Annotated in this window: 110 protein-coding genes, 2 tRNA genes and 8 pseudogenes (2 of these 120 only partly in view); 62 read left to right on the forward strand and 58 right to left on the reverse strand. The window is 59.9% G+C overall.

The genetic code is table 11. From position 1 onward, the window contains the following. The 7 genes from PMA3_RS15825 to PMA3_RS15855 all read left to right on the forward strand — a co-directional run. On the forward strand, positions 1-790 hold the 3' portion of the coding sequence (locus PMA3_RS15825; protein ID WP_064678048.1) for an AraC family transcriptional regulator. The gene continues 80 nt to the left of window position 1, outside the view; the window shows 790 of its 870 coding nt (coding positions 81-870); its start codon lies off the left edge, out of view; it ends in the stop codon at positions 788-790. A gap of 21 nt (positions 791-811) precedes the next feature. Then, positions 812-1,420: a LysE family translocator gene (locus PMA3_RS15830; protein WP_064678049.1), complete on the forward strand. Its 609-nt coding sequence runs from the start codon at positions 812-814 to the stop codon at positions 1,418-1,420. Positions 1,421-1,675: 255 nt separating this feature from the next. Then, positions 1,676-2,701, forward strand: coding sequence for a LacI family DNA-binding transcriptional regulator (locus PMA3_RS15835; protein WP_064678050.1), 1,026 nt, complete (start codon positions 1,676-1,678; stop codon positions 2,699-2,701). Positions 2,702-2,901: 200 nt separating this feature from the next. Continuing rightward, positions 2,902-3,684, forward strand: coding sequence for a sugar phosphate isomerase/epimerase family protein (locus tag PMA3_RS15840; protein ID WP_064678051.1), 783 nt, complete (start codon positions 2,902-2,904; stop codon positions 3,682-3,684). Next, positions 3,677-4,753, forward strand: coding sequence for a sugar kinase (locus PMA3_RS15845; RefSeq protein ID WP_064678052.1), 1,077 nt, complete (start codon positions 3,677-3,679; stop codon positions 4,751-4,753). Before PMA3_RS15840 ends, PMA3_RS15845 begins: the two co-directional genes overlap by 8 nt. A 46-nt stretch (positions 4,754-4,799) precedes the next feature. Beyond that, on the forward strand, positions 4,800-6,098 hold the full coding sequence (locus tag PMA3_RS15850; RefSeq protein WP_064678053.1) for an MFS transporter: 1,299 nt from the start codon (positions 4,800-4,802) through the stop codon (positions 6,096-6,098). Positions 6,099-6,119: 21 nt separating this feature from the next. Then, the gene (locus tag PMA3_RS15855; RefSeq protein WP_064678054.1) at positions 6,120-7,097 is read left to right on the forward strand and encodes an NAD(P)-dependent oxidoreductase; all 978 of its coding nucleotides are present in this window, start codon (positions 6,120-6,122) and stop codon (positions 7,095-7,097) included. A 278-nt stretch (positions 7,098-7,375) separates the two neighbouring features. Here PMA3_RS15855 and PMA3_RS15860 read toward each other — a convergent pair whose 3' ends face one another. Beyond that, complete coding sequence (locus PMA3_RS15860) at positions 7,376-8,563, reverse strand: pyridoxal phosphate-dependent aminotransferase (RefSeq protein ID WP_064678055.1); 1,188 nt, start codon at positions 8,561-8,563, stop codon at positions 7,376-7,378. 477 nt (positions 8,564-9,040) lie between these two features. Here PMA3_RS15860 and PMA3_RS15865 point away from each other — a divergent pair, with 477 nt between their 5' ends. Together PMA3_RS15865 and PMA3_RS15870 are read left to right on the forward strand one after the other, a co-directional pair. Beyond that, positions 9,041-9,325 carry a helix-turn-helix transcriptional regulator gene (locus PMA3_RS15865; protein WP_064680718.1) on the forward strand — a complete coding sequence of 95 codons (285 nt, stop codon included), beginning with the start codon at positions 9,041-9,043 and terminating at the stop codon, positions 9,323-9,325. 51 nt (positions 9,326-9,376) lie between these two features. After that, on the forward strand, positions 9,377-10,105 hold the full coding sequence (locus tag PMA3_RS15870) for a response regulator (protein ID WP_102136422.1): 729 nt from the start codon (positions 9,377-9,379) through the stop codon (positions 10,103-10,105). Positions 10,106-10,444: 339 nt separating this feature from the next. Here the strand turns inward: PMA3_RS15870 and PMA3_RS15875 are convergent, their stop codons facing one another. The 3 genes from PMA3_RS15875 to PMA3_RS15885 all read right to left on the reverse strand — a co-directional run bounded on the left by PMA3_RS15875 (position 10,445) and on the right by PMA3_RS15885 (position 15,136). Next, positions 10,445-12,484, reverse strand: coding sequence for a hypothetical protein (locus PMA3_RS15875; protein WP_237140641.1), 2,040 nt, complete (start codon positions 12,482-12,484; stop codon positions 10,445-10,447). Between the two features lie 233 nt (positions 12,485-12,717). Then, positions 12,718-13,860, reverse strand: coding sequence for a glycerate kinase (locus tag PMA3_RS15880; protein WP_064678056.1), 1,143 nt, complete (start codon positions 13,858-13,860; stop codon positions 12,718-12,720). Positions 13,861-14,014: 154 nt separating this feature from the next. Continuing rightward, on the reverse strand, positions 14,015-15,136 hold the full coding sequence (locus PMA3_RS15885; protein ID WP_064678057.1) for a sugar diacid recognition domain-containing protein: 1,122 nt from the start codon (positions 15,134-15,136) through the stop codon (positions 14,015-14,017). A gap of 305 nt (positions 15,137-15,441) precedes the next feature. Here PMA3_RS15885 and PMA3_RS15890 point away from each other — a divergent pair, with 305 nt between their 5' ends. Next, on the forward strand, positions 15,442-16,455 hold the full coding sequence (locus PMA3_RS15890; RefSeq protein WP_064678058.1) for an aldo/keto reductase: 1,014 nt from the start codon (positions 15,442-15,444) through the stop codon (positions 16,453-16,455). A 179-nt stretch (positions 16,456-16,634) separates the two neighbouring features. Next, positions 16,635-17,516, forward strand: a complete 882-nt coding sequence (rarD, locus tag PMA3_RS15895; RefSeq protein WP_064678059.1) for an EamA family transporter RarD — start codon at positions 16,635-16,637, stop codon at positions 17,514-17,516. Between the two features lie 125 nt (positions 17,517-17,641). On the opposite strand, the gene hppD is transcribed toward rarD, so the two are convergent. Then, the gene (gene hppD, locus PMA3_RS15900; protein WP_064678060.1) at positions 17,642-18,718 is read right to left on the reverse strand and encodes a 4-hydroxyphenylpyruvate dioxygenase; all 1,077 of its coding nucleotides are present in this window, start codon (positions 18,716-18,718) and stop codon (positions 17,642-17,644) included. Positions 18,719-19,189: 471 nt separating this feature from the next. Here hppD and PMA3_RS15905 point away from each other — a divergent pair, with 471 nt between their 5' ends. After that, complete coding sequence (locus tag PMA3_RS15905) at positions 19,190-20,725, forward strand: EAL domain-containing protein (protein WP_064678061.1); 1,536 nt, start codon at positions 19,190-19,192, stop codon at positions 20,723-20,725. Between the two features lie 233 nt (positions 20,726-20,958). Beyond that, positions 20,959-21,324 carry a histone-like nucleoid-structuring protein, MvaT/MvaU family gene (locus PMA3_RS15910; RefSeq protein ID WP_064678062.1) on the forward strand — a complete coding sequence of 122 codons (366 nt, stop codon included), beginning with the start codon at positions 20,959-20,961 and terminating at the stop codon, positions 21,322-21,324. Between the two features lie 174 nt (positions 21,325-21,498). On the opposite strand, the gene PMA3_RS15915 is transcribed toward PMA3_RS15910, so the two are convergent. Beyond that, complete coding sequence (locus PMA3_RS15915; protein ID WP_064678063.1) at positions 21,499-22,023, reverse strand: DUF4946 domain-containing protein; 525 nt, start codon at positions 22,021-22,023, stop codon at positions 21,499-21,501. Positions 22,024-22,160: 137 nt separating this feature from the next. Between PMA3_RS15915 and gloA (PMA3_RS15920) the strand changes: the two genes are divergently transcribed. After that, positions 22,161-22,682 carry a lactoylglutathione lyase gene (gene gloA, locus PMA3_RS15920; RefSeq protein ID WP_064678064.1) on the forward strand — a complete coding sequence of 174 codons (522 nt, stop codon included), beginning with the start codon at positions 22,161-22,163 and terminating at the stop codon, positions 22,680-22,682. A gap of 267 nt (positions 22,683-22,949) precedes the next feature. Here the strand turns inward: gloA (PMA3_RS15920) and ahpF are convergent, their stop codons facing one another. From ahpF to PMA3_RS15935, 3 genes are all read right to left on the reverse strand, one after another. Next, entirely contained in the window at positions 22,950-24,512 is a 1,563-nt protein-coding gene (gene ahpF / locus PMA3_RS15925) for an alkyl hydroperoxide reductase subunit F (protein WP_064678065.1), read from the reverse strand. A 127-nt stretch (positions 24,513-24,639) separates the two neighbouring features. Further along, complete coding sequence (gene ahpC / locus PMA3_RS15930) at positions 24,640-25,203, reverse strand: alkyl hydroperoxide reductase subunit C (RefSeq protein WP_007975937.1); 564 nt, start codon at positions 25,201-25,203, stop codon at positions 24,640-24,642. A gap of 185 nt (positions 25,204-25,388) precedes the next feature. Further along, the gene (locus tag PMA3_RS15935; RefSeq protein WP_064678066.1) at positions 25,389-26,327 is read right to left on the reverse strand and encodes a site-specific integrase; all 939 of its coding nucleotides are present in this window, start codon (positions 26,325-26,327) and stop codon (positions 25,389-25,391) included. A 291-nt stretch (positions 26,328-26,618) separates the two neighbouring features. Between PMA3_RS15935 and PMA3_RS15940 the strand changes: the two genes are divergently transcribed. After that, positions 26,619-27,635 carry a DNA-binding protein gene (locus PMA3_RS15940; RefSeq protein WP_064678067.1) on the forward strand — a complete coding sequence of 339 codons (1,017 nt, stop codon included), beginning with the start codon at positions 26,619-26,621 and terminating at the stop codon, positions 27,633-27,635. Here the strand turns inward: PMA3_RS15940 and gorA are convergent. Further along, the gene (gene gorA / locus PMA3_RS15945) at positions 27,632-28,990 is read right to left on the reverse strand and encodes a glutathione-disulfide reductase (protein ID WP_064678068.1); all 1,359 of its coding nucleotides are present in this window, start codon (positions 28,988-28,990) and stop codon (positions 27,632-27,634) included. The genes PMA3_RS15940 and gorA overlap by 4 nt on opposite strands. A gap of 127 nt (positions 28,991-29,117) precedes the next feature. Beyond that, positions 29,118-29,957 (reverse strand): UTP--glucose-1-phosphate uridylyltransferase GalU, encoded by an 840-nt coding sequence (gene galU / locus PMA3_RS15950; protein ID WP_064678069.1) that lies wholly within the window; start codon positions 29,955-29,957, stop codon positions 29,118-29,120. Positions 29,958-30,249: 292 nt separating this feature from the next. Between galU and PMA3_RS15955 the strand changes: the two genes are divergently transcribed. Both PMA3_RS15955 and PMA3_RS15960 read left to right on the forward strand, forming a co-directional pair. Continuing rightward, entirely contained in the window at positions 30,250-30,438 is a 189-nt protein-coding gene (locus PMA3_RS15955; RefSeq protein WP_064678070.1) for a hypothetical protein, read from the forward strand. Between the two features lie 138 nt (positions 30,439-30,576). After that, positions 30,577-30,858 carry a hypothetical protein gene (locus tag PMA3_RS15960; RefSeq protein ID WP_064680721.1) on the forward strand — a complete coding sequence of 94 codons (282 nt, stop codon included), beginning with the start codon at positions 30,577-30,579 and terminating at the stop codon, positions 30,856-30,858. An 11-nt stretch (positions 30,859-30,869) separates the two neighbouring features. On the opposite strand, the gene PMA3_RS15965 is transcribed toward PMA3_RS15960, so the two are convergent. Further along, on the reverse strand, positions 30,870-31,100 hold the full coding sequence (locus tag PMA3_RS15965) for a hypothetical protein (RefSeq protein WP_064678071.1): 231 nt from the start codon (positions 31,098-31,100) through the stop codon (positions 30,870-30,872). Between the two features lie 172 nt (positions 31,101-31,272). Then, positions 31,273-31,629: a hypothetical protein gene (locus tag PMA3_RS15970; RefSeq protein ID WP_064678072.1), complete on the reverse strand. Its 357-nt coding sequence runs from the start codon at positions 31,627-31,629 to the stop codon at positions 31,273-31,275. A 211-nt stretch (positions 31,630-31,840) separates the two neighbouring features. On the opposite strand from PMA3_RS15970, the gene PMA3_RS15975 reads away from it, so the two are divergent. From PMA3_RS15975 to PMA3_RS16050, 18 genes and pseudogenes are all read left to right on the forward strand, one after another. Then, a complete protein-coding gene (locus PMA3_RS15975) occupies positions 31,841-32,143 on the forward strand; it encodes a DUF1883 domain-containing protein (protein WP_008065357.1) in 303 nt (100 codons plus the stop codon). Between the two features lie 35 nt (positions 32,144-32,178). Then, positions 32,179-32,349 (forward strand): hypothetical protein, encoded by a 171-nt coding sequence (locus PMA3_RS32775; protein ID WP_162493640.1) that lies wholly within the window; start codon positions 32,179-32,181, stop codon positions 32,347-32,349. 59 nt (positions 32,350-32,408) lie between these two features. Next, positions 32,409-32,525 (forward strand): annotated as a pseudogene (locus tag PMA3_RS33150) (2OG-Fe(II) oxygenase); the annotation flags it as partial. Next, a complete protein-coding gene (gene alkB / locus PMA3_RS15980) occupies positions 32,515-33,195 on the forward strand; it encodes a DNA oxidative demethylase AlkB (RefSeq protein WP_064678073.1) in 681 nt (226 codons plus the stop codon). The pseudogene PMA3_RS33150 and the gene alkB, both read left to right, overlap by 11 nt. 87 nt (positions 33,196-33,282) lie before the next feature. Continuing rightward, on the forward strand, positions 33,283-34,347 hold the full coding sequence (ada, locus tag PMA3_RS15985) for a bifunctional DNA-binding transcriptional regulator/O6-methylguanine-DNA methyltransferase Ada (RefSeq protein WP_064678074.1): 1,065 nt from the start codon (positions 33,283-33,285) through the stop codon (positions 34,345-34,347). Positions 34,348-34,533: 186 nt separating this feature from the next. Next, positions 34,534-35,598, forward strand: a complete 1,065-nt coding sequence (locus PMA3_RS15990) for an NAD(P)H-dependent flavin oxidoreductase (protein ID WP_064678075.1) — start codon at positions 34,534-34,536, stop codon at positions 35,596-35,598. Positions 35,599-35,672: 74 nt separating this feature from the next. Further along, entirely contained in the window at positions 35,673-36,116 is a 444-nt protein-coding gene (locus tag PMA3_RS15995) for a hypothetical protein (protein WP_064678076.1), read from the forward strand. Positions 36,117-36,158: 42 nt separating this feature from the next. Further along, on the forward strand, positions 36,159-36,926 hold the full coding sequence (gene modA, locus PMA3_RS16000) for a molybdate ABC transporter substrate-binding protein (protein ID WP_064678077.1): 768 nt from the start codon (positions 36,159-36,161) through the stop codon (positions 36,924-36,926). Beyond that, positions 36,927-37,607 (forward strand): molybdate ABC transporter permease subunit, encoded by a 681-nt coding sequence (gene modB, locus PMA3_RS16005; protein ID WP_064678078.1) that lies wholly within the window; start codon positions 36,927-36,929, stop codon positions 37,605-37,607. A gap of 3 nt (positions 37,608-37,610) precedes the next feature. Further along, positions 37,611-38,690, forward strand: a complete 1,080-nt coding sequence (modC, locus tag PMA3_RS16010; RefSeq protein WP_064678079.1) for a molybdenum ABC transporter ATP-binding protein — start codon at positions 37,611-37,613, stop codon at positions 38,688-38,690. A gap of 86 nt (positions 38,691-38,776) precedes the next feature. Further along, positions 38,777-39,814 carry a DNA topoisomerase IB gene (locus PMA3_RS16015; RefSeq protein ID WP_064678080.1) on the forward strand — a complete coding sequence of 346 codons (1,038 nt, stop codon included), beginning with the start codon at positions 38,777-38,779 and terminating at the stop codon, positions 39,812-39,814. 71 nt (positions 39,815-39,885) lie between these two features. Further along, positions 39,886-40,107: a hypothetical protein gene (locus PMA3_RS16020; protein ID WP_064678081.1), complete on the forward strand. Its 222-nt coding sequence runs from the start codon at positions 39,886-39,888 to the stop codon at positions 40,105-40,107. A 116-nt stretch (positions 40,108-40,223) separates the two neighbouring features. After that, positions 40,224-40,454, forward strand: a complete 231-nt coding sequence (locus PMA3_RS16025; RefSeq protein WP_007946177.1) for a hypothetical protein — start codon at positions 40,224-40,226, stop codon at positions 40,452-40,454. 310 nt (positions 40,455-40,764) lie between these two features. Then, complete coding sequence (locus PMA3_RS16030) at positions 40,765-41,049, forward strand: hypothetical protein (RefSeq protein WP_064678082.1); 285 nt, start codon at positions 40,765-40,767, stop codon at positions 41,047-41,049. Between the two features lie 153 nt (positions 41,050-41,202). Then, a complete protein-coding gene (locus tag PMA3_RS16035) occupies positions 41,203-41,628 on the forward strand; it encodes a hypothetical protein (RefSeq protein WP_064678083.1) in 426 nt (141 codons plus the stop codon). 297 nt (positions 41,629-41,925) lie between these two features. Further along, positions 41,926-42,135 carry a hypothetical protein gene (locus PMA3_RS16040; RefSeq protein WP_064678084.1) on the forward strand — a complete coding sequence of 70 codons (210 nt, stop codon included), beginning with the start codon at positions 41,926-41,928 and terminating at the stop codon, positions 42,133-42,135. A 36-nt stretch (positions 42,136-42,171) separates the two neighbouring features. Continuing rightward, positions 42,172-42,615, forward strand: coding sequence for a hypothetical protein (locus PMA3_RS16045; protein ID WP_237140642.1), 444 nt, complete (start codon positions 42,172-42,174; stop codon positions 42,613-42,615). Between the two features lie 657 nt (positions 42,616-43,272). After that, complete coding sequence (locus tag PMA3_RS16050) at positions 43,273-44,265, forward strand: LLM class oxidoreductase (protein ID WP_064678085.1); 993 nt, start codon at positions 43,273-43,275, stop codon at positions 44,263-44,265. Positions 44,266-44,319: 54 nt separating this feature from the next. Here PMA3_RS16050 and PMA3_RS16055 read toward each other — a convergent pair. Further along, positions 44,320-45,072 (reverse strand): annotated as a pseudogene (locus tag PMA3_RS16055) (zinc-binding alcohol dehydrogenase family protein); the annotation flags it as partial. Here PMA3_RS16055 and PMA3_RS30835 point away from each other — a divergent pair. The 4 genes and pseudogenes from PMA3_RS30835 to PMA3_RS30845 form a co-directional block, all read left to right on the forward strand. Beyond that, positions 45,067-45,300 (forward strand): annotated as a pseudogene (locus PMA3_RS30835) (LysR substrate-binding domain-containing protein); the annotation flags it as partial. The pseudogenes PMA3_RS16055 and PMA3_RS30835 sit on opposite strands and share 6 nt — an antisense overlap. A 186-nt stretch (positions 45,301-45,486) precedes the next feature. Beyond that, a pseudogene (locus tag PMA3_RS33155) lies at positions 45,487-46,100 on the forward strand (IS110 family RNA-guided transposase); the annotation flags it as partial. 205 nt (positions 46,101-46,305) lie between these two features. Then, entirely contained in the window at positions 46,306-46,641 is a 336-nt protein-coding gene (tnpB, locus tag PMA3_RS33160) for an IS66 family insertion sequence element accessory protein TnpB (protein WP_064678086.1), read from the forward strand. A gap of 83 nt (positions 46,642-46,724) precedes the next feature. After that, positions 46,725-46,988 (forward strand): annotated as a pseudogene (locus tag PMA3_RS30845) (transposase domain-containing protein); the annotation flags it as partial. Here the strand turns inward: PMA3_RS30845 and PMA3_RS16070 are convergent. The 5 genes and pseudogenes from PMA3_RS16070 to PMA3_RS16090 all read right to left on the reverse strand — a co-directional run. Next, positions 46,977-47,900 carry a sensor domain-containing diguanylate cyclase gene (locus PMA3_RS16070; RefSeq protein WP_064678087.1) on the reverse strand — a complete coding sequence of 308 codons (924 nt, stop codon included), beginning with the start codon at positions 47,898-47,900 and terminating at the stop codon, positions 46,977-46,979. The pseudogene PMA3_RS30845 and the gene PMA3_RS16070 overlap by 12 nt on opposite strands. A 145-nt stretch (positions 47,901-48,045) precedes the next feature. Then, a complete protein-coding gene (locus PMA3_RS16075; RefSeq protein WP_064678088.1) occupies positions 48,046-48,786 on the reverse strand; it encodes an SPOR domain-containing protein in 741 nt (246 codons plus the stop codon). A 418-nt stretch (positions 48,787-49,204) separates the two neighbouring features. Beyond that, on the reverse strand, positions 49,205-51,427 hold the full coding sequence (locus PMA3_RS16080) for a putative bifunctional diguanylate cyclase/phosphodiesterase (protein ID WP_064678089.1): 2,223 nt from the start codon (positions 51,425-51,427) through the stop codon (positions 49,205-49,207). Between the two features lie 289 nt (positions 51,428-51,716). Then, positions 51,717-52,398 (reverse strand): annotated as a pseudogene (locus PMA3_RS30850) (molybdopterin cofactor-binding domain-containing protein); the annotation flags it as partial. Between the two features lie 143 nt (positions 52,399-52,541). After that, positions 52,542-53,384 (reverse strand): annotated as a pseudogene (locus tag PMA3_RS16090) (LysR family transcriptional regulator); the annotation flags it as partial. A 218-nt stretch (positions 53,385-53,602) separates the two neighbouring features. Here PMA3_RS16090 and gloA (PMA3_RS16095) point away from each other — a divergent pair. Further along, positions 53,603-53,998, forward strand: a complete 396-nt coding sequence (gloA, locus tag PMA3_RS16095; protein ID WP_064678091.1) for a lactoylglutathione lyase — start codon at positions 53,603-53,605, stop codon at positions 53,996-53,998. Positions 53,999-54,703: 705 nt separating this feature from the next. Here gloA (PMA3_RS16095) and PMA3_RS33165 read toward each other — a convergent pair. After that, positions 54,704-54,946 (reverse strand): IS1096 element passenger TnpR family protein, encoded by a 243-nt coding sequence (locus PMA3_RS33165; RefSeq protein ID WP_420848696.1) that lies wholly within the window; start codon positions 54,944-54,946, stop codon positions 54,704-54,706. Here PMA3_RS33165 and PMA3_RS33640 point away from each other — a divergent pair. Then, positions 54,896-55,009 (forward strand): annotated as a pseudogene (locus tag PMA3_RS33640) (hypothetical protein); the annotation flags it as partial. The gene PMA3_RS33165 and the pseudogene PMA3_RS33640 sit on opposite strands and share 51 nt — an antisense overlap. Positions 55,010-55,192: 183 nt before the next feature. On the opposite strand, the gene PMA3_RS16105 reads toward PMA3_RS33640, so the two are convergent. Together PMA3_RS16105 and PMA3_RS16110 are read right to left on the reverse strand one after the other, a co-directional pair. Then, the gene (locus tag PMA3_RS16105; protein ID WP_064678093.1) at positions 55,193-55,615 is read right to left on the reverse strand and encodes a hypothetical protein; all 423 of its coding nucleotides are present in this window, start codon (positions 55,613-55,615) and stop codon (positions 55,193-55,195) included. Beyond that, complete coding sequence (locus PMA3_RS16110; RefSeq protein WP_064678094.1) at positions 55,599-56,459, reverse strand: hypothetical protein; 861 nt, start codon at positions 56,457-56,459, stop codon at positions 55,599-55,601. The genes PMA3_RS16105 and PMA3_RS16110 overlap by 17 nt, the downstream gene beginning before the upstream one ends. A 331-nt stretch (positions 56,460-56,790) precedes the next feature. Here PMA3_RS16110 and PMA3_RS32690 point away from each other — a divergent pair, with 331 nt between their 5' ends. Further along, the gene (locus PMA3_RS32690; RefSeq protein ID WP_161491149.1) at positions 56,791-56,931 is read left to right on the forward strand and encodes a hypothetical protein; all 141 of its coding nucleotides are present in this window, start codon (positions 56,791-56,793) and stop codon (positions 56,929-56,931) included. Positions 56,932-56,960: 29 nt separating this feature from the next. Here PMA3_RS32690 and PMA3_RS32515 read toward each other — a convergent pair whose 3' ends face one another. Then, positions 56,961-57,098 (reverse strand): hypothetical protein, encoded by a 138-nt coding sequence (locus PMA3_RS32515; protein ID WP_161491150.1) that lies wholly within the window; start codon positions 57,096-57,098, stop codon positions 56,961-56,963. A gap of 225 nt (positions 57,099-57,323) precedes the next feature. Here PMA3_RS32515 and PMA3_RS16115 point away from each other — a divergent pair, with 225 nt between their 5' ends. After that, positions 57,324-59,903, forward strand: a complete 2,580-nt coding sequence (locus tag PMA3_RS16115; protein ID WP_064678095.1) for an AAA family ATPase — start codon at positions 57,324-57,326, stop codon at positions 59,901-59,903. A gap of 455 nt (positions 59,904-60,358) precedes the next feature. Here PMA3_RS16115 and PMA3_RS16125 read toward each other — a convergent pair whose 3' ends face one another. The 4 genes from PMA3_RS16125 to PMA3_RS16140 form a co-directional block, all read right to left on the reverse strand. Then, entirely contained in the window at positions 60,359-61,681 is a 1,323-nt protein-coding gene (locus tag PMA3_RS16125; RefSeq protein WP_064678096.1) for a tyrosine-type recombinase/integrase, read from the reverse strand. Between the two features lie 172 nt (positions 61,682-61,853). Then, positions 61,854-61,940: transfer RNA gene (locus PMA3_RS16130), tRNA-Leu, on the reverse strand. A 194-nt stretch (positions 61,941-62,134) separates the two neighbouring features. After that, positions 62,135-62,208 (reverse strand) — tRNA-Cys (locus tag PMA3_RS16135). Positions 62,209-62,412: 204 nt separating this feature from the next. After that, entirely contained in the window at positions 62,413-62,634 is a 222-nt protein-coding gene (locus tag PMA3_RS16140) for a DUF3079 domain-containing protein (RefSeq protein ID WP_064678097.1), read from the reverse strand. Positions 62,635-62,786: 152 nt separating this feature from the next. Between PMA3_RS16140 and PMA3_RS16145 the strand changes: the two genes are divergently transcribed. Continuing rightward, a complete protein-coding gene (locus PMA3_RS16145; protein WP_064678098.1) occupies positions 62,787-63,134 on the forward strand; it encodes a hypothetical protein in 348 nt (115 codons plus the stop codon). A 31-nt stretch (positions 63,135-63,165) separates the two neighbouring features. Here the strand turns inward: PMA3_RS16145 and PMA3_RS16150 are convergent, their stop codons facing one another. The 11 genes from PMA3_RS16150 to PMA3_RS16200 form a co-directional block, all read right to left on the reverse strand. Beyond that, the gene (locus PMA3_RS16150; RefSeq protein ID WP_191626312.1) at positions 63,166-63,861 is read right to left on the reverse strand and encodes an anaerobic ribonucleoside-triphosphate reductase activating protein; all 696 of its coding nucleotides are present in this window, start codon (positions 63,859-63,861) and stop codon (positions 63,166-63,168) included. Further along, positions 63,858-64,025 (reverse strand): anaerobic ribonucleoside-triphosphate reductase, encoded by a 168-nt coding sequence (gene nrdD / locus PMA3_RS16155; RefSeq protein ID WP_064678100.1) that lies wholly within the window; start codon positions 64,023-64,025, stop codon positions 63,858-63,860. Before nrdD ends, PMA3_RS16150 begins: the two co-directional genes overlap by 4 nt. A 169-nt stretch (positions 64,026-64,194) precedes the next feature. Beyond that, positions 64,195-66,210 (reverse strand): ribonucleoside triphosphate reductase, encoded by a 2,016-nt coding sequence (locus PMA3_RS16160; RefSeq protein ID WP_064678101.1) that lies wholly within the window; start codon positions 66,208-66,210, stop codon positions 64,195-64,197. 270 nt (positions 66,211-66,480) lie between these two features. Next, complete coding sequence (gene moaA, locus PMA3_RS16165; RefSeq protein WP_064678102.1) at positions 66,481-67,473, reverse strand: GTP 3',8-cyclase MoaA; 993 nt, start codon at positions 67,471-67,473, stop codon at positions 66,481-66,483. A gap of 25 nt (positions 67,474-67,498) precedes the next feature. Further along, positions 67,499-68,458 (reverse strand): peptidylprolyl isomerase, encoded by a 960-nt coding sequence (locus PMA3_RS16170; protein ID WP_064678103.1) that lies wholly within the window; start codon positions 68,456-68,458, stop codon positions 67,499-67,501. Between the two features lie 10 nt (positions 68,459-68,468). Continuing rightward, positions 68,469-69,149 carry a respiratory nitrate reductase subunit gamma gene (gene narI / locus PMA3_RS16175; protein WP_064678104.1) on the reverse strand — a complete coding sequence of 227 codons (681 nt, stop codon included), beginning with the start codon at positions 69,147-69,149 and terminating at the stop codon, positions 68,469-68,471. Continuing rightward, positions 69,142-69,897 carry a nitrate reductase molybdenum cofactor assembly chaperone gene (gene narJ / locus PMA3_RS16180; protein ID WP_064678105.1) on the reverse strand — a complete coding sequence of 252 codons (756 nt, stop codon included), beginning with the start codon at positions 69,895-69,897 and terminating at the stop codon, positions 69,142-69,144. The genes narI and narJ overlap by 8 nt, the downstream gene beginning before the upstream one ends. A 2-nt stretch (positions 69,898-69,899) precedes the next feature. After that, the gene (gene narH, locus PMA3_RS16185; RefSeq protein ID WP_064678106.1) at positions 69,900-71,438 is read right to left on the reverse strand and encodes a nitrate reductase subunit beta; all 1,539 of its coding nucleotides are present in this window, start codon (positions 71,436-71,438) and stop codon (positions 69,900-69,902) included. 1 nt (position 71,439) lies between these two features. Next, entirely contained in the window at positions 71,440-75,213 is a 3,774-nt protein-coding gene (locus PMA3_RS16190; protein WP_064678107.1) for a nitrate reductase subunit alpha, read from the reverse strand. A gap of 69 nt (positions 75,214-75,282) precedes the next feature. Next, positions 75,283-76,680, reverse strand: a complete 1,398-nt coding sequence (locus PMA3_RS16195; protein ID WP_064678108.1) for a NarK family nitrate/nitrite MFS transporter — start codon at positions 76,678-76,680, stop codon at positions 75,283-75,285. Beyond that, positions 76,658-77,962 carry an MFS transporter gene (locus PMA3_RS16200; RefSeq protein ID WP_064678109.1) on the reverse strand — a complete coding sequence of 435 codons (1,305 nt, stop codon included), beginning with the start codon at positions 77,960-77,962 and terminating at the stop codon, positions 76,658-76,660. The genes PMA3_RS16195 and PMA3_RS16200 overlap by 23 nt, the downstream gene beginning before the upstream one ends. A 427-nt stretch (positions 77,963-78,389) precedes the next feature. Here PMA3_RS16200 and PMA3_RS16205 point away from each other — a divergent pair, with 427 nt between their 5' ends. From PMA3_RS16205 to PMA3_RS16220, 4 genes are all read left to right on the forward strand, one after another. Next, on the forward strand, positions 78,390-80,192 hold the full coding sequence (locus PMA3_RS16205) for a HAMP domain-containing protein (RefSeq protein WP_064678110.1): 1,803 nt from the start codon (positions 78,390-78,392) through the stop codon (positions 80,190-80,192). Continuing rightward, positions 80,189-80,836: a two-component system response regulator NarL gene (gene narL, locus PMA3_RS16210; protein WP_064678111.1), complete on the forward strand. Its 648-nt coding sequence runs from the start codon at positions 80,189-80,191 to the stop codon at positions 80,834-80,836. Before PMA3_RS16205 ends, narL begins: the two co-directional genes overlap by 4 nt. A gap of 86 nt (positions 80,837-80,922) precedes the next feature. Next, complete coding sequence (locus PMA3_RS16215) at positions 80,923-81,597, forward strand: Crp/Fnr family transcriptional regulator (protein WP_064678112.1); 675 nt, start codon at positions 80,923-80,925, stop codon at positions 81,595-81,597. Between the two features lie 75 nt (positions 81,598-81,672). After that, positions 81,673-82,071, forward strand: a complete 399-nt coding sequence (locus tag PMA3_RS16220; protein WP_064678113.1) for a putative zinc-binding protein — start codon at positions 81,673-81,675, stop codon at positions 82,069-82,071. Between the two features lie 118 nt (positions 82,072-82,189). On the opposite strand, the gene ubiT is transcribed toward PMA3_RS16220, so the two are convergent. From ubiT to norR, 7 genes are all read right to left on the reverse strand, one after another. Further along, complete coding sequence (ubiT, locus tag PMA3_RS16225; RefSeq protein ID WP_064678114.1) at positions 82,190-82,660, reverse strand: ubiquinone anaerobic biosynthesis accessory factor UbiT; 471 nt, start codon at positions 82,658-82,660, stop codon at positions 82,190-82,192. Next, on the reverse strand, positions 82,654-83,544 hold the full coding sequence (locus PMA3_RS16230; protein WP_064678115.1) for a U32 family peptidase: 891 nt from the start codon (positions 83,542-83,544) through the stop codon (positions 82,654-82,656). Before PMA3_RS16230 ends, ubiT begins: the two co-directional genes overlap by 7 nt. A 10-nt stretch (positions 83,545-83,554) precedes the next feature. Further along, entirely contained in the window at positions 83,555-84,550 is a 996-nt protein-coding gene (gene ubiU / locus PMA3_RS16235) for a ubiquinone anaerobic biosynthesis protein UbiU (protein WP_064678116.1), read from the reverse strand. 122 nt (positions 84,551-84,672) lie between these two features. Continuing rightward, entirely contained in the window at positions 84,673-85,908 is a 1,236-nt protein-coding gene (locus PMA3_RS16240) for a molybdopterin molybdotransferase MoeA (protein WP_064678117.1), read from the reverse strand. After that, on the reverse strand, positions 85,905-86,459 hold the full coding sequence (gene moaB, locus PMA3_RS16245; RefSeq protein WP_064678118.1) for a molybdenum cofactor biosynthesis protein B: 555 nt from the start codon (positions 86,457-86,459) through the stop codon (positions 85,905-85,907). Before moaB ends, PMA3_RS16240 begins: the two co-directional genes overlap by 4 nt. A gap of 249 nt (positions 86,460-86,708) precedes the next feature. Beyond that, positions 86,709-87,356, reverse strand: a complete 648-nt coding sequence (gene pdxH / locus PMA3_RS16250; protein ID WP_064680723.1) for a pyridoxamine 5'-phosphate oxidase — start codon at positions 87,354-87,356, stop codon at positions 86,709-86,711. A gap of 78 nt (positions 87,357-87,434) precedes the next feature. After that, a complete protein-coding gene (gene norR / locus PMA3_RS16255; RefSeq protein WP_064678119.1) occupies positions 87,435-88,964 on the reverse strand; it encodes a nitric oxide reductase transcriptional regulator NorR in 1,530 nt (509 codons plus the stop codon). A 155-nt stretch (positions 88,965-89,119) separates the two neighbouring features. On the opposite strand from norR, the gene ytfE reads away from it, so the two are divergent. Then, positions 89,120-89,794, forward strand: coding sequence for an iron-sulfur cluster repair protein YtfE (gene ytfE / locus PMA3_RS16260; protein ID WP_064678120.1), 675 nt, complete (start codon positions 89,120-89,122; stop codon positions 89,792-89,794). Positions 89,795-89,986: 192 nt separating this feature from the next. Here ytfE and PMA3_RS16265 read toward each other — a convergent pair whose 3' ends face one another. Both PMA3_RS16265 and PMA3_RS16270 read right to left on the reverse strand, forming a co-directional pair. Beyond that, on the reverse strand, positions 89,987-90,424 hold the full coding sequence (locus tag PMA3_RS16265; RefSeq protein ID WP_082930478.1) for a CopD family copper resistance protein: 438 nt from the start codon (positions 90,422-90,424) through the stop codon (positions 89,987-89,989). A gap of 31 nt (positions 90,425-90,455) precedes the next feature. Next, positions 90,456-91,646, reverse strand: coding sequence for an NnrS family protein (locus PMA3_RS16270; protein WP_064678122.1), 1,191 nt, complete (start codon positions 91,644-91,646; stop codon positions 90,456-90,458). A gap of 469 nt (positions 91,647-92,115) precedes the next feature. On the opposite strand from PMA3_RS16270, the gene PMA3_RS16275 reads away from it, so the two are divergent. After that, a complete protein-coding gene (locus PMA3_RS16275; RefSeq protein WP_064678123.1) occupies positions 92,116-92,799 on the forward strand; it encodes a Crp/Fnr family transcriptional regulator in 684 nt (227 codons plus the stop codon). A gap of 5 nt (positions 92,800-92,804) precedes the next feature. Then, positions 92,805-92,996: a hypothetical protein gene (locus PMA3_RS16280; RefSeq protein WP_064680724.1), complete on the forward strand. Its 192-nt coding sequence runs from the start codon at positions 92,805-92,807 to the stop codon at positions 92,994-92,996. A gap of 22 nt (positions 92,997-93,018) precedes the next feature. Here PMA3_RS16280 and PMA3_RS16285 read toward each other — a convergent pair whose 3' ends face one another. The 6 genes from PMA3_RS16285 to PMA3_RS16310 all read right to left on the reverse strand — a co-directional run bounded on the left by PMA3_RS16285 (position 93,019) and on the right by PMA3_RS16310 (position 98,717). Next, positions 93,019-94,860 carry a nitric oxide reductase activation protein NorD gene (locus PMA3_RS16285; protein ID WP_064678124.1) on the reverse strand — a complete coding sequence of 614 codons (1,842 nt, stop codon included), beginning with the start codon at positions 94,858-94,860 and terminating at the stop codon, positions 93,019-93,021. Between the two features lie 78 nt (positions 94,861-94,938). Further along, on the reverse strand, positions 94,939-96,369 hold the full coding sequence (locus PMA3_RS16290; RefSeq protein WP_064678125.1) for a cbb3-type cytochrome c oxidase subunit I: 1,431 nt from the start codon (positions 96,367-96,369) through the stop codon (positions 94,939-94,941). Between the two features lie 3 nt (positions 96,370-96,372). Beyond that, positions 96,373-96,813 (reverse strand): c-type cytochrome, encoded by a 441-nt coding sequence (locus PMA3_RS16295; protein WP_064678126.1) that lies wholly within the window; start codon positions 96,811-96,813, stop codon positions 96,373-96,375. Between the two features lie 261 nt (positions 96,814-97,074). After that, positions 97,075-97,332 carry a cytochrome C oxidase subunit IV family protein gene (locus tag PMA3_RS16300; protein ID WP_064678127.1) on the reverse strand — a complete coding sequence of 86 codons (258 nt, stop codon included), beginning with the start codon at positions 97,330-97,332 and terminating at the stop codon, positions 97,075-97,077. Between the two features lie 10 nt (positions 97,333-97,342). Further along, entirely contained in the window at positions 97,343-97,930 is a 588-nt protein-coding gene (locus tag PMA3_RS16305; RefSeq protein ID WP_064678128.1) for a cytochrome c oxidase subunit 3, read from the reverse strand. Next, entirely contained in the window at positions 97,914-98,717 is an 804-nt protein-coding gene (locus tag PMA3_RS16310) for a CbbQ/NirQ/NorQ/GpvN family protein (protein ID WP_064678129.1), read from the reverse strand. The genes PMA3_RS16305 and PMA3_RS16310 overlap by 17 nt, the downstream gene beginning before the upstream one ends. A 198-nt stretch (positions 98,718-98,915) precedes the next feature. On the opposite strand from PMA3_RS16310, the gene PMA3_RS16315 reads away from it, so the two are divergent. The 11 genes from PMA3_RS16315 to PMA3_RS16365 all read left to right on the forward strand — a co-directional run bounded on the left by PMA3_RS16315 (position 98,916) and on the right by PMA3_RS16365 (position 107,955). Continuing rightward, the gene (locus PMA3_RS16315; RefSeq protein WP_064678130.1) at positions 98,916-100,604 is read left to right on the forward strand and encodes a nitrite reductase; all 1,689 of its coding nucleotides are present in this window, start codon (positions 98,916-98,918) and stop codon (positions 100,602-100,604) included. A 24-nt stretch (positions 100,605-100,628) separates the two neighbouring features. Continuing rightward, on the forward strand, positions 100,629-100,946 hold the full coding sequence (locus tag PMA3_RS16320; protein WP_064678131.1) for a c-type cytochrome: 318 nt from the start codon (positions 100,629-100,631) through the stop codon (positions 100,944-100,946). Between the two features lie 16 nt (positions 100,947-100,962). Then, a complete protein-coding gene (locus PMA3_RS16325) occupies positions 100,963-101,289 on the forward strand; it encodes a c-type cytochrome (RefSeq protein WP_064678132.1) in 327 nt (108 codons plus the stop codon). Further along, positions 101,286-102,464 carry a cytochrome D1 domain-containing protein gene (locus tag PMA3_RS16330; RefSeq protein ID WP_064678133.1) on the forward strand — a complete coding sequence of 393 codons (1,179 nt, stop codon included), beginning with the start codon at positions 101,286-101,288 and terminating at the stop codon, positions 102,462-102,464. The genes PMA3_RS16325 and PMA3_RS16330 overlap by 4 nt, the downstream gene beginning before the upstream one ends. A gap of 1 nt (position 102,465) precedes the next feature. Next, on the forward strand, positions 102,466-102,924 hold the full coding sequence (locus tag PMA3_RS16335) for an Lrp/AsnC family transcriptional regulator (RefSeq protein ID WP_064678134.1): 459 nt from the start codon (positions 102,466-102,468) through the stop codon (positions 102,922-102,924). Next, positions 102,921-103,436 carry a siroheme decarboxylase subunit beta gene (gene ahbB, locus PMA3_RS16340; protein WP_064678135.1) on the forward strand — a complete coding sequence of 172 codons (516 nt, stop codon included), beginning with the start codon at positions 102,921-102,923 and terminating at the stop codon, positions 103,434-103,436. Before PMA3_RS16335 ends, ahbB (PMA3_RS16340) begins: the two co-directional genes overlap by 4 nt. Beyond that, positions 103,429-103,872, forward strand: coding sequence for an Lrp/AsnC family transcriptional regulator (locus PMA3_RS16345; protein WP_064678136.1), 444 nt, complete (start codon positions 103,429-103,431; stop codon positions 103,870-103,872). Before ahbB (PMA3_RS16340) ends, PMA3_RS16345 begins: the two co-directional genes overlap by 8 nt. Beyond that, a complete protein-coding gene (gene ahbB, locus PMA3_RS16350) occupies positions 103,847-104,350 on the forward strand; it encodes a siroheme decarboxylase subunit beta (protein ID WP_064678137.1) in 504 nt (167 codons plus the stop codon). Before PMA3_RS16345 ends, ahbB (PMA3_RS16350) begins: the two co-directional genes overlap by 26 nt. Before the next feature lie 26 nt (positions 104,351-104,376). After that, complete coding sequence (nirJ, locus tag PMA3_RS16355) at positions 104,377-105,555, forward strand: heme d1 biosynthesis radical SAM protein NirJ (RefSeq protein ID WP_064678138.1); 1,179 nt, start codon at positions 104,377-104,379, stop codon at positions 105,553-105,555. Positions 105,556-105,625: 70 nt separating this feature from the next. Continuing rightward, entirely contained in the window at positions 105,626-106,465 is an 840-nt protein-coding gene (gene cobA / locus PMA3_RS16360; protein WP_064678139.1) for a uroporphyrinogen-III C-methyltransferase, read from the forward strand. Then, positions 106,462-107,955 carry a nitrite reductase gene (locus PMA3_RS16365; protein WP_064678140.1) on the forward strand — a complete coding sequence of 498 codons (1,494 nt, stop codon included), beginning with the start codon at positions 106,462-106,464 and terminating at the stop codon, positions 107,953-107,955. Before cobA ends, PMA3_RS16365 begins: the two co-directional genes overlap by 4 nt. A gap of 301 nt (positions 107,956-108,256) precedes the next feature. Here the strand turns inward: PMA3_RS16365 and PMA3_RS16370 are convergent, their stop codons facing one another. From PMA3_RS16370 to PMA3_RS16390, 5 genes are all read right to left on the reverse strand, one after another. Beyond that, positions 108,257-109,000: an SDR family NAD(P)-dependent oxidoreductase gene (locus tag PMA3_RS16370; protein ID WP_064678141.1), complete on the reverse strand. Its 744-nt coding sequence runs from the start codon at positions 108,998-109,000 to the stop codon at positions 108,257-108,259. A gap of 128 nt (positions 109,001-109,128) precedes the next feature. Then, on the reverse strand, positions 109,129-109,656 hold the full coding sequence (locus PMA3_RS16375; RefSeq protein ID WP_064678142.1) for a nitrous oxide reductase accessory protein NosL: 528 nt from the start codon (positions 109,654-109,656) through the stop codon (positions 109,129-109,131). Between the two features lie 31 nt (positions 109,657-109,687). After that, complete coding sequence (locus PMA3_RS16380; RefSeq protein ID WP_064678143.1) at positions 109,688-110,518, reverse strand: ABC transporter permease; 831 nt, start codon at positions 110,516-110,518, stop codon at positions 109,688-109,690. Further along, positions 110,515-111,438: an ABC transporter ATP-binding protein gene (locus PMA3_RS16385; RefSeq protein WP_064678144.1), complete on the reverse strand. Its 924-nt coding sequence runs from the start codon at positions 111,436-111,438 to the stop codon at positions 110,515-110,517. Before PMA3_RS16385 ends, PMA3_RS16380 begins: the two co-directional genes overlap by 4 nt. Next, positions 111,435-112,123, reverse strand: partial view of a nitrous oxide reductase family maturation protein NosD gene (locus PMA3_RS16390; protein WP_064678145.1) — the 3' portion only. 604 nt of this gene lie beyond the right edge of the window; only the last 689 of its 1,293 coding nucleotides appear in the window; its start codon lies off the right edge, out of view; it ends in the stop codon at positions 111,435-111,437. Before PMA3_RS16390 ends, PMA3_RS16385 begins: the two co-directional genes overlap by 4 nt.

Here is a 112,123-nt window from a genome sequence, read left to right on the forward strand (position 1 = left end):
CGCCTACGACCCGCACTGGCATGACAGCTATCTGGTGGGCGTCACCGAGCAAGGGGTCCAGCAGTTCAACTGTCGGCGGGCCAGGCATCAAAGTACGCCGGGCAAGGTGTTTCTGCTCGAACCGGGCGACATCCACGATGGCGAAGCGCCGACCGAGGACGGTTTCACCTACCGCATGCTGTACCTCGATCCGCAGTGGCTCACACGTGAACTCAGTGCAGTATTCGACAATGCTCCCGATAATAGTCAGTTGAGTTTCGCCAATACCCTGACCACCGACGTGCGTCTGGCCCACGCCACCAGCCTGGCGTTTCAAGCACTGCATCAGGGTGAGCTCAAGATCGTGCGCCAGACCGCTCTCGACGGTTTGCTCGAACGTCTCACCCGCCATTTGCACTGGCGGGCTGGTTATGGCGACGATCCGCGCCTGCCGTCGGTGGCGAAGAAGGCGCGGGAGTACCTGCACGCCAATGCTCAATACGACATCGGCCTCGACCAAGTGGCCGCAGCAACGGGCGTCGATCGATTCCGCCTGACCCGCGCCTTCAAGGCCGCCTACGGCATGGCCCCTCACGCTTATCTGGTGCAGTTGCGCCTGGCCACGGCCCGTCGGATGCTGGCCCGTGGCGAGCAACCGGCCACGGTGGCCATGGCGTTGGGGTTTGCCGACCAGAGCCACCTGGGGCGCTGGTTCGTGCGCGCCTACGGCCTGACGCCCGCGCTGTATCGCAAGCGCTGCTCAAATCTTCCAGACAGCCAAGCTCGGGAGCGTGAAGATCGGGTTCAATGATCTTCACCGGAGTTGCCCGCGATGTTGCCTTCTTTCCCGACGTTTTTGCCGTTCCTGCTATTTGCTTTCGTGGCGTCGATCACACCCGGCCCGACCAACATCCTGGCGTTGAGCAACAGCGCTCGATATGGATTGGCGGCCGCCGTGCCGATCATCTTCGGTGCCTGTGCCAGTGCCGCGACCATTGTGCTGCTGGTCGGCACCGGTGCCGGTTCATCGCTGACCACGCTACCCGTCGTTCAAACCGCAATGCAGTGGACAGGCGTGGCCTGGCTGAGTTTTTTGGCGTGGCAGATTTTCAGCGCTCCCGCCGAGGCCCTTGTCACTGAACAGTCCACTGCCCGCCTGGGGCTGGTGGGCGCAGCCAGCCTGCAATTGATCAACCCGAAAACCTGGATGATGGCGCTGGCTGTTGTGAGCGTGTTCGCCGGAAGCGGCGAGCAGCGCCTTGGTCACGTGCTGTATTTGTCCCTGGCTTTTTTCCTGATATCCCTGCCATGCCTCGGCGTCTGGGCATTGCTCGGCGCGGGCTCGACGCGGTGGTTGCGCTCGCCGCGAGCGATGCAGCGTTTCAACCGCTGCATGGCCCTGTTGCTGCTGGGATCGGCCTGGTTGAGTGTGTTGGCCTGAAGCCGCCTTCGCTGCGGTACGGCAAGCCGACAAACCAGCGCCTACCGCGTCAACGCCCCCCCCTTGTAGGAGCCGGCTTGCTGGCGAAGGCGTCCGCATGGCCACTACAAGGCTGACTGCCACCCGTCGGCATTTTTTGCTCCTCGATCAATCAGGCACTTGACGGCGGATTCGTTTTTAGTGTCTTCTGAAACCGGTTTCAGCGCTGTCTCACACAGCACAAAACTTATAAATCCAATAATAAGGTTTCAGACCGTGAACGATTTCTCCGCCGCCCAGCGCAGCCGCGTGACCATGCTCGATGTGGCCGAACACGCCAAGGTCTCCAAGGCCAGCGTCTCGCGCTTCATCGGCGATGACCGCGCCCTGCTCTCCGAGGCGATTGCCTTGCGCATCGAGCAGGCGATTGCCGAATTGGGCTACCGCCCGAACCAGATGGCCCGCGGCCTGAAACGCGGCCGCACCCGCCTGATCGGCATGCTGGTGGCCGATATCCGCAACCCTTATTCGATTGCCGTGATGCACGGGGTGGAAACCGCCTGCCGTCGACACGGCTACAGCCTGGTGGTGTGCAACACCGACCGCGATGACGAGCAGGAACGCCAGCACCTGGCCCTGCTGCGCTCCTACAACATCGAAGGCCTGATCGTGAACACCCTCGGCCACCATCGCGATGAATTGCGCGAGTTGCACCGGGAAATGCCGCTGGTGCTGGTGGACCGTAAGGTCGAGCAGCTCGACAGCGATCTGGTCGGGCTGGACAACCCGGCGGCGGTCGAGATGGCCCTCGCCCATCTTGAAGCACAGGGTTACCGAGATGTGCTGCTGGTCACCGAACCTTATGACGGCACCAGCTCGCGAATCGAGCGGGTCAGCAGTTTCAAGGCGCAGATTGCCCTGCGTCCGGCGCTTTGCGGCACCCTCATCGAAACCGGCAGCGAACTGACTGCCCAGCTGAAAACCTTCCTTGATTCGCCTGGTCCCGGCCCGAAAGCACTGTTCTGCGCGAACGGTATTGCAGCGCTGGCCAGCACCCATGCCTTGCGGGAGTTGCACTGCAATCTGTTCGAGGATGTCGGCCTGATCGCCCTCGATGACCTGGATTGGTACCCGCTGGTGGGCAGCGGCATCACTGCCCTCGCCCAGCCCACGGCGGAGATTGGTGCCAGTGCGTTTGAGTGTTTGCTCAAGCGTTTGCGAGGAGATGACGGGCCGGTGCGGACGGTGGATTTTTCAGCGCGGTTGATTGCAAGAGGTTCAACCCTTGGAAATTCTCGGTGAATGTTCCGGCCTCTTCGCGGGCAAGCCCGCTCCCACAGTGAGCTATGTCGTACACCAATCTGTGTCCACCGAAGATCCCTGTGGGAGCGGCGGTGCGGCGATCCGACTTGCCCGCGAAGAGGCCCTGAAAAACACTGCAAGACTCACTTAGCCCATTCTTCTTCGAACAAAAATGAAACCGGTTTCAGAGGTCAATAACAATGAATAAGCCACCCGTCTCCATCAGCCTGTCCAGTTACGGCGCCGACCTGGTACGCCAGCGCGGCCAGGGCAGTTTCATCGACATCCTGGCCGCCGCCGGCGCTACGCGCATCGAATGGCGCGAAGAACTGCTGACCGCAGAAGACCCGAGACAACTGGCCGACGCCACCCGTGCCCAAGGCCTGGAAAGTGTGTATTCCTCGCCAATGGAACTGTGGCTCGCAGGCCAGTCGAAGCCCAATCCGGAGCTGATCATCGCCCTGCAACGCGCCCATGCGTTCGGTGCCAGATGGCTGAAGGTTTCCCTGGGCTATTTCACCGACACCTGCGACCTCCAGGCCCTGAATCAGGTCCTTGGCAAAAGCACCGTGCAACTGCTGGTGGAAAACGACCAGACCCTGCACGGTGGGCGCATCGAACCCTTCCAGCGTTTTTTCGCCGCCGTCGAGCAACACCACCTGCCCATCAAGATGACCTTCGACATCGGCAACTGGCACTGGCAGGACCAGTCGGCCGCCAACGCCGCGCGGTTGCTCGGTCGTCACGTCGGCTATGTGCATTGCAAAGCCGTGTCGCGCCGCGCCGACGGCAAACTGGTCGCCCTGCCACCCACCGCCAGTGACCTGCACCTGTGGGAACAACTGCTGCGGCACATGACCCAAGGCGTGATGCGGGCGGCGGAATATCCGCTGCAAGGCGAAGACCTGCTGCAACTGACCACCGAACACGTCGCCGCACTCGCCCGCCTCGGCCAACCCCGCCTGGAGAATGCGCATGTCTGAGTTCGATATTCTCTCGTTTGGCGAAACCATGGCAATGTTCGTCGCCGAACAGAACGGCGAGCTGGCCGAGGTCGGTCATTTCCACAAACGCATTGCCGGCGCCGACAACAACGTCGCCATCGGCCTGTCGCGGCTAGGGTTCAAGGTGGCGTGGTTGAGCCGGGTCGGCGCCGATTCCCTGGGCCGCTTCGTCATCGACACCCTGGAGAAGGAGGGCCTGGACTGCAGCAACGTTGCCATCGACGCTGCACACCCGACCGGTTTTCAGCTCAAGTCCCGCACTGACGACGGCGGCGATCCTGTGGTCGAGTACTTCCGGCGCGGTTCGGCGGCGAGTCATCTGTCGCCAGCGTCGATCGTGCCCGAATTGCTCGAGGCGCGGCATTTGCACGCCACCGGCATTCCCCCGGCGCTGTCTGCCACGGCGAGGGAAATGTCCTTCGAATTGATGACCCGCATGCGCGAGGCCGGGCGTAGCGTGTCGTTCGACCCGAACCTGCGCCCGAGCCTGTGGGCCAGTTCGCAACAGATGATCACTGAAATCAACCGCCTCGCCGCCCTGGCCCATTGGGTGCTGCCGGGGTTGAGCGAAGGCCGGCTGCTGACCGGTTTCGAGGATCCCGCCGACATCGCGGCGTTTTATCTGGACCAGGGTGCCGAAGCCGTCGCGATCAAGCTCGGATCGCATGGGGCGTACTACCGCACCCATCAGGATCAGGGATTTGTCGCCGGCGTACCGGTGCAAACCGTGGTCGACACCGTCGGTGCCGGCGACGGGTTTGCCGTCGGGATGATCAGCGCATTGCTGGAAAACTACAGCTTCGCCGATGCGGTGAAGCGCGCCAACTGGATTGGCAGCCGTGCGGTGCAGAGTCGGGGGGATATGGAGGGGTTGCCTACTCGGCTTGAGATGTCTGCCGAGTTTGAGGCCGCCATCGCGGGCAAGCCCGCTCCCACAGGGGGTTGTGGTGGACCACAGATTTATGATCGTCACGCAAATCCTGTGGGACCGGCGGTGCGGCGATCCGACTTGCCCGCGATGAGGTCCGCACAGTCACTGAACATCTAAAACCGTTACCTGCTGCGACAAAAACAACAAGCTCAGGAGCACCACCATGAAAACCGCAACCCTCGCCGCCCGCCGCTGGTGGTACATCATGCCCATCGTGTTCATCACCTACAGCCTGGCGTACCTCGACCGCGCCAACTACGGATTCGCCGCCGCCTCCGGCATGGCGGCGGACCTGATGATCACACCGGGCCTGTCATCGATGCTCGGCGCCCTGTTCTTCCTCGGCTACTTTTTCTTCCAGGTGCCGGGGGCGATCTACGCGCAGAAACACAGCGTGAAAAAGCTGATCTTCGTCAGCCTGATTCTCTGGGGCAGCCTGGCCACCTTGACCGGGATTGTCTCCAACGCCTATTGGCTGATCGTCATCCGCTTCATGCTCGGCGTGGTCGAAGCCGCGGTCATGCCGGCGATGCTGGTGTACCTGTGCCACTGGTTCACCCGCGCGGAACGCTCGCGCGCCAATACCTTCCTGATCCTCGGCAACCCGGTGACCATGCTCTGGATGTCAGTGGTGTCGGGCTATCTGGTGCAGCATTACAGCTGGCGCTGGATGTTCATCATCGAAGGCTTGCCGGCAGTGCTCTGGGCGTTTATCTGGTGGCGCCTGGCCGATGACCGTCCGGCCCAGGCCAAGTGGCTCAGCGACCAGGAAAAACACGACCTGGAAAGCGCCCTGGCCGCCGAACAAGTGGGCATCAAGGCGGTGAAAAACTACGCCGAAGCCTTCCGCTCGCCCACCGTGATCATCCTGGCCCTGCAGTTTTTCTGCTGGAGCATTGGCGTCTACGGCTTCGTGCTGTGGCTGCCGTCGATCCTCAAGGCCGGTGCGCAAATGGACATGATCGAAGCGGGTTGGCTCTCGGCGCTGCCGTACCTGGCCGCCGTCATCGGCATGCTGCTGGTGTCCTGGGGGTCGGACAAATTGCAAAAACGTAAACGCTTCGTGTGGCCGCCGCTGTTGATCGCTTCGATTGCCTTCTACGGTTCCTACGCCCTGGGCGCCGAACACTTCTGGTGGTCCTACACCTTGCTGGTGATTGCCGGCGCTTGCATGTACGCGCCTTACGGGCCGTTTTTCGCCATCGTCCCGGAGATCCTTCCGGCCAACGTGGCGGGCGGCGCCATGGCGTTGATCAACAGCATGGGCGCCCTCGGTTCGTTCGGCGGTTCCTATCTGGTCGGCTACCTGAACAGCTCCACCGGGTCGCCCGGCGCGTCGTATCTGTTGATGAGCGGCGCACTGATGCTGTCGGTGGTGTTGACGATGTGCCTCAAGCCCGGCGCCAGCGACCGGGCCGTGACCCAGGTTGCCGCGCAACGGCCAGTGGCTACTCACCCTTGAATTGATGTTGAGATGACGACAATGAAAAAGCAGGTTGTGCTGTACAAGAAACTCTCGCCGACGCTGATGGCTCGCCTGCAAGCGCAGGCCGAGGTGACGCTGATCGACACCCTCGACAGCGAAGGCCTGGCCAGGCTGCGCGCCGCCCTGCCCCGCGCCCATGGCTTGCTCGGCGCCAGCCTGAAACTGGATGCCGGACTGCTCGACCTGGCGCCGGATCTTCAAGCCATCGCCAGCGTTTCCGTGGGCGTCGACAACTACGACATTGATTACCTGACCGAACGACGGATCCTGCTGAGCAACACCCCCGATGTGTTGACCGAAACCACCGCCGACACCGGGTTCGCGCTGATCCTGGCCACTGCCCGGCGCGTGGTGGAACTGGCCAACGTGGTTCGCGCCGGCGAGTGGACGCGCAATGTCGGCCCTGCACAGTTCGGCACCGACGTGCATGGCAAGACCCTGGGCATCATCGGCATGGGGCGGATCGGCGAAGCGCTGGCCCAGCGCGGGCATTTCGGCTTTGGCATGCCGGTGATCTACCACAGCCAAACGCCGAAGCCGGCAGTGGAACAGCGATTCGATGCGCAGTACAGGAGCCTGCCACATTTGTTGCAGGAGGCTGATTTCGTCTGCCTCACACTGCCACTGACAGCTGCAACCGAAGGGCTGATTGGCGCTCGGGAGTTCGCCCTGATGGGGCCTGAAACGATCTTCATCAACATCTCCCGGGGCAAGGTGGTGGATGAAGCGGCCATGATCGAGGCATTGCGCGACGGGCAGATTCGGGCGGCGGGGCTGGATGTGTTCGAGCGTGAGCCGTTGAACCCGGACTCGCCGTTGTTGCGGTTGAACAATGTCGTGGCGACGCCGCACATTGGCTCGGCGACCCATGAGACGCGCGAGGCCATGGCCCGGTGCGCGGTGGATAATCTACTGGCGGCGTTGGGGGGTGAGCGGCCGAAGAATCTGGTGAATGTTCAAGCGTGGAAGGCCTGATGGATCTGGCGTTCATGAGATAGCCCTCGCGGGCAAGCCCGCTCCCACAGGGATGTTCAGCGCACTCAATATCTGTGTACGGCGCAGAGACTGTGGGAGCGAGACCGGCTTGCCGGCGAAGGCGGCGTATCAGTCGCCATCAATGTTGAATGAAATGGCAGTGGGCACACCGCTAAGCCCTTTGGAAGACTGGTTGAAACACTGCCAGTGTGCACACCGCTAAGCCCTGTGGGAGCGGGCTTGCCCGCGAAGGGGCCAGCAAAACCTGCACAAAACCCTCAGGCCCGCCGCGCCTCCAAAAGCTCCGACGCACACGACGCAATCCGCTGACATGCATCGGCCAGCTTGCGCCTGTCCACCACCAGCCCGATCCGGATATGCCCTGCCGCACTCGGCCCGAACGCTTCGCCGGCCAGCACCGAGACGCCATAACCGTCCAGCAGTCGCTCGGCAAAGCGCTGGGCCGACAGGCCGGTCTCGCGCACATCGACCATCACGAACATCCCGCCATCCGGCCGTATCGGCCGCAGGCCCGCGCAGCCGTGCAGGCTCGCGCACACCAGGTCGCGGCGCTGGCGGTACTCCTCGCGCATCAACGCCACTTCGGGCAATTCCTCCTGCAGGGCCCGTTGCGCTGCCCTCTGCACGAACTCCGGAATACCGAACAGCATGCACAACGACAGATGCTCCAGATGATCGGCCAAGGGCTTGGGCCCAATCACCCAGCCCACCCGCCAGCCACTCATGGCGTGGGACTTGGACAGGCTGTTGATGGTCGCGGTGCGTTCGGCCATGCTCGGCAGGCTGGCCGGGCTGATGTGATCGCCTTCGTACAGCAGATCGCTGTACACCTCGTCACTGATCAGCCACACGTCATGCCGAATGCACAACGCAGCCAATGCCTGCCAGATCTTCAGGGACAGGCTCGCACCTGAAGGGTTGTTTGGGCTGTTGAGCAACATGGCCCGGGTTCGTGGCGTGATCAGCGCCGCGACATCCCCGGGATCGACCCGGAAGCCGTTCTCCGGGCGCACCGCAACAGGCACGACTTTCGCGCCAATGGCGCCGAACACGCCCTCATAAGTCACGTACATCGGTTCGGCCACTATCACCTCGTCCCCCGGATCGAGCAGGCATTGCGCCACCGAATACACCGCACACTGGGCACCGGGCATGACGATCACATGGTCGGCATCCACCGCCTGCCCGCTCTGTCGCTGATGCCGACGGGCGATGCTGTCGCGTAACCGGCGGTTGCCGCGGACTTCCGAGTAATGGGTGTCACCCGCCAACAAGCTGTCTATAGCGGCGAGAACGATAGGTTGCGGGGTATCGAAATCCGGGTCGCCGACTGACAGCAGCAGTATATCGACGCCCTGTTCGCGCAATTGCAGTGCGCGATTGTGTATCTGCCAGGCCGCGGCGCCTTCACCGGCGATGCGTTGGGTCAAGCCTGAATAGCGCATGTAGTTCTCCAGTCGCGCAGGTTCCTGAGTCAACCCTATCTCAATTCACCAAACGCGCCACCCTGGCATTTCAATCGCTGGTTGCAGGCACTCCGTTTATCGGGTGGCGGGCTGTTGCCCATGCTGGGTCATTCACGGTGGAAATTTTCCGGGGACGATTGTTCGGCCGGCTGGCCTTCCCTACAAAAAACACATTAAATCAATGACTTATTTATAAAAATACACGACTGAAGAATGAAGCGAATACTCCTACAGATGTAGGTCGCATTAGCTGACAGCGTTTTCCCTGTGAGCTGATTAAAGTCGCCTACCTGTAATTTGTGACAGGTTCCAAGGCGGATTAATCGCGCTATAAGGAGAACGTGCCTACAGCCTTATTCAGGTGGCTGAAGGACGGCCGCGCGAACCATCCCTTTTTGAAGTAGGAAGATTCTGCCGCGCCCACGCCGTCAATGATGATGAATGGGAGATTCAGTTATGTACCGTTCCACGACCGCCTCAGTCCAAGCATCGCCCGCCCAGGTCAGTTTCCAGCCACAGGAGTGCAAGCAACCCCGCGCGATCAAGCTCACTGCCAGGGAAAAGGAAGTCTTGCAATGGAGCGCCATTGGCAAGTCGTCCTGGGAGATCGCCCAGATTGTCGAGTGCACCGAGGCCGGTGTGAATTACCACTTTTGTAACATTCGCCGAAAATTCGGCGTGAGATCGCGCTGGATCGCTATGGTCATGGCGCTGGAACAAGGTTTGATTCAAACGCCTTGAACCGGTTCCTCCGCGGCGGTCAGCCTGAGAATGACCCTGTTGAGGTACTGCATGAATCTGCAACACAGCCAACGGCTTGACCCCTCCCGCGCCAATGCCTGTGACGATACGCCGGTATCGCACAGGCCTCCTTCGAACAACGTGCTGCGCATTATCCTTGCCGACGATCACCCCGTGGTTTTGTTGGGTGCCGAAATGGCCCTCGGCGACTCGTTCTCGATCGTTGCCCAGGCGCAGGACGCCGATGAGTTGATCCACCATTTGCAGTGCACCCCCTGTGATCTGTTGATCAGTGATTACTCGATGCCCTATGGGCATTTTCCCGATGGCCTGGCGTTGATGGGTTACCTCAGGCGGCACTTCAGCCACCTGCCTCTGATCGTGATGACCATGTTGCGCAATCCTTCACTGCTGCAGGCATTGCTCAACCATGGCGTAAACGCGCTGTTTGACAAACGCAGCCCTTTGCGAGAATTGAGACAGGCCGTGCACAGCGTCACTAAAGGACGCCGCTACCTGTGCCCGACGTTTGCGGGGATTCTGGATGCCCGGGCCTTGCCCTCCTCCGGCACGTGCACGCCATTGGCCAGCCTTTCCCAAAGGGAACTGGAAGTGGTGCGGCTGTTCGTCCAGGGCCTGTCCGGCCGGCAGATCGCCGCCCAGCTCAACCGCAGCGAAAAAACCATCAGCCGACAAAAACGCACCGCCATGGACAAGTTGGGACTTGGCCATGACGGTGGGTTGGTGGAGTTTGCGAGGGTAAGCGGGTTGAAATTTTAGGTGCCTAGCCTTTCATTGAAACTGACCCTCCCCAAAACGATCAAAGAAAAGCTTGCACCCTGTAAGCACCCGGGCATGGCTTACTTCACAAAACAGCAAAAACGGCGCTACCGTGAATAGCTTCAAAGCACGCGAAAGCGGGTGCAACTTGAACAATTGAACAGTGGGCATAAAGGCACCTTTGACGAGCGAAGGAAGAAAGCGGGGCAGGCTATAGGACCAGGTGTCACTCGGATGTAGGACTTATCCGAAGTACTCGTCCTACACGTCAGTGCAGCCCATAGGAAACGTGCGCCGTTGCGACCGCGCTTCCTATGGCGTTACTGCGTCACCCCATGTTCAAGGGTTGGGTGGTGGTGGAACGTTGCAGGTGCCTTCGCCCACAAACATGCCCACCTCAGTATTGGTAGGCACTGATGAAGCGGGTTTTCCCGTAATTGCGTAAGTCACTTCGCCTTTGCCTATCGGCGCTGACTTCGTATAGGTGGGAAGGATGTGATCAACGTAGGGTTCAATGAGCCAGACAATGCCGTTTTCAGCCTGTTCTTTGGATATATTGGTGAACGTTGCTGATTTCCTCGCGGAGGGTACCTCCACCGGATTGTCAAAGTCCGTGTAGGCTTTCCACGTCACGGTGACTTCATCGCCTTCGTTCAAGTGCTTGCTCGGAGGAATTCTGTATTCGACTCCAAATTTTGTAGCCGTTGAATCCCAGCGCAAAGAGTTGCACCACAAAATCCCTGCTGGATTGGTCCACAATGGTTCGGCATCCGGCAATTTCAAAATCAAAAATTCGATCTTCACGGGAGTACGGTCCTTGGGCTCCTCCGGGTTTTCGTGGGCCGCGTTTGTCAGCTCATACCATACCGGCATTGTTGAGCTGGGACCGGCGTCCCGGATGATGTCCCAGTCGTCCAGTAGACTGATTTCAATAAAATTACCCACGGTGTCTTTCGCTACATCAATCTCATAAGGAACGCCGATAGGTGTTCCATTCCACATGACCTGATAGGTGTCGCGGTCTACCAGCGGGTCAACCAATTCTATTCTGGCTACAACTTCCTGGTCTTCATCCGAATCGATCAACTCATCAGGCTTGGCTGATTCGCCCGTGATCGTCACTTTCTTCAGGCCCGGGTTGCCAGGCTCGGGGTCTGGCAGCGGATTGACCGGCCCCGGGGCGGACAGGTTGCATTTGACGGTTTCGATATCCGATGGAAACGGTTCCACGCCGCGAAATACCTTGTAAGCCACTTCCGTCTCCACCACCCCTACCGTGTCACTCCCATACTCTTTCCAGATGGTGGCCCAGGGTACGGGGATGTTGATGCCGCCGGATGGATTAGCGCCAACAGGTGTTGGAGACTCTAGCTGTTCTACGCCCCAGCGCACCACGATTTGGTCGGTAGATTTGCCGTTGGTAATGTGGGGAATATTAACCATCACGCCGCCATCGACGATATCCGAGCGAAGCAGCTCACCGCCGGTGCCGTCCGTCACCTTGGGTGTATCCAGTAATGGGACGGGCCATGGGCCGAGCGCCACTGACATGAGCTCGTATCTGGAGAGAATTGCATTACCGGCCTTGTCAACCAGGATGTAACCACCGCAACGCAGACCATCGCCCGTTTCTATTATTTTCGCTTTCGGGATCCTTACCGTTTGACCGGGTGACACAGGGATTGGCCCCTCTATCACATCCATGTCTTCCGGCTTTTCCGGCAACTTGTCCTTCATCCAGCCGTAGTACATTTGAACGTCGGGTTTATCTCCGTCCCACGTAGGAATTGTGGCTTCAAGATAATCGTTTACGCCGAAGGATGTATCGACGATAGGAGGCTTGACCGTAAACACCATAGGTTTTGGATTTATTCCCAGGTTGGGAGGAATTTTGTCGATATAGATGGGGACTCTATTGGACCAATCTTTTGCAGTAAGCTGATTTTCATGCTCGTATCTGAGCTCGAAAGCGCCTTCGTTTTCAGCGTCCAGCAAGAATTCTTTCGGGATGATGAAATTCAGCGGTACCCAGACAGGGTTAGCGCGACCTGCATAGGGATGTTCTTGAAGCAGGGTCCATTCATTACTGCCCGCACGGGCTACCTGCAACCTGAAATATTCAGTTCTTGCAGGGTTGGTGGGAAGACTTCCGCCCCATGTTGCTATCGTTGTTTTTTGATCTGTATTGAGCGTTGCCCGAAGGATCAATCCCAGGGGATCATCCTTTATTACAAAAGCAGAAACGTCCGGGTCCTGGACCACCAGTGGCGCCGCCCCGCCTGATGCGAATTCGTCTGACGCAAGTTTCTGCTCTTTTTTATCTGAACCTGCCATGTTGTCGCTCTCCATATTCACCATCAGGCGCCCTGGACGTTCCATGGCGCTTCTGCGAGAAAAGCAGACCGAATATTGCGGGCACTACCCAAACGCTTCCCGTCGTTCTGCGCGTGGGAGCAGTAAAGCGTTTTTTATGGAACTGCGTAACTGTCAAAGTTGACAGGTACCTGCATAGTTTCGGCTTTTTTCAAGGCACGATGACCCAAGGCGCCTCAAGAGGGGTGGCGCGCTACGCCCCGCAGGCCCGCCGCAGTAGTGGCCTTGCCAAGGAGGGGTCAGACCTTGCGCGCAGCCATCCGCCAGACCCGCGCTATATCGCTCGCCCGTTCACGCAACAGGCGCGGCGCTTCGCTGCAGGCTTGCGCCAGTGTCATCGGGCCGCTCGCCAGGGCAAACGCGGCATCGATGCCGTGGGCATACAGCGCTTGATAGCCTTCACCCAAGGTACCGGCGATGACGATGACTGGCACGCCGTGCTCGCGAGCAATGCGCGCGACACCGAACGGCGTTTTGCCGCGCAAGGTCTGGGCATCGAAACGACCCTCGCCGGTGATCACCAGGTCGGCATTTTTTACCGCTTCGGCCAGGCCGACCAGTTCGGCCACCACTTCAACGCCGGCTTGGAATTGCGCGTCGAGAAAGGCCTTGGCGGCAAACCCCAGGCCGCCTGCCGCGCCACTGCCCGGTTCGTCGCGTACGTCTTTGTGCAGGGCTTGGGCGCAGAGTTCGGCGAAGTGGTCGAGGGCCTGATCCAGTTGCTGGACCTGCTCGGGCGAAGCGCCTTTTTGCGGGCCGAAAATGGCTGAGGCGCCGTGGGGCCCGCACAGTGGATTGTCGACGTCGGCGGCAATGTCGAAGCGCACTGTTGCCAGACGGGGGTCGATGTCGCCCAGTTCGATGCAGGCCAGTTGTTGGAGCGCCAAACCACCGGGCTCAAGTGCCTTGCCCTGTGCGTCGAGCAGCTTCACTCCCAAGGCTTGCATTGCTCCGGCACCGCCGTCATTGGTGGCGCTGCCGCCAATGGCCAGGATCACCCGTTGCGCGCCGGCATCCAGTGCGGCGCGGATTAATTGGCCGGTGCCGAAGGTGCTGCTGATGCAGGCGTCGCGCTGATTGAGCGGTACCAACTGCAGACCGCTGGCTTCGGCCATTTCGATGATCGCGGTGTGGCTGTGGGGCAACCAGCCCCAGGCGGCGTTGACCGTTGCGCCCAGTGGGCCGCGAACGTCAGCGTGGCGCAGTTGGCCATTGCAGGCTGCCAGGACGGACTCAACCGTGCCCTCCCCGCCATCGGCCATCGGGCATTTGATCAACTGGGCATCAGGCCAGACCTCAGCCAGGCCGATGGCAATGGCGTCGGCCACGCCCTGGGCGCTGAGGCTGTCCTTGAACGAATCGGGGGCGATGACGATTTTCATGGGAATTCTCCTGGTCCAATGCCCTTATGCTGCCAGTTGGCATCAACAATGACGCCAGTCCACGGCACAAATTACGATCAGGTTTGTTGTTCATTGTCACAAAACCCGTGCCCCCCCTGTAGGAGCAAGCTCGCTCCTACAGGGGATGTGTCGTTTACGGCTTTGCGTCGGTGTCAGGCAATAGCTGAACACCCAGATACAGCGCGAGCATGCCCTCCAGGCGCAATGGATCGACGCCACTGAGTTCGGCGATGCGTTCCATCCTATAGCGCAAACTATTGCGATGGATGCCCAGTGCATCGGCGCAAGCCTGGCTCTGGCCGTCGTGATCGCACCAGCTGCGCAAGGTCGCCAGCAATTGGCCGTTGCCGTCCTTGGCGATGACTTTACGTAACGGTTTGAGCAACTCATCCAGGGCGTCGTCGTTGCGATGACGCCAGAGCATCACCGGCAGTCGATAGCGGCTCAACGTCAGCAAACGGGTTCGCGGCACGACGTCGCGTCCATAGGCCAGCAAGTCCCCGACCTGCCGATTGCAACGACGCAGCCCCGACAGCCCGTCGGCCTGCTCGCCCACCGCAATGCGCAGGATGTTCCAGCCCAGGCCGTCGAGCTTTTCCAGCAGGCGTTCGTGCTCGACCGCCTGGCTGGCCGGTCGGCACCACAGCAACGAGGACTTGGCCGAGCTGATGCACCAACTGTCCGGATGGCGCGAGGTCAGCCAGGCGCCGAGCGCTTCGACGGTTTGCCCCGGCCCCTGCTCCATACCCAGCTCGAACAGATACGGCACCCGGTTCATCCGTGGCTTGAGCCCCAGTTGTTGTGCTTCGTCGATCAGCCGCGGTGAATCACCGGCGTCGCTGAGCAGCAACGCCAGCAGGTCATCACACCGCTGGCGTCGCCATTGTTGCTCGGCCTGTTGATTACGCTGGGCCACCAGCATTTCGGCGGTCATGCGCACCAGTTCGGCGTAGGTGCGCAATTGCTCCGGTTCGCCGGTGATGCCGAGCACGCCGATCAGGCGCTGGTCGAGCAGCAGCGGCAGGTTGATGCCCGGCTGCACGCCTTTGAGATGGATCGCGGTCTGGGCGTCGATCTCCACCACCCGGGCATTGGCCAGCACCAGTTGCGCGCCTTCATGCCGGGTGTTGACCCGCTCCGGTTCGCCGCTGCCGAGGATCAGCCCCTGGCTGTCCATGACGTTGACGTTGTACGGCAGGATGGCCATCGCCCGGTCGACGATGTCCTGCGCCAGGTCGTGATCGAGTTCGAACATAGGGGGGTCCTTGAATGCGGGGGAAGGCTGGCCGGGATTCACTTGGCGATCAACGTTACCCTCGCTTGGCGAAAAATCATAATAAAGCGCACCTGCCTACGATGTTGTATCTGCGCCCCCCCCTGTAGGAGCCGGCTTGCCGGCGAAGGCGTCTTCACAGTCGATAAAGTTGTCGCCAGATACGCCGTCTTCGCTGGCAAGCCAGCTCCTACAGTTTTGATCTGCGTTGTTTGATTATTGTGTTTGATCCCGGCCGTTGTTCTGGTATTTGATTGTGCCTTTCCCACTGGTAAAAGGATTTCGTCATGAGCTACCGCACGCTGGGTCATTCGGGTCTGCAGGTGTCGACCCTGACCCTGGGCACCATGATGTTCGGCGAACAGACCAGCCCCGAAGATTCCCTGCGGATCATCGACAAGGCCTGGGACCAGGGCATCAATTTCATCGACACTGCCGACGTCTACACCAACGGCCGCTCCGAGGAAATCGTCGGCGAAGCGATTGCCGGCAATCGCCACGAATGGGTGCTGGCGACCAAGGTCGGTTTCGGTCCGGTGGACGGCGTGCCCAACCGCAGCGGCCTGAGCCGCAAGCACCTGTTCAATGGCATCGACGCCAGCCTGACGCGCCTGGGCACCGACTATCTGGACATTTATTACCTGCACCGCGAGGACCACAACACACCGCTGGAGGTCACGGTGTCGGCCATCGGCGACCTGATTCGCCAGGGCAAGATCCGCTACTGGGGTTTGTCGAACTACCGCGGCTGGCGCATTGCCGAAGTGATTCGCGTGGCGGACACACTGGGCGTCGACCGGCCGGTGATCAGTCAGCCGCTGTATAACATCGTCAACCGCCAGGCCGAAACCGAGCAGATCACTGCTGCACAGGCCTATGGCCTGGGCGTGGTGCCTTACAGCCCGTTGGCGCGCGGGGTGCTCAGCGGCAAGTACGCGCCGGATGTGCAACCTGACGCCAACAGCCGTGCCGGACGCGCAGATAAACGCATTCTGGAAACCGAGTGGCGGGTTGAATCCCTGCGCATTGCGCAGCAGATCCAGGCGTACACCCAGGGCCGCGGGGTGGGTATTGTCGAGTTCGCGATTGCCTGGGTATTGAACAACAGCGCGGTGACCTCGGCGATTGTCGGCCCGCGGACCGAGGAACAATGGGATGCCTACACCAAGGCCCAGGCGGTGAAAATCACGGCTGAGGATGAAGCGTTCATCGATTCGCTGGTGACACCGGGGCATGCGTCGACGCCGGGGTTCAATGATGTGAGCCATTTCGTGTCCGGGCGTAAGCCCCTGCCCTTGTAGGAGCGAGGCTTGCCCGCGAAGCATGCGGCACGGTTTTGCAGGCACACCGCATCATCGTTCTTCGCGGGCAAGCCTCGCTCCTACACTGATCGGGCCGGTGTTGATTGATCGGTCAATATTCGGCTCGAAAACCACGTATCCTCTGCGCCCCGTTTCACGTTCAACCTCGCGAGGGCAGTTTGTCTAAAGGTATCGCTTTATCGGTCTCGGCCTCGGTGCTGTTTGCCGTCATGTATTACTTCACCTCGCTGCTCTCCCCCCTGAGCGGCGTGGAAATCTTCGGCTGGCGCATGCTGCTGACACTGCCCTGCATGACCGTGTTCATGGTGGTCTCCGGCGAATGGAAGCGGGTGATCGCCCTGTTTCGGCGGCTGGCCAGCCAACCCAAACTGCTCGCCGGCATTGCCCTTTCCGCAACGCTGCTCGGCCTGCAACTCTGGCTGTTCATGTGGGCTCCGCTCAACGGCTATAGCCTCGATGTGTCCCTGGGCTATTTCCTGTTACCGCTGTCCATGGTCCTGACCGGGCGGGTCGCCTATGGCGAGCGTCTGTCCTACCTGCAAAAGGTGGCGGTGTTCTTTGCTTCCCTCGGCGTGCTCAACGAGCTGTATCAGGTGGGTGGTTTTTCCTGGGCGACCTTGTTGGTCGTCATCGGTTATCCACTGTACTTCATCCTGCGCAAGCGCCTGGCGACCGACAACCTCGGCGGTCTGTGGATGGACATGGCCATGATGGTGCCGGTGGCGCTGTGGTTCGTTCAAGGGGGCGAACAAGGCTTCGGCGTATTCAACCAGCATCCATGGCTGTCGCTGCTGATCCCGCTGCTCGGGGTGATCAGTGCTTCGGCGCTGGTGGTCTACATCATCGCCAGCCGGTTGTTGCCGTTCAGCCTGTTCGGCTTGTTGAGCTACGTCGAACCGGTGCTGTTGCTCGGGGTGGCGTTGTTGCTGGGGGAAAGCATCAAGCCTGGGGAATGGCTGACCTACATTCCGATCTGGATGGCGGTGGTGGTGCTGGTGTTTGAAGGGTTCAAGCACATGGTCCGTAACCGCAGACCTTAACCACACACAAAACAAATGTGGGAGCGAGCTTGCTCGCGATGGCGTCTTCAGTTTCAACATTGATGTTGGCTGACAGACCGCTATCGCGAGCAAGCTCGCTCCCACAGTTTTACCGCAGTAGCAGTTTAGTCGGTAGAAAGCACACCACGACGAACCTGATCACGCTCGATCGATTCGAACAGCGCCTTGAAGTTGCCTTCACCAAAGCCATCGTCGCCTTTGCGCTGGATGAACTCGAAGAACACCGGCCCCATAAGGGTTTCCGAGAAGATCTGCAGCAGCAAACGCTTGTCGCCCGACTCGGACGAACCGTCCAGCAAAATGCCCCGCGCCTGCAGTTCGTCGACCGGTTCGCCGTGGTTCGGCAAACGGCCTTCGAGCATCTCGTAGTAGGTTTCCGGCGGCGCAGTCATGAAGCGCATGCCAATGCTTTTCAGGTGATCCCAGGTCTTGATCAGGTCATCGCTGAGGAAGGCCACGTGCTGGATGCCCTCGCCGTTGAACTGCATCAGGAACTCTTCGATCTGCCCGGCGCCCTTGGACGACTCCTCGTTCAACGGGATACGGATCATGCCGTCCGGTGCGGTCATCGCCTTGGACGTCAGGCCGGTGTACTCGCCCTTGATGTCGAAGTAGCGGATCTCGCGGAAGTTGAACAGTTTCTCGTAGAAGTTGGCCCAATAGGCCATGCGTCCGCGATAAACGTTGTGGGTCAGGTGATCGATGATCTTCAGGCCAGCCCCGACCGGGTTGCGGTCAACGCCTTCGATGAACACGAAGTCGATGTCGTAGATCGAGCTGCCTTCGCCGAAACGGTCGATCAGGTACAGCGGCGCACCGCCGATGCCTTTGATCGCCGGCAGGTGCAGCTCCATCGGACCGGTCTCGATGTGGATCGGCTGGGCGCCGAGTTCCAGGGCACGCTTGTAGGCCTTTTGCGAATCCTTGACCCGAAAGGCCATGCCGCACACCGACGGGCCGTGTTCGGCTGCGAAGTAGGACGCGACACTGTTGGGTTCGTTGTTGAGGATCAGGTTGATCGCGCCCTGGCGATACAGGTGCACGTCTTTGGAACGATGGGTCGCGACCTTGGTGAAGCCCATGATCTGGAAGATCGGCTCCAGGGTGTTGGGGGTTGGCGATGCGAATTCGATGAATTCAAAGCCCATCAGGCCCATTGGGTTTTCGTATAAATCTGCCATTTTGGCGCCTCATCATTTTATCAAGTAACGGATTCGTTAGTTGCTGGCAATGCTGAGACTGGCGGGTGGCGCGCAGGAGATGCCCCGAACGCTGCGGGCGAGGAAGTCACCGTAGATCAATTGAAACCCAAATATCTTCATTGTCGACCCAAGGCTATGACGGGCGAGGCTTCTGCTGCCAGAAGACGATTATTCTTATATGCGTAACCCGATTCTACACAGCGTAAATCAATTTGTCCGCCTTCTGTATCAAATCCCCTTTTTCCCTGCGCGCGCAAGGGGTTTGTTACACAGGAAAATCCCCGCCAGGGGCATTGGCTTGTTTCCAATCAGCCACGAGCCTGTAGTACCGTTGATCGGCAAAAGCCCCCAAGTCGATCTATCATGCCCGTTACTCGAACTCTTTTTGGGAGGCCTGTTGTCGTCCTGCCTGCATTTGAGAGCCCTCTTTCCCCGTAACAGGTTCCACGAATGCCATTGAACGTCAAAAACCGCCGCAAACGCGGGATCAGGATTGCCGTGACCGTCTTGAGCGGTTTACTCCCGGTACTGCTGGGGTTCGCCATTCTCTGTATGCAGGCAGAACGCACGCTGCAACAAAGTACCCGGCTGACGGCGGAGGAAGCCGTGCACCAGTTCGAATTGATGTTCGACAACACCGCCGAGGCCGCGCGCGAGTTGCTGCCGCTGGCGGGCCAACGCTGCAACGATGTCAAGCTGGCCTTGCGCGAACAGGTCACCCGCCGTCCCTTCGTGCGCTCGACCAATCTGGTGTGGGATGACAGCATTTACTGCAGTTCCCTGTTCGGTGACTATCAGGAAAAGATCAATGCCGGCGACTACAACCAAGGCCAGTTGTTGTTGATGAAGGGCAATCCGGTCACGCCCGATAGCGCGCTGCTGGTGTATCGACTCAGTGATGGGCTACGAGGCGCCTTGAGCGCTCTGGACGGTTATCACCTGAGCAATGTATTGCGTCTGATCGACCGAAAGACCTTGCTGGTATTGCAAGTGGGCCCGAATTGGCTGTCCGCCGATGGCAGGTTCCATGACGGTGCCCTGCCCCTCTTTGCGGTAGCGCAAAACGAACTGGCCTCCTCGCGCTACGCTTTTACCGTGGCAGCCGGTTTCCCGGAGGGCGAAACCTGGCGTTATATGAAAAGCGAATACCCGCCACTGTTCAGCTTGCTGATGTTTTTCGGCGTGGTATCCGGCTCGATCGGGCATGTCCTGCAAAAGCGCGCCATGTCACCCAGGCATGAAATGCAGCGCGCGATGGAAGCCGCTGAGTTCATTCCCTACTTCCAGCCGGTGGTCCATGGCGACAGCAAGCAGTGGTCCGGTTGCGAGGTGCTGATGCGCTGGAATCATCCGAAGGAAGGTTTGGTGCGCCCGGATCTGTTCATCCCGTTTGCCGAATATTCCGGGCTGATCGTGCCGATGACCCGCTCATTGATGCAACAGACCGCCACGTTGCTGGCGCCCCTGTCTGCGTCGTTCAAAGAGCCGTTTCACATTGGCATCAACATCACCGCCAGCCATTGCAAGGACCTGGATCTGGTGGAGGATTGTCGCGAGTTCATCCAGGCTTTCGCACCGGGCTCGATCAGCCTGGTGCTGGAGTTGACCGAGCGCGAACTCATCGAGCCCACGGCCATGACCCATCAATTGTTCGAACAGCTGCACGGGCTCGGCGTAATGATCGCGATCGACGACTTTGGCACCGGCCACTCGAGCCTGGGTTATCTGCGTGAATTCAATGTGGACTTCCTGAAGATCGACCAGAGCTTCGTCGCCATGATCGGGGGCGACGCCCTTTCCCGGCACATTCTCGACACCATCATCGAGCTTTCGGCCAAGCTTGATCTGGCCATCGTCGCCGAAGGCGTGGAAACCCCGGAGCAAAGTGATTACCTGACCGCCCACGGCGTTAACTTCCTGCAGGGTTATCTGTTTGGCCGGCCAATGCCCGCCGAAGAGTTCATTAATGCATTAAGTCACCATTAACTAATCGCTAAAAGTGACAAGACAGAGCGGCGCGCACCCGTTTGTATCAAAATACTAGTGTAGTTACATAAAGAAAAAGACAGGATTTACTCTTGGCTCATTAACTACTACAATTTTTCATGCCTGCGCAAAGATTGGCAGGCGAGCCATTATCACCGAGTCGCTACAAGGCGCCTGGCTTATAGCCTTGTTTGCGGTTGGTATCAGCCAAATACACTATTGGAGTAAAGATATTGTCCAGACTCGCTGAATTTCGTGCAGCTGAAAAGGCCCTTCAGGAACAGCTCAAGCAGCTGGAAGCCCTGAAGAACGATGCCGGGCTCAAGAAAGAAATCGAATTCGAAGAAAAGCTCCAGGGGCTGATGAAAAACTATGGCAAAAGCCTGCGCGACGTCATCGCCATTCTTGATCCGAACCCGGGCAAATCCGGTCTGCAACAGGCCGCAGCGCCTAAAACCCGCCGCGCTCGCGTGGTCAAGGTTTACCAGAATCCGCACACCGGTGAACTGATTGAAACCAAAGGCGGCAACCACCGCGGCCTGAAAGCCTGGAAGGAACAATACGGCGTTGACACCGTGGATTCCTGGCTGCGTGGTTAAGCACTCACGGTAATAAAAAGCCCTGTCAATGCAGGGCTTTTTTCTTGGGCAACGTCTAACTGCGACCAGGGGTACCGATCATCCGCTACTTGCCGGCTACTGCGTGCTTAGTCCCATCGGCTATCTACAAATGTCGGTAAGTACTAACACCCTGCAGTACATTGAAATCTTCAACTAAAGTTTCAAGCTGTTACGGGCAGCGTCTATTTCGGTCTGACTTGCCTTATAAGCTTCCGCCTGCCCCGCGCAAGAAAAAACATAGGCCTTATCGGCATCCACGGCCGCCACCAATGTTTGAGACAGCACATGACGACCGTTCTGGGTGATGGTGCAGGTAGTTTCCAGCGCTTCCAGGCGACTCAAGCGAGTGGGGTGAATCTTGTTGCAGACACTTTGATAGCCGCCTTGGAAGAAGTCTTTCTGCACCGACTTGCGCATCTCCAGCAACACGCCCTCCAGGTTCACCTGATGGCCACTTTGTACCTGGGTCATGGTCAACTCCATCACCATCACCGGCGTGCCGCCTTGATCGATTTTCACCGCGCGTTGGCGCGATACCTGGGCATTGGCGGGATCTTGCGGGACGGCTTCGACTTGCCAGCCGTGAGGCCAGGTCACGACTGGCGCATCGGCGTGAGCACTGGTCACCGCTGACAGCGCCCCCAGCAGAAGGAAGATCGATGGACAGAATCGAATCATTGCAATGAATACTCAGGGGTTGATCCGTAAAGTCTGAGCCTCGCCCGTCGGTCAGGCAATAGCCGGGTTTGGTGATGCCCGCGCCCTTGCGTATCATGGGCACCATTCGCTAGCCCCACTTATTGTCCGGAGGGCCCATGAGCCTGCACGAATTGAACACCTTCCCCGGCGTGACCGCCCAGCCTGATACCGCGACCCGGAAGTTCGTTTTCAACCACACCATGCTGCGGGTCAAGGACATTACCAAGTCCCTGGACTTCTACACCCGGATCCTCGGTTTCTCGCTGGTGGAAAAACGCGACTTCCCGGAAGCCGAATTCAGCCTGTACTTCCTGGCGCTGGTCGATAAGGACCAGATCCCGGCCGACGCCGCAGCGCGCACCGAATGGATGAAGTCGATCCCCGGCATTCTCGAACTGACCCACAACCACGGCACCGAAAACGACGCGGATTTCGCCTACCACAACGGCAACACCGACCCCCGCGGTTTCGGCCACATCTGCATCTCGGTGCCGGACATCGTCGCCGCCTGCGAGCGCTTCGAGGCACTGGGCTGCGATTTTCAGAAACGCCTGAACGACGGGCGCATGAAGAGCCTGGCGTTCATCAAGGATCCGGATGCCTATTGGGTCGAAATCATCCAGCCCGCCCCGCTGTAAGCCACGCCACAAATCCCCTCTGTAGGAGCAGCCGGTCGACGCTCGATTGCTCGCGAAAAACCTGAGGCCGCCGCGGGGCACCTGTCATCCAGCGTTATCGTTGACGACCATCGTCGGAACGCCGCCCGGAGCAAGCTCGCTCCCACAGTGTGCTGCGTCGATCACAAGTCTTCGGCTCGCCCCGTATCAATGTACAAAAGCGTGCAACGGCGCGCACAAAAAAACCCATGATCGCTCATGGGTTTTTTGTGTTTTCAGCGTCGGCGGTTACGCCGGGGCCGAAGTCCGGATCAAGTGATCGAACGCGCTCAGGGAAGCCTTCGCCCCCTCGCCCACCGCAATCACGATCTGCTTGTACGGCACAGTCGTCACGTCACCGGCCGCAAACACACCCGGCACCGACGTCTCACCCCGGGCATCGACGATGATCTCGCCGCGCGGCGACAACTCGACGGTGCCTTTAAGCCAATCGGTATTGGGCAACAGACCGATCTGCACGAAGATCCCCTCCAGTTCCACCGTCCGCAGCTCGTCCGACTGACGATCCTTGTAGCGCAGGCCATTGACCTTCTGGCCGTCGCCGGTCACTTCGGTGGTTTGCGCATGGGTGATCACGGTCACGTTCGGCAGGCTGTGCAACTTGCGCTGCAAGACCGCATCCGCGCGCAGTTGCACGTCGAATTCGAGCAATGTCACGTGGGACACGATGCCGGCCAGGTCGATGGCCGCTTCGACGCCGGAGTTACCGCCGCCGATCACCGCCACCCGCTTGCCTTTGAACAGCGGACCGTCACAGTGCGGGCAGTACGCCACGCCCTTGTTGCGGTATTGCAGCTCACCGGGGACGTTCATTTCACGCCAGCGCGCACCGGTCGCGAGGATCACGGTCCTGGCTTTCAATGTCGCGCCGCTGGCGAAGCGGACTTCGTTCAGTTCGCCGTTCTTGCCCGGCACCAGCTTGTCGGCGCGTTGCAGGTTCATGATGTCGACGTCGTACTGCTTGACGTGTTCTTCCAGGGCCACGGCCAGTTTCGGCCCTTCGGTTTCCTGCACCGAGATGAAGTTTTCGATGGCCATGGTGTCCAGCACCTGCCCACCAAAACGCTCGGCTGCGACACCAGTGCGAATGCCTTTACGGGCCGCGTAGATCGCTGCCGCAGCACCGGCCGGGCCACCGCCGACAACCAGTACGTCAAAGGCTTCTTTGGCACTGATTTTCTCGGCCTGGCGCTCGATGCCGCTGGTGTCGATCCTGGCGAGGATTTCTTCCAGGCCCATGCGACCCTGGCCGAAGTTCACGCCGTTGAGGTAGACACTGGGCACGGCCATGATCTGGCGCTCGTCGACTTCGGCCTGGAACAGCGCGCCGTCGATGGCGACGTGGCGGATGTTCGGGTTCAATACCGCCATCAGGTTCAGCGCCTGGACCACGTCCGGGCAGTTCTGGCAGGACAGCGAGAAGTAGGTCTCGAAGTTGAATTCGCCCTTGAGCGAACGGATCTGTTCGATCACCTCGACACTGGCCTTCGATGGGTGGCCGCCGACTTGCAGCAAGGCCAGCACCAGGGAGGTGAATTCGTGGCCCATGGGGATGCCGGCGAAACGCAGGCTGATATCGGCACCTGGGCGGTTGATCGAGAACGATGGTTTGCGTGCATCATCACCGTTGTCGAGCAAGGTAATCTGGCTGGAAAGACTGGCAACGTCCTTCAGCAGTTCGAGCATTTCCCTGGATTTCGCACCGTCGTCGAGGGAGGCAACGATCTCGATCGGTTGGGTGACCCGTTCCAGGTATGACTTCAACTGGGTTTTAAGATTGGCGTCCAACATACGGGCGATTTCCTTTTTGAATGTGTAAAAAAAAACGCCCCAGCGAATCTCGCCCGGGCGTTTTTATTGGGCGGTGCAGCGTACTCATTAGGTGCGGAGTTCCGCCCTGATCAAGCGTGTCACTGACTTAGATCTTGCCGACCAGGTCCAGGGACGGAGCCAGAGTGGCCTCGCCTTCTTTCCACTTGGCTGGGCAAACCTGGCCCGGGTGAGCAGCGACGTATTGAGCAGCCTTGATTTTGCGCAGCAGCTCGGAAGCGTCACGGCCTACGCCACCGTCGTTCAGCTCGACGATTTTGATCTGGCCTTCAGGGTTGATCACGAAGGTGCCACGGTCAGCCAGACCGGCTTCTTCGATCAGCACGTCGAAGTTGCGGGAGATGGCGTGGGTCGGGTCACCGATCATGGTGTACTGGATTTTGCCAATGGCTGGCGACGTGTTGTGCCAGGCAGCGTGGGCAAAGTGGGTATCGGTGGAAACGCTGTAGATCTCGACGCCCAGCTTCTGGAACGCGTCGTAGTTGTCAGCCAGGTCTTCCAGTTCGGTCGGGCAAACGAAGGTGAAGTCGGCTGGGTAGAAGAACACGACAGACCACTTGCCTTTCAGGTCAGCGTCCGACACTTTTACGAAGTCGCCATTTTTGAAGGCGTCAGCTTTGAACGGTTTAACTTGGCTGTTGATGATAGGCATCGATGACTCTCCGTCAGGGGTTGAATAAGTTGATGGAATGAATCCTACCTATCCAATCCCCCGATGGCTCATTGGCAAACCTCATGCTGCTGATTGGTTTTCGCTATTAGCTGACAGTATTAATAGAAGAAATCGCTCCAAGGGCTTTTCTCCATGGACTCCACAGCACGACGGTTAGAACGCTTCTAGGAGATGACGGGCTTTTCAACGATCCGTGGCATCACCGGAAACGGGTTGGCGTCGACGTAGCGCATGGCCGACTTCATATCCTTCCAGCCGACGTAACTCATCAGCGACTTAAGATCCCATCCGCTCTGATGCGCCCAAGTGGCGAAGCCGCGGCGCAGGGAATGGCTGGTGTAATGTTCAGCGGGAATCCCCGCGCGCTCCAGCGCCTGGCGCAATAACGGGATCACGCTGTTGGCGTGCAACCCCTCCTCGCTCAAGTGGCCCCAACGGTCGATCCCGCGAAACACCGGGCCACGGACCAGCGCCGCCGCACTGATCCAGTCGATGTACGCCTGCACCGGACACAACCGCTGCAAAGCCGGTGTCTGATAGGTCTTGCCAAGGTTGTCCCGGTCGCTCTTGCTGCGCGGCAGGTACAGCGTGATACCGGCTCCGGCGCTCGCTTGCACGTGCTCGATCTGCAGGCGACATAACTCATCGCTGCGAAAGCCACGCCAGAAGCCCAGTAGGATCAGCGCTGTGTCGCGCTTCGCCCGCAGCAGCACCGGTTGATTGTCTGCAGATTGTGCGGTTTGCGCCTCTTGCTCCAGCCAGGCCACTGCCTGTTCGAGGTGCTGCAACTGCAAGGGCTCTGCCTGTTTCTCCTGCGCCGGATGCAGCGCGCGAATGCCCTTGAATACCTTGCGCACCACCGGCGCCTTGGTGGGATCGGCAAAACCCTGACTGTTGTGCCATTGCGCCAAGGCCGACAAGCGCAGCTTCAGGGTGTTGATCGACAGCTCACCGGCATACGCCACCAGGTAGCGCGCGATGCTATCGGCCGTTGCCGGCAGAAATCCGCCCCAACTGCCTTCGAAGTGCTCGATGGCCGCCCGGTAGCTGCGACGGGTGTTGTCGCGGGTGGCGGCTTGAAGATAACGATCCAGCTCACTCATGAAAATCACCTGTAGGAGCGAGCCTGCTCCGGGCGGCGTTCCGACGATGGACGTCAACGATGACGTTTGCCGCCTGAATGCCTGCGGCGTCCTCGGGTTTTTCGCGAGCAAGCTCGCTCCTACAGGGTGCGGTGTACGGAAATAGAGGGTCGAACACTTCGAAAACGCTCTCACACGGGGTAATACCAGTATATCCCGTGTAACAAACATAGAGATATTTAACTTTTAGTATGGCGTGGTACAATGTGTATTTAGTGGTACATACCACATTACGAAATCGTAGGAGAGCACATGGCCCGTGGCGGCATCAACAAAGCAGTGGTCCAAACGGCCCGATTGGCAATCCTCGCCCGCGGCGAAAACCCGAGCATCGACGCGGTACGGATCGAAATGGGCAACACCGGGTCGAAAACCACCATTCACCGCTACCTGAAAGAACTGGATGACGGCACCGAACCGGCCGAGTCTTCTTCCGAGCCCCTCGACGACGAGCTCGCAGCACTGGTCTCGCACCTGGCGCAGCGCCTGAGGGAGCAGGCCCAGGAGCCAATCGACCAGGCACGCGCGCAGTTCGAGAAACAGCGAACAGAGCTTGAAACTCAGCTGACCGAAGCCCGGCAAGCCAATACGCTGTTGCAGCAGCAATACGAAATTCAAAGCCTGGCTTACACCCAGGAATCCGACGCACTGGAAAGCACTCGGACCCTGTTGCAGGGCGAACAAACCCGCAACGCCGGACTGAACCAGGCATTGGCTGATTTCGAATTACGCCTGCAAGACAAGGACGAGCAGATCCGCTCCCTTGAAGAGAAACATCTGCATTCGCGCGATGCGCTGGAGCACTACCGCAACGCCGTCAAAGAGCAGCGCGAGCAGGAGCAAAGCCGCCATGAAGGCCAGGTGCAGCAGATTCAGATGGAATTGCGCCAGGCCCAGCAAAGCGCACTGGTACGTCAGGATGAAATCACCCAATTGCACCGCGACAATGAGCGCCTGCTGACCGAGAACCGGGGAACGCTGCGCGAGCTGAGCCTGCTGCAGGAGCAGCTCAAGCAAACCCACCATCGCCAGGACCAGTTGCTGGAACAGGTCAACCGCATCGACAGCGAGCGCACCCTCCTCCAGGAACGCTTGCGCACAGCCCTGCTGGAAAGTCAGTCACTCAAACAGAGTGTCGAGGAACACGCCCAGGCCAATAAATCACTGGAAGCTGAATTGACGCAGGCCCAGTCGCAGCTGGAGCAACTGCGCCTGGCGGCCGTCGTTGCGACAGCCCCCGACGCAGCAGAACAGCAAAAGGACGATTAACCGGCGACCGGCGACCGCATAGTGACGAACTCTTCGGCGGCCGTGGGGTGCACGCCGATGGTTTCGTCGAAGTCACGCTTGGTCGCGCCGGCCTTCAAGGCAATCGCCAGGCCCTGGACGATTTCACCGGCATCCGGACCGACCATGTGGCAACCCAGCACCTTGTCGGTCTTGCCGTCCACCACCAGCTTCATCAGCGTGCGCTCCTGGCATTCGGTCAGGGTCAGCTTCATCGGCCGGAAACGGCTTTCGAAGATCACCACCTCGTGCCCGGCCTCCCGGGCCTCCTCCTCGGTCAAACCGACGGTGCCGATGTTCGGCAGGCTGAACACCGCTGTCGGGATCATCTTGTAATCCACCGGGCGATACTGCTCAGGCTTGAACAGGCGTCGCGCCACCGCCATGCCTTCGGCCAGCGCGACCGGCGTCAGTTGAACCCGGCCAATGACATCCCCGAGCGCCAGGATCGATGGTTCGGCAGTCTGATACTGCTCATCGACCTCGACGAAGCCTTTCTTGTCGAGCTTGACCCCGGTGTTTTCCAACCCCAGATTGTCCAGCATCGGACGCCGGCCGGTGGCGTAGAACACGCAATCGGCTTCCAGCTCGCGACCGTCCTTCAGGGTGACTTTCAGACTGCCATCGGCCTGCTTGTCGATGCGCTCGATGTCGGCATTGAATTGCAGATCCATGCCCCGCTTGGTCAGCTCTTCCTGCAGGTGCTTACGCACCGCTCCGTCGAAGCCACGCAGGAACAGTTCACCGCGATAGAGCAAGGTGGTGTCGGCGCCCAGGCCGTGGAAGATCCCGGCGAACTCGACGGCGATGTAACCGCCACCCACCACCAGCACGCGCTTGGGCAGCTCCTTGAGAAAGAACGCCTGGTTGGAACTGATTGCGTGCTCGTGCCCCGGAATCTCTGGAATCAGCGGCCAGCCGCCGGTGGCAATCAGGATGTTCTTGGCGGTGAAGCGTTCGCCATTGAATTCGACCGTATGCGGGTCGACGATCCTGGCGTGCCCTTCATGCAAGGTCACGCCGCTGTTGACCAGCAGGTTGCGATATATGCCATTGAGGCGATTGATCTCGCGATCCTTATTGGCAATCAGTGTCGCCCAATCGAATTTCGCCTCGCCCGGGGTCCAGCCGAAACCGGAAGACTGCTCGAAGTCTTCGGCAAAATGCGCGCCATAGACCAGCAACTTCTTCGGCACGCAGCCGACGTTCACGCACGTACCACCCAGGTAACGGCTCTCGGCCACGGCCACTTTCGCACCAAAACCCGCCGCAAACCGCGCAGCCCGCACACCGCCGGAACCGGCGCCAATCACATAAAGGTCAAAATCGTAGGCCATTTCTTTCTCCTCGGCAGGCTACCAGCATACCTGCAGACATCCGTTGGGCAAGCGCTGCACAGGATATGGGGCCGGAAAAAGAAAAAGCCACCCGAAGGTGGCTTTTCATTACAAGCGGGTCAGGCTATCAGTAAGCCTTGCCAGTCTTGTAGAAGTTCTCGAAGCAGAAGTTGGTCGCGTCGATGTAGCCTTCGGCGCCGCCGCAGTCGAAACGCTTGCCCTTGAACTTGTAAGCCATGACGCAGCCGTTTTGGGCCTGCTTCATCAGGGCGTCGGTGATCTGGATTTCACCGCCCTTGCCTGGCTCGGTCTGTTCGATCAGGTCGAAGATGTCCGGGGTCAGGATGTAGCGACCGATGATCGCCAGGTTCGACGGTGCATCTTCAGGCTTTGGCTTCTCGACCATGCTGTGCACGCGGTAGATGTCGTCGCGGATCATTTCACCGGCGATCACGCCGTACTTGTGGGTTTCCTGCGGATCGACTTCCTGGATGGCGACGATCGAGCAGCGGAACTGCTTGTACAGCTTGACCATCTGGGTCAGTACGCCGTCACCGTCGAGGTTGACGCACAAGTCATCCGCCAGGACCACGGCGAAGGGTTCGTCGCCGATCAGTGGGCGGCCGGTCAGGATCGCGTGGCCCAGGCCTTTCATTTCGGTCTGGCGCGTGTAGGAGAACGAGCAGTTGTCGAGCAGCTTGCGGATGCCGACCAGGTACTTTTCCTTGTCGGTGCCCTTGATCTGGTTTTCCAGCTCGTAGCTGATGTCGAAGTGGTCTTCCAGGGCGCGTTTACCACGACCGGTGACGATGGAGATTTCGGTCAAACCGGCGTCCAGTGCTTCTTCGACGCCGTACTGGATCAGTGGCTTGTTTACCACCGGCAGCATTTCTTTGGGCATGGCTTTGGTCGCTGGGAGGAAGCGAGTGCCGTAACCGGCTGCTGGGAACAAGCATTTCTTGATCATATAAGTCCTTGAAAGGGCTGTGTGTTCGAGTTTCGGCGCAGTCTAAGTCAGGCGGCGCGCACCTTACAATGCCCCGCACTGGCTAACCGATGCCATCATAGAGAAATATTCACGCGGATAGTTCCGCATAACCTTCTACGGATCTTCCGCCGCCATCTATAAATAGCAGAGACTGGCAGACTTGCACGGCCATCGACCGGACAGGCAACCGCACCACCATACGCCCATCAGCACCCGCTGAGTGCATTTTGCGCTATCATTGCGCGATTGAACCAGCCAACGAGACAGATAGATGTCGGAAGCAAAAAGTGTCAACGGGTTCCTGATCAATCAGGCGAAAGACGGCCAGTGGTGGGTAGGCAGTACCAGCGGCGAGAATATTGCCGGGCCTTTCCCGACCGAGACGTTGGCGATTGAAGTAGCATCCGTATTGGAACTCGAACACCCAGCCCCGAAGCGTCGCGGAGAGAACAAGTCCTGAGAAGCACCCTACTCGACCCAAGCCTTGCTCGCGCAGGGCTTTTTTGTGATTGCCTGCAACAAAGTGGCCATTCGCTATAACCTTTTGATGCCAGCGCTGTTACAGGCTCAGCCCCTTCATCCTGACGACGACAACGACATGAATAAATTTTTGCCACTGATCGCGGCACTGGCCCTGAGCGGCTGCGCCACCTCGGAAACGACTTACCTGCACAACGGCGAACAGGGCCTGACGATCGATTGCTCCGGAGAAGCCAATTCCTGGGCTACCTGCTACGAAAAGGCTGATGCTTCCTGCGCGGGCACCGGCTACAACATCGTCGGGACGGACGGCACACCTGCGCCCAAGGAAAGCGAGAAGACCCTGGGCGTGGATGTCGGCAATTACAAGAACCGCAGCGTCGTCGTGGTCTGCAAGTAGGGCACCCTGCCCTACATGTGAATTTCGGCGAACTTGATCCCCAGGCCGCGCACCGTCTCGATCAGGTCATCGAGACTATTGAAGGATTCGACTTCGTCATTGTCATCCACCAGGAAAAAACTGCGCCCGGCGCTTTTCTTGAAAAACACGATCCATTCCTCCGGACTCGCCGGGTTCTGGATCACGTGGGTGGCAGAGATCTCACCCTCTGCATGGCACTTGCGTACCTGCTCTCGCTTCATGCTCTACTCCAGAAATGACAATGTGGCCCTGCCCATGTAGGAGCGAGCTCGCTCCGGGCGGCGTTCCGACGATGGTCGTTAACGATAACGCGCGCTCACTGTTTAAACGCGGCGCTCTTGAACCCATCGCGAGCAAGCTCGCTCCTACATAAACCTGGCGTTCTTGAGTCCATCATCCCGAGATACACGCAGTGGCGGCATCGCGTACATCCTGGGGGCGCAACGGTACATTGGAGATGCGCTCATGCAGCTTGATGCTGCTGCCGCTGGAACGTTCTTCGATAACGAATACCGCCGCCGGTCCCGAGGAGAGCTTCTGCGGCACGATCACCCGCACGCCATCCTTCTGCGGTTCGACTTGCAGGGCTCCGCGGCTGTCGGCGAGCTTCTCGGTCAGGCATTGCGCGTATTCATGGGGTTTCTTGCCCGAAATCACACTCATGGTGGGCAGCGTCTGATTGATATCCGAGACACTCGCACAACCACTCATCGCCACTACCAAAGGCAGGATCCATATACCCCATTTCATGCTAAATCTCCGATAAAGAGCCTCCGACCGCATAAATACGGTTTTTCTCCGAGGCTCGTTGCGTTTATCGCGCAAGGAATCGCGAATAACTGTTTTTAATTGTCAAAGGGCACCTCGACGACCGGATAATAACCTGTTCGGGCTGATAAACTGCGCTAATCGCCCATGCTATCGTTTTGATTTTGTAGAAAAAGCCCTTCTGGAGGCGCCCATGAAATTTATCCACCAGCGCGAGCACCTCAACGAAGACGACATCGTCGTCATTCAATGCTCGCAAACCTGCAACATCCGCTTGATGAATGACGCCAATTTCCGCAGCTTCAAGAATGGCGGTCGTCACACTTACCACGGCGGTGCGTTCGACACCTTCCCCGCGCGTATTACTGCACCGAGCACCGGCTTCTGGAACATCACCATCGACACGGTCAACCGCCGGCCGATCAGCGTGACCCGCAAACCGACCCTGACCCACTCGATCAAGATCATCCGCCGCTCCAGCTCGAAACTGAGCTGAGTCGCGCACTCACATCAACACAAGCAGGTATGACCGTGGCTCAAACGACCAAATACGTCATCAAATACAAACTCAACGGCGAACGCCGCTTCGAATTCGCCCAGCTCGAAAACGGCACTGAAGCAGAAGCCAAAGCCGCGCTGGACGTCATTCATGGGCAGACTGAAGACGTCATCAGCGACATCAGCGTCAGCAAGGCGCTGTAACGGCATCCGGAGCGTGCACCTGGAGTTCGACCGCAAACGCCGGAGTGTTCGCGCCGGCAGCGCTCCCTAAGCTGGCGGTCAAAGGCGTTCATGGTTATTACCGCGTGCCCCTGCGTGAGTCGCCTGCACAGCGGAAACGGCATACTCTTGGAATCATCTTTCACGATGCCTTATAAGCCCATGCCCCCTTCCACCTTCGACCTGTTTGCCGACGCTGAACCCGAGCAGGAACGCCGGCGCGAGCAAATTGGCGAACAGTCTTTCGTCCTGAGGGGCTTCGCCCTGCCCTGGCTGGACCGGTTGCTGCCCGCACTGGAAAGCGTGCTGGCGGCTGCGCCGTTGCGGCAGATGGTTACGCCAGGCGGCTTCACCATGTCGGCGGCCATGAGCAGTTGCGGCACATGGGGCTGGACCACCGACCGCAGTGGCTACCGCTATACCCGCCATGACCCGCAAACCGGTCGACCATGGCCCGCGATGCCCGTGGTGTTTTTCGAACTGGCCCAAGCGGCAGCGCGGGAAGCAGGGTTTGCCGGTTTCATGCCGGATGCCTGCCTGATCAACCGATATGTCCCAGGCGCCAGGATGTCGTTGCACCAGGACAAGGACGAAGCCTGCCTGGCCGCGCCGATTGTTTCGGTGTCACTGGGGCTGCCGGCGATGTTCCTGTTCGGCGGCTTCGAGCGCAGCGACAAAAGCCAGCGAGTGCCGTTGTTGCATGGCGACATCGTGGTCTGGGGCGGCGTCGATCGCCTGCGTTATCACGGGGTGCTGCCGATCAAGGACGGCCAGCATCCGCGCCTGGGTGAACAGCGCATCAACTTCACCTTTCGCACCGCCAAATGAAGCGCTCGAATTCGACCGCAAGACCCGGAGTGCGGTGGCCCATAGGGCTCGGTAATCTGGATCGAACGGACCAACGGATATGACGCCATGACCAGTCACTCGCCAATCATCGACACCGAACATGACCCGCGCTGGGCCGCTGTCCTCGCGCGTGATCCTCGCGCCGACGGGCAGTTTGTCTATGCCGTGAAAACCACCGGTATCTATTGTCGCCCCAGCAGCCTGGCGCGCTTGCCGAAACCGCAGAATGTCGAATTTTTCGACACCGCCGCGCAAGCCGAGGCGGCGGGTTATCGTCCGAGCAAACGGCTGGCCAGGGATCAGAGCGAAGTCGCCATGCAACATGCCCTGACCGTGGCGGCCGCTTGCCGCCAGATCGAAACCGCCGAACACCTGCCCGCACTGGGCGAACTGGCCCTGGCTGCGGGCCTGAGCAGCTTTCACTTCCACCGGGTGTTCAAGACCGTGACCGGGCTGACGCCCAAGGGCTATGCCACGGCCCATCGTTCCCGCAAGGTCCGTGAACGCTTGACCGACGGCGGTTCGGTGACCGACGCGCTGTATGACGCCGGCTTCAACTCCAACAGTCGTTTTTACGAAGCCGCGGATCAACTGCTGGGCATGACACCCGGCGATTACCGCGCAGCCGGTCAAAACAACGACATTCGGTTTGCCGTCGGCCAGTGTTCCCTGGGCGCGATCCTGGTGGCGCAAAGTGCACGCGGGGTGTGCGCGATCCTGCTCGGCGACGATCCGCACCAACTGGTCTGCGACCTGCAGGACAAGTTCCGGCGGGCCAACCTGATCGGTGCCGATCACGAGTTCGAGCAGCTGATTGCCAAGGTCGTCGGCTTCATCGAAGCCCCGGCCATCGGCCTGGACTTGCCGCTGGATGTTCGCGGAACGGCGTTTCAGGAACGGGTCTGGCATGCGCTGCGGGACATTCCGCCCGGCAGTACCGCCAGCTACGCCGATATCGCCCAGCGCATCGGTTCGCCGAAAGCCGTGCGCGCCGTGGCCCAGGCCTGTGGCGCGAACAGCCTGGCAGTGGCGATCCCCTGCCACCGCGTGGTGCGCAGCGATGGCAATTTGTCGGGGTATCGCTGGGGGGTGGCGCGCAAGCGGCAGTTGCTGGAGCGTGAGGGCCGGTAGATCAACAGAGCGCAACCTTCCGGCAAGCAAACGCAGGTACCGCTTTTCGATGGCCTCTCTCTTGTAGCCAGCGGCACCGGGCACGCGCCCCCCCCGATCAGAAAACCCGACTGGTCTTGCCCCGGTCATTGCTGATACAAAACGGTTCGACCGCCCCGCCCTGTATCCACCTCGGAGAACCCTGCAATGAGCCAATGGCCAGATACCCGCATTCTTGATCTGCTCGGGATCGAACTGCCGATCATCCAGGCGCCCATGGCCGGCGCCACGACCTCCGCCATGGTGATCGCGGCGAGCAACGCCGGCGGCCTGGGCTCGATGCCCGCCGCCATGCTGAGTGTCGAGCAGTTGCGCGAAGAGCTGAAGACGATTCGCCAGCACAGCCAGCGACCGATCAACGTCAACTTCTTCTGCCATCAGCCCCCGGCGGCCGATGAGCAACGTGCCCGGGACTGGAAAAATCTGCTGGCGCCTTACTACCGCGAGCTGGGCGTCGACTTCGACGCGCCGACACCGGTGTCCAACCGCGCGCCATTCGATCATGCGGCCTGCGAAGTGATCGAAGCGCTGCGACCCGAAGTCGTGAGTTTTCACTTCGGCCTGCCGGAAAAATCCCTGCTGGATCGGGTGAAAGCCACCGGGGCCAAAGTGCTGTCTTCGGCCACCACCGTCGAAGAAGCACTGTGGCTTGAGCAGCAAGGTTGCGATGCGATCATCGCCATGGGGTATGAAGCCGGCGGTCATCGCGGGATGTTCCTCAGCGACGACCTGAGCAGTCAGATCGGCCTCTTCGCCCTGGTGCCGCAGATTGTCGACGCAGTGAAAGTGCCGGTCATCGCCGCGGGCGGCATTACCGATGCGCGAGGCGTCGCGGCCGCGTTTGTGCTGGGAGCGTCGGCGGTGCAAGTGGGCACCGCGTATCTGTTCACGCCAGAGGCCAAGGTCAGCGCCTCTCACCACAAGGCCCTGCGCACGGCCAAGGCGAGCGAGACCGCCGTGACCAACATCTTCACCGGTCGCCCGGCACGGGGCATTCTGAACCGGGTGATGCGCGAACTTGGACCGATGAGCGATAAAGCGCCGGCGTTCCCGCTGGCGGGTGGAGCGCTGATGCCCCTGCGGACCAAGGGCGAATCGGATTTCAGCAACCTGTGGGCCGGGCAGGCGTTTACCTTGGGGGTTGAACTGACCACGGCGCAGTTGACCCGCAAGCTCGCGGATGAAGGATTAGCGAAATTGATTAACCGCTAAAAACCTGCCATCGATTTTCCGACACGAACAAGCCAAATCCTGTAGGAGCCCGGCTTGCCGGCGAAGGCGTCCTCATGAGCGCTGCAAGACTTGAGACCGCCTTCGATGCGGTGCCGGCAAATCCTGTAGGAGCCCGGCTTGCCGGCGAAGGCATCCTCATGAGCGCTGCAAGGCTTGAGACCGCCTTCAATGCGGTGCCGCCAAATCCTGTAGGAGCCCGGCTTGCCGGCGAAGGCATCCTCATGAGCGCCGCAAGGCTTGAGACCACCTTCGCTGCAGTGCCGCCAAATCCTGTAGGAGCCCGGCTTGCCGGCGAAGGCATCCTCATGAACGCTGCAAGGCTTGAGACCGCCTTCGATGCGGTGCCGCCAAATCCTGTAGGAGCCCGGCTTGCCGGCGAAGGCGTCCTCATGAGCGCTGCAAGACTTGAGACCGCCTTCGATGCGGTGCAGCGATCCAACAAGCCACCTCTCCAACGTTCCGTTTGCAGGCAATTCGCTATATATTATTCTATATAGCGATTACCCCCTCGCCGCCCTGGCCAACCACGGAGCCGTTTCATGACCCTGCGTGCCTCACGTTTTGCCCCCACCTGCCTCGCAAGCCTGATCGCCGCTTTCGCCTTCGGCTCCGCCCAGGCAGACGAAGTCCAGGTCGCCGTGGCAGCGAACTTCACGGCGCCGATCCAGGCCATCGCGACTGCATTCGAGAAAGACACCGGGCACAAACTGGTCACCTCCTTCGGTGCAACCGGTCAGTTCTACACCCAGATTAAAAACGGTGCGCCGTTCGAAGTGTTCCTTTCGGCGGACGACACCACCCCGAAAAAACTCGAAACCGAAGGCGACACCCTCAAGGGTTCGCGCTTCACCTATGCCATCGGCACCCTGGCGCTGTGGTCAGCCAAAGAAGGCTACGTCGACGCCAAAGGCAACGTGCTCAGCGACACCCATTATCAGCATCTGTCCATCGCCAACCCGAAAACCGCGCCTTATGGCCTGGCCGCCACCCAAGTGCTGGCCAAGCTGGGCCTGACCGACAAGGTCAAAGCCAAGATCGTCGAAGGCCAGAACATCTCCCAGGCCTATCAGTTCGTCTCCACCGGCAATGCCGAATTGGGCTTCGTGGCCTTGTCGCAGATCTACAAAGACGGCAAAGTCACCGGTGGTTCGGCCTGGATCGTTCCGGCCGAGATGCACGACCCGATCAAACAAGACGCGGTAATCCTCAACAAAGGCAAGGACAACCCGGCCGCCAAGGCGCTGGTGGACTACCTCAAAGGGCCGAAAGCCGCCGCCGTCATCAAGTCCTACGGTTACCAACTCTAAATGACCCTATCGAGTGCCGACTTTTCCGCGATCTGGCTGACCCTGAAACTGGCGTCGCTGACCACGGTCATCCTGCTGATCATTGGCACGCCGATTGCGCTATGGCTGTCGCGCACCCGATCCTGGCTGCGCGGTCCGGTCGGGGCGATCGTCGCCCTGCCCCTGGTGCTGCCGCCCACGGTGATTGGTTTCTACTTGTTGCTGGCGCTGGGCCCTAACGGATACATCGGTCAACTCACCCAATCCCTGGGGCTGGGCACGCTCACGTTCAGCTTTGCAGGTTTGGTGATCGGCTCGGTGCTGTACTCGATGCCCTTCGTGGTCCAACCGCTGCAAAACGCATTTTCCGCCATCGGCACCCGCCCCCTGGAAGTGGCCGCGACCTTGCGCGCCAATCCCTGGGACACCTTTTTCAGTGTGATCCTGCCCCTGGCCCGGCCGGGTTTCATCACCGCGGCCATCCTCGGTTTCGCCCACACCGTCGGCGAGTTCGGCGTGGTACTGATGATCGGCGGCAACATTCCCGACAAGACCCGCGTGGTGTCGGTGCAGATCTACGACCACGTCGAGGCCATGGAATACGCCCAGGCCCATTGGCTGGCCGGGGCGATGCTGGTGTTCTCGTTTGCCGTGTTGCTGGCGCTCTACTCCAGCCGCAAAACCAAAGCGGGCTGGAGCTGATCGATGATTCATATGCGCCTGAAACTGAAGTATTCGGGGTTCGCCCTGGATGTCGACCTGCAACTGCCCGGTCGTGGCGTCACCGCGCTTTACGGTCACTCCGGCTCGGGCAAGACCACTTGCCTGCGTTGCATTGCCGGACTGGAACGGGCCGAACAGGGATTTATCCAGGTCAACGATGAAGTCTGGCAGGACAGCGACCGGCAGGTTTTCGTCCCGCCGCACAAACGCGCACTGGGTTATGTCTTTCAGGAAGCCAGCTTGTTCCCTCATCTGTCGGTGCTGGCCAACCTGGAATTCGGCCTCAAGCGCATCCCGAAACAGCAACGCCGGGTCGATATGACTCACGCCACCGAACTGCTCGGGATCGGCCATTTGCTGGATCGCCATCCGCAGCACCTGTCGGGCGGCGAACGGCAACGGGTGGGCATCGCCCGCGCCCTGCTCACCAGTCCGAAACTGCTGCTGATGGACGAACCGCTGGCGGCGCTGGACAGCCAGCGCAAGGGCGAAATCCTGCCCTACCTGCAACGGCTGCACGATGAACTGGATATCCCGGTGCTGTACGTCAGCCACTCCCAGGACGAAGTCGCGCGGTTGGCCGACCATATCGTCCTGCTCAGCAACGGCCAGGCGCTGGCCAGCGGGCCGATCGGCGAAACCCTGGCCCGGCTCGATCTGCCCCTGGCACTGGGCGATGACGCGGGCGTGGTGATCGAGGGGCATGTCAGTGCCTATGACCCCGACTATCAACTGCTGACCCTGCAACTGCCCGGCACCGCCCTGAACATTCGCGTGGCGCACACGCCGATGGACGCTGGCCAGGCGCTACGCTGCAAGGTCCAGGCACGGGATGTCAGCCTGAGCCTGCACAGCGCCCCGCAAAGCAGCATCCTCAACCGCCTGCCAGTCACCGTGATCAGCGAGATGGGTGCCGACAATGTCGCTCACGTGCTGATCCGCCTGGACGCCGCCGGTACGCCGCTGCTGGCGCGAATCACCCGCTACTCCAGGGACCAGTTGAGCGTGCACCCCGGCCAGCAACTCTGGGCCCAGATCAAGGCGGTGGCCGTGCTGGCATAGCCTGGCTAAGAAACTGGCTGGCACCACTGCAACGGCCTGCGGTCAATCGCAATAACGGCTCCTGATTCGTTGCAAGGACTTGCGCCATGCCCGATACCGTATTGCCCGACGTGCTGCCGCCCGATTTGCATTACGTCGATGACACCCTGCCGGGCATCACCCGCAGGAAACTGCGCGGCAAGTTCTGCTACTTCGATTTCGCGGGCCAGCGCATCACCGACCCGGACGAAATCAAGCGCATCAACGCCCTCGCCGTGCCCCCGGCCTACACCGACGTGTGGATCTGCGCCGACCCGCGCGGCCACCTGCAAGCCACCGGACGCGATGCCCGGGGGCGCAAGCAATACCGTTATCACCCGCGCTGGCGGGAAGTGCGCGATGCCGATAAATACTCGCGCCTGCGGGACTTCGGACGCGCCTTGCCCAAGCTGCGCCGACAGCTGGAAACGCTGTTGGCGGCACCGGGTTTCAGCCGGGACAAGGTCATGGCCACGGTCATTACCTTGCTCGATGCGACCTTGATCCGCGTCGGCAATACGCAGTACGCGCGGGATAACCGCTCCTACGGCCTGACCACCCTGCGCAGGCGTCACGTCGAGGTCAATGGCAGTGCGATCCTGTTCCAGTTCCGCGGCAAAAGCGGCGTCGAACACCAGATCACCGTGAAAGACCGGCGCCTGGCGCGGATCATCAAGCGCTGCCAGGAAATTCCCGGGCAAAACCTGTTCCAGTATCTCGATGAGAACGGCGAGCGGCATAGCATCAACTCCTCCGACGTCAACACCTACCTGCAAACCCTGACCGGCGCCGATTTCACCGCCAAGGACTACCGCACCTGGGCGGGCAGTGTCCTGGCGCTGTCGGTCTTGCGTCAATTGCAATGGCAGCCGGAGTCGGACGCCAAGCGCCATGTGGTGGAAATGGTGAAGAACGTCGCCCGGCAACTGGGCAACACCCCGGCGGTCTGCCGCAAGTGCTACATCCACCCGGCGGTGCTCGACGGGTTTCTGCTGGGGGCCCTGGCCGAGTTGCCGCGCCCGAGAACGCGCAAGGGACTCAGGGCCGAGGAAGTCGGACTGGCGATTTTTCTGGAGAAAATGGCGTCGATCCAACCGACGAACTGACAGTTGTTTTTTTGCATGATCGCAAATGGCTTCTATGCTTGTTCTGGACACGTATCAGCTGCGGTGACGCCATGGAAGACATTTTCGTTGTGAAGCGCTGCAACAGGACCATCATCAATGGCCGCCGAGCCGGGGAAACCAGTCATCTACCCCCTGACGCCGCCGTCTGGTACCGCATTATCGACACCCGCACCCGCGGCTTCATGGGCGACGGCTTCGATCGGGAAGAAGAGGCCCGACGTGCCTGCTGGCAGTTGAACGCCAGGTCGCAGATGACCGCCCCACAAGGCTGAAGTCCGGGTCTATAATGAAAGTTGCTGAGGGAACAGCGACCCCAATCGGTAGAAAGCTCGCCCCCAGCGGGCTTTTTGCTACCACTGCCAAGGTTTCTTCAACGGAGGTGTTTGCCATGTCCGAAAAAGAGTCCATCACCACCCTGCTCACTTTGCTTGACTCGCGCCAGGCTCGCTTGGCCGCAGCGTGCAAGGAAATCGCCGACTGGGTCGATCATCAAGGCGGGCACCCGACTGCGCTCAGGATTCGTGACCGTCTGAATGACATCGAAAAGGACACGCCCCTGATTCGCAATACGCTGTCTTCGCTCAAGCCTGTCGACCCGCCACTGCCGCGGTTCAGATGATTCGATCTGGACAACGGACTCCAGGGCACGGCCTGATTCAGGACGCATGAACGGCAACGATCGGTTACCGGATGCGTCCTTGCCTGAACGCTTGGCGTTACACCCGACAACCCGACCTGGCGTCGGGATTTTTTTGCCTGATATTTCCTTTCACACCCCTTTCACAACTTACCCTCTACAGTGGCCTCACTCCTTTTGAAGCACCCCTTGGCCCGCCCGCATGCGAGCCTTTTTTTTGCCCGCAGCCCGGTCAACGAACGTCATCACTTGTGGGGGGTCAAATGATCACACGTCACCAAGGAGACGTCTGATGATCACCCACTTCAAAATCGGCGGGCATCTGGCCTGCGGTCACAAAGGCAGCAATCTCATTTCGACCCGCGAACTGAACCGCGTGAAATGCAGAAGCTGTCGTAATACCGATGCCTTCAAGGAAGCGCGCAAAACCCAGCGCAACGCTGCACGCCGCGCCTCGCGCAAAACCAGAGTCACCCCCACTGCCACCGACTGGCGCACGGCCTGGACCGAGCGGCTCACCGCCATGGCCGGACGGCAACGCTTGCCCCGGGGTTTTACCGGCCAGCCTTTCGTATAGCTGACCGGCCGGGCGGCCGCGTCGAATTCAATCGGCCGGCCGCCCACTACCAGATCAAATCACAAAATCGGATGGAACAAGGCTGTTCGTTATGTTTCGAAAGTTATAGGCCCCTGACCTTCCAGGCAGGGCACTACTGGAGAGGACATCCTGATGAACAGTAGATTTGTGCTTCTGCTTGCCTGCCTGAGCCCTACCCTGACGATGGCGCAGGGGTGCGACGTGCTGACCCGATCCCAGAGCCCTTCCGTACCTGTGATCGAGACCCACACCTGCTATGAATACAAGGGCATGCCGGTGGACGCCATCGACTGGTCCTGCAGCAACGAAAGCAGGGAGATGTTGACCAGCACCAAGAAAAAAGTCGAGACCTGCGGCGACCTTTACCAGGCCACCTGCATGGGCACCGTGACGCCCGAATCCCTGGCCAATCCCCAGTCCGTCAGCAAGGACAAAAACAGCAAGGCGCTGAACATCCCGAAAGATGCGCAGATCATTACCTATTACTACGGCGCTGAAAATCTGGGACAGTCGAAGGTCGACTGTGAAACCGGTGGTGGCAGCTGGAAACAGAAATAGTGACAGGTGCTGTGTCTGTTCAGGCAATCTGGATTTTCGCAGCCCCGTCCGGATTCAAGGTCTCCCGGAAATCTGACCTCTTGCCATTACGGTGGTCTGCCTGTCCGGGCACTGGAAATCTTAAGGTTAGATAAACTCAACCTGAGCAATATATTTTTTGATTATTAGCGCTATAGCGTCGCCATCCCCAACGATAGCCATATCGTGTCAATTTGTTGGCAACAATGCATTTCATCAACTAGGATTCCTAGCTCATCACGCGTCTTCTTAAACAGGCGTCCAATCAAGGAGAGATAGATGAAGTCCATTCGTGCTGCCGAGAAAACCTATCGTGCATGGTCCAGCCCGATCCTGCTCGAACTCAAGGCGCGAGAGCATCAACTGGATCCGGTTGACCGGCAGGCCCTGCAAAACGTGTTGGTGGAGAGAAGACTGCTGAATGTCGGTAATCCTTCAGGGGATGATCGGCGCAAACCTGATCCGACGCAGGGTGGAGGTCAACCCTAGATGGGCTAGAGGTCACGGACCAAAGAGGTTGCGCAAGTGAAAGGCAAATTACTGGGTGCCGCCGCCACCTTGGCGATCATTGGTGCCGTGACGTACGGGTTGAGAGCCTGGGAAGCCAACGAGAACCCGCAGCGGGATGAATCGTGCAAGATTGCCCAGCAGCGATTGAAAGCCTTGGAAATCCAGGCGAGGGCGCTGGCTGCGGGGCTTTCGGTCGATGGCTACGCCGAGGCCGAGAAGGCAGAGGTAGGCAAGCTGGTCCACGCCCTCGGTACGGCCAACAGCGAGCAAGAGGTCGAGGCGGTCATCGAGGCGCACGCTGCCACGGTTAAAGCTCAGGTTGACGCATCGGACGCCGAGGTGAAGTCCCGGGGGGAGCAGTTGTTTCTCGAGCAACGGCTGAAGGAGCAGCGAATACCTGCTGACGTCAAACAGGAACTCAAGCGCGCCGAGAAGGCTGTCGCTATTGCCTGTAATTGACCCTTGACACGTCATCTCGCCAACAACAGGCACCCACCGCTCGTCCTCTGCCCAGCACCATTTCGTCGCCGATTCTTCAAATGCTGTGTTAACCACATGCAAGGAAGACTCACCATGATGAAGCATACAATTGCAGTGCTCACGCTCGCGGACGGAGGCAGTGGTGGCAGCTAGTGGTCTGACCCGGGACGTGCACAAACAGCGTGTCCGACACAAATCCCTGTAGGAGCCAGGCTTGCCGGCGAAAGCGGCGTGTCGGTCAACATCCATGCCGAAAGTCAGTGCGCCTTCGCCGGCAAGCCGGCTCTTACAGGTGATCGGTGCATCAGCTTTCGCCCGTAAACCGTTGATCAATCGTCGTGACGACGAACATGGCGGTTCACTGCAAAACCGCCTACGCTTCTTGCATGAGTCCCCAGGCCGTTGCTGTGGTCCCAGTATCGGGCTGGAGCGATCTGATAGCCTTTGACCGCCCGTTCATTGGCAACTGCACGCGCGTATCGCCAACAAGGCCCCTCCATCCGGTCGACCCGACCAGCAGTTCGGTGCAACGGGTAAAGGCTACACGGATTACCCCGCCTATCGTCCCTAAGCGAACGATGCCGCGCCTCTGGAAATAGGCGCGCGGCTCACTATCTCCCATTCAGGAAGATAAGTATGTATCGACCAAGCACGGTGCCTTATCAGGAACATCGAGGGTTCAGCCAGACCTTCACTCCGGGTCATTTGAGCCTGGGCTTGTTCTTGCCTTTGGAGGCCTTCGATGGGGACACTCCGAGCATGCTCAATCAGGTCACATTGGCCAAGCGGGCAGAGGCGCTGGGCTTCACCGCGCTCTGGTTTCGCGACGTGCCTCTTCGGGACCCTGGTTTCGGCGATGTCGGCCAAGTCTTCGACCCCTGGGTTTACCTGGGCTATATGGCCGCTCATACGTCAGAGATAGCGCTTGGCACCGCATCCATTGCCATCTCTTTACACCATCCGCTGCACACGGCCAAGGCATCAGCCAGCGTCGATCAGTTGAGTGGAGGTCGCTTGATTCTGGGGGTAGCCTCCGGCGATCGCCCAGTGGAGTTTCCGGCCTTTTACGTCGATCCCGAACGGCGCGGAGAAATCTTTCGAGAGCACTACGAGGTGATTCGTCGAGCCCACAGCACCAGCTTCGAACCCATCCGCTGGAGCGGTGGTGAGCTGCGGGGCGCAGACCTCATTCCGAAACCCACAACCCAGGTCATTCCAATGCTCGTGACCGGCAATAGCCGCCAGTCACTGGATTGGATCGCGCGCGAAAGCAGCGGATGGATCAACTATCCACGCGTACCGAATATGCAGCGACTGATCGTGGAAGATTGGCGGCTGGAGGTCATGAAGCAATGTGGTTCCGTCTATAAGCCTTTCGCTCAGTCGCTTTACATCGACCTCGATGCGAACCCGTCCACTGCGCCCACCCGCATTCATTTGGGGTTCAGGCTCGGACGCGACCATCTCCGGGCTTTGCTGGAGTCGCTTCAGGAAATCGGAGTCGACCACGTCATCCTGAATCTCAAATACGGAAAGCGCGCTGCTGCAGAAGTCATTGAGGAGCTGGGCACTCACATCGTTCCGCAATTCGGAGTAAAGGCGCATCCTGGAGCGAAAAAAAATGGCTAGTGATACCGCAGGTGGTGCAGCGGGCCCGCAAGCGCACCCGCCTGATAAGTGAAATCAGAAACCTTCGAGAACGATCTTGCCCCGGGCCTTGCCGCTCTCGACCAGAGCATGGGCACGACGCATGTTTGCCGCATTGATCACACCGAAGTGCTCGCCCACGGTGGTTTGCAGAACACCCTGATCAATAAGAGCGCTGACCCGATTGAGCAGGTGATGCTGGTTGATCATGTCCGGGGTTTCGTACAGCGAGCGGGTGAACATCAGCTCCCAATGCAACGACAGCGACTTGCGCTTGAGCGGCATCACGTCGAGGCTTTCGGGATCGTCAATCACACCCAGACGCCCCTGTGGCTTGAGCACGTCGATCAGTTGTGCAAAGTGCTGTTCGGTGTGGGTCAGGCTGGCGACATAGTCGATCTCCGGCACGCCGAGCGCTTGCAACTGTGCGAGCAGTGGCTGGCTGTGATCGATCACGTGATGCGCGCCCAACTGCCGCACCCAATCAGCGGTTTCCTGGCGTGAGGCGGTACCGATGACGGTAAGGCGGGTCAACTGTCGGGCCAGCTGCACCAGCATCGAACCGACGCCGCCAGCCGCTCCAGTGATCAACAGGCACTGGCCCTCCCCCGAACCCTCGGCGACACCGAGCCGGTCAAACAACAATTCCCAGGCAGTGATCGAAGTCAACGGCAACGCTGCCGCATCGGCCGCGCCCAATGATCGAGGCTTGTGCCCGACGATCCGCTCATCGACCAAATGGAATTCGCTGTAGTTGCCGGCGCGGGCAATCGAGCCGGCACGGTGGACGTGGCGATTCGATACGGCCCGAATGAAGACGCCAACTACGTGGCACTGCCGCTTGCACCGTGGAACCAGCGGGTGCTGGTTGCCTCGCCGGAGTATGTGCAACGCTGCGGTTCTCCCCAAACGCTGGATGACTTGAGCAAGCATGCCTGCCTGCTCTATCTGCAAAATGGCCGGGTCTACGACAAGTGGAACCTGGGCGGGCAAACCGTGCAGGTTTCGGGGCCACTCAAGACGATACTTACATACTCAAAATACAGTCCGATTGTAAGCAATGGGATGGACGCCCCCGCCCATAATCGTATCGCTGTGCCAGAGTGAGCGGTGTCGCCATCCACTTGTGCAAAGGGGTAATCAGCCATGGAAATCAAAACCAGTGGTTTCGACTTGGCCTAAAACGTGTTCCAGATCCATGGCATGAACGAACGAGGCAAGCCCCTATTGCGCAAGCAACTGAAGCGCGATCAGGTGGCAATATTTTTTGCTAATTTACCGCCCTGCCTGATCGGCATGGAAGCGTGTAGCAGTGCTCACTACTGGGCCCGCAAGCTTGAAGCACTTGGCCATACCGTGCGACTGATGGCCCCGCAATTCGTCAACCCCTATGTCAAGAGCAACAAGAATGATGCGGCAGATGCCGAGGCCATCTGCGAGGCTGTAACTCATCCAACGATGCGCTTGTGCCGATTAAGAATGTTGAGCAACAGTCTGTATTGGCCTTGCAACGTGCGCGTCAGGGATTCGTGAAGGCGCGCACAGCCCAGGCCAATCAGATCCGAGGGTTGCTTGCTGAGTTTGGTCTGATTGTGCCTCAAGGAATCGCCCACATTACTACGAGGCTCCCGTGCGTAATCGAAGGCGCGACTAATGAGCTGCCGGTCTCGTTCTGTCAGCTTATTGAGCGACTGATCGAGCACTTCAAGGTGCTGGATAAAGAGGTTGAGGAGCTGGAAGCGCAGATCAAGGCGTGGCACCGGGCCGACGAGATCAGCCGCCAATTAGAAAGAATACCGGGCATTGGCCCGCTGTCCATAAATGGATTCGGGTGCATGCGCAGAAAAACCTGGCACTACAAACTGCCTTTATTCCGGTCAAGGCATTGTCTTCGACAGCGGCCCCTCAAATTCTTCCGGCCACGATTCGAGTCGAAGTGCCTCATTCAAAAGGCGTAGTCGTGGTGAATTGGCCGGCAGAAGATGCAGCGGCATGTTCTGCTTTTCTGCAAGATCTGCTGCGATGATTCGCATCGATACCATCTGGCTTGCCATCGAGCCCATGGACATGCGCGCCGGCACTGAAACCGCGCTGGCGCGAGTTGTCGCGGTGTTCGGTGCGGCGAAGCCGCACTGTGCTTATCTGTTCGCCAACCGCCGCGCCAATCGTATGAAAGTGTTGGTGCATGACGGCGTGGGGATTTGGCTTGCAGCCCGGCGCTTGAATCAAGGGCGCTTCTTTTGGCCAGGCGTGCGGCACGGCTCTGAAGTCGAGTTGGATGCAGAGCAACTTCAAGCCTTGGTGCTCGGTTTACCTTGGCAACGCGTCGGTTCCGCAGGAGCCATCACGGTGCTCTAACTCGTCTGCCATGGCGCGCTTGCCAGCGCAATTGGCCCATCCGTCTATCGCCGCCATTAGCCCTCTCTGGCAAAATCGGCGGCATGACTTCGCATCCAAATCTCGATCAATTAAACCCTGAAGAACTGCGCGCCTTGGCGGCGCAGTTGATCCAGCGCGTCGAGACGATGGACAAGCAAATAACTCATCACACGTCGGTCAACGAGAAACTGGCCCACGAGATAGCACTACTCAAACGCTTCAAGTTTGCCAAGCGCAGCGAGCAGTTGAGCCCGGATCAAGCCAGCCTGCTCGACGACTTGATCGATACGGATATCGCCGCTATCGAAGCCTTGTTACGCCGACTTCTTTTGACGCTTCTGCTGATACATCGCCTGATCCGCGATTGCGAGAGCTTGAGAAATTCGTATCGTCTTGTTGGTTGCAGCGAGCCCATAGGAAGCGTTGACGCCCTCACTTTCGAGCGCTATTTTCATCCTCTCGCACAGTGCAAGGCCACCTTCTAGATCGCAATTAACGCCGATGATTCCGAACTCATCACCCCCTAGCCTTGCCACAACATCTTCTGCCCTTGAGGCTTTCAACAATGCAGTTGCTGCACGTTTTATTAGTGCGTCGCCGGCAGCATGGCCGAGGCGGTCATTAGCATCCTTCAGTCCATCCAGGTCCACAACGATGACGACAGAGGATTGCCGGTAGCGCTGGTATCGTGCCTCCTCTTTTACAAGAAGCTGATCCCATCCTGCACGGTTATAAAGACCCGTAAGCGCATCCTTCATTGCTTGAGCCTGATAGCGCTCAGCTCTTCGTTCTTCCTCGTCGGCTTTCAACTCCATCTGCAAAATCGTGCTAAGCATGCTGCCAACCAGCTCGATCAGATCTTGATTATCAGCAAGGCTGTCTGGCTGCGGCTTGGGATCAATGCCGCACAACGTCCCAAACAAGCGACCATCAGAGAGCAGAAGCGGCACGCCTATGTAGGCGCCTATCGGAATTTTCCGACCTATTTCCGCCGCACCATAGGCCGGCACTCGATTTGAATTGGGGGCGATATTGGGACCTTTCCCTTCCACCATTGCGGCACAAAAGGAATCCCCCCAATTAAAGACATCGCCAGGAGCGACGCCATAGCCTTGATCGTCGCGATGGATAACTGCCCAGTCGTTGCCCTCAGTTCTCGTGACCATACACATCTGGAAGCCTAATTTTCGGCGGAGAAACGCCAGCGCTTTGTTAGATGCGCTTTCAAAACCATCCATTATCACTCCCAATAAGGTTAACCAATCCCAAACACGATAAAGAGATGAGCCTCCACTGCGGCTGGTCAGCGACCATGAAGAGCGCTCTTGTCATACAGTAAGTAGCCAGTTGTTCGGCGTCGGTGTTGTGCTAAGCAGGATTATGTCAATTTCCCGCCATCATCCATCCTCTAACACCATGACTTTGACTCAATTCTTTCACGACTCGGGCCGCGTCCTGCTTTTGATTATACGGGCCGATGACGACGAAGTTGTGTTCTTTACGCGCTACCGGTAACTCCAGCTGTTGAATGGCTTTTTTGGCGCGATGCCGGCTGGGTGTGTTCAATGCAATCTCGACCACCCAAAGGCCGGATGAAGGCGTGGAAGCTTCTTTTTTTACGTGGGAAATGAAGCCGCCGCACGTCAAGCACGGGCGTTCCAGCGCGATTAGCGAGCCTGGCACGGTGCGAAAGACGTGCCATTGCGGATCAAAGTTTTTTTTGCGGGCGAAGAGTGCCAGGAGCAGGCCGGTAAAAGTAATCATGCCGCTGAGAATAATTGTCCAGTTGAGTGCCTGTGGGGGCAGGGAAGGTAGCGTAAGTACGGCTGTTTCGTCTGGCTTTTCGATCAAGACCTGTACAGCGTCAGCCTCCGTCGAGTCGAGTAGGCGGGAGTCGTTTTTCGCCAGGTGCGCCAGCCTATCGGCATGTAGTGTACTGAGCGCTGTCGCAACTTTATTAGCGGTGTCATCGAGTAGTTGTTCGAACTTTGTTACTTTTTGCCGGATGTCTGAATTGTCGACGCTATTTTGACAACTTGTTCCTGTGGACGTGAAGGTCCACAGCAGTGCTGAGAGTTGCCAAACAACACCAGTTACCAGGAGGCCTAAGCCAAGCTTTCGCACGGCACCATCTCCAAATCAAATGAATAGTAATTTGTCCCATTTCTTGCTGATACATACAGGGTTGTATTGTTGATTCTGGGATGGTCTAAATGCTTGAGCGCGTCAGTGTGCCTAAGTGCCAAAGCTAGTTGGCTGCTGTTTGTTGTTTGAAGAATATCGGGCTTGCGCTTGATAGACTGTTGGTTGACGAAAAAGGCTCAGGTGATCTAAAGGAAGCCGTATCAGATGGAGGCGAAAGTGCCTTGCTGTCGGGAAACTAGTCATTTTTTCTCGGCTCTTGTTGTTTTGCCGCGCGATAGCGTTAGAGCCAAGTGTGTGAGAAAGGCGCCGGGAGCGCCTTGCCTGGGGAGATAGAATTCTGCGCTGGGGTCTGAAGATTTGCCTTAGCGTCTGATTTTCAGGATTGGGACCGGCCAGGCTAGCCGGTCAGGGATAGGCAAGCGGGATGACGCAGGAACGCTTCGATTTCTGCATAGGGCATCGGTTTGGCAAAGTAATACCCCTGGAAGACATCGCAGTGACTGCCCGTCAGGAAATCCACCTGGGACGCCGTTTCCACCCCTTCGGCGACCACCGTCAGGCTCAGGTGGTGTGCCATGGAGATAATGCCCTGAGTGATGGCGGCGTCATGACGATCAGTGCTGATTTCCTGAATGAACGAGCGGTCGATCTTGATCTTGTCGATGGGCAAACGCTTGAGGTAGCTGAGGCTGGAAAAACCGGTGCCGAAATCATCCAGCGCAATGCGTACACCCAGGGCCTTGAGCCGGTGCAACGTGTCGATGGCCTGTTCAGCGTTATGCAACAGAAGCGCCTCGGTGATCTCCAGCTCCAACTGCTCACCACGCAGACCATGTGTCTCCAGGGCGGCTTGGACACACTGGACGAACTGGCCACGCTGAAAATGCATCGGCGAAATATTCACCGCCATCGAGATGCCCGTGATGCCCTGTTCACCTAGCTGGCGCAGCTGCGCGCAGGCCGTATCGAGTACCCAAAGGCTCAGCGGGATGATCTGACCGCTGTCCTCTGCCACCGGCACAAACACCGCCGGTGAGATAAATCCTTTTTCCGGATGCGCCCAGCGCAGCAACGCTTCGATCCCGACCACCCGCCCCGTGCGTGCGTCTATCTGCGGTTGATAATGCAGCCTGAACGACTGGGTTTCGATAGCCTTTTGCAGGTCATTGCGCAGGCTCGCATGCTCGCAAACGCGCTGATTAAGATCGCTGGTGTACCACTGAAAGTTATTGCGCCCTTGCTGCTTGGCTTTGTACATGGCCATGTCAGCCTGCTGGATCAGTTGCATCGGCTGCTCGATGTGACCATCGCTCAGGGTGATGCCGACACTTGCACTCACGTGCAGGTCAATGCCCTGGATGCAGTAGGGTCTGGCAATGCTGGCCATCAAGCGCTCGGCCACCGGTACCACGTCCTCATCACGAAGCAGGTCCGGCAGCAGCACGATAAATTCGTCACCGCCCATGCGCACGATGGTATCGCCGGGACGAACCTGCCGGGTCATACGCTGTGCCACCTCGATCAGCACCTGATCGCCGAAGTAGTGCCCGATCGAATCGTTGATGGATTTGAATCCATCCAGATCAATGCACATCACCGCCAGACGACGCTTACGCCGACGACTGATGTGACAATCCAGAATAAGCCGGTCTTCAAGCGAAACCCGGTTAAGCAAACCGGTCAGCCGGTCATGGCTGGCGTTGAAGCTCAATTGGCGCTCGTAATGCTTCTGCTCGCTGATGTCCCGGGCGATGCCAAACACCCCGACGATCTCGCCATTGACCATGATCGGCAGGTTGGAGATGTCCATGGTCAACAGCTTGCCACTCTCGTCGAGAACCCGTGCCTCGAAGCGTTGAGGCGCTCCGGCGCGGGCTGCGGAAAAATGCTGACTGACCCGTTCCAGGTCCTCTTCGAGCACCAGATGGGAAAAGTGATGACCAATGAAATCGATTGCAGTGTGCGGTTTCAGCTTCAGGCCTGCTGGATTCACACTCTGGATGTTGCCGGCCAGATCAAGGGCGAACACCGGGTTAGGGTTGTAGGTGAACAATGAACGAAAACGTTGTTCGCTTGCCTCCAGACGTTGGCCGTCACGCTCATGGCGGATCGCAATGGCCGCCAGCTGCGCCGCGCAAGTCAGCCGTTGAAGCTGCGCCTCACTCGGCCTGTTTGCCCGATCCTGGTACAGCGCAAACGTCCCTAACACGCAGCCCTGATGCGAGAATAACGGCAACGACCAGCAGGAGCGCAGATTGTGCCCCAGCGCCAGACTCCGAAAACGCTCCCAGCTCGGATCCTGGGCAATGTCTACGGTGACCACCAACTCGCCCCGAAATGCTGCAGTGCCGCAAGTCCCTTCCTGTGGACCGATGGCCATGCCATGGATCGCCCGACTGTATTCAGGCGGTAAACCTGGTGCCGCACCGTTGAGCAAATGCTTGCCCTGCGCATCGGTGAGCAGAATCGAACACAGCGTGTCAGGATCTTGCGCGTCGAGCATCAAACAGATGGCGGCAAGAATGTCGTCCAGTGGATGATTGGTCGCGATCATGCCGAGAATGTCACGTTGCGACTCGGAAAGAGCCACGCCGTGAAAGCTCGTGCGGGGGGTATTCATGATGGTTCCTGAAGACTGCCGAGACCATCCGATCTTCAAAGAGTCTGGAAAAGTGGGCGGCCGGGCACAGTCCGCTCGCACTCCGATCGCGCACTTTATAAAGCACCGACCTGGGTACAAAAAGGCTCAGATACAGGATAAAAAACCGTATCAGATTGCCGTGTGGCTGATTTCGATTTTCTCGACTCGCGTCAATTTCGCCGGCAATTTCATCCACCTCCTGTGCGGGATCGCGTTCGCCATACGGGAAATTCAAACCACATGGCTAAATCCACAGTCGATTGGCGCCGCGCAGTTCGAACAGATCCTTGCCACCCTTGTCGGCCAATTCGTCAAGGAACGATTCATAGAAGAAGTCGTTGAGCGAATTGCCCACCGAGCGCCAATAACCGAACATGACCGGCCCTTTGACATAGATCTGGGCGATACGCTTGTTGGCGATGGCGTATGACTTGCCTGACAACCCTCCGAGCGCCGTGGGGTGGAGTTTTTCACCCTGCTTGCCCGCGATGGCCTCAGCGGGCCCTTCAGTGGCACTGATCGCTTCGATTGCCAGCGGCCAGCCCTCGTTATCCAGCGCACCACGGAAATTCACTTCGGCCACAGGACGGAGCACGTCCTGCACTGACCCCCTCCTCGCGACTCCAAATTAGTTTCACCGGACGCCCCACGGCCTTGGACAAATTGATGGCCTGCGGGTACGGGCTGGCGGAATCGTACAGAAAATGCCGCCCGAAGAATCCACCCACCAGCGGCGAATGCAATGTGATGCGGGAAAGCTCCAGACCAGTGCGTTTGACTATGTCCGCACGGAACATGTCCGGCGCTTGATTCGGCAGCCAGACCTCCAGCGAACCGTCCGGATTGAATTTGGCCAGCGCAGAAGGCGGTTCCAACTACCTATGGTTCAGGTATTGGTTGTGGTAAGTGGCGTCGACCCGGGTCTTGGCATTGACAAGAATCGCAGCAACGCCCCTGGGTTTTCGTCAGGAAGGTATTCGCTGGTTTCTGCTTAACAAAGTATCTTTAACGTGCGGGGTACACTTTACCGTCCTTCATGATCAGCACCAGCGCGGCTTTTTGGACTCGGTATCGACCAATTGCTCTGAATATCAATTATCTCGATGAAGTTTTTTATTAAGGGCGACTGCTGACTTTTTCGCCAGACGAAATAGATATCGCTCGAGTCCAGGCCAGGCACATGATCGGCCTGAAATGTATCCGCTTGGCTAGCGTAACGGTCGACATAACTTTCCGGAACACAGGCGAAGCCTAACCCTTCTGCTATACATGCAAAAATACTCGGATACGACTCGATTTCCAAAATCGCCCGAGGCTGGATGCCGTTGCTTTCAAGCCAGTTGTCAACCTGGTGTCTGTAGTGGCAGGTGCGACCAAATACATACAGTTCAAGTCCAGCCAAGCCTTCGGGGGTGGGCGAGGAGAAAGCCTTCGGTACCACTCTCAGTAAACGCTCACGAAAGGCTAAGCGGCTTTCAAGCAACGGATGCTCGATTGGGCCGTCAGTGAGGATCAGATCAAGCTCGCCATCGATCAATAGTCGCTCCAAGTGTAACGAGTGTTCCGGACGGATGTGGATATCTACCCCGGGCGCCTCCAGACGGTACCGTACGAGACGCTGGGGTAGATGATTAGCCAGCGCTACATCCAGCGCCCCCACTCGAAGCACACCATTAATGGAATCGGTCGAAAAAAGCGAGCGTGTTTCAGCCGCGAGATCGATGAGCAATTTTGCGTTGCGGTAGACCAGCCTACCTTCGGGTGTAACCAGCAACCGGTTTTTTTCTCGGTTGAACAGGACGACACCCAGCTGGTTTTCAAGCTCTCGTAGCCTTGTTGTGATGTTCGAGGGTACGCAATGCAGCTGTACGGCGGCGGCGGCTATTGTGCCGTGCTCTACGACGGCGCAAAAAAAACCGAGCTGTGAAAGCTTCAAGACATTTTCCTTTTGTGATGGCACTGCTCACTTTTTGTCACTTTTAGTGAATGCAGTGTGAGCTTAACATTGGCCTCGCAAAGGCATCCAATCACCTTAATCTTCTGGCCTTAAAGGCTCGCGATAGATAGGGCGTGGACGCACGGCTTTCGTCCCTGTTAAAGAAAGCCTTCTAAGAGACGTCGGCCCTGCGGGCCGATGCTGCAGCGGAGAAACTAATGCGCATCCTACATACCATGCTACGCGTAGTAGATCTGGATAAAACCATTCACTTCTACACCAAAGTGCTCGGCATGAGCCTTTTGAGACGCAAAGACTATCCGGAGGGCAAATTCACCCTTGCTTTTCTCGGGTATAGCCCGGAGACAGAATCTGCCGTCTTGGAACTGACGCGAAATTGGGGACAGGATAGCTATGAACTTGGCGATGCTTACGGGCATGTCGCTATCGAGGTTGAGGATGCAGAAGCGGTGTGCAACCGCGCAGCAATTCTGGGATATCGCGTTCCTCGGCCAGCAGGTGTCATGAAACATGGACGCACGATAATCGCTTTCATTGAAGATCCCAACGGGTACAAAGTCGAGCTGATTCAAAAAGGCACACAATTCGACTAACCGGGTTTTGGCATGCCGGTCCGGTTCTAAATCGCTCCTTTTGGATCAAGATTTCACAACGAATCGAAGACGAGGGTGCAGCGGTCGCGGTAGGGACGGCAGTTACCTGCCGCCCCCCGCACAGATCCGTACGTGCGGAACTACCGCATACGGCTCCTGCCTCGGGTATGTGACGCGAAGCGATCCTCAGGGTAAGGATGTGCATTTCTGGGTCTAGGTATGTAGAGGTCAGCAAGGCGTCCGTAGCGTGACCTTTGAAGCCGATTACGCTGGCTGCGACGTTTGAGGGCTTGCCGCCATAGACGGCATACCGCCAGACGAAAACCACCCAGACGTATCAGATTTCCCGGCACCGCGTGGTAGTTGAAGTAACCACTCACCACCCGAGTGAGCCATTGCCCTTGAGCCCGGATGGGTTCATGCCGTCGGCGCTTCAGCTCATCCCGAATAGCCAGCAGCGTCGCACGCATTCGCTTCTTGACCGTCAGTCGCAGTATTTGAAAACCACCGCTTCTGTTGGTACTGCAACAGTGCGTGAAGCCCAGGAAGTCAAACGTCTCCGGTTTACCTAACCCTCGCTTCCTACGATTTCTCGCAGCAAAACGACCAAACTCAATCAGCCGTGTCTTCGAGGCGTTTAGGGATAAACCGAACCTGGCCAAGCGTTCCTGCAACGTAAGCGTCCGAGCTACACCGCCTTGCAACTCAAACCTTAATCCGTTTAAACCACTGGTTCACGCGCTCGCACTCAAATGCCGCTGGATCAAAAACATCTCCATGCCATTCAACCATCGCGTCATGCTCTGGATGATCGGGGTTGGCCATCGCCTCTAGAAAGTCCTCATAACCAGGCCCGCCACCCACGTCTTCCGGTGGGCAAGCATTGGCACCCTCGATGTACGAGGCCCCAGGAAGAGAACCATCTTGAAAGGGTATTTGATTGAGCAGACGAAGCTGCTTTTCGAATCGTTCCCCCCTGACAATCCTTTTCTTAAAATCGTAGATCCTTAAATTTCCGTAGTATGGAGGGCGCCTCCGCGTTCGGCCTACCATGTTGGAGGTTTGCTGTTTTCTCTGGAAAAGTCGACCTCGCTCCGCGGCCTAAAAGCAGTGGCGTGCGCTATAAATATCTCCGTTTACTCTGGAAGATCCAAAACCAAATCCAACCGTAGCGGCTTTCTCACTATCTTAAAGCTACTGTTTTCCTCGCTGCATTGCATAAGCCGCAAAACCATCAGAAAAATGCAGAAAGGCCGCTATGAAAAACAAACCAAACTGAAAAAAACCCAGTAACAAACTAGGCTTTGCAATCATCCCAAAATACAAAGCCGCAGACACAACAATCCAAAAAAAGCGTTTAGCTGAATAGTACCCAAACTGTTGCTCATTGGTCTTAAGCCTTGACTTAGCTACCGCCTTCGACATTTTAAAAGCAAGCTGACCAAATACCACACAGGAAATCAATGACCAATCAGGTGACAACACGATTTCCTGCCAAGTCCCGGCATACAACCTAACCCCCACCAACAAAACAAAGGGAATCAAGACATAGATATATTCAGCCTTCAAGTCAGCGAAGACAGCCTTACGCTCCTTTGCACTAAACTCCGAGCGCATGCTGCTTTTCATGAGCACGACGAACCCCTAAAACATTTTTTATTTTAGCGTTTCTAATCTGTGGCTTTCCCTTCCCTTTGGGCGGCGTATAAACAATATAAGACAGCTCAGCATCGAGCAAATCTAGAGGCCCAATGGCTGGAATCAGTCCGTTTTGATATCTTTCCAGCCACTCTTTATTAACTACTTTGGCAGAAAATTTTTGATGCGTAGCCGGACTTCTAAAAGTCCATACCGAGTTACCCTCATTCACAGGAATCGTTGCATACAATTTATCTCTACCATCAAATTCCTGACTAACACCTGCAAACATTTTTTTTGGGTCAGCAGTAAAGCTCCACTCCGTGTTCAACGCATGGCGCACCCCCTCCTCATCAGTGTACAACTCGACCTTTTCACCAGGCTGCATCCGTCTATTGGCAGAGGATAAGCTTTGTAATACAAAAGCTAACGCCTGCCTATCAACAAATGGATCTACGAGAGCCTCTGGAATTTCAGCTGCTAGCCTACTTTCCAGGGTAGAAGCAATTGCATCCACTTCCTCCTCAGTAGCCGTTTCGTCTATTTCTACCAGCTCGTCAAACAACGCCATACCAGAGTCGCAAAAAAGACGCCCAAAAAAATCATCTACTCCATTTTTTAGATGACTTAGTTTAGATATAAGGGACCCTTCTTCAACAGCATCAAGCTGAAACTCAAAATCCATTTTAAGATCAATAGAGTTAGCCAGCACCTGACACAAATCTCTATACGAGTTTATGTACAACCCCATCGCTTCAAATACTTGCGCAGGATTTTCCCTCCGCTTATTAAAATCTATTCTTATTGAAAGTTCCGAGTTCAAGTTTTGGTCTCTTCCTTGGTTGCGCTAATTTATAAAGCAATGACACGACATGCCCATCTGCTTGAAGAAGCTACTATTTTGCCATCCTATTGTCTAGCGAACCACAGCCCGCCCACGCAGAGGTCGAGATCCGATCTCGCTGCGGTGTCAAACCGGCTTCGCCATGCAGAAAATGAAGGAGAGGACTGTCATCTCAACACCAAGACCACTGATCCTGTCCACCGCTCACCAGAGCGCGGCGGCCCGTCAACACCTGAATGCAGACACGTTGTCGGTCAATACCTACCTCCACCGCTATGGTGCCTTCATCTACTAGGACCATCCGCCCGAGATGCTGCCCAGCGAACCGGACCTACTGCAAATCGTCGAGTCCGCCGCCCAGGCGCACATTACCTGGCTGGGTTTCCATGTGGAAGGTGCGGTCGCCGAGAGCTTGCCGCTGTTCCGCGAGCCAGAGGATGAAACGTTCTAGACGTTCGACTGAATTCTGTCGGCGCGGATTCATGACCGGCCGCCACCCACGCCGTGGTCGTACAGCGCCTGGGCTTGCGCCTGCTCGGCCGTTTGCCGGGTCAGTACCTTGATCCCTTCGCGGATCCTACCGCCGACCGGCAAACACGCCCCAGATTGGCCCAGCAACGGGCATCGCCACCGCACCGGTAGAGGCAGGTCATGATAGAACTCCTGCATAACAGTTAGACCACAGCAGGCGCATCAAGGGCGTGGCTCCCCCCTACATCGAACGCTAACTTCGTGCTTTCAGCATTCGATCTAGCAGACATCAAGAGGTGCCATTGGCGTGGACGTCAGGGTGGCACTCTGCTAGCGTCCCTGCACCGTCATCCCACCGACAAGGAAGCACTTATGGATATCGAGGAAAATATTCGAACGTGGTTGCTGAAACAGCAGGACTGGCTGCAGGAGGCGGCGGACAGGCTGCTCAAACAAGGGCAACTCACCGACGAGGATATTGCACAGCTAGCCTCGCTGTTGAAAACGGCCGACGGTCAAGCCGTTACCCGGCATCGCCCGCTCGATGAGCTGCGGCATGATCCGAAAGACGTCAGCGAGATACGCCTGGCACGCATCGATGGCGTGGCCGGAATCGAGAGTCTTGGCCCTCGGAAACCGCTTGATTTTGGGTTTGGAAACCTAACCGTCGTTTACGGTCACAATGGCTCAGGCAAGTCGAGCTACACCCGTATTCTGAAGAAAGTCTCTGGCAAACCCAGAGCTATGGAACTGAAGGCCAATGTCTTCCAGGCCCCTCCGGCCGAGAGCAAATGTCAGATCAGTTACAAGCACGATGGGGCCGATCACTCCTCTGAGTGGCACATTGGATCTGCCCCCATAGAAGCATTGCGACAGATCGATATCTTCGACAGCGATGAAGCCGGCCACTATCTAAGAGGCGAAAGCGCCGCAACCTATACACCACCAGCCGTAGGATTATTCGAGAAGCTCGCAGCGGCGACCGACAAGATTAAAGAGCTACTGCAAACAGAGCAGGCCAAGCTCACCAGCGCTTTGCCCGTGATACCTGCGGACTATCAGAACACTGAGGTGGCACGCTCATATGGAGCGCTGCACACCATCCGCAATGTTGCCGACCTTGAGGCCTTGCTGACGTGGACAGATGAGCAAGCGCAAAGTCTGAACACCATCGTTGAGCGCCTGAAGGCAGATGACCCCGCTGCGTTAGCGAAGCAGAAACGCGGAACCAAGACTCAGGTCGATCAGATCCTCAGCGGCCTCTCGAAGGCCTTCATTTCGTACAATGCCGACAATCTGGAAGCAATCCGCTGTCTGCGACAGGCTGCGGTTTCCAAGCGACAAATCGCTACAGAGGGAGCACAGGTGCAATCGGCCATACTCGACGGAGTTGGGGCACAAACCTGGCGCGCACTGTGGGAGGCTGCGCGAAACTACTCGGCGACCCCCTACCCCGGAACTCCGTTTCCAGCGACCGAAGATGCGCGCTGCATTCTGTGTCAGCAGGAGCTTATGCCAGAAGCTCAACAGCGACTGCTCGATTTTGAGAGTTTCGTCCAGGGAAAATTGGAGTTGGACGCAACGTCTGCGGAAGACCAGCACAAGGCCGCACTGGACCTGCTTGTAGAAGCACCAACTGAGCAGCTTGTGCAGACCCAATGTGAAGCTTCGGGTCTGAACGATGGTAAGTGGAAGGACTTCCTCTGGGCGTTTTGGAGCCGGGCCGCCGCTGCGCGGCTCGCGCTGCTCAACGAGGAAGTTATCGAAGATGCCGTTCCAGTCGGCGATGTAAAAGAAGCCCAACTTGTCCTAGAGACATATCGAGATCAACTGCAGGCGGACGCGGTACAGTTCGATGCCGATGCTCTTCAATTCGACCGTGCAAAGGCCACCACAGATAAGCTTGGACTCGAAGCAAAAAAATGGGTATCGCAACAAGCACTCGCTGTTCGCGCGGAGATTGAGCGACTCAACAATTTCAAGACCTACGATGGCTGGAAGACACTGGCCAACTCGCGACAGATCTCGCTGAAGGCAACGGATATCTCCGAAAAGGTAGTGACAGAAGCCTATGTCGCCCGGTTCAACCAAGAACTCCGGACGCTCGGGGCAACCAAAATTCAGGTCGAGTTGGTCAAGACCCGAACCAAAAGTGCCAAGGTACTTCATCAAGTACGACTGAAAGGTGCAAAGAACGCACAAGGCACCCCCGAAACAGTCCTCAGCGAAGGCGAGCGCCGCATTATTTCGTTGGCCGCCTTCTTGGCCGACGTGGCCGATAAGCCCGGGTCATCTCCGTTCATCTTTGACGACCCTATCTCTTCGCTTGACCATGACTTTGAGTGGCATGTGGCCTGCCGCCTTGTTCAACTGGCCAAGCACCGTCAGGTCCTGATCTTTACTCACCGTCTTTCCCTATACGGCGCGATGGACGACGTGTCCAAAAAAGAGGGCGAGGCATGGCAGAAGCAACACTACCGCCCCATGTGCATCGAGTCCTATGCTGGCACATCAGGACAACCTGCGGACCAAGAGGTATGGAACACCAACACCAAAAAGGCGAACAATATACTGTTAACCCGTCTGGATACTGCCCGTAAAACAGGCGACGCAGACGGGGCAGCAGCTTACCGAGCTTTGGCACAGGGAATCTGTAGTGACTTCCGCAAGCTCATCGAACGCTCTGTCGAAGAAGACCTGCTCAACAAAGTGGTGCTAAGGCATCGTCGCAGCGTCACTACAGACGGGCGGCTATCCCAGCTCCAAGGCATATTGCCCGAGGAGTGTGCGGTGATCGACGATCTCATGACTCGGTACAGTTGTTTCGAACACAGCCAATCTCAAGAGACTCCCATCGTCATCCCGGAGGCACCCGATCTCAAGGTCGATATTGAGCGTCTGAAACAGTGGCGGCAGGATTTAAGCGACCGACGAGCACAGCTGGCAGCTTAATTACTGAGAGCCCCTCCGCACTCTCGCGCGCCGTTCTCCTGGCCAAATGTGTGTAGTGCCAAAGGCAACGCGAGAAACGGCCAAAAACGGTGTGAACTCACAGCTACCGAGAGCCAAAACATTCGTGGGAGTAAATGTGGGAGTAATTTTCCAGGCATGAAAAAGCCCAACCTTTTCAGATTGGGCTAAGTCATTGAAATATATGGTCGGCACGGAGTGATTCGAACACTCGACCCCTAGCACCCCATACATGGGGTCGCTTTAAACTCCAAACTCGTCCACGGGCCGAACGCTCATTAGGAACACTCAAGCATGGTGGTACGCCCGTAGTTACTGCTCGAAGTTAACATCTCAGTGCTGAGCCCCGGAGCACGATACACGAGGGAGCAGCAAAACTTTCTAGATCGAGGGCGAACAACCTTTAGCCACCCCCCTACGAAGCATTCGCGGACCCCCTACTTTATCGCACCACGTTTGAATTTTAATCGTGTGGCATTCCCGCCGGCCTGATTCCCAAATTCATGAGGCGTGACATGCTCCCGAAGATTCGCCGTAAGGTACCGGCTCCACCAGTTCATGATCAACCGACGCTCTTCAATAAACTCTGCCTTGTGAATGTAGGCGGCCCTAACGCTGTTGCGCTCTCTGTGACTCATTTGCCTTTCGATGGCCGTCTCAGACCACAGACCTGACTCGACCAGTGCGCTACAGGCCATTGAGCGGAATCCGTGACCACAAATCTCTGTCTTCGTGTCGTACCCCATGGTGCGCAACGCTTTGTTCACGGTGTTTTCTGAGATCGGCTTCCAGGCCCTAGCATCACCGGCAAACACCAGGTCGAATGTGCCAGTCAGGGTGTGGATCTGTTCAAGCACGGCCACAACTTGCGGCGATAAAGGCACAAGATGAACATCGCCCGCCATTTTCGTCCCCCGCGTTGAATGGCGTACGTCCTCCAGCTCCGGCCGAGTATCCGGGATCTCCCATACGCCACGCTTGAGGTCGAACTCAGACCAGCGAGCGAAACGTAATTCACTCGAGCGAACAAACACGTGCAACGACAGCATGAGCGTTAGCCGGGTCAGCTCTCGGCCCTTGTAGGCATTGATTCGTGCCAGCAATTCAGGCAGGCGTGACAGGGGCAATGCAGGCCGATGGGAGACTCGCGGCGCTTTGATCAAGCCCTGAAGATCGTACGCAGGGTTTATCGGAATAAGACGAAGGCGTTTTGCCTCACGCATAATACTTTGCAGGTATCTTTGTACCCTTAAGGCGACGTCAATCGTTCCTCGTTTCCTGATCGTTTCCAAAGGTTGCATCAGATCATAAGTATCGAGATCAGCAATCGCGCGAGCACCGACAAACGGGAAAACATAGTTATTCAGACGGTTCAACACATTCTTGGAATGGTCGGGTGTCCATCTGGCCGACATGTTCTTGTGCCAGTCCAACGCAACGCTTTCAAAGGTACGGCCGTTGACAGCATTTTCCGTTTTGGCTTTACGCTTGTTCTCAACGGGATCAATGCCGTCTGCGAGCATCCGCTTCGCCTCTAAACGCTTCTGGCGCGCATCAGAAAGGCCAATCACAGGATAGCTGCCGAGGGAGGTCAACCCCTCCCGGCCGTCAGGCTTTACGTACCTGAGACGCCAGCCTTTACGGCCATTGGGTTGGATTAGGAGATAGAGACCGTCGCCGTCGAAAAGCTTGTAGGGACGGTCTGTTGGCTTGGCTAAACGGCAAGCAGCGTCGGTAAGCGGAGCAGTTGTGCGCGACATAAGGGTACTATCCTTAATCGAACCAAAGACTACCCCTAACTTTACCCTCTAAATGACTGGATTCCAGAAGAATGGGCAAGATTCCGACGGAATGCTAAAACGAAAAAACCCGCCAGAAGGCAGGTTTTTCAAGGCTTCCAAAGAACTCAAAAGCGCTCAGTGGAATGCAAGATGGTGCCCGAAGCCGGAATCGAACCGGCACGCCCTTACGAGCGGGGGATTTTAAGTCCCATGCGTCTACCAGTTTCGCCATTCGGGCGGTAGCGCGGTGAAGCGGTCTGAACAATGCCAATAACAAGCTGGCAGCTCTGACGCTTGTGCAGCAGAGGTGGAAATATATACATCCCGCCCCGGTGAAGCAAGTTCGCAGATGCCCATTTCAAGACTAAATCTTGCCAGGCAACGCAAATAAAAAAGCTCCGTAAATCATAGATCTACGGAGCTTGTTTAAAGTGGAGGCCGAGGTCGGAATCGAACCGGCGTAGGTGGATTTGCAATCCACTGCATAACCATTTTGCTACTCGGCCTCAAACATCTGATGTCATGTAGCACAACACCAAACGCGTACAAACTTGGAGCAAGATCTCGATCTAACTCCTTGAAAACATTGAGCTTTTTGAGCGGTCAGTGCTTTCGATGGCGTGAATTATGTACTGATTTCCCGAGGCTGGCAACCCCTTGATTTCAAAAAAAATTCTGGCGGGTGGATTGGGTGTTTTTCAGGCGCCCGTTCAGCCCTGCGGTTTGGGATCTTCCGCTATTTGTACGACGGCAATCAACGGGTCTATGCCCCAGTCGCCGTGCAGATACCAGTCGTCTCCGATCATTTCGGCTGGATGCATGGTGCGGTCGGAGCCATTGCCGCATGCCAGCGAACTGGCTGGGCAATACCGGTCGCAGCCCCAGCAAATGCGCTCGGGGTGCTTGGGGCTGATGGGAAAAGGCTTGGCCATGTCGATCCCTCGGTTTACATCCAGGGTGTACCGCCAACGTACAACGTTCACGCAACGAAGACCTTGATAGGGATCAAGAAGCGCGCGCACCTGGTGGCAGTCTTGAGGCTAGACTTTCGACAGCCCAATGAAATGACCTGGAGATGCTGCTTATGCCTGATAAAACCCCTCCCTCACCAGAACAACCCCCGGTCCAATTGTCGACCTGGGAAGATAAAGGCGCGGAACATTCACTCGAAGCAGAGGCCTTTACCGCGCCACCGGAATTGACCAATGCCGAGTTGGTACACCTGCGTGTCCGGGTGATCGCCCTGGAAAACCTGGTCATTGCTTTGCTGACCCAGGGGTCGGCCCAGCAGTTGGCTATCGCCCGGGACATGGCCGCCTACATTTCCCCCCGCCCCGGCTTCACCCAGCATCCTCTGACCATTCATGCGGCGGCGCAGATGAATGACAGCGTCGATCGTGCCGAGCGGTTTCGCAAGCGGTATGAGCCTTGACCTGGGGGAAGACAGATGTGGAAACCCATGATCAACCCCGCAACACAAAGGCAGGAAACAGCTCGCGCATCTCGGCCCAAAGCTCAGGCAACAAGGCTTGCGCCGAAACGCTCGACAACAGCGGATCGAACATCCGCTCGGTACGCACCAGTTGCACGGCGAAGCGCTTGACCCCGAGCTGGCTCAAACGCTGCGCCAGGACCAATAGACGCGCCGGCTCGAACAGATGCCAATGCACGGTGGTGCGACATTCATAGTCGACACCACTGGCCAGCAGATGCTCGAGGCTGCGCCAGTTGGCGGAGCCGCTGCCCTCGACCCGGGTGATAGCCTGGCAGTCCTCGGGCAACGCCTTGACATCGAAACCGACCCAATCGGCCCCGGCCAAAACCTTGGCAAAGGCCGCGGGCTTGATTCCGGCGCTGTGCAAACCGATGCGAAAGCCCAGCGCCCGCACTTCATCCATGGCGTCGGGCAAGGCATCCTGCAGGGTCGGTTCTCCGCCGCTGAACACCACCGCATCGAGGAGGTCCTGGCGCCGTTGCAGAAACGCCAGCACCCGCCGCCAATCCACCTCCTCGGTGCCACGGGGCGGGATCAACTGCGGGTTATGACAGTAGCGACAGCGCCAGGCGCACCCTTGGCAGAACAGCACGCAGGCGAGTTGTCCCGGGTAGTCGATAGTGGTCAGGGGCACCATGCCCCCGACCCGTAGCATTCGACTCATTGGCGCCCGGCCAGTGCCGCGCTTTCAGTGAAGTGCACCCGCTCGCGGTGCTCGGATTGTTTACCCGGGTTGAACGCCGACACGGGACGGTGGTAGCCCATCACCCGGGTCCAGACTTCGCAGCGTTGACGTTGAGCCTGGGGCAGTGTTTGCGGTGCGGTCATGGTGAAGCTCCTTGCGGTTGAGTGGGTTGAAATCATTGAGCGGTGCTGACTCCCATCTCCCCCTGTAGGAGCCGGCTTGCTGGCGAAGACGGTCTGACATCCGGCATTGATGTTGGCTGACAGGCCGCCTTCGCTGGCAAGCCAGCTCCTACAGGGGGTGTGGTCGGCTTCAGTGAAGGGAACCGCTCTGTTGTTCTTTTAGCAGCAGAACCTCGTCGCATTTGGGGCAGAACTCGTGTTCGCCATCGAGGTAGCCGTGCACCGGGCAGATGGAGAATGTCGGGGTCACGGTCAGGTACGGCAGGCGGAAGCGGCCAAGGGCCTTGCGCACCAGCTGTTTGCAGGCTTCGGTAGAGGAAATCCGCTCGGCCATGTACAGGTGCAGGACCGTGCCCCCGGTGTATTTGCATTGCAATTCGTCCTGCAGCTCCAGGGCTTCGAAGGGGTCGGCGGTGTAGCCCACCGGCAATTGCGAAGAGTTGGTGTAGTACGGCGCCTGGGTGCTGCCGGCCTGGAGGATGTCGGGGTAGCGCTTGATGTCCTCCTTGGCGAAGCGATAGGTGGTGCCTTCCGCCGGGGTCGCTTCGAGGTTGTACATATGCCCGGTTTCCTCCTGGAAACGCAGCAAGGTGGCGCGCACATGGTCCAGCATATTCAGGGCAAACTGGCGGCCGTATTCGGTGTGCATGCCCTCCTTGTCGCAGGTGAAATTGCGCAGCATTTCATGCATGCCGTTGAGACCGATGGTGGAGAAATGGTTGCGCAGGGTCCCGAGGTAACGCTTGGTGTAGGGGTACAAACCGGCATCCATGTGGTGCTGGATCACCTTGCGCTTGACCTCCAGGCTCTCCATCGCCAGCTCCATCAGCGTGTCCAGGCGCTGCAACAAGCCACTGACATTGCCCTTGAACACATGACCCAGGCGCGCACAGTTGATCGTCACCACACCGAGCGATCCGGTCTGTTCCGCCGAGCCGAACAGGCCGCCGCCCCGCTTGAGCAACTCACGGACATCCAGCTGCAAGCGGCAGCACATCGAGCGCACCTGATTGGGCTGCAGGTCCGAATTGAGGAAGTTCTGGAAATACGGCAGGCCGTACCGCGCGGTCATTTCGAACAGGCGGTCGGCGTTTTCACTGTCCCATGGAAAATCATGGGTGATGTTGTAGGTCGGGATTGGAAAGGTGAACACCCGCCCTTTCGCATCGCCGGCCTGCATCACCTCGATGTAGGCGCGATTGAGCAGGTCCATTTCCACCTGCAGGTCGCCATAGGCAAAGGGCATTTCCTCTCCGCCGATGACGGGGATCTGCTCACGCAAATCCTGCGGGCAGACCCAGTCGAAGGTCAGGTTGGTAAACGGCGTCTGGGTGCCCCAGCGCGAAGGCACGTTGAGGTTGTAGATGAACTCCTGGATCGCCTGGCGCACCTCCTGGAAACTAAGTCGGTCCTTGCGCACGTAGGGGGCCAGGTAGGTGTCGAACGAGCTGAACGCCTGGGCACCGGCCCATTCGTTTTGCAGGGTGCCGAGGAAGTTCACCATCTGCCCCAGGGCACTGCTCAGGTGCTTGGGCGGACCGGCTTCGACCCGCCCCGGCACCCCGTTGAGGCCCTCGTGCAGCAGGACGCGTAGCGACCAGCCGGCGCAGTAACCGGCGAGCATGTCGAGGTCGTGCACATGCAGGTCCGCCTCGCGGTGGGCCTGGCCAATGGCCTCGCTGTACACCTCGTCCAGCCAGTAGTTGGCGGTGACCTTGCCCGATACGTTAAGCACCAGCCCGCCCAGGGAATAGCCTTGATTGGCGTTGGCCTGGACTCGCCAGTCATCGCGGTCCAGGTATTCGTTCATCGAGGTCGCCACTTCGACCAGGGTCCGGCGATCGCGGCGCAGGCGTCCGTGTTGTTCGCGGTAAACGATGTAGGCGCGCATGGCGAAGAAAAACCCGGCGTCCATCAAGACGCGCTCGACACGGTCCTGGACCTGCTCGACGTGCAGTCTTGGCAATCCTTCCAGACGGGCCAGTACGGCTTCAAGCAAGCCGTCGACTTCATCTGCGGTGTATTCCCCGGTCGCCTTGCCGGCGGCGATCAACGCCTGGCGGATTTTGTCCGCGTCGAAGGCGACCAGACTGCCGTCGCGTTTGTGCAAACGGTTGAATCCTGTTGCGATCAGCGTGCTCTGCATTCGGGGCTCCAGACACTACATATAGATGTTTAAAATAAAATAAACACAACATGCAGTGTAGATTACGGATAAAGGGCTGATCTGCAATTGATCGATATCAAGAATTCCCGGACAAAGCGAAAGACGCAAATGAATGACATGCCCGGGATAACGTCCCTGTAGGAGCGAGCTTGCTCGCGATGGACTTCAAGCTGATGCGTTTCGTCAGGAACCCCACGTAATCGTTAACGACCATCGCGAGCAAGCTCGCGCCTACAGGGGCTGGTCAGTTCAACCGCCGCTCATGCTCATGAACCGTACGATCTGCACCTCCCCCTCCGGGCTGAAATCATGGCGCAGGGGCTTGCCGCGCAAGGCGTTGTGGATTGCATTGATCACCGGCTGGTCATCCAGCGGATAACGCCGCAGCAATCCGCGTAAATCCAGGGCATCCTCCTGCCCCAGGCACAGCAACAGCTTCCCCTCCACGGTCATCCGCACCCGATTGCAGCTGCCACAGAAGTTGTGGCTGTTGGGTGAAATGAAGCCGATGCGGGTGTCGGGGTGGCGCTCCAGGCGCACATAACGCGCCGGTCCGCCGCTGTTTTCCGTGCTGTCGAGCAAGCGATGCCGCCCAGCGATCAGTGTGCGCACTTCGTCGCTGGAACAAAACGACTCGCCCCGGGAACGCCCGACATCGCCCAGGGGCATCTCCTCGATAAAGCTGATATCGATGCGCTGGTCGATGGCGTATTGCACCAGTGCCGGGACCTCATCGAAATTACGCCCCTTCATCACCACGCAGTTGAGTTTGACTCGCTCGAACCCCGCGCCGCGCGCCGCTTCAATGCCGCCCAGCACCTGGTCGAGATCGCCGTTGCGGGTGATCGCCCGAAACTTCTGCCCGTCCAGGCTATCGAGGCTGATGTTCATCCGTTTGACCCCGGCCTCTACCAATGGCCTGGCCAGCCGCCCCAATTGCGAGCCGTTGCTGGTCATCACCAGTTCACGCAAACCGGGCAAGGCGGCGATGTTGCGGCACAAACCGACAATGCCCGGGCGAATCAGCGGCTCGCCACCGGTGAGGCGGATCTTGCGCACGCCCTGGCCGACGAACAGCGTCGCCAAACGCTGCAACTCCTCCAGGGTGAGCACCTGCTGACGCGGCAGGAAGGTCATGTTTTTCGCCATGCAATACACACAGCGAAAATCACACCGGTCCGTCACCGACATCCGCAGATAATCGATCTGGCGTCCAAAACCATCTTGCATCACAGCGTTCATCACATCTCCCGGTTTGCCTCGATGCTCACTGCACCAGCGGTGAGTCGGCGCCCTGCAAATGGATGCCACGAATATCCGCTGCACCAATCAGGGTTTGCAGATACTGCACCAGCGCTTTCTGCCAGACGCCTTGCTGCAACTGCGTGCGGATCGCCGTCGACACCACTTCATAGGGCAACGGCATGCCTTCGATTCGTTGATCGACACTGATCACATGCCAGCCGTAGCGACTTTCCAGCGGTTTGCTGGCCAGGCCCGGTGCCAGGGTGAACAATTGACGCTCCAGTTCAGGCACAGTCTGGCCCTTGCTGATCTGCCCCAAAGAACCGCCTTGAGCCTTCGATGGGCAGGCCGAATATTTCACGGCCAGCTCGGCGAAACTGCCGGGGAATTCTTCCAGTCGTTGCAGCAGAACTTCCGCCTGATCATGCGCAACGGCGCGCGCCTCGACATCATCCGGTGCGCATTCGAGCAGAATGTGCCGAACCGCCAGCAACGGTGCGCTGTGGAAGCGCCCGCGATTATTTTCGTAGTAGCGCAGGCTGGTTTCCTCGTCACACTGAGGCACGGTCACCTCACGCTCCAGGAGCAAGCGCGTGGCCGCTTCTTCTTCGTTCTCACCGGCCCCGATCTCCAGCGCCACACCGAGCTCGGCGATGCGCTGCTGCAACAGTTCGCGGATCACCAGCGCCCGGGCGGCCAGATAGACCGCCTCCTCGCGGCTTTCGGCCGGGTGATATTGCAGCTCCTGGGCCATCGCCTCCGGGGTGATCGACACCTCGTTGACGCTGATGATCGGCCACTCCTGTTCACTGCTGGCGATCAACTGCGCCGGAGCGTCATCAGCCGCCGCAGGCTCCACCGGCAGCGCTTCGAACTGCGCCTGTGCTACCGGCGCGATCTCGAGGACCTCCTCGGCTTTTTTGGAAGAACCGCAGCCACCGCTGCCCCCTTTACCGCCACCACATCCACATCCACCTGACATGATTGTCTCCTCAGTACTTCTGACGAACGATTTGATAACGACGCCCCAGGTACCAGATCGGTGCGCTGATCATGTGTACGAGACGTGTGAAGGGGAACAGCACAAACAGGGTCAAGCCGAGAAACACGTGCAACTTGTAGATCAGCCCGACCGGTGCGATGGCCGCCGCTGCTTCCACCGGACGCAACAGCACGGTGTTCTGCGCCCAATCGGCGAGCATCACCATGACCGAGCCGTCCATATGCCCGGTGGACGCGACGATTGTCAGCAGACCGAGCAGCAACTGCGCCAGCAGCACCAGCAGAATCAGGATGTCCGAAGGACTGGAGGTGGCACGGACCCGAGGGTCGCTGAGCCGCCGGTTAACCAGCATCAGCAGGCCGATCAGGCACAGCAGGCCGAAGAACCCGCCCGAGACCATTGCCAGCAACTGCTTGTTCTCAGTGCTGATCACGTGGTGATAAATCGACGCCGGGGTCAGCAGGCCGACAAAGTGTCCGGCCAGCACGAACAACACACCGATGTGGAAGAAGTTGCTCGCCACGCGCATGCCGCGCTGATTGAGCATCTGGCTGGAGCCCGCCTTCCAGGTGTACTGCGACAGATCGAAGCGCGCCCAGCTGCCAATCAGGCAAATCGCCAGGGCGAAATAGGGATAGACCCCGAACAACAACAGGTTCCATTTAGACATTGCCTACCTCCTTGGCTGGCACGGCGGCCAACCCTTCATGCTGAAAATCCACCCAGTGCAACGGCACCGCGCTTTCTTCCCGGGCCTTGCCCGGTGCGCTCGGCAGCGAACTGCAACGGTCCTGCTGTTCGGCCTGGAGGAAATCCACGGCCTCCTCTTCCCAGATCTTGTCGAGGGCTTCGAGGGAGTCGTCGCGCGGTTCCGCCGCGACCTGCGCCCGCAGGTCGGCGACCGCTTGATGGGGCTCGGCCCCGGCAATCTGCAGCAATGCCCGGAAGCAACTGGCATAGGCGCTTTCACGCTCTTCCAGACGCGCCGCGAGCAAGGCCAGCAGGTGCGATACATCCGCCAGGCCCTCGCGGGCCTCGATGTCTTCGCGGGTGGACAGGAACTCCAGATACAGCGGGATATAGTCCGGCAGCTCCTTGACGCCGATGGCAAAACCGGCGGCTTCGTATTGCGCCATCATGTCGACCATGGCCTGGCCACGGTCCCGGGACTCGCCGTGCACGTGCTCGAACAACAGTAGCGACAACGAGCGCCCCCGACCGAACAGCGCACCGTAGTGTTCCTGCCCGTCCATCAGGTCATTGGCGCAGATCAGCTCGAGCAATTCGAACAACGCCGCGCGCTGCTTCGGGCTGATTTCCCGGCACTGAATGATCGCTTGCTCCAGTTCGTCGCGACCGCCAATCAGTGTCTCGGTCGGGTAATCGAGCAACAGCGAAATCACTTTGAGAATTTGCATGCTCACTCCTCCCACAACTGCACGGTTTTCAGGATGTCGCGGCGGTTGGCCTTCTTGGCGCCGAACATGTTGGTGTCGGAGCTGCCGCTACAGCCGCTGCCGAAACTGAAGCCACACCCGGAACGCTCGGCGAAGGCGTCGCTCATGGCGTCCTCGCGGTGGGCACTTGGCACCACAAAACGGTCTTCATAGTTGGCGATCGCCAGGTAGCGGTACATCTCCTCGACCTGGGCCACGCTCAGGCCGACATCCTCAAGCACTTGCAGGTCCTGAACACCGTCGACCTGCTCGGAACGTTTGTAGGCGCGCATCGCCAGCAAGCGTTTCAGCGCACGCTTGACCGGTTTTTCATCGCCCGCCGTCAGCAGGTTGGCCAGGTACTTCAGTGGAATGCGCAGGCTGTCGACGTCCGGGATCACCCCGTTCATGCCGACGGTGCCGGCGGTCGCGGCGTTCTGGATCGGCGACAGTGGCGGTACGTACCAGACCATCGGCAAGGTGCGGTATTCCGGGTGCAGCGGCAGGGCGAGTTTCCAGTCCACGGCCATTTTGTAGACCGGCGAACGCTGAGCGGAATCGATCACCGATTGCGGTACGCCATCGGCCAGGGCCTGACGAATCACTGCCGGATCGTTCGGATCGAGGAAGATCTCCAGTTGTTTCTCGTACAGGTCCTGCTCATTGGCGGTGCTCGCCACTTCGCTGATGCGGTCGGCGTCATACAGCAGCACACCGAGGTAACGAATGCGTCCGACGCAGGTTTCCGCGCAAACGGTCGGCATCCCGGCTTCGATACGCGGGTAGCAGAAGATGCATTTCTCGGACTTGCCGCTCTTCCAGTTGAAATAGATCTTCTTGTACGGGCAGCCGCTGATGCACATCCGCCAGCCACGGCACTTTTCCTGGTCAATCAGGACGATGCCGTCTTCTTCACGCTTGTAGATCGCCCCGCTCGGGCAAGCCGCTGCGCACGTCGGGTTGAGGCAGTGCTCGCACAGGCGCGGCAAATACATCATGAAGGTGTTTTCGTACTCGCCGTAAATGTCCGCCTGAATCTTGTCGAAGTTCTTGTCCTTGCGACGCTTGGCGAATTCGGTGCCGAGGATTTCCTCCCAGTTCGGGCCCCACTCGATTTTCTCCATGCGCTTGCCGGAGATCAGCGAGCGCGGACGCGCAGTGGGCTGATGCTCGCCCAGCGGCGCGGTGTGCAGGTGCTGGTAATCGAAGTCGAAGGGTTCGTAGTAATCGTCGAGGCTCGGTAGATCCGGGTTGGCGAAAATGTTCGCCAACACGCGAAATTTACCGCCGATGCGCGGGTTGATCGTGCCGTTGGCATTGCGGATCCAGCCGCCCTTCCACTTGTCCTGGTTTTCCCATTCTTTCGGGTAGCCGATCCCGGGTTTCGATTCGACGTTGTTGAACCAGGCGTATTCCATGCCTTCGCGGCTGGTCCAGACGTTTTTGCAGGTGATGGAACAGGTGTGGCAACCGATGCATTTGTCCAGGTTCAGAACCATGCCGATTTGTGAGCGAATCTTCATCTCAGTTCTCCTCGATATCGGTCGGCAGTGGACGCGGCAGGTCATCGCCACTTGAACCATCGAGCCAGTCGACTTTGGACATTTTGCGAACCACGACGAATTCATCGCGGTTGCAACCGACCGTGCCGTAATAGTTGAAACCGTAGGCCTGCTGGGCATAGCCGCCGATCATGTGGGTCGGCTTGAGCACAACGCGGGTGACCGAGTTGTGGTGGCCGCCACGGGTCTTGGTGGTTTCCGAACCGGGCACGTTCACGATTCGTTCCTGGGCGTGATACATCATCACCATGCCGTCCTTGACCCGTTGGCTGACCACCGCACGGGCGGTCAGTGCACCGTTGATGTTGAAGCACTCGATCCAGTCGTTGTCCTCGATGCCGGCGCTTTTCGCGTCGTTCTCCGAGAGCCAGACAATCGGCCCGCCACGGCTGAGGGTGAGCATCAGCAGGTTGTCGCTGTAGGTGCTGTGGATGCCCCACTTCTGGTGCGGGGTGATCCAGTTCAGGACGATTTCCTTGTGGCCGTTGCTGCGCTTGCCTTTCACCCCTTCGATGGTGCGGGTGTTGACCGGCGGCCGATAACTCATCAGTTGCTCGCCGAACGCCTGCATCCACGGGTGATCCTGGTAGAACTGCTGGCGACCGGTGATGGTGCGCCATGGGATCCCTTCGTGAACGTTGGTGTAGCCGGCGTTGTAGCTGACGTGATCGTCTTCGAGCCCCGACCAGGTCGGGCTGGAAATGATCTTGCGCGGCTGTGCCTGAATGTCGCGGAACCGAATCGCCTCGTGAGCCTTGGACAGCGCCAGGTGGCTGTGGTCGATGCCGGTGAACTCCGACAGCGCGGCCCAGGCCTTGACCGCCACCTGACCGTTGGTTTCCGGCGCCAGCGACAGAATCACTTCTGCGGCATCGATGGCCGTGTCGATTTTCGGACGGCCGTGGCTGATGCCGGCATCGCCTTCTTTGTGATTGAGTTCACCGAGGAATTTCACTTCGTCTTCGGTGTTCCAGTTGATGCCCTTGCCGCCGTTGCCGTGTTTCTCCAGCAATGGCCCGAGGGACGAGAACTGTTTGTAGATGTTCGGGTAGTCACGCTCCACCACATGCAGGTTCGGTGCGTTCTTGCCCGGCACCGGTGCCACGCCGTCGCTTTTCCAGTCGGTGCCGCCAAAGGGTTGGGCCAGTTCGCCGACGCTGTCGTGCATCAGCGGGATGGTCACCAGGTCCTTTTCAACGCCCAGGTGCCCTTCGGACATGCTGGAAAACGCCTTGGCGATGCCTTTGTAGATTTCCCAGTCGGAACGCGATTCCCATGCCGGGTCGATCGCTGCCGACAACGGGTGAATGAACGGGTGCATGTCCGAGGTGTTCATGTCGTCTTTTTCGTACCAGGTCGCGGTCGGCAACACGATGTCGGAATAGACGCAGGTCGAGGACATGCGGAAGTCCAGCGTAGTGACCAGATCGAGCTTGCCGATGGCGCCCTCGTCCACCCATTCGGCTTCTTCGGGTTTGCAGTCGCCGACCTGGCCGATGTCTTCGTTCATCACACCGTTTTTGGTGCCCAGCAGGTACTTGAGCATGTACTCGTGGCCTTTGCCCGAGGAGCCCAGCAGGTTGGAACGCCAGATGAACATGTTGCGCGGGAAGTTGACCGGGCTGTCCGGCTGTTCGCAGGAGAAACGCAGCGAACCGTCCTGCAGCGACTTGACCACGTAGTCTTTCGGGTCCATGCCGGCTGCCGCCGCGTCGCGGCAAATGTGCAAAGGGTTGGTGTTGAGTTGCGGTGCGCTGGGCAACCAGCCGGCACGTTCGGCGCGGATGTTGTAGTCCAGCGCATGCTCGGGGAATTGCGATTTATCGGCCAACGGCGAGAGCACGTCGTGCATGCTCATTTTCTCGTGGCGCCACTGCGAACTGTGGGCGTAGAAGAAGCTGGTGCCGTTCATTTGGCGAGGCGGACGGTTCCAGTCCAGGCCGAACGCCAGGGGCAGCCAGCCGCATTGCGGACGCAGTTTTTCCTGGCCGACGTAGTGCGCCCAACCGCCACCGGTCTGGCCTACACACCCGCAGAGCATGAGCATGTTGATCAGCCCGCGGTAGTTCATGTCCATGTGGTACCAGTGGTTCATCGCCGCGCCGACGATGATCATCGAGCGGCCCTTGGTCTTGTCGGCGTTGTCGGCGAACTCACGGGCAATCTGGATGGCTTTCTCACGGCTGACGCCGGTGATCTGCTCCTGCCACGCCGGGGTGCCAGGCACCGAGGCGTCGTCGTAATCCTTGGCCACGTTATCGCCGCCGAGGCCGCGATCGATGGCCAGGTTGGCGGCCGACAGGTCGAACACGGTGGCGACTTTGGCCACCCTGCCGTCCGCCAGCACCACGTTATGCACTGGCACGCGGCGGTATTGCACGGCATCGCCGGCCACGTGCTGGAAGTGCTCGTGGGACTCGCCGGCAAAATACGGGAACGCCACTTCGGCAACGTCATCGCCGATCAGGCTCAGTTTCAGATCGATCTCACGGCCTTCGCCGCCTTCACGGGGCAGGATGTTCCACTTGCCCTTCTCGCCCCAGCGATAACCGATGGAGCCCTGAGGGGACACCAGTTCGCCGCTGACATCGAGGGCGATGGTTTTCCATTCCGGGTTGTTTTCCTGGCCGAGGTTGTCGGTCAGGTCACTGGCGCGCAGGAAGCGGTCCGGCTGGTAACCGGCGCCCGGTGCCTTGTCGACCATTTGCTTGAGCAGCACCAGCACCGGCAAATCGGTGAAGCGCTTGGCGTAGTCGGTGAAATAGGCGCTCGGTTTGTCCAGGTGGAATTCTTTGAAGATCACATGGTTGAACGCCTGGGCCAGCGCCGCATCGGTGCCTTGCTTAGGGTTCAGCCACAGGTCGGTGAGCTTGGCGACTTCCGAGTAGTCCGGGGTGATCGCCACCGTCTTGGTGCCCTTGTAACGGACTTCGGTAAAGAAGTGCGCGTCGGGGGTACGGGTCTGCGGGACGTTGGAGCCCCAGGCAATGATGTAATTGGAGTTGTACCAGTCGGCCGATTCCGGCACGTCTGTCTGCTCGCCCCAGACCATCGGCGAGGCCGGTGGCAAGTCGCAGTACCAGTCGTAGAAACTCAGGCAGGCGCCACCGATCAGCGACAGATAACGCGAGCCTGCGGCGTAGCTGACCATCGACATGGCCGGGATCGGCGAGAACCCGACGATCCTGTCGGGGCCGTATTGCTTGATCGTATAGACGTTGGCGGCAGCGATGATCTCGTTGACTTCTTCCCAGTTGGAGCGAATGAAGCCACCCATGCCGCGCTTGCTTTTATAGGAGTCGGCCTTGGCCTTGTCCTCGACGATGCTGGCCCAGGCTTCCACCGGCGCCATGGTCTGCCGCGCATCGCGCCAGAGTTTGAGCAACGGCTTGCGGATTTTCGGGTACTTGAGCCGGTTGGCGCTGTAGATGTACCAGCTGTAGCTGGCGCCACGGGGGCAGCCACGGGGCTCGTGGTTCGGCAGATCGTTACGGGTACGCGGGTAGTCGGTCTGCTGGGTTTCCCAGGTGATCAGGCCGTTCTTGACGTAGATTTTCCACGAGCAGGAGCCGGTGCAGTTCACCCCGTGGGTGGAACGCACGATCTTGTCGTACTGCCAGCGCGAACGGTAGACGTTCTCCCAGTCGCGGGACTCCTTGCGGGTCTCGCCATGACCGTCGGAAAACTCGTTTTGCTTGCGATTGAAAAACTTCAGTTGATCCAGTAAATGACTCACGGTGTAGTCCTCTCAGGCTTGCTGCGGGGTTCTGTGCCCCGCCCACGCAATGGTTGGATTCGGGTCGTCTTAGCAGGGAGTCGCGGCGCCTTTGCGCGCGTACCACCACCACGTCACCACGATGCAGCTCAGGTAAAAGCCGACGAACATGTAGAAGGCCATCTCCGGGCCACCGGTCAGGGCCATCGAAGAGCCGAAGGATTTGGGAATGAAGAACGCACCGAAGGCGCCCATGGCCGAGCTGAAGCCCAGGACCGCGGCTGACTCTTTGCCGGCGTTTTTCAAGGCTTGTTCGCGTACTGCCGGTGGTTTTCCGGCCGAGGCTTTTTCGTGCTGGGTGCGGAAGATCACCGGGATCATGCGGAAGGTGGAGCCGTTGCCGATGCCGGTGGTAATGAACAGCAGCATGAACATGCCGAGATAGCCGTAGAAGTTGCCGGGCTCACCGTTCTGCGGCAGGAAGTGCATGACGCCGAAGACCATCGCGATCATCGCCACGAAGTTCCACAAGGTCACCTTCGCGCCGCCGAGCTTGTCCGCCAGCCAGCCGCCCAATGGGCGTACCAGCGCACCGACCAACGGGCCGAGGAAGGCGAATTTCAAGGCGATGACATCAGGAAACGAGGTTTTGATCAGCAGTGGAAATGCGGCGGAGAAACCGATGAACGAACCGAAAGTCGCCAGGTATAACCAGCACATCAGCCAGTTGTGTTTGCGTTTGAAGATGACCGCCTGCTCGCTGAAGGAAGCGCGGGCACTGGACAGGTCATTCATGCCGAACCAGGCCAGCACCGTGACCAGGACAATGAACGGCACCCAGATGAAACCGGCGTTCTGCAACCACAGCTGGCCACCGTCCGGCAGGGCTTGCGGCGAGCCGCCCATGAAACCGAACACACCGAAGGTAATCACCAACGGTACACAGAACTGCATCACCGAGACGCCCAGGTTGCCCAGCCCGGCGTTGAGGCCAAGGGCCGTGCCCTGCTGCGACTTGGGGTAGAAGAAGCTGATGTTGGACATGCTCGAGGCGAAGTTGCCGCCACCAAAACCGCAGAGCAAGGCAATCAACACGAACACGCTGTAAGAGGTGCTCGGGTCCTGCACGGCGAAGCCCATCCAGATCGAGGGCAACAGCAGCGATGCGGTGCTCAGGGCGGTCCAGCGCCGGCCGCCGAAAATCGGCACCATAAAGGAATAGAAGACGCGCAAGGTCGCCCCCGACAGCCCCGGCAACGCCGCCAGCCAGAACAGCTGGTCGGTGGTGAAGCTGAAGCCGATGGCGTTCAAACGCACGATCACCGTGCTCCAGACCATCCACACCGCAAAGGCCAACAGCAGCGCAGGAATGGAAATCCACAAGTTGCGCGTGGCGGTCTGTTTGCCGCTACTTCCCCAGAATGCTGGGTCCTCGGGGCGCCAGTCATGAATGACCGGGCCTTTGTCAGGCTTTTGCAGAACGGACATGTTCTTCTCCTAGGGCAATGCTGGAAAACGGGGACTGGGTCAGCGGCGGCGCTTTACCCAGCACCGGGCTTTTGCGTATCTCGCTGAAGTACATCCAGGTGAGGGAGACCCAGACCACGCCGTACATCAACATGAAGCAGGAAGAGCGCACGCCGGTGAGGTCCACCAGGGCGCCGAACAGGATTGGCAACACGAAACCGCCCAGGCCACCGGCGAGGCCGACGATGCCGGACACCGCACCCATGTTTTTCGGGTAGTCGTTGGCGATGTATTTGAAGACCGAGGCCTTGCCGAACGCGAAGGCGATGCCCATGACGAACAGCAGCACGGTGAACAGCGCGGGATTGAGGCCGATGTGGAAATCCACCGGGCCGTTGATCGTTTGCACTTGCAGTTGGGTCTGGGGATACGAGAGCAGGAACAGGCAGATCCAGCTGACCCACAACACCCACCAGGTCACGCTTTGCGCACCCCAGCGATCCGACATCCAGCCGCCGACGGCACGCAGCACGCCGCCGGGCAGGGAGAAACAGGCCGCCAGCAGCGCCGCGCTTTGCAGGCTGAAACCGTATTCCTGCACGTAGTACTTGGTCATCCACAGCGCGAGGGCGACATAACCACCGAAAACGATCGAGTAGTACTGGCAGTAGCGCCACACCGCCGGGTCCTTCAGCGAGCTCAATTGCTCACGCAACGTGGCGCCAGTGGCACTGCGGTGGTCCTTGTTTTCGGCGCTGAGGAACCAGAACAACAACGCGGTAATAAAGAGGATCGCGCTGAAGACTTTCGGCACCAGCTGCCAACTGCCGGCAGCGATCAGCGCCGGGGCGAGAAACTTGGTCACCGCGGCTCCGGCATTCCCGGCGCCGAAGATGCCCATGGCGAAGCCCTGGTTCTCCTTGTCGAACCATTTGGCGACGTAGGCAATCCCCACCGAGAACGAGCCGCCGGCCAGGCCTACAAACAAGCCCAGCACCAGGAACTGCCAGTAGGCGGTGGCGTGGCTGATCAGGTACAGCGGAGCGACGCAGGCCAGCATCAGCAGGAAGAACACGCTGCGCCCGCCAAAGCGGTCGGTCAGCAAGCCCAACGGCAAACGCACCAGCGAGCCGGTCAGTACCGGGGTCGCGGCCAGCAGGCCGAACTGGGTTTCGTTGAGCTGGAGAAGGTCCTTGATCGGTACACCGAGCACGGCAAACATCATCCAGACCATGAAACAGACAGTGAAGGCCAATGTGCTCATGCCCAGCACCAGGCCTTGTCGTACACGGGGTTGGGTCACGATGCTCTCCAGTCAGTTAGCCACGGCTGCAGACTAGAGAGGCCGACCCCGCAAAAACTTGATCCATATCAACGTAGCCCATGGGGGCATAGGCCTATGCTTGTGCGGTCTACCTCTAAGGAGGTAGTACAGGGAAACCCTGAAACCGTTGGTTTATCAGCGTCTTAGGGATTTCTTCCAAGGTTTTTGCTGACACGGATCAGTCGACAACTCTTTAGAGGTAGCGCGCCCGGGATCGGCGGTTGTTCTTTAAAATCGCCTTCGCGGGCAAGCCTCGCTCCTACAGGAGTCAAGGCCGGACATCAAAACGGGAACGACTTCAATCCTGTAGGAGCGAGGCTTGCCCGCGAAGAGGCCATAACGAACAACGACCTACTCTGGAGCTGTGCATGCTCGTCTTTCCTGTCCTTTCGACGGACCTGCGCTGATGCTGCGCTGGTTGCGCAGCTCCCTGCCCGCTCGCGCCGGGCTGGCGGTGATCCTGATCGCCGTGCTCGCCCTCGCCAGCTCATTGAGCGCCGGGCTGATCGCCTGGTTCAGCCAGGGCGATGCGGCGGCGATCAACACCGCGGGCTCGGTGCGCATGGAGACCTATCACCTGAGCTGGAAACTGGCGGCAGGCGCCTCCCGCGAAGACATCACCAGCGTTGCCGACAGCCTGCAGAATCGCCTCAACAGCCATTCACTCAAGGCGGTGCTGGAGGATGGTCCGAACACCGCTTTGCAAATCAGCTACGGGCAACTCCAGCAGTACTGGACCGAGCATTTGCGCCCGGCACTGGAACGGGGCGATGGTGCGGCCTTCCAGGCCAACGCCCTGCCCTTCGTCGAACAACTGAATCAGTTCGTCAGCCTGTTGCAACGCCGCAGTGAACAAAAGCAAGGCTGGCAACAGGTGATCCAGGGCCTGGCCCTGTTCACCACCCTGATCGTCCTGCTGATCGGCTTGTATGAATTGCAGTACAGCGTGATCACGCCCCTGCAGGAGCTGGTGCTGGCTACCCAGCGCTTTCGTCGCGGTGATTTCAAGGTGCGGGTCAATCATCAATCCCAGGACGAGCTGGGTCAGTTGGCCACGAGTTTCAACGCCATGGCCGAGACGATCGAAGAGTCGCACCGCACCCTGGAGAGTCAGGTGCGGCAAAAAACCCTGAACCTGCAGCAAGCCAATGCCGCCCTCGAGCTGCTGTACCAGAGCAGCCGCAGCCTGGCCACACGCCTGGCCAATGCCGAAGGTCTGGATGAGTTGATCCGGCGCTTCCAGCAACGCCTGCCGGGCTTGCGCCTGTCGCTGTGCCTGCAAGGGCAATCCCAGGCGCCGGCCCAGCAGTTGCTCGCCCTGCATGGCGCGAACATCCGCGAAGTGTGCGCCAGCAGCGATTGCGCCACCTGCCAGAAGCACCATACCGCCAGTCCGCAAACCTTCAGCATCAGCAACCAGGGCAACGAACTGGGGGAACTCAAGGCGCATTTTGTCGACGGCCATCCCACGCAAGCTTGGGAAACCCAGCTGATCCAGGCCCTGGCCAACCTGATCGGCACCTCGCTCTCGCTCAAGCGCCAGCGGGAACAGGATCACCGGCTGTTGTTGCTCGACGAGCGCACGATCATCGCCCGCGAGCTGCATGACTCACTGGCCCAGGCCCTGTCCTACATGAAGCTGCAGGTCAGTCGCCTGCAGACCCTGATGCGCCGTGGTGAGCCGGTGGAGACCCTGGAAAACGTCACGGCGGAACTGCGCGAGGGGCTGAACAACGCCTACCGCCAACTGCGCGAGCTGCTGACCACCTTTCGCTTGCAGATCCACGATGCGGGGCTGGTGCAGGAACTCAGGGACACCGCCGAGGAGTTTTCCCGACGCGGGGATTTCCAGGTGCACCTGCATGTCGACGCATTGGCTTTTCAGCTATCGGCCAGCGAGCAAATCCATATTTTGCAGATCACCCGCGAGGCGCTCTCCAACTGCCTGCGCCACGCCCATGCGCAAAGCGCCTGGCTCGAACTGCGTCAGGACGGTGAAACCGTCAGGCTCAGCGTCGAAGACGACGGGCGCGGGTTCAGCGGCAAGGTCGATCAGCGCGAACACCACGGCCTGAACATCATGGATGAGCGGGCGCGCAGCTTGCGCGGCCAATTGCAGATTATTTCCAGGGCGCCCCAGGGCACCCGCGTCCAGCTGGAATTCCGCCCGGAGTTTCTCGGACAGCAAACAGAAGGTAGCGTCACATGACTCCGTCCCCGCGACACCGAATCCTGCTGGTCGATGACCATCCGATGATGCGTCACGGCATCCGCCAGATGCTCGAGCTTGAAGATGACTTCGAGATCGTCGGCGAAGCCAGCCACGGCGAAGAAGCCCTCACCTTGATCGAGCCGCTGCGACCGGACCTGGTGCTGCTCGACAACAACATGCCGCAAATGAACGGCATCGAAACCCTGCGTCAATTACGGGCGATGCACTACAGCGGCAAGGTGCTGCTGTTCACGGTCTCGGACGCCGAAGACGATATTCGCGACGCACTGCGCCTGGACGCCGACGGCTATCTGCTCAAGGACATGGAGCCCGAACTGTTGGTGCAGTACATCCGCGATGCCTTGCACGGTGCGCTGGTGATCAGCCCGGGCCTGACCCAAGTCATGGCCCAGGCGCTGCGCTCGCCGCCGCGCCAGGCCGTGGTGGAGCTGACCGAGCGGGAACGCCAGGTCCTGAAAACCATCGCCAGCGGCTTCAGCAACAAGGTCATCGGGCACAAGCTGGGCATCACCGAAGGCACGGTCAAGGTTCACGTCAAGAACCTGCTGCACAAACTCGGCTTGCGCTCGCGGGTCGAGGCGGCGGTGTGGGCCATGGAGCACTTGCGCAGTGCGGGCTGAGGGACATGCCTCTTTCGAGGTAGTCCTGCAGAGGCATAGGGCAATTGCCGCATGCTCTTTACTATGACCGTCAGCGGAGGTACGCCATGCTGACCCACCCTTCCATCGTTTTAACGTTGCGCCGGCACCACCTGTTCAGCCAACTGCCGGAGAAAGTCTTCGAGGAAGTCTGCGCCCTGGCCATGCTCAAGCGCCTGAGTTGTCACAGCACGCTCATGCACCAGGGGGATCCTGCCAAGCGCTTTTTCCTGCTGGTCAGCGGCCAGATCAAGCTGTACCGGCTCACCGGCGAAGGCCAGGAAAACCTGGTGGAGATCATCCAGCCCGGCCAGACCTTTGCCGAGGCCTTGCTGTTCAGCCAGGCCCGGCTGTACCCGGTGAGCGCCACGGCGCTGAAGGACAGCGTGCTGGTGAGTATCGAGGGCAGCCATTACCGCAGCGCCCTGGAGGACCAGCCGAAGGTGTGCCTGGCCATCCTGGCGAGCATGAGCGTGCACCTGCACCTGCGGCTGCGCGACATCGACACCTTGACCATGGCCAGCGCGAGTCGGCGGGTGATCAATTTCCTGTTCCAGGAGCGCAACCCGCTCACCAACCGGATCGTCTTGCAGGTCTCCAAACGCCTGGTGGCGTCCAAACTCGGGATTCAGCCGGAAACCTTTTCGCGGATCCTGCATCGGCTGGTCGACAGCGGCCTGATCGCCATGGAGCGGCGCAATATCAGCATCCTCGCCGAAGAGGATCTGGCAGCATTTCAATAGATGCAATTGACCGCAGTCATTGCGCAATGCCACCGGCGTTGCACACTGGACCAGTCCATCCCATGGAGAGTGCCCATGCCCCGTTCAACCTTGCCTTTGGTGTACGCCTGCTCAGGCTGTAGCAATGTGGCCCAGCTGGCCAACACCCTGGCCGTGCGCCTGGATCGCAGCGGCCTGGCGGAAATGTCCTGCATCGTCGGGGTTGGCGGGCACGTGGCGGCGCTGGTCAACAAGGCGGCCTCGGGTAGGCGGATCTTTGCGCTGGACGGTTGTGCGCTGGAATGTGTCGAGAACTGCTTGAAGCAGCATGACCTTCATGCGGATGTGCACCTGATCCTCAACCAACACGGCCTGCGCAAACGCAATGGCGAAGACTGCACCGAGGCGCAGGGCGAGGAGTTGTTTGAAGTGATCAGGCAGTTGATTGCCACTGATGCCTTGCAGGAAGAAAACCGCCAGGAAACGATGGCCTGAGAAACAACAAAAATCACTGTGTGGGCTTGCCCGCGATGGCGGTGGCACATTCAACATGGATGTCGACTGTTGTACCGCCTTCGCTGGCAAGCCAGCTCCCACAGGGGTTATGTGTTGGTCAGCTTGCCGCCAAGCCCTTCCCTGCCCGTTCCAGATTGCGCCACAACCACACCGGCAACACGTCAGGATCCAGGCTGTCTATCAGGTTCTTCAACGCCAGCCCCAGCTCGGTATCGCCCTCGATCACCAGGCGCCGGCGAAAGAACAGCGTGTCCGGGTCTTCCTGACGGCTGGCCAGCAGCAGAAACTCCCGCCAGTTACCACTGATGGTCACATCCGCTGGGGCGTGCCCGGCAATCCGCAAGCCTTCCCGGCTGAGCGTCAAGTACCAGGACAACCCCAGATCCGGAATCCGCAGGCACAGCCAGCGCCCGCGCAACACTTCAAATTCGCCGTCGCGCAACGGCTCGGCCAGGCAGCGATTGAGCGCCTGCTGCAACGCCAGGCGCTGCACCGCAAACGGCACCTTGCGCACCAGCGGCAATAACCGGTCGGCACCTTTCAACAACCACTTTTTACGATTCAACACAGGCCGACCTCCTCGACGCGCAACATCCCGGCCTGGCCATGCCAATAACCATTGCAACCTTCGACGAACAACGGCGGCATCTCGCCCAGACGAACCCGCTGATAGGCGGCAACCACCTCGGCCATGCCTTCAGCCCGGGGGCTCAGGCGCAACAGATCGGCACCGCAGGCCACCAGCCCGGCGTAATCCGCCAGCAGATTGGTCACCTCGGCCGACATCGTTTGAATGCCGTTGATGGTGAACAACGCCTGCCCTTCCTGACTGGTCAACGCCAGGCCATCGGGGTAGTTGATGCAGCAAAACTGGCAGTCGTCCTTGGGCTTGTTTTCCGCCCGAGCCGTGAAGCACCGTGCGGAATAGGCCAAGGGCAAATGCCCATAAGCGAAAATTTCAACCTCAGGCACCGCACGCCCCAGTTCCCGCACCTGGCCAAGCACATCGCCAATCAGCGCCGCCGAGCATTCCACCGGCGGTACCCAACGGATCATGCCGCTGTCCAACAATTGCGCCAGTGCATGACCGTTGTACAAATTCAGCGCCGGACCGCCCACGAACGGCAGCTTGCGCTCGGCCAGCAACTGCACCGCGCCCATGTCGTTGGCCTCCACCAGCAACTGACCGTTGTCGCAGAGCCGGCGCAGGCTGGAAAGTTCGGACGCCGCCTCGATCAGGGTCAGGCTGGAGATCACCAACTGTGCCTGGCTGCATTCCTGTAGTTCGCGACCCAAACCCAGCCATTGATCCAGGGAAAAGGACCGGCGTTTGGAGCACACGGTTTCCCCCAGGTAAATCACGTCCAGGGGCAAGGCCGACATCTCGGCGTAAAACTGACTGAGTTGCTGTTTGTCCCAGTAAAACAGGACAGGTCCAAGGCTGAGCTTCATGTGCCGTCCCTCATTGCCATGATCGATGATAAGCACCCAGGGTGGTCTGGCTGCCTTCGGAAAGACCGGCCAGCACCCGGCGCCATTCGTCCTTGACCCGAAAATTGGCCGGCGCGCCACGGTGGGCATCGAGTGCCGCACGCCAGACGCGGGTGACTTGTTCGACATAGGCCGGGCTGCGTTGGCGGCCCTCGATTTTGACCGCTTCGACGCCGATGGCCGTCAACTCCGGCAGCAGGTCCAGGGTGTCGAGGCTGGTGGGTTCCTCCAGGGCATGGAAGCGTTTGCCGCCGACCAGGAAGCGGCCTTTGCACAGGGTCGGGTAACCGGCCGGTTCGTCGGGAGTGTAGCGGTCGATCAGCACTTCACTGAGGCGTGCGCTCAAGCCTTCGGCGTCTTCGCTCCAGCGCACCGCCTTGGCCGGCGAACAGACACCGCACAGGTTCGGCGACTCGCCGGTAATGTAGGAAGACAGATGACAACGCCCTTCGGCCATGATGCACAGACTGCCGAAACCAAAAACCTCGATGGGCACCGGACTGCTGGCGGCGACCTGGCGCACCTGCGCCAGGGACAACACCCGTGGCAGCACCGCGCGCCGGATGCCGTAGCGCTGCGCATAGAATTGCAGCGCCGCGGCATGGGTCGCCGAGCCCTGGACCGACAGGTGCAACGCCAGTTGCGGATGGCGCTGGCTGGCATAGTTGAGCACCCCGGGGTCGGCGGCGATCAACGCATCCACACCGAAATCGGCGGCGCGATCCACCGCCCGCTGCCAGCGCTCCCAACCCTTGGGTTGTGGGTAGGTGTTGACCGCGACGTAGAGTTTGCGCTGATGCTGGCGGATGTGGGCGACCGCGGCGTCGAACTGCTTGTCGTCCATGTTCAGCCCGGCGAAATGCCGGGCATTGGTGTCATCGCGAAAACCGACATAGACGGCATCCGCGCCTTGGCGAACCGCCGCTTTAAGCGCAGGCAGGTTCCCTGCCGGGCAGACCAGTTGCATGGGTAATCCTCATGGGAAATCGCGTCTCGCCCGTCCATCGACGCCTGTGGCGCATCGGGCGAAAAAGGCGCTGCCAGTCTAGCGAGACCGGCAGGCACAGCCTTGACGGCAATCAATTGCCCTCAATGCATCAGGTCGGCGAAGGACAGGAACTTCACGTTGTCGTGCTTGAGCACTTGCTGTTCGCACTCGATCACCGCCAGGCCTTCGGCCCAACAGGCGGCCGTCAACATCGCCGAGCTTTGCTGCGGGTGCAGCTCCACGCGCAACTGACCGTCAGTGCCAGGGATCAGTCGTGCCCGCAAATACTGGCGACGCTTGTTGCTCTGCAGCCAGTCGAATCCGGCCGGCACGCTCAAGGGCAGCGGCAATACGTCAGTCACCCCCTGGGCCCGAAGCAGCAACGGACGCACCACCACCAACGCGGTAATCAGCGCCGCCGAAGGATTGCCCGGCATACCGATCCAGGGTTTGCCGGCCACTTCGCCGAAGGCCAGCGGTTTGCCCGGCTGGATGGCCAGGCGCCAGAAATCGATGCGACCCAGTTCCTCGATCGCCTGTTTGAGATGATCCTCCCCACCGACCGAGACGCCCCCGGAGCTGAGCAGCAGGTCACATTCCGAAGAGGCCAGGCTCAACGCGTGCCGACTGGCCGCCAACTCATCGGCCATAACGCCATAGTCGTGCACCTCGACGCCCCAGCCGCGCAGTAACGCGGCCAGGCAATGGCGATTGCTGTTGTAGATCTGCCCCGGTGCCAAGGCCTCGCCCGGCTCGCGCAGCTCATTGCCGCTGCTGAGCAGGCACACCTGCAGCGGCCGATAGACCTCGACCCGCGCGATACCGGCGCCGGCCAGCAACCCCACTTCCTGGGCGCGCAGGCGTTTGCCGGCCTGGAGCAACAGATCGCCGCGGCGGACTTCCTCGCCCAGCTTGCGCACGTGATCCCCAGGGCTCACCGCCGGGAAACACACGCGCTCGCCTTCTACCTGGCAGCGCTCTTGCGGCACCACCGTATCGGCACCCGAGGGCAACGGCGCACCGGTGAAAATCTGCACCGTCTGTTGCGCGAGCAAGGGTGAACAGGCTGGGTCGCCCGCGGCAATTCGCCCGCCAAGCGGCAGCCAGCCACCCTCCGCCGGCAGATCGGCGGCCCTGAGGGCGTATCCGTCCATGGCGCTGTTGTCCCAGGCCGGCAGGTTCACCGGGGAATGAATATCGCACGCCAGTACCCGGCCCAAGGCCTGATCCAGATCGATCATCTGCCCCGGGGGCGGCGGCGGTGCCTGATCCAGCAGACGGCGGATGGCCTCGTCCACCGGCATCAGGCTGCCGAGGTCGCACACCCGGGCGCTCATGGGCGTGTCTCGCAGGCGTCGATGAGTCGTTGTGCCTGCGGCTTCAAATGTGGAGCGAAGTTGCACGGGCCGGTGCGGCTGTCCAGCTGTTCGAGCAGGATCTGGTTCCAGGCGGTGCGGCAGGCCCCCGGCGAACCCGGAACACAGCACACCAGCACGCCGTTGCTCATTCCGGCCAGGGCCCGGGACTGCAGGCTGGACATGCCGATTTCCACCAGGGACACCTGGCGGAACAGCTCACCGAAGCCTTCCACGTGTTTGTCCAGCAACGGCAGCACCGCTTGCGGCGTGTTGTCGCGAGCGGTGAAACCGGTGCCGCCGGTCATGAGGATCACTTGTACCCGAGCATCGGCGATCCAGTGGGAGACCTTGGCGCGGATCTGATAAACGTCGTCCTTGACCAGGTCGCGATCGATCAGGACATGCCCGGCGGTCTGCAGCAAATCGGTCAGGGTCTGTCCCGAACTGTCGGTCTCGAAGGTGCGCGTATCGCTGATGGTCAGCACGGCGATGTTCAGGGGTTCGAAAGTGCGTTGCGCCAGATGGGCCATGTCCAGGTCTTCCCGTAGATGAGGGTATGGCCCGAAGCCTGAACCGGAATGGCGCGCGGGCCTATTCCTCCAAGGAGGTACCTCGACAGGGACATAAGAGGATTGTGTCGGGCACACAAAACCTGTGGGAGCGAGCTTGCTCGCGATAGCGGTTTGTCAGGCAACATTGATGTTGACTGATCCACCGCTATCGCGAGCAAGCTCGCTCCCACATAGTTCTCCATTGCTGCATGTTTTGCGCAACGGGCCTCAAGGCGCCAGGCGAGTCCGCTGCCACGCGCCATCGCGCAACCGGTAATCAAGCCGGTCATGCAACCGATCGGCACGGCCCTGCCAAAACTCGAGCCGGTCCGGGTGCAGGCAGTAGCCGCCCCAATGCTCAGGCCGCGAGACGCTGTGGCCGACGAAGCGTTTGATGGTGTGCGCGAGCATGGATTCAAGGGCTGCGCGACTGGCCAGCGGCCGGCTTTGGGGTGAAGCCCAGGCGCCGAGGCGGCTGGCCACCGGGCGGGAATCGAAGTACGCGTCAGAGAGCTGCGGGTCGAGCCTGGACACCTGGCCTTCGATGCGCACCTGCCGTTCCAGTCCCGGCCAGAAAAAAGTCATCGCGGCATGGGGATTTGCGGCCAGCTGCTGCCCTTTATCGCTCTGGTAATTGCCGAAAAAAGTAAAGCCTTCATCGCTCAGCCCCTTGAGCAGCAGTACCCGGCAGTGCGGTCGTCCGTCGCTGTCGACCGTCGCGAGCACCATGCTATTGGCCTCCACGGGCGCGCACTCGGTGTCGCGGGCCTGTTGCAGCCATTGCCGGAACATCGCCAGCGGATCCTCCGGCGCCGCGTCGTCTTGCAGGCCATGAAGGGTGTAGTTACGGCGCAATTGAGCCAGGGACAGGGGCATGACATCGATCTCCGAAGGGTTTTGCCCAGTGTGCGAGGCACTGCGCAAAACCACCTTGACCGCCATCAACACTGTCGATCACTTGAGCCGCAGGCGCCGCGCCAGTTTGTGCAGATTGCTCGGATCGACTTCCAGGATCCGCGCGGCACTGGCCCAGTTTTCCCCGGACAGGGCAAGGGCCTGGAGGATTTTCTTGCGCTGGTAATCGTCGACGGCTTCCCCCAGGGGCTGGAACGGCGCATCGGCTACCAACGCCTCAAGCGGCTCGACCGCCGCCCCTGGCGCCCCCATTGCACTGTCGAGATCGAGAATTTCCGGCTCCAGCGTCATGATCAAGGTGCGACTGCTGCCTCGGCTCAGCTGCTTCAATGCGGCGCGACTGATCACATGCTCCAGTTCCCGCACGTTGCCTGGCCAGGTGTACGCCAACAGCGCGCGCTCGGCCGGCGGCGACAGGCGCAAGCCGCGCAAGCCAAGCCGCGCCCGGTTGAGCTCAAGGAAATGCCCGGCCAGCATCAACACATCGTTACCGCGCTCGCGCAGGGGCGGAATCGGCACCGGGTACACCGAGAGCCGGTGATACAGGTCGGCCCGGAACAGACCCTCGCGAATGCTGTCCGGCAGGTGCCGGTTGGTGGCGGCGATGATGCGCACATCGACGTGCAACGGCTTGTCGGCGCCCAGGCGCTGGATCTCGCCATTTTGCAGCGTACGCAACAGCTTCGCCTGCACCGCCAACGGCAACTCACCGACTTCATCGAGAAACAGCGTGCCGCCGTTGGCCGCATCGAAGCGTCCGGCACGGTCACTGGTGGCGCCGGAAAAGGCGCCTTTGACATGGCCGAACAATTCACTCTCCGCCAGCGACTCCGGCAAGGCGGCGCAGTTGACCTGGATCAGCGGCTTGTGGTTGCGCCGTGAAAGCCGGTGCAAGCGCCGGGCGAACAGCTCTTTGCCGACACCGGTCTCGCCCAACAGCAACACCGGCAGTTCGGAGTCGGCCAGCACATCCAGCTCGTTGAGCAACTGATGCAAGACCTCGCTCTGGCCGAGGATCTCGCCCTCCTCGACGGGCATGCGCAGGTCCAGGGTATCGCTGCGGGACAAACGCAAGCTGCGGTTTTCCTGCTCGAGCCGGGTCACCCGCACGGCGGCCTCGATCTGCAGGGTGCAGCGCTTGAGTTCCTCCCGGGCCTGGCTGTCGAAGGTTCCGGCGTGCAGCGCATCGAGGGTGATCGCGCCCCAGATCCGGCCTTCCACGTACAGGCTCACGCCCATGCAGTCATGCACCGGCAACGGTTCGCCGACGTGGCCGTCGAGCAAGCCGTCGTAAGGGTCCGGCAGACGGCTGTCGGGCTCGAACCAGACCGGCTCGCGGGACGCCATGATCGCCGCCAGCCGCGGATGCTGGGCAATGACAAAGCGCCGCCCCAGGGCTTCATGCACCAGCCCCACGGTCGCCACCGGCCTGAGGCTGTCGTCATCCAGGCGCAGCAATCCCACCGCGCCACTGTTGAAGTATTCGCGCAGGGTCTGGACCAGTCGTTGCAACCGCACCGCATTGGGCAACTCGACAATCAGGTCGGCCGCCAGGCTTTCACGCAACATGGTAGTAAGTACCCTCTTTGGTTGGATTCACCCTAAAGCGTCAGGGTGACTATCACCACAATTAAAAAAACATCGATGCTTTTCAATCAGTTGACTATGGCATGCCGGGTGCAACGAGCTTGGGGAACCGTTGAATCCATACAAGGAACTCCCTGATGAGCCAGACCCTACTTGAACAAAGCCTCGGCCAACTGGCCTGCGACATTCCCGGCGCCACCCGGATCTTTCACAGCTTCAAACTGGACTTCTGTTGCGGCGGGCATAAAAGCCTGCGCGAAGCTGCCCTTGGCAAGGACCTCGATCCGCTGCTGATCGCCGATGCCCTGCACGACCTGCAAGACGCCGGCGACACCCAACTCGACTGGCGCAACGAACCGTCGCAGGCGTTGATCGCCCACCTCCTGGCGCGCTATCACGCCCGCCACCGCGAGCAACTGCCGGAACTGATCCGCCTGGCTCGCCGTGTCGAGCAGGTGCATGGCGCCCGCAGCAGCTGCCCCAATGGCCTGGCCGATCTGCTGACCGACATGCAACAGGAACTCGAAGGGCACATGCTCAAGGAGGAACAAGTGCTGTTCCCGATGCTGCAACAGGGCATCGGCCTTCAGGCCGCGCCGCCGATCCAGGTGCTGCGCTTCGAACATGATCAACATGGCCAGGCGCTGGACCAGCTGCTGCTACTGACCAACCACATCATTCCACCGGCCGATGCCTGCAACACCTGGCGCGCGCTTTATCGCGGGTTGCTGGAGTTCAAGGACGACCTGATGCAACACATCCATCTGGAAAACAACGTGCTGTTCATCAACGCCCTCAAACCCCGTCATTGATTACCAACCCGTAACGCCGCTTTCGCCGGCAACCCGTAATTGTAGGAGCGAGCTTGCTCGCGATGGACTCAAGAGCGCCGCGTTTAACCAGTAAACACGCGTTATCGTTAACGACCATCGCGAGCAAGCTCGCTCCTACAATTACGGCTTGCCGGCGAAGGCGCCAACACTGACCGACAAGTTTTCCAGCAATCAACCCTGCCAATAGAACATCGCCTTGGCCAGGATCACGATCAACACCATGTGCCCAAGGATGCTGCGGCGAATCCAGCTCGCGCGGCTAACCGTCAGCCGCGCGCTTTTCAGCCAGTACGCCAGCAACAGGTAATGGCCGATGATGCTCAGGGCCAACACGATCTTCAGGCTCAGCAAGGTGCCAAAACTGCTGGCCAGCGGCTGGCTCAATACGCCGCGATGTTGCCAGGCCAGGGCGATGCCGGCGCCATACAACAGCACCACCACGCCATGCAGCACCTTGCGCGAGCGCACCGCAATCGCCTGGTCCGCCGTCGATTGCGCGGTATCGGTCAACTGCTCGCGGGCTCGATGCCAGATCACCACCTCGAAAAACAGCGTGCCGATGAAGGCGATGGCTGCCAGCAAATGCGTGACCAGTAAAAAGGGATACATCATCAGCAGCCGCCTCCATTCATGTGCAGGCTCATCCCGGATGCCCATCGACCCGGCCCCGCAACAGCATCGGCGCATAACCCCAGGCGTACAGCCCGAACGCCAGCGCCCAGCACAGGCCGGCCAGCCACAACGCGGGCAAAGGCAGGAACAGGACCAACACCACCCGGCTCAGACACGCCAGGTTGAGCAAAATAAACGCCAGGGTCATGCCCGACGGCGGTTCAAGAGGCCGGCCGGTGTGTCCGAGACTGACCCGTGCGATCATCGCCAGCACCAGGCCGCCCATGGCGCCGATGGTCAGGCAATGCACCGCCAGGCTCGGATTGATCGGTACGCCAAAATGCCAGAGCGCCATCCCCAGACAAGCCACCGCCAACCAGCCATACGCCAGGTACAACGACCACAGCAACGGCACGCGCCAGAGTGCGCGATCATGCCAGCGAACCAGGCGCACCAGATGCCCGGCGGCCAACGCGGCAAATAACAGGCCCATCCACAGATTGGGCTCGAGCGCTAATCCTGCGGCATAGGACAACGCCACCAGGGGCGAACCGATCAGCAGCAGCCAGTCCAGCCACGGCCAGGGGGTAACGCCTTCAACCTTGCCGAGGCCGCGCTGAATGAAGAACGGAATCACGCGCCCGCCAATCAAGCCCATCATCGCCGCCACCAGCCAAAGACCGGTCAGCACGCCTTGGCGCTGCCAGCCTTCATGACCTTCGACCAGGCCGTACAGGGACAAGGCGTCGGCCGCCGCCAATAACAGCAGCACCACCGCAATCGGATAGTTACGTGTCTGCCGGACCTTCCACAGGGTGAACCCCATGAGCGCGGCCACCGCCAGCGGGAATGCCAACTCCAGCAACGCCAGCAGCGGCCACGGTGCATTGACCAGCCACGCCACGCGCGCCGACAACCACAGCAGCGCCAGCGCCGCCAGCGGTGTGCCGCTGACGCCGGGGCGACCGGTCCAGGTCTGCACGGCCGTCAGCAGGAAGCCGGCAATAATCGCCAGGCCAAAACCGAACAGCAGTTCATGTCGGTGCCAGCCCAGCCACCCCCCGGCCGGCTGCCAATCGGCGATCGAACCGCTGAAAGCGGCCAGCCACAGCGGAATGGCCAGCACGGCCAACAGGCAGCCGGCGAGAAAAAATGGCCGAAAGGCCAATCGTAACAACGGCGCAATGGCCATCGCTTTCCGGCGGTCAAGCACCTGCATAAAAACCTCTCCTCTGCCTTGTTGCCCACCTGGCGCCGACCTGCGCGCGCCGAGGTCAATCAGGCTGCAATCATCGGGTATCGCCGATTTATTGCAGTTGTCGCAGATTAAGTGTGCAAGGGGCGTGCCCTCGCACCGATCCTTGCCAGGCCTGGCCCATTGACCACGGCAGTGATTAGAACCAGGGTAAAAATGACCATTAAAGGGTTCTAATAACCCTAAAGCCTAGGGTCTTTTTGACCCTGCGCCTCGGCCGCCTCAATAAACAAGGGCTTGTGCGCATGGCCCGCGTCTTGCTCAAGCTTTTGCAAATCAAAGAAACCTCTCCCTGGAGTCGTCATGAAAAAAGTCATCCAGCCCTTGGCCTGGTTTGTGGTGTTGACCTCGGTCCTGGCCCTGGCCAGCGGCGTTTCCCTTGGCCTCGTCTGACTTGATTGCCCTCCCCCTTCATTTCTCAGGATGAATTCCCATGGTGCTTCACCGCGTCCATCATCAGATTCTGCGCAGTCATCATCTATTCGAGCCGTTGAACGAAGAACAGCTGGACGAATTGATGAGTACCAGCCACTTGCTGAGCATCGACAAAGGCGAGCCGCTGTTCCGGCAGGGTGAACCGGCAGACTCGTTCTACTTCGTGATCGCCGGAGCGGTGAAGATCTACCGCCTGACGCCCGATGGGCAGGAGAAAGTGTTCGAGGTCATCGGCGATCGGCAAACCTTTGCCGAGGCAATGATGCTGATGGACACCCCGAATTATGTCGCTTCGGCCGAAGCGATCTGCCCCACCCAGTTGTACCGGTTATCCAACAACACCTACATGCGCCTGCTGCAAAGCAACAGCCGACTGACGTTTGCGTTGCTGGGCAAGCTGTGTGTGCGCCTGCATCAACGGGTCAACGAAATCGAAACCCTGTCCCTGAAAAACGCCACCCACCGGGTGGTGCGTTACCTGCTGACGCAGCTGGTGCGCCAGCAATCCGTTAACAACCAGTTCGAACTGCCGATGGCCAAGCAGCTGATTGCCGGGCATTTGTCGATCCAGCCGGAAACCTTTTCGCGGATCATCCGCCGCCTGATCGATGAAAACATCATCACCCAGGACGGCCGCCAGATCGCCATTCTCGACCGCCTGCGCCTGGAACAGTTCGAGTGAGCGACATGCCCGTCTGCCTGTATTGCCAACACGGCAATCCCCCTGGAGAAACCGAATGCCGCCAATGCGGCATGCCCCTGCCGGCATTGGCCGGACGCGCCGGGGAACGCCGGCAGCGCCGGTTCATGTGGTTTTGCGTGGGCCTGACGATTTTCTGCGTGATCATGTTTTTCTGGCTGCCGCGCAGCACCGGCTGATGCTGCGTCGCTCAAGCCGGGCTCAAGGCTGGGTCAGCTGGCGGTACAACTGCGGCAACCGCAGGGGTAGCTGTTCCGGCTGGCGGATCAAGGTATAGCCATTGGCACCGAACATGTACGGCAGGTAATCCCCGGCTTCGCGATCAATCGTGATACAGAACGGCGTCAACCCCTGGCGCCGCGCTTCCAGCACCGCCTCACGGGTGTCCTCGACACCGTAGCGCCCCTCGTATAAATCCAGATCGTTCGGTTTGCCATCGGTCAGCAGCAGCAACAGTTTGCTGCGGCGCTTGCTCTTGCCCAACAGTTGCGTGGCCTGGCGTATGGCCGCGCCCATGCGCGTGTAGTAACCCGGCTTGAGCCCCTGGATGCGACCGCGGGTGTTGTCGTCGTACCGCTGGGTGAAAGACTTGAGTTCCTGCATCCGTACCTGGTGGCGACGCAGCGAGGAAAACCCGTACAGGGCGAAATCATCACCCAGCACCGACAGGGTTTCGCCGAACAGCAGCAGCGTGTCGCGGATCACATCGATCACCCGATGTTCATCGTTCAGGTGCGCGTCGGTCGACATCGAGACGTCGGCCAGCAACAGGCACGCCAGGTCGCGGCGGGTCTGGCGTTGCTCCATGAATAGACCGCGTTCGGCACACTGGCCATGCTCGCGCTCGACGTGAAAATCCAGCCAGGCCTGCATGTCCAGTTCCGAGCCCTGGGGTTGCTGGCGTAACCACTGGCGGTCATTGCGCAGATGCTCGAACTGGCGCCGCAAACGATGCGCCGAAGCCTTGAGTCGCGGCGGCAATGGCTGCGCCTCACAGTCGCGGGGCACCATCATTTGCAGGTTGACGAAGGCCTCCTGCATCTGCTGTTTGCGATAGTCCCATTCCGGCAACTTGATGCCCTCGCCCAGGGGAATGTCGTCGACATCCGCCGGGGGCAGATCCAGGTGCAGCTTGAGGCCGCCGCCCTTGCGCAAGCGGGTGCGCGACAGGCTCAACTCATCCAGGTCTTCGGCGACCCTGGCGGCGTCCGGGTTGTCGCTGTCGTCCGACCAGCGATCCAGGTCCACGTGTTCGGTCCAGCTGAACAGGTTCTCCAGGCGCACGATCAACAACCCGCCGTCGCGGGTGCCTTCATCGATGCGTTTGGCGCGTTTGCTTGCGCCTTTGTGCTCACCGGGAGGGGTCGTCAGCGATTCTTCGGACTCGTCACCGAGGTCGGCAGCCTGGGGGCTGGCGAGGTTCTGCGGCGGGTACAACCACAGCGGCAGCGGCCAGGCCGCCCGTTCGCTGCGGGGAAAGTGTTCGACACTGCCGGGCTCGCGCAACGCCTGGCATAACGCCCGCTCCAGGGCCGCTTCAGCGGTATTCAATGTCGCCGGATCCGGTCGAAGTTGCAGGTGGGCATCGACCAGGCGTGTGTACCGCGCACGCAACGCGGGATAGCGCCGCAGCAGTTGTTGCGTCCAGCGTTGATTGTCCCGCCCCCAATGGCGCATCTGGCCGGCTTGTGCCGCGAGCAACGCAAGCCAGCGATAGAGCTCCTGGTTCAGTGCCGCTTCGGGAAACACCGCGAGACTCGACGGCAGCCGCAGGTTAGCCGCGTCGCACCACGCCAGCGGTACCTGCTTGCAGGTGCCGGCGATCTGCTGCAGCACATTGCGCCGCAGCAGCAGATCGCGGTCGCTGGCGGCTTCGACACCGATGCCATTGGCACCGCCCATGGCGCGAAACAACACTGCCAGCGGACGTTGCTGGCTGGCCAGTTCGACCCGCGCGTCGGGGAAATCCGGGCTGGCGCGCCGGGTGATGAAGCGATGCCAGACACTGCCGACCCACTCTTCCAGTTCGACGGTAAAGGCCATGGTTTTTTTCCTCTGAAAACCAATGTAAAACGGCCCGCTGTACCAGCCGGGCCGCCCTCCTCTAAAGCGTTACCCGACTCACGAGCGAACGACGCAAGCGGCCGCATCGGCGATCGTCAAAGGCACTCGCCGCTTGAAGCTGAACAGGTAGCAGATCAGCCCTGCGAAGAAACCGAGACCGGCGCCCAGACGGGCCCAGAACAGCACTTGCAGATGATCGACAGTGGCCATGAACGGCAACGCGACCCCATCGACCGGCCAGCGCTGCAGGTAGATCTGCACGGCACCGGCGGCGGTCAGCAACAGCGTGATCATCACCATCGACAGGGTCATCAACCAGAAGCCCCAGATCTCCAGTTGCTGCGAACGCTCGTCCGCTGCTTCGCCCAGCCCGCGCAGTTTCGGCATGGCGTAGCTGATCAAGGTCATCACGATCATCGCGTAGGCACCGTAGAAGGCCAGGTGACCGTGAGCGGCCGTCAACTGCGAACCATGGGTGTAGAAGTTGACCGGTGCCAGGGTATGCAGGAAGCCCCAGACGCCAGCGCCGAAGAACGCGGTGACCGTGGTGCCCTTGGCCCACAGCGTGGCCGCGCGGTTCGGGTGGTCCCGGCGCCGGTTCTTGACCATGGTGAAGGCGAATACCACCATCGCCAGGAACGGCAGCGGTTCGAGCGCGGAGAAGATCGAGCCGACCCACAGCCAGACCTCCGGCGCACCGATCCAGAAGAAGTGGTGACCGGTACCGATGATCCCCGTTATCAGCGCCATGGCGATGATCACGTACAGCCATTTCTCCACGACCTCGCGGTCCACTCCGGTGATCTTGATCAGCACGAAGGCCAGCATCGACCCCATGATCAGTTCCCACACGCCTTCAACCCAAAGATGCACCACCCACCACCAGTAGAACTTGTCGCGGGCCAGGTTGCCGGGGTTGTAGAAGGAGAACAGGAAGAACACCGCGAGCCCGATCAGCCCGGTCATCATCACCATGCTGACGGTGGTCTTGCGACCTTTGAGCAGGGTCATGCCGATGTTGTAGAGGAAGCCCAGGCACACCACCACAATCCCCATCTTGCTGATGGTCGGCTGCTCCAGGAACTCCCGTCCCATGGTCGGCAGCAGTTCATTGTGGGTCAGTTTGGCCAGGCCGGCATAAGGCACCAGCAGATAGCCGAGGATCGTCAGCACGCCAGCAGCGGCGAATACCCAGAACAGAATGATCGCCAGTTTCGGACTGTGCAGTTCGCGGTCGGCCTCTTCCGGAATCAGGTAGTAGGCAGCCCCCATGAAGCCGAACAATATCCAGACAATCAGCAGGTTGGTGTGAACCATCCGCGCCACGTTGAACGGGATGATCGGGAACAGAAAGTCCCCTATCACGTACTGCAGGCCCATGATCAAACCGAACAGTATCTGACCGAGAAACAGCACCAGGGCAAACACGAAGTACGGTTTGGCCACGGCTTGCGAGGCGAATTTCAGATGCGGATTAGCAATGCTCATCGCTTAGCCCTCCTTGTTTGGCGGCCAGCCATTGGTGTTGATTTTCGAGGTCCACTTGAGGAACTCGGCGATGTCATCCACCTCCTGGTCACTCAACTTGAACTGCGGCATCGCGCGCCGGCCGGGTACACCCAGTGGCTGCATTTTCATCCAGGCCTGCAGGAAGGGTTTGAAGCTCTCCTCGCCGCCGCGCCGCTGGAACACGTTGCCCAGCTCAGGCGCGAAGTAAGCGCCCTCGCCCAGCAGCGTGTGGCAGCCGATGCAATTGTTTTGCTCCCAGACCAACTTGCCGCGTTCCACTGATTCGGTTAATAGCGCCTCATTGCTGCGCTCTGGAAAGGTCTGTTCCGTGTGATAGGTCAAGGCCAGGAATATCAGGAAGAAGAAAACGCTTCCCCCAAAATAGATGTTCCTGGCCATGCCTTTGGTGAAGGTCTCTGACATGGTCGCTTCCTCTTTGCTTGGCGGGTCCATGATAGGAAGCGAGGGGTTGAAAACTGCTTGATGGCGATCAAGAAAGGCAGATGGTTTTGGTCGGGTATAGATCGTATGGCTGACGAAGATCCAAAGTGGGAGCGAGCTTGCTCCGGGCGGCGTTCCGACGATGGCGGCCTGACAGTCGACGAAGATGTTGAATGTTATGGCCTCATCGCGAGCAAGCTCGCTCCCACATTGGAATCGCGCTGTTTTACGGGATGTATTCCTTCAGCGGAACTCCACCAGCGTCAGCCCTACAACGGTCGCCAGGACCACCGCCCAGCTCAGCATCAACCGCCGCCACAGCCGCGGCGCGTGACGCATTTCCATGAAGCCGTCGGCGATCAGCCAGGCCTTGCCGACGGCCACCAGCAGGATGGCGATCGTCAACAGCCGGGTGCCCTCGGCACGCCCCAGCAGCACGGTGCACAGGCTCAACGCGGCCAACGCCGCCCAGCAGACGAGCAATACCCTGGATACAGACATGATCACCTCGTTAACTCAGCACATAGACCAGCGGAAACAGCACGACCCAGATCAGATCGACCATGTGCCAATACAACACCCCGGATTCAAAGCCGCTGCGGTTGTCGGCGTTGTACAAACCACGACGGCAACGCTCGGCCAGCCAGCCGAGGATGACCATGCCGAGCAATACATGGAGAAAGTGGAACCCGGTGAGGATCCAGTAGAGGGTGAAAAAGGTGTTGTGCTCCATTCCCAGGCCCAAATCCAGCAGGTGGTGGTACTCGGTGAGCTTCAACAGCACGTAGACACTGGCGGCGAGCAGCGCTGCCAGCAGGTAGACCGCGCCACGGCGTGGCCGTGAGCGCCTGACCTGTTCCTGGGCCAGCGCGGCGAACAGCCCGCCGGTCAGCAGGCTCAGGGTCATCGCCAGGCCGGTAGAGGTGTCGAGCAACAGCCGGCTGTCACTGAACATCTGCGGCTTGAGGGCCTGGGTCACGGCGAACGCCAGGATCAGGATGGCGAACACCGACAACTCGGCCAGGATGAAAAACCACATCGCCAGATCGCCCGGCAAGTGGCCCCGCTTAACCCCTGTGAACTCAGCCGAAGTGGACATCGACCACATCCATAAGCGCCGCAACGGTCAGCGGATCATCGCTCAGGGGTTCGGCCAGGCAGGCCATGCACGCTTCCCGCGGGCTCATGCCGGCACCGATCATGCGCGCCGTGAAGATCAGCAGACGGGTCGAGGCGACTTCCTCCAGATCATGCTGGTCGAGCCGACGCAGGGCCTGGCCCAGCCGGACCACTTGCGCCGCCAGCGCGTTATCCACCTGGGCCTCCCTGGCGACGATGCGCTCTTCATCGGCCACCGGCGGGTAGCCGAAGCGCATCGCCACGAAGCGTTGCCGGGTGCTGGGTTTCATGCCTTTTAGCAGGTTCTGGTACCCGGGGTTGTACGACACCACCAGCATGAAAGAAGGCGGAGCCTTGAGCACTTCGCCGGTGCGTTCCAGGAACAGCTCGCGCCGATCGTCGGCCAGGGGATGCAGAACGACCACGGTGTCCTGGCGCGCCTCGACCACTTCGTCCAGGTAACAGATGCCGCCTTCACGCACGGCGCGGGTCAAGGGTCCGTCCTGCCACCAGGTGCCCTGGGCGCCGATCAAATGGCGGCCGATCAGGTCGGCGGCGCTCAGGTCGTCGTGACAGGCCACGGTGTACAGCGGCAGTTTCAGCCGATGGGCCATGTGCTGGACGAAGCGGGTCTTGCCGCACCCCGTCGGCCCTTTGATCAGCACCGGCATGCCGTGATGCCAGGCTTGCTCGAACAGCGCCTCCTCATTATTCAGCGGTTGATAGAAGGGTTCGATCGGGTGTGCGCAAGACGGGATTCGGTCCATGGGCTGCCTGTTCCAAAAGCGGATTCAAGCCACACGCTACGGGCCCCTGCGACAACCTGGCAAGGGGCCTGGCCGGCAAACTTGATCGCCGTCAAGCGAGCATTGGCCCCTTGGGCATAGCCTTGCAGCGCATTAAGAACCTGCGTTCTGCGCTGCCGTTTCAGCACATCGCAAAGGTCTTGCCTGAGGAGAAATGGAATGCTGATCAGCAACAGAAGAACGTTTGCCCTGACCCTCGCCACCGTGTGTTCGTCACTGGCCCTGGCGGTGAGTCATGCCGCCAGCGCCGACGAGCCCGCCGCCGCGACCAACCCGCCCATGGTCAAGACCGCCGGCGCGCCGGACATGAGCCAGGCCGACTTCGACGCCTCCAAGGAAATTTATTTCCAGCGTTGCGCCGGCTGCCACGGTGTCCTGCGCAAAGGAGCCACCGGCAAGCCACTGACACCGGACATCACCCAGAACCGCGGCCAACCGTTTCTGGAGGCCTTGATTACCTACGGGTCACCGGCGGGCATGCCGAACTGGGGGACGTCCAATGCGCTGACCAAGGATCAGATCACGGTCATGGCCAAGTTCATCCAGCACACGCCGCCGACGCCGCCGGAATGGGGCATGGCCGAGACGCTCAAGACCTGGAAGGTGCTGGTCAAACCCGAGGATCGTCCGAAAAAGCAACTGAGCAAACTCAACCTGCCCAACCTGTTTTCCGTGACGTTGCGCGATGACGGCAAGATCGCCCTGATCGACGGTGACAGCAAGAAAATCGTCAAGTTGATCGAGACCGGTTATGCGGTGCACATCTCGCGCATCTCCGCCTCGGGTCGCTACCTGCTGGTGATCGGCCGCGACGCGCGGATCGACATGATCGACCTGTGGCCGCTGGAGCCGACCAAGGTCGCCGAAGTCAAGGTGGGCATCGAGGCGCGCTCGGTGGAGACCTCCAAGTTCAAGGGCTACGAAGACAAATACACGGTCGCAGGCTCCTACTGGCCGCCACAGTTCACCATCATGGATGGCGAAACCCTGGAGCCGAAACAGATCGTCTCGACCCGCGGCATGACCGTCGACAAGCAGGACTATCACCCCGAACCCCGGGTCGCGGCAATCATCGCTTCCCACGAATGGCCGGAGTTCATCGTCAACGTCAAGGAAACCGGCAAGGTCATGCTGGTCAATTACCAGGACATCAAAAACCTCACCGTCACCTACATCGATGCCGCGCCCTTCCTGCATGACGGCGGCTGGGACAGCACGCACCGTTACTTCATGACCGCCGCCAACAACTCGAACAAGGTCGCCGTGATCGACTCCAAGGAGCGCAAGTTGACCGCGCTGGTGGACGTCGGCAAAACCCCGCACCCGGGTCGCGGCGCCAACTTCAACCACCCGACCTACGGACCGGTCTGGGCCACCAGCCACCTCGGCGACGACGGCATCTCGCTGATCGGCACCGACCCGACCAAACACCCGCAATACGCCTGGAAACAGGTCGCCTCGCTCAAGGGCCAGGGTGGCGGTTCGCTGTTCATCAAGACCCACCCCAAGTCCCGTCACCTGTACGTCGACACCACCCTCAACCCGGACACCAAGCTGAGTCAGTCGGTGGCGGTGTTCAACCTCGACAAGCTCGACGCCGGTTACACCGTGCTGCCGATCGCCGAATACGCAGGCATCAAGCAAGGCGCCATGCGGGTCGTGCAACCGGAATACAACAAGGCCGGCGATGAAGTCTGGTTCTCCGTGTGGAGCGGCCAGGCCGACGAATCGGCGCTGGTGGTGATCGACGACAAAACACTGAAGCTCAAAGCAGTCATCAAGGACAAACGACTGATCACGCCCACCGGGAAGTTCAACGTCTACAACACCCAACACGACATCTATTGAGCTCCATCAATGTAAGGAACCACCATGAAAAATACACTGTTTTCACTGTTCGCCCTGACCGCTGCGCTGAGCGTGCAGCCGGCCATGGCTGCCGATGACGGCCCGGCGTTGTTCAAGAGCAAACCCTGCGCCGCCTGCCATACCATCGACACCAAGCTGGTCGGCCCCGCGCTCAAGGATGTCGCGGCCAAGAACGCGGGCGTGGCCGGAGCCGCGGACACCCTGGCAAGCCACATCAAGAACGGCACCTCAGGCAACTGGGGGCCGATGCCAATGCCCGCCAACCCCGTGACGGATGAAGAAGCGAAAATTCTCGCGACCTGGGTACTGACGCTCAAATAACCACCTGGGGGGCGTCATGAAGGTCTATCGACACGTTGTGATTGTGGCGGCCCTCCTCCTCATTTGCACCACCGCGGTTGCGACACCGGACGCCACGCGTCAGGCGCAACTCGAACACCTGCTGAGCCAGGACTGTGGCGCCTGCCATGGGCTGCACATGACTGGCGGGCTGGGCCCCGAACTGACCCGCGCGGCACTGGCCGGCAAGTCCAGGGACAGCCTGATCGCCACCGTCAGCCACGGCCGGCCCGGCACCGCCATGCCCGGTTGGGCGCCATTGCTCAGCCCGGACGACATCCGTTGGCTGGTCGATCTTCTTCTCCAGGGATACCCCGCACCATGATCCGATCACTCCTGCTGTCAGCGGCGACCGGGCTGCTGTTGTCCGCTTGCGTCCAGCCACCGTTGCGCGGTACCGGCGATCTGGGGGTGGTGGTGGAGCGCGCCACGGGCAGCGTGCAAATCATCGAAAGCGACACCCGCACCGCCCTGGCCCGACTCGAGGGTTTCGGTGACCTGTCCCATGCCTCGGTGGTGTTCTCCCGCGACCAGCGCTACGCCTATGTGTTCGGCCGCGACGGCGGCTTGAGCAAAATCGATCTGCTGACCCGGCGCATCGAGCATCGAGTCATCCAGGGCGGCAACAGCATCGGCGGCGCCATCAGTCAGGACGGCAAGTTGATCGCGGTGTCCAACTACGTGCCCGGCGGGGTCAAGGTATTCGATGCCAAAACCCTGCAGTTGGTGGCCGACATTCCGGCCACGCCCCTGGCCGATGGCAGCAAACGCTCGCGGGTGGTCGGCCTGGTCGACGCCCCGGGACAACGCTTTGTCTTCAGCCTGTTCGATACCGGCGAAATCTGGACCGCCGACTTCAGCCAAAGCAGCACGCCCCGGATCAGCCGCTTCACCGACATCGGCCAGCAGCCCTACGACGCCCTTATCACCCCGGATGGACGCTACTACATGGCCGGGCTGTTCGGCGAGGACGGCATGGCGCAACTCGACCTCTGGCATCCGGAGCGCGGGGTGCAGCGGGTGCTCGGCGATTACGGACGCGGACACGTGAAACTGCCCGTCTACAAGATGCCGCACCTGGAAGGCTGGGCCGTCGCCGACAACCAGGCCTTCGTGCCCGCCGTCGGCCATCACCAGGTGCTGGTGATGGACTCGCGCACGTGGAAGCAGACTGCAGTCATCCCGGTCGCCGGCCAACCGGTGTTCGTCACGTCGCGGCCGGACGGTCGCCAGCTATGGGTCAACTTCGCCTACCCGGACAACGATCGGGTCCAGGTCATCGACAGCGAAACCCATGCTGTCATCGCCGACCTTCGACCGGGACCGGCCGTGTTGCACATGGAATTCACCGCCCGTGGCGACCAACTGTGGCTGTCGCTACGTGACGGCGGTCAGGTTCAGGTCTGGGATCCGTACCGGCTCAAGCTGCTGGGCAGCCTGCCGGCCACCGCGCCGAGCGGCATCTTCTTCAGCAGCCGCGCGCAAAAAATGGGGTATTGAAATGAACCTGGACCTGCTCAGCCACCAACTGATCGACCGCTTCCAGCACGGCATGCCGCTGTGCCCGGAACCCTACAAGGAAATGGCGCGGATCCTCGGATGCCGCGAGTCGCAAATACTGGCCTGCCTGCAAGAAATGGATCAGGCCGGCAGCCTGTCACGCATCGGCCCGGTGTTCGAACACAGCCGCGCCGGGGCCAGCACCCTCGCCGCCCTCGCCGTGCCCGCCGAACGCCTGCAACAGGTCGCCGAACGCGTGAACCAATACCCGGAGGTCAATCACAACTACGCCCGGGAGCATTTCTACAACCTGTGGTTTGTGCTGACCGGCCCTGATCGCCCACACCTCGACCGGGTGCTCAAGGAGCTCGAGCGCGACACCGGCCTGATGCCGCTGGACCTGCCGATGGTGACCGCGTTTCGCATCGACCTCGGCTTCGCCCTGGGAGAAACCCCATGAAGCCCGGATTGAGCGCCAAACAGGCACTGGCCCTGCGTCGGCACCTGGAAGCCGGATTGCCGCGGGTGTCGCGGCCCTACCAGGCCCTCGCCGAACGGATCAAGGGCAACGAGCATCAGGTGCTCGTGCAGATGCACCGGTGGCAGGCGCAAGGACTGTTCCGTCGGGTCGGCCTGGTGCTCAACCATCGCGCCCTGGGGTTTACCGCCAACGCCATGCTGGTGCTGGATGTTCCGGACGCGCTGATCGATGAAGTCGGCCAGCGCCTGGGCCGGGTCCCCGGGATCAACCTCTGCTACCAACGCCCGCGGTGTTTGCCGCAGTGGCGCTACAACCTGTTCTGCATGATCCACGGGCGGCAACGGGACCAGGTCGAGGCGCAGGTTCAAGCGTTGCTGCAAGCACAACTGCTGAGCGACCTGCCCCATCAATTGCTGTTCAGCAGCCACGCCTTCAAACAATGCGGTGGACGCTATGCCCCCTCGCCAACAGGAGCATCCCTGCATGGATGATCTCGATCGTCGACTGATCAATCGTTTGCAACTGGGCCTGCCGCTGGTCCGCCATCCCTGGCAGGCCCTGGCCGCCGAACTGGACAGCAGCAGCCACGAATTGCTCGATCGTTTGCATGAATTGCTCGAGGACGGCGTGCTCACCCGATTCGGCCCGATGTTCGACATCGAACGCCTGGGTGGCGCCTTCACCCTCGCCGCGCTGGCGGTGTCGGAAGACCGTTTCGACGCGGTCGCCGAGCAACTGCATGCCCTGCCTGAAGTGGCGCACAACTATCGGCGCGAACACCGCTGGAACATGTGGTTCGTGCTTGGCTGCCTGACGGAACAAGGCATCGTCGAGACCCTGCAGCGCATCGAAAACATGACCGGCCTGCCGCTGCTCAACCTGCCTAAAGAGGAGACCTACCATGTCGGTCTGTACTTCCCGGTCTGAAGAAGCGCTGGCCCGGCACCTGATCCAGCTGACCCAGGCCGGCCTGCCGTTGCTGGACGACCCTTGGGCCTGGCTCGCCGAACAGCTGGACCTGAGCATCGAGTCCACCCTGGATTTGCTCAAGCGCCTGCAGGCCGAGGGCGCCATCCGTCGTATCGCCGCCGTGCCCAACCACTATCGGCTCGGCTATCGCCACAACGGCATGACGGTCTGGGATGTACGGGACTGCGACATGCCGCGCCTCGGCGCCCTGATCGGCGCGCAACCTTTTGTCAGCCACTGCTATCGCCGGCCACGCCGCAGCGCGTGGCGCTACAACCTGTTCGCCATGGTCCACGGGCGCAGCAGTGAAGAAATCGACAGCTACCGCGAACACCTGCGCTATTTGTTGGGCGACGCCTGTGCCGCCGACGACATGCTGGTTAGCACCCGCATCCTGAAGAAAACCGGTGTGCGCCTGCCGCCAACGCCACGCTGAACACGCCCTGACTCAAGGAGAGAAGCATGTTGAGGATCAGCCAATACCTGCGCGCGCTGGCCGGCCAGGCACCTGCGCCCCGGACCAGCCCACCGGGCAGCAACCGCCCGCCGGTGGTGATCTGGAACCTGCTGAGGCGCTGCAACCTGACCTGCAAGCACTGCTACGCCACGTCGGCTGACAGTGTCTTTCGCGACGAACTGGACACCACCGCCGCGCTGGCCGTGATCGATGACCTGCACGACGCCGGGGTGAAGGTGCTGATTCTTTCCGGCGGCGAGCCGCTGTTGCGCGACGATCTGTTCGTGCTCAGCGCCTATGCCAGGGGCAAGGGTTTCTTTGTTGCCCTGTCCACCAACGGCACGCTGATCGATGAGCACACTATCGCGCAGATCAGCGCCGCGAGTTTCGACTATGTCGGGATCAGCATCGATGGCCTGGAAGCCACCCATGATGCCTTCCGCCAACTCAAGGGCAGCTTCGCCCGGTCCATGCAGGCCATCCGCCTCTGCCGCGAACAGGGGATTCGCGTGGGGCTGCGCACCACCCTGACCCAGGAGAATCATCAGCAACTACCTGCGCTGCAGGCGATGATGCGCGAGTACGACGTGCAGAAGTTTTATCTGTCGCACCTCAACTACAGCGGTCGCGGCAAACGCAGTCGCCAACTCGACGCGCTACAGCAGATGAGCCGCGAGGCCATGACGCTGATTTTCGAACGCGCCTGGGCCGACATCCAACAGGGCCGCGACAGCGACTTTGCCAGCGGCAACAACGATGCCGACGCCATCCTCCTGCTGCAATGGGCAGCCCTGCGTCTGCCCGAGCATTACCCACGCCTGGAAAACATGCTCCGCGCCTGGGGCGGCAATGCCTCCGGCAGCGGCATCGCCAATATCGACAACACCGGCGAAGTGCACCCGGACACCTATTGGTGGCAGCACTCGGTGGGCAATGTGCGGCGTACGCCGTTTCGCACCTTGTGGCTGGAGCGGCCGGATGCCCTGCTGCTGCGACTGCGTGAACATCCCCGGGTGGTGGGCGGGCGCTGCGCCCATTGCCGCTGGCTGCCCATCTGCAACGGCAATACCCGCACCCGCGCCTGGGCCGAGGGCGATCTCTGGGGCCAGGACCCCGGTTGCCATCTCAGCGATGAAGAAATCGGAGTACCGCCGCCAACGCTCATCCCCTGCATCACCCACTGACTAGCCCGTCCGGCCAACCACCTGACACAGGCTGTGGCCGGCCAACCTGATGAAGCACCAAGGACGTCCCATGCCTCCATCACTTGCCCTACCGCCCACACTCGAGTCCTCGTTCAGGCCGGGTGAAGTTGCCCTGGTTGGCGCCGGCCCCGGTGATCCCCGCTTGCTGACCCTGCGCGCCTGGAGCCTGTTGATGCAGGCCGACGCCGTGGTGTACGACCGGCTGATCAGCCCCGAATTGCTGATCCTGATCCCCCTCGCCTGCGCCCGGCATTACGTCGGCAAGGCCAGCGGCTGCCACAGCCTGCCCCAGGAACAGATCAACCAACTGCTGGCCGACCTCGCCGATCAAGGGCAGCGCGTCGTCCGGCTCAAGGGCGGCGACCCGTTCATCTTCGGCCGCGGCGCCGAGGAGCTGCAGTACCTGCTGCAACGCGGCATCGACTGCCAGGTGGTTCCGGGCATCACCGCCGCGTCCGGCTGCAGCGCTTACGCGGGCATCCCGCTGACCCACCGCGATCTGGTCAACTCCTGCCGGTTCATTACCGGCCATTTGCAACGTGACGGCGACTTGTCGCTGCCGTGGAGCAGCCTCGCCGACGGTAGCCAGACCCTGGTGTTCTACATGGGCCTGTCGAACCTGGGGGTCATCGCCGAACGACTGATCGAAGCCGGGCTGGCAGCCGATACGCCGGCAGCGTTGATCTGCAATGGCACCCGTCCCGACCAGCATGTCGTCCGGGGTGTGCTGCGGCAGCTGCCGAGCCTGGCGCTGGAGTGTCCGCCGGGCATTGCGACATTGACGGTGATTGGCGAAGTGGTCGATCTGTTCGCCACGCAACAGCTGGATTTCCCGGCGCGCTTCTACCCCGCTCAAGCGCAGCCACGCCGCAGCAAGGTGGTGGCATGAGACGCCTGGCGCTGGCCCCGTTGTTATGGCTCGGCGCGGCCCATGCCGGCGCTACGATTGCGCCAGTTGAACAGGCCGCGAACGACTACCGGGAACATTGCCTGAGTTGCCATGGGGCCAACCGGTTCGGCGCAGCAGGCCCGGCGTTGCTCCCGGAAAGCCTGAGCCGGATCAAGCCCGACGAAATCCGCAGGGTGATCCGCGACGGTCGCCCGGCGAGCCAGATGACCGGGTATGCCAAGGTGTTCACGCCCGCGCAGATCGACGGGTTGGCGGACTACCTGCAGCAACCGCCCGCCACCCCACCGACCTGGAGTAACGATGACATTCGCGGCAGTCATTCGATGCTGGTCGATGTCGGCAAGCTGCCGGGCACGGCCCAGCATGGTGCCGATCCCCTGAACCTGTTTGTGGTGGTAGAGGCCGGCGATCATCACATCAGCATCCTCGACGGCGATCGGTTCGAGGTGCTGGCGCGCTTTGCGTCGCACTTCGCGGTGCATGGCGGGCCGAAGTTCTCGCCGGACGGACGCTTCGTCTACGTCGCCTCGCGCGATGGCTGGGTCAGCCTGTACGACCTGCACAACCTGAAGCTGATCGCCGAAGTCCGCGCCGGGCTCAATACCCGCAACCTCGCGGTGAGCAAGGATGGCCGTTGGGTGCTGGTCGGCAACTATCTGCCCGGCAACCTGGTGGTGCTCGATGCCCGTGATCTGTCACTGGTGAAAACCATCCCGGCGACCGGACTGGACGGTACCGCGTCGCGGGTCAGTGCGGTCTATTCCGCCCCGCCCCGCGACAGCTTCATCGTGGCGCTCAAGGACGTGAAGGAAGTCTGGGAGCTGTCCTGGGCCGGCACACCGGACTTCGTACCGCGACGGATCCAGGCCGGGGATGTGCTGGACGACTTTTCCTTTTCGCCAGACTACAAGCAGTTGCTGGCCACTTCGCGCAAGGCCAAGGGTGGTCAGGTGATCGACCTCGATAGCGGCAAGGTGGTCACCGACATACCGTTGCCGGGGATGCCGCACCTGGGGTCGGGGACCTACTGGAAACGCAACGGTGAGTGGGTATTCGCCACGCCGAACATCAGCAAGGGCCTGATCTCGGTCATCGATTTCAAGACCTGGCGCCTGATCAAGGAAATCCCGACCCTGGGGCCGGGTTTCTTCATGCGCAGCCACGTCAATTCACGGTATGCCTGGAGCGATGTGTTCTTCGGCCCCGACAACGATGCGATCCACCTGATCGACAAACAGACCCTGGAAATCGCCCACACCCTGCGCCCGATGCCCGGCAAGACCGCCGCCCACATCGAGTTCACCCGCGATGGCCGCTACCTGCTGCTGAGCATCTGGGCCACCGACGGCGCGCTGATCGTGTACGACAGCAACACCCTCGCGGAGATCAAACGCATCCCGATGAACAAACCGTCGGGTAAGTACAACGTGGGCAACAAGATTGAGTTTGTCGAGGGGACGTCGCATTAAGCCTTGGCACACTATTCGTGTACACCCCGATTACCTGTAGGAGCCCGGCTTGCCGGCGAAGACGGTCTGATATACAGCATGGATCTTGGCTGACACGCCGCCTTCGCTGGCAAGCCAGCTCCCACAGGGTTCTGTGTTGGACACCTGTTCGTGTACACCCCGATTACCTGTAGGAGCCCGGCTTGCCGGCGAACACGGTCTGATATACGGCATGGATGTTGGCTGACACGCCGCCTTCGCCGGCAAGCCGGGCTCCTACAGGTAATCGGGGCGATGGTGCTGGCTGCGATCCTGGTGATCCTCAGCTCAAGGTGTAGCCATTGTCGACCTTCCAGTCCTGGCCATAGACCCCGCGGGCGCCTTGGGACAGCTGGAAGATAATCACATTGGCCACCGCCGACGCATCGAGAAAATGCCCGGGCAGCAGACGTTTGCCGAGGGTGTCGGCGACGTCGTCGAGCTCCTTTTCACTCAACCCCAGGTGGTCCCACATCGAGGTTGCGGTCGGTCCCGGGGAGACCAGGTTGATGCGCACGTCATACCGCGCGAACTCTACCGCCAATGTGCGCGCCTGCGCCGCCAGCGCGGCCTTGCCGGCGATGTAGGCCGCCAGGCCGGGAAAGCTCGAGCCTGTGAGGAAACTGCCGACAAACACCACCGAGGCCGGGCTCGCCAGTTCACCGCGCAACGCCGCCAGGGTGTTCAACGCCCCGGCACCGTTGACCGCCCACTGGCGCTGGAAGGCCGGCATGTCCAGACTGTCGGCCATTTCGGCAATCCCCGCGCAGGGCACCAGCCAGGCCACCGGGCCCAGTACCGCGGCTCGCCGCGCCAACTGCTGCAGGTCGTCCTGGCAGGTGACGTCCCCGGCGCACCATTGCAATCGCTCACCGTAGATCTCTTTCAGGGCCGGCAATTCACCGGCGGTACGCGACATCGTCAGCACCTTGGCGCCACGGGCCAACAGCGCGCCGCACAACGCCAGGCCAATCCCGGAACTGGCGCCGGTGATCACCGCCAGACGATCCTGAAACTCGGTTTGCATCATGTTCTCCTGGGCATCGCGGATGCCAAGCACTGGGGACGTAGCCAGCCTCCATCTTTGAACAAGCGCAGCCATTACGACTTGACGGCGATCAGATTTTCTCGAGGGAAACCAGGCGATGCCGCGGGTCAATGGCTCGAATGCGTCGATGGGGGCTGTTGCTGCAGCAGCGCCTGATCGATCTCGCTGAAGCGCAGCACCCGCCCGCCCTGTTCCGCCACCAACCTGTCGGCGGCCTGGCGACTGGAGAACGACGCCAACACCACGCCCATCGCGCCCTTGAGCGAGGTGCCCGCCACGTAAAAGGCGTCCCTGGCATCGATCAGGTGGGCGTCATCCGGCGCATTCCACAGGCTGCGGCCCATGTCGTGGACATACAACCGGGCATTGCGATGCTGGTTTTCCGGTTGCAACCACCAGCCGATCATTTCCGCCGTGGAGCAAAATTTCCGGATCCCGCTGCGTTCGACCACTTCCCCCTTGGGCCCGGGGAAGCCATTGATGATCATCCCGCAGACATGGCATTCATCACTGGGATGAAAGGCTACCGCGGCCTCACTCAAGGACGCTTGCGCGGGCTTGTCACAGGCCGCCAACAGCAGGCAGACCATCAGGCCCGCCATGGCACGTACCGTCGTCAGATAAAACGCACTCATCGTCAACTACTCCAGAATTTCAAAGTGAAAATCAAGTCGCCCGACGGCGGAACAGCAGCCAGGCCGCGGCCAGCGGTGCCGCCACCCACAGCGACAGACACAGCCACAGCATCGCGCCCGGCATCGGCAAATCGCTGCCCAGGGTCAGTACCCCGGCGGTATTGGCCCCGGGCTCAAAACCGGAAAGGTTGATCAGGCGGTAGATGTCGGCGGGATTGAGCAGCAGCAACCAGGGCAGGATCTTCGGGTTGAACTGACCTTCGCTGAGCACCAGCAGCGCCAGCAACGCCAGGTCGAACACCAGCACGAAGAAAAACCACACCCCCAGCGCCAACCCGGCCGCGGTGGATTTTTCCGCAGACACACTGCTCAGCCCATAGGCCAGGCCGAGAAAGCCCCAGCCCAGCAAGGTCGACGACAGCATGAAACGGCCAAAGGCCCAGAGCAGCAGGCTCAGTTCGACCTCATCCACCAGCAGCGCAATCGCCAGCATCGCGCAGCCGAAGCCGATCAGCGTCGCCAGCGCCAGGATCAACCCGTGGCCGACGAACTTGCCGAGCAGGATATGCCCGCGCCCCAGCGGATACGTCAGTAACAGCAGCAAGGTACCGCTCTCGTCCTCGCCGACGATGGCGTCATAGGCCAGCAGCAAGGCAATCAGCGGCATGAGGAAGGTCGCCAGGCTGGCCAGGCTGGCAATAGTCGCGGGCACCGAAGTAAAGCCCACTTGCCCGGACGCCGCGGCGCCCAACCAGGCAATGCCGGTCGCCAGCACCGCGAACAACAGGCTGATCGCCAACAGCCAGCGGTTGCGCAAACCGTCGTTGAACTCCTTGCGAGCCATGTTCCAGATCGGGTTCATACGGCCTCCCCGGTTGCGGTTGCAACCGCGCGGCCCATGTAGAAGCGGTAGATATCTTCCAGCGACGGCGGGTCGATTTCCACGTCAGCCGGTTCATCGTCATTGAGTAATTGGCGCAACAGGCCGAGCTTGCTGCCATTGAGCGCGGCCACTTCGAGACCTTCCACGCCCCAGCGCTGGGTGACATGCCCGGCATTGTTCCAACGCTGCTGCAAGGGCCCGGCATGCTTGAGCCCGTGGGCGCGAATCAGCGTCGGCAGCCCGGCTTCCTCCCGCAGGCTGTGCAGACTGCCCAGGGCCAGCAAACGGCCCTGGGTCAGAATCGCCGCGCGGTTGATATGCGCCTCGACCCCGGGCAACACGTGGGAACACAGGATGACGCTGGTGCCCTGGCTGCGCAGGCGATCGAGCAATCGGTACAGGTCCCGGGTGGCGATCGGGTCGAGACCCACGGTCGGCTCGTCGAGCAGCAACAAGCGCGGCGCCCCGAGCAAGGCTTGCGCCAGCCCCAGGCGTTGGCGCATCCCCTTGGAGTAAGTCTTGACCCGCCGATGCGCCACGCCCGCCAGGCCGACTTCCTCAAGCAGCCCGTCCACCTGGGTGAACGCTGCGCCTTTGAGTCGGGCGAAATGCCGCAAGGTCTCCAGGCCACTGAGTTGCGGATAAAAGGTCACGTTCTCCGGCAAATAGCCCAGCAGGCGTCGAACGTGGGGATCACTGGGCAATCGACCGAATACCCTCACCTGCCCTGCGCTGGCCTGGAGCAATCCCAGCACCAGCTTCATGCAGGTGGTCTTGCCCGCGCCGTTGTGGCCGAACAAGCCCAGCACTTCCCCTTCCGCCAGGCTCAGGTTCAGCTGATGCAGCACGGTGCTGTGTCCGTAGCGCTGGCTGACACCTTCGATGTCGATGACGTTCATGCGGCAGGCTCCTGGGCCAGGGGTTGAATGGGTGACTTCATCAGCGGATGACTGTCCTGCACACCCGGCGACTTCATCACCGGAAAGGCCCGTTGTACCCAGCGCAACAACTCGATACCCGGGCCGTTCATCAGCAGCCGCACTTGCGGGTACAGCCACAACAGGCGGTCGACGTTGTCGTTGGGTTCGTAGGCGATGTCGCCCAGGCCATCGTTGTTGCGGTCCCAGCCCAGGTAATCGCTCCAGAAGTTGCCCCGGCCATCCGCCGACCATTCCTGCAAGCGGGTGGCCACGTACTTGACCTGGCGCTGGTTGCCGACAAAGGCGTTGTCGGCGATGCGGTTGTCTTCGGAGCCGGCGGTGAGGTGAATGCCCACGGCGCTGTGTTCGAAGCGATTGTGTTCGATGCTGTTGAACAGCGAGTTGTAGATGAACAACGCCTTGCCCTCGGCGCCGCTGATCATGCTGTCGCCGGTCGACCCGTCGCGCACGTCGGTGACGATGTTGTCGCGCAAGGTTGAATAGGTGATGTAGTTCATCAGGATGCCGTAGTTCTGATCCTGCTCGGAGCGATTGCCGATCACCGTCAGCTTGCGGCTCTGCATCAGTGCATAGCCAGTACGGGTGCGGCGAGTGGTGTTGCCGATCAGTTGGTTATCGTTGGCGAACATGTAATGCACGCCGT

Origin of the sequence: Pseudomonas silesiensis (genome assembly GCF_001661075.1) — a bacterium.
In the GTDB taxonomy this organism is placed as follows: domain Bacteria; phylum Pseudomonadota; class Gammaproteobacteria; order Pseudomonadales; family Pseudomonadaceae; genus Aquipseudomonas; species Aquipseudomonas silesiensis.

What these genes read in the sequence shown, in the direction of transcription:
- PMA3_RS15830 (WP_064678049.1), top strand. Translation starts at nt 812, where the DNA reads ATGTTGCCTTCTTTCCCGACGTTTTTGCCGTTCCTGCTATTTGCTTTC.
- PMA3_RS15840 (WP_064678051.1), top strand. Translation starts at nt 2,902, where the DNA reads ATGAATAAGCCACCCGTCTCCATCAGCCTGTCCAGTTACGGCGCCGAC.
- PMA3_RS15845 (WP_064678052.1), top strand. Translation starts at nt 3,677, where the DNA reads ATGTCTGAGTTCGATATTCTCTCGTTTGGCGAAACCATGGCAATGTTC.
- PMA3_RS15850 (WP_064678053.1), top strand. Translation starts at nt 4,800, where the DNA reads ATGAAAACCGCAACCCTCGCCGCCCGCCGCTGGTGGTACATCATGCCC.
- PMA3_RS15855 (WP_064678054.1), top strand. Translation starts at nt 6,120, where the DNA reads ATGAAAAAGCAGGTTGTGCTGTACAAGAAACTCTCGCCGACGCTGATG.
- PMA3_RS15860 (WP_064678055.1), bottom strand. Translation starts at nt 8,563, where the DNA reads ATGCGCTATTCAGGCTTGACCCAACGCATCGCCGGTGAAGGCGCCGCG.
- PMA3_RS15865 (WP_064680718.1), top strand. Translation starts at nt 9,041, where the DNA reads ATGTACCGTTCCACGACCGCCTCAGTCCAAGCATCGCCCGCCCAGGTC.
- PMA3_RS15870 (WP_102136422.1), top strand. Translation starts at nt 9,377, where the DNA reads ATGAATCTGCAACACAGCCAACGGCTTGACCCCTCCCGCGCCAATGCC.
- PMA3_RS15875 (WP_237140641.1), bottom strand. Translation starts at nt 12,484, where the DNA reads ATGGAACGTCCAGGGCGCCTGATGGTGAATATGGAGAGCGACAACATG.
- PMA3_RS15880 (WP_064678056.1), bottom strand. Translation starts at nt 13,860, where the DNA reads ATGAAAATCGTCATCGCCCCCGATTCGTTCAAGGACAGCCTCAGCGCC.
- PMA3_RS15885 (WP_064678057.1), bottom strand. Translation starts at nt 15,136, where the DNA reads ATGTTCGAACTCGATCACGACCTGGCGCAGGACATCGTCGACCGGGCG.
- PMA3_RS15890 (WP_064678058.1), top strand. Translation starts at nt 15,442, where the DNA reads ATGAGCTACCGCACGCTGGGTCATTCGGGTCTGCAGGTGTCGACCCTG.
- hppD (WP_064678060.1), bottom strand. Translation starts at nt 18,718, where the DNA reads ATGGCAGATTTATACGAAAACCCAATGGGCCTGATGGGCTTTGAATTC.
- PMA3_RS15905 (WP_064678061.1), top strand. Translation starts at nt 19,190, where the DNA reads ATGCCATTGAACGTCAAAAACCGCCGCAAACGCGGGATCAGGATTGCC.
- PMA3_RS15915 (WP_064678063.1), bottom strand. Translation starts at nt 22,023, where the DNA reads ATGATTCGATTCTGTCCATCGATCTTCCTTCTGCTGGGGGCGCTGTCA.
- gloA (WP_064678064.1), top strand. Translation starts at nt 22,161, where the DNA reads ATGAGCCTGCACGAATTGAACACCTTCCCCGGCGTGACCGCCCAGCCT.
- ahpF (WP_064678065.1), bottom strand. Translation starts at nt 24,512, where the DNA reads ATGTTGGACGCCAATCTTAAAACCCAGTTGAAGTCATACCTGGAACGG.
- ahpC (WP_007975937.1), bottom strand. Translation starts at nt 25,203, where the DNA reads ATGCCTATCATCAACAGCCAAGTTAAACCGTTCAAAGCTGACGCCTTC.
- PMA3_RS15935 (WP_064678066.1), bottom strand. Translation starts at nt 26,327, where the DNA reads ATGAGTGAGCTGGATCGTTATCTTCAAGCCGCCACCCGCGACAACACC.
- PMA3_RS15940 (WP_064678067.1), top strand. Translation starts at nt 26,619, where the DNA reads ATGGCCCGTGGCGGCATCAACAAAGCAGTGGTCCAAACGGCCCGATTG.
- gorA (WP_064678068.1), bottom strand. Translation starts at nt 28,990, where the DNA reads ATGGCCTACGATTTTGACCTTTATGTGATTGGCGCCGGTTCCGGCGGT.
- galU (WP_064678069.1), bottom strand. Translation starts at nt 29,957, where the DNA reads ATGATCAAGAAATGCTTGTTCCCAGCAGCCGGTTACGGCACTCGCTTC.
- PMA3_RS15955 (WP_064678070.1), top strand. Translation starts at nt 30,250, where the DNA reads ATGTCGGAAGCAAAAAGTGTCAACGGGTTCCTGATCAATCAGGCGAAA.
- PMA3_RS15960 (WP_064680721.1), top strand. Translation starts at nt 30,577, where the DNA reads ATGAATAAATTTTTGCCACTGATCGCGGCACTGGCCCTGAGCGGCTGC.
- PMA3_RS15965 (WP_064678071.1), bottom strand. Translation starts at nt 31,100, where the DNA reads ATGAAGCGAGAGCAGGTACGCAAGTGCCATGCAGAGGGTGAGATCTCT.
- PMA3_RS15970 (WP_064678072.1), bottom strand. Translation starts at nt 31,629, where the DNA reads ATGAAATGGGGTATATGGATCCTGCCTTTGGTAGTGGCGATGAGTGGT.
- PMA3_RS15975 (WP_008065357.1), top strand. Translation starts at nt 31,841, where the DNA reads ATGAAATTTATCCACCAGCGCGAGCACCTCAACGAAGACGACATCGTC.
- alkB (WP_064678073.1), top strand. Translation starts at nt 32,515, where the DNA reads ATGCCTTATAAGCCCATGCCCCCTTCCACCTTCGACCTGTTTGCCGAC.
- ada (WP_064678074.1), top strand. Translation starts at nt 33,283, where the DNA reads ATGACCAGTCACTCGCCAATCATCGACACCGAACATGACCCGCGCTGG.
- PMA3_RS15990 (WP_064678075.1), top strand. Translation starts at nt 34,534, where the DNA reads ATGAGCCAATGGCCAGATACCCGCATTCTTGATCTGCTCGGGATCGAA.
- PMA3_RS15995 (WP_064678076.1), top strand. Translation starts at nt 35,673, where the DNA reads ATGAGCGCTGCAAGACTTGAGACCGCCTTCGATGCGGTGCCGGCAAAT.
- modA (WP_064678077.1), top strand. Translation starts at nt 36,159, where the DNA reads ATGACCCTGCGTGCCTCACGTTTTGCCCCCACCTGCCTCGCAAGCCTG.
- modB (WP_064678078.1), top strand. Translation starts at nt 36,927, where the DNA reads ATGACCCTATCGAGTGCCGACTTTTCCGCGATCTGGCTGACCCTGAAA.
- modC (WP_064678079.1), top strand. Translation starts at nt 37,611, where the DNA reads ATGATTCATATGCGCCTGAAACTGAAGTATTCGGGGTTCGCCCTGGAT.
- PMA3_RS16015 (WP_064678080.1), top strand. Translation starts at nt 38,777, where the DNA reads ATGCCCGATACCGTATTGCCCGACGTGCTGCCGCCCGATTTGCATTAC.
- PMA3_RS16020 (WP_064678081.1), top strand. Translation starts at nt 39,886, where the DNA reads ATGGAAGACATTTTCGTTGTGAAGCGCTGCAACAGGACCATCATCAAT.
- PMA3_RS16025 (WP_007946177.1), top strand. Translation starts at nt 40,224, where the DNA reads ATGTCCGAAAAAGAGTCCATCACCACCCTGCTCACTTTGCTTGACTCG.
- PMA3_RS16030 (WP_064678082.1), top strand. Translation starts at nt 40,765, where the DNA reads ATGATCACCCACTTCAAAATCGGCGGGCATCTGGCCTGCGGTCACAAA.
- PMA3_RS16035 (WP_064678083.1), top strand. Translation starts at nt 41,203, where the DNA reads ATGAACAGTAGATTTGTGCTTCTGCTTGCCTGCCTGAGCCCTACCCTG.
- PMA3_RS16040 (WP_064678084.1), top strand. Translation starts at nt 41,926, where the DNA reads ATGAAGTCCATTCGTGCTGCCGAGAAAACCTATCGTGCATGGTCCAGC.
- PMA3_RS16050 (WP_064678085.1), top strand. Translation starts at nt 43,273, where the DNA reads ATGTATCGACCAAGCACGGTGCCTTATCAGGAACATCGAGGGTTCAGC.
- tnpB (WP_064678086.1), top strand. Translation starts at nt 46,306, where the DNA reads ATGATTCGCATCGATACCATCTGGCTTGCCATCGAGCCCATGGACATG.
- PMA3_RS16070 (WP_064678087.1), bottom strand. Translation starts at nt 47,900, where the DNA reads ATGGATGGTTTTGAAAGCGCATCTAACAAAGCGCTGGCGTTTCTCCGC.
- PMA3_RS16080 (WP_064678089.1), bottom strand. Translation starts at nt 51,427, where the DNA reads ATGAATACCCCCCGCACGAGCTTTCACGGCGTGGCTCTTTCCGAGTCG.
- gloA (WP_064678091.1), top strand. Translation starts at nt 53,603, where the DNA reads ATGCGCATCCTACATACCATGCTACGCGTAGTAGATCTGGATAAAACC.
- PMA3_RS16105 (WP_064678093.1), bottom strand. Translation starts at nt 55,615, where the DNA reads ATGCGCTCGGAGTTTAGTGCAAAGGAGCGTAAGGCTGTCTTCGCTGAC.
- PMA3_RS32690 (WP_161491149.1), top strand. Translation starts at nt 56,791, where the DNA reads ATGCTGCCCAGCGAACCGGACCTACTGCAAATCGTCGAGTCCGCCGCC.
- PMA3_RS16115 (WP_064678095.1), top strand. Translation starts at nt 57,324, where the DNA reads ATGGATATCGAGGAAAATATTCGAACGTGGTTGCTGAAACAGCAGGAC.
- PMA3_RS16125 (WP_064678096.1), bottom strand. Translation starts at nt 61,681, where the DNA reads ATGTCGCGCACAACTGCTCCGCTTACCGACGCTGCTTGCCGTTTAGCC.
- PMA3_RS16140 (WP_064678097.1), bottom strand. Translation starts at nt 62,634, where the DNA reads ATGGCCAAGCCTTTTCCCATCAGCCCCAAGCACCCCGAGCGCATTTGC.
- PMA3_RS16145 (WP_064678098.1), top strand. Translation starts at nt 62,787, where the DNA reads ATGCCTGATAAAACCCCTCCCTCACCAGAACAACCCCCGGTCCAATTG.
- PMA3_RS16150 (WP_191626312.1), bottom strand. Translation starts at nt 63,861, where the DNA reads ATGAGTCGAATGCTACGGGTCGGGGGCATGGTGCCCCTGACCACTATC.
- nrdD (WP_064678100.1), bottom strand. Translation starts at nt 64,025, where the DNA reads ATGACCGCACCGCAAACACTGCCCCAGGCTCAACGTCAACGCTGCGAA.
- PMA3_RS16160 (WP_064678101.1), bottom strand. Translation starts at nt 66,210, where the DNA reads ATGCAGAGCACGCTGATCGCAACAGGATTCAACCGTTTGCACAAACGC.
- moaA (WP_064678102.1), bottom strand. Translation starts at nt 67,473, where the DNA reads ATGAACGCTGTGATGCAAGATGGTTTTGGACGCCAGATCGATTATCTG.
- PMA3_RS16170 (WP_064678103.1), bottom strand. Translation starts at nt 68,458, where the DNA reads ATGTCAGGTGGATGTGGATGTGGTGGCGGTAAAGGGGGCAGCGGTGGC.
- narI (WP_064678104.1), bottom strand. Translation starts at nt 69,149, where the DNA reads ATGTCTAAATGGAACCTGTTGTTGTTCGGGGTCTATCCCTATTTCGCC.
- narJ (WP_064678105.1), bottom strand. Translation starts at nt 69,897, where the DNA reads ATGCAAATTCTCAAAGTGATTTCGCTGTTGCTCGATTACCCGACCGAG.
- narH (WP_064678106.1), bottom strand. Translation starts at nt 71,438, where the DNA reads ATGAAGATTCGCTCACAAATCGGCATGGTTCTGAACCTGGACAAATGC.
- PMA3_RS16195 (WP_064678108.1), bottom strand. Translation starts at nt 76,680, where the DNA reads ATGTCCGTTCTGCAAAAGCCTGACAAAGGCCCGGTCATTCATGACTGG.
- PMA3_RS16205 (WP_064678110.1), top strand. Translation starts at nt 78,390, where the DNA reads ATGCTGCGCTGGTTGCGCAGCTCCCTGCCCGCTCGCGCCGGGCTGGCG.
- narL (WP_064678111.1), top strand. Translation starts at nt 80,189, where the DNA reads ATGACTCCGTCCCCGCGACACCGAATCCTGCTGGTCGATGACCATCCG.
- PMA3_RS16215 (WP_064678112.1), top strand. Translation starts at nt 80,923, where the DNA reads ATGCTGACCCACCCTTCCATCGTTTTAACGTTGCGCCGGCACCACCTG.
- PMA3_RS16220 (WP_064678113.1), top strand. Translation starts at nt 81,673, where the DNA reads ATGCCCCGTTCAACCTTGCCTTTGGTGTACGCCTGCTCAGGCTGTAGC.
- PMA3_RS16230 (WP_064678115.1), bottom strand. Translation starts at nt 83,544, where the DNA reads ATGAAGCTCAGCCTTGGACCTGTCCTGTTTTACTGGGACAAACAGCAA.
- ubiU (WP_064678116.1), bottom strand. Translation starts at nt 84,550, where the DNA reads ATGCAACTGGTCTGCCCGGCAGGGAACCTGCCTGCGCTTAAAGCGGCG.
- PMA3_RS16240 (WP_064678117.1), bottom strand. Translation starts at nt 85,908, where the DNA reads ATGAGCGCCCGGGTGTGCGACCTCGGCAGCCTGATGCCGGTGGACGAG.
- moaB (WP_064678118.1), bottom strand. Translation starts at nt 86,459, where the DNA reads ATGGCCCATCTGGCGCAACGCACTTTCGAACCCCTGAACATCGCCGTG.
- pdxH (WP_064680723.1), bottom strand. Translation starts at nt 87,356, where the DNA reads ATGCCCCTGTCCCTGGCTCAATTGCGCCGTAACTACACCCTTCATGGC.
- norR (WP_064678119.1), bottom strand. Translation starts at nt 88,964, where the DNA reads ATGTTGCGTGAAAGCCTGGCGGCCGACCTGATTGTCGAGTTGCCCAAT.
- ytfE (WP_064678120.1), top strand. Translation starts at nt 89,120, where the DNA reads ATGAGCCAGACCCTACTTGAACAAAGCCTCGGCCAACTGGCCTGCGAC.
- PMA3_RS16265 (WP_082930478.1), bottom strand. Translation starts at nt 90,424, where the DNA reads ATGTATCCCTTTTTACTGGTCACGCATTTGCTGGCAGCCATCGCCTTC.
- PMA3_RS16270 (WP_064678122.1), bottom strand. Translation starts at nt 91,646, where the DNA reads ATGCAGGTGCTTGACCGCCGGAAAGCGATGGCCATTGCGCCGTTGTTA.
- PMA3_RS16275 (WP_064678123.1), top strand. Translation starts at nt 92,116, where the DNA reads ATGGTGCTTCACCGCGTCCATCATCAGATTCTGCGCAGTCATCATCTA.
- PMA3_RS16280 (WP_064680724.1), top strand. Translation starts at nt 92,805, where the DNA reads ATGCCCGTCTGCCTGTATTGCCAACACGGCAATCCCCCTGGAGAAACC.
- PMA3_RS16285 (WP_064678124.1), bottom strand. Translation starts at nt 94,860, where the DNA reads ATGGCCTTTACCGTCGAACTGGAAGAGTGGGTCGGCAGTGTCTGGCAT.
- PMA3_RS16290 (WP_064678125.1), bottom strand. Translation starts at nt 96,369, where the DNA reads ATGAGCATTGCTAATCCGCATCTGAAATTCGCCTCGCAAGCCGTGGCC.
- PMA3_RS16295 (WP_064678126.1), bottom strand. Translation starts at nt 96,813, where the DNA reads ATGTCAGAGACCTTCACCAAAGGCATGGCCAGGAACATCTATTTTGGG.
- PMA3_RS16300 (WP_064678127.1), bottom strand. Translation starts at nt 97,332, where the DNA reads ATGTCTGTATCCAGGGTATTGCTCGTCTGCTGGGCGGCGTTGGCCGCG.
- PMA3_RS16305 (WP_064678128.1), bottom strand. Translation starts at nt 97,930, where the DNA reads ATGTCCACTTCGGCTGAGTTCACAGGGGTTAAGCGGGGCCACTTGCCG.
- PMA3_RS16310 (WP_064678129.1), bottom strand. Translation starts at nt 98,717, where the DNA reads ATGGACCGAATCCCGTCTTGCGCACACCCGATCGAACCCTTCTATCAA.
- PMA3_RS16315 (WP_064678130.1), top strand. Translation starts at nt 98,916, where the DNA reads ATGCTGATCAGCAACAGAAGAACGTTTGCCCTGACCCTCGCCACCGTG.
- PMA3_RS16320 (WP_064678131.1), top strand. Translation starts at nt 100,629, where the DNA reads ATGAAAAATACACTGTTTTCACTGTTCGCCCTGACCGCTGCGCTGAGC.
- PMA3_RS16325 (WP_064678132.1), top strand. Translation starts at nt 100,963, where the DNA reads ATGAAGGTCTATCGACACGTTGTGATTGTGGCGGCCCTCCTCCTCATT.
- PMA3_RS16330 (WP_064678133.1), top strand. Translation starts at nt 101,286, where the DNA reads ATGATCCGATCACTCCTGCTGTCAGCGGCGACCGGGCTGCTGTTGTCC.
- PMA3_RS16335 (WP_064678134.1), top strand. Translation starts at nt 102,466, where the DNA reads ATGAACCTGGACCTGCTCAGCCACCAACTGATCGACCGCTTCCAGCAC.
- ahbB (WP_064678135.1), top strand. Translation starts at nt 102,921, where the DNA reads ATGAAGCCCGGATTGAGCGCCAAACAGGCACTGGCCCTGCGTCGGCAC.
- PMA3_RS16345 (WP_064678136.1), top strand. Translation starts at nt 103,429, where the DNA reads ATGGATGATCTCGATCGTCGACTGATCAATCGTTTGCAACTGGGCCTG.
- ahbB (WP_064678137.1), top strand. Translation starts at nt 103,847, where the DNA reads ATGTCGGTCTGTACTTCCCGGTCTGAAGAAGCGCTGGCCCGGCACCTG.
- nirJ (WP_064678138.1), top strand. Translation starts at nt 104,377, where the DNA reads ATGTTGAGGATCAGCCAATACCTGCGCGCGCTGGCCGGCCAGGCACCT.
- cobA (WP_064678139.1), top strand. Translation starts at nt 105,626, where the DNA reads ATGCCTCCATCACTTGCCCTACCGCCCACACTCGAGTCCTCGTTCAGG.
- PMA3_RS16365 (WP_064678140.1), top strand. Translation starts at nt 106,462, where the DNA reads ATGAGACGCCTGGCGCTGGCCCCGTTGTTATGGCTCGGCGCGGCCCAT.
- PMA3_RS16370 (WP_064678141.1), bottom strand. Translation starts at nt 109,000, where the DNA reads ATGCAAACCGAGTTTCAGGATCGTCTGGCGGTGATCACCGGCGCCAGT.
- PMA3_RS16375 (WP_064678142.1), bottom strand. Translation starts at nt 109,656, where the DNA reads ATGAGTGCGTTTTATCTGACGACGGTACGTGCCATGGCGGGCCTGATG.
- PMA3_RS16380 (WP_064678143.1), bottom strand. Translation starts at nt 110,518, where the DNA reads ATGAACCCGATCTGGAACATGGCTCGCAAGGAGTTCAACGACGGTTTG.
- PMA3_RS16385 (WP_064678144.1), bottom strand. Translation starts at nt 111,438, where the DNA reads ATGAACGTCATCGACATCGAAGGTGTCAGCCAGCGCTACGGACACAGC.